99 protein-coding genes and 3 pseudogenes are annotated in these 107,247 nt (G+C 69.3%); 65 read left to right on the top strand and 37 right to left on the bottom strand.

The features are described 5' to 3' along the window. The first annotated feature begins 311 nt into the window (after nucleotides 1-311). Nucleotides 312-890, top strand: coding sequence for a superoxide dismutase family protein (locus ACP93_RS10985; protein WP_048490733.1), 579 nt, complete (start codon nucleotides 312-314; stop codon nucleotides 888-890). Nucleotides 891-969: 79 nt separating this feature from the next. Continuing rightward, a complete protein-coding gene (locus ACP93_RS10980) occupies nucleotides 970-1,608 on the top strand; it encodes a superoxide dismutase family protein (protein WP_048490720.1) in 639 nt (212 codons plus the stop codon). A gap of 166 nt (nucleotides 1,609-1,774) precedes the next feature. On the opposite strand, the gene ACP93_RS10975 is transcribed toward ACP93_RS10980, so the two are convergent. Next, nucleotides 1,775-2,662, bottom strand: coding sequence for a hypothetical protein (locus ACP93_RS10975; RefSeq protein ID WP_048490719.1), 888 nt, complete (start codon nucleotides 2,660-2,662; stop codon nucleotides 1,775-1,777). A 106-nt stretch (nucleotides 2,663-2,768) separates the two neighbouring features. Here ACP93_RS10975 and ACP93_RS10970 point away from each other — a divergent pair, with 106 nt between their 5' ends. Both ACP93_RS10970 and ACP93_RS10965 read left to right on the top strand, forming a co-directional pair. Beyond that, nucleotides 2,769-4,049: an acetyl-CoA C-acetyltransferase gene (locus tag ACP93_RS10970; RefSeq protein WP_048490718.1), complete on the top strand. Its 1,281-nt coding sequence runs from the start codon at nucleotides 2,769-2,771 to the stop codon at nucleotides 4,047-4,049. Between the two features lie 168 nt (nucleotides 4,050-4,217). Beyond that, nucleotides 4,218-4,787 (top strand): hypothetical protein, encoded by a 570-nt coding sequence (locus tag ACP93_RS10965; RefSeq protein ID WP_048490717.1) that lies wholly within the window; start codon nucleotides 4,218-4,220, stop codon nucleotides 4,785-4,787. 251 nt (nucleotides 4,788-5,038) lie between these two features. Here the strand turns inward: ACP93_RS10965 and ACP93_RS10960 are convergent, their stop codons facing one another. From ACP93_RS10960 to ACP93_RS10950, 3 genes are all read right to left on the bottom strand, one after another. Then, nucleotides 5,039-6,316 (bottom strand): heme biosynthesis HemY N-terminal domain-containing protein, encoded by a 1,278-nt coding sequence (locus tag ACP93_RS10960; RefSeq protein WP_048490716.1) that lies wholly within the window; start codon nucleotides 6,314-6,316, stop codon nucleotides 5,039-5,041. Continuing rightward, a complete protein-coding gene (locus ACP93_RS10955; RefSeq protein WP_048490715.1) occupies nucleotides 6,313-7,293 on the bottom strand; it encodes a uroporphyrinogen-III C-methyltransferase in 981 nt (326 codons plus the stop codon). Before ACP93_RS10955 ends, ACP93_RS10960 begins: the two co-directional genes overlap by 4 nt. 112 nt (nucleotides 7,294-7,405) lie before the next feature. Continuing rightward, entirely contained in the window at nucleotides 7,406-8,188 is a 783-nt protein-coding gene (locus tag ACP93_RS10950; RefSeq protein WP_048490714.1) for a uroporphyrinogen-III synthase, read from the bottom strand. A gap of 33 nt (nucleotides 8,189-8,221) precedes the next feature. Between ACP93_RS10950 and ACP93_RS10945 the strand changes: the two genes are divergently transcribed. The 5 genes from ACP93_RS10945 (at nucleotide 8,222) to ACP93_RS10925 (ending at nucleotide 11,296) form a co-directional block, all read left to right on the top strand. Further along, the gene (locus ACP93_RS10945; protein ID WP_048490713.1) at nucleotides 8,222-8,692 is read left to right on the top strand and encodes a YiiD C-terminal domain-containing protein; all 471 of its coding nucleotides are present in this window, start codon (nucleotides 8,222-8,224) and stop codon (nucleotides 8,690-8,692) included. Nucleotides 8,693-8,737: 45 nt separating this feature from the next. Further along, entirely contained in the window at nucleotides 8,738-9,157 is a 420-nt protein-coding gene (locus ACP93_RS10940; protein ID WP_048490712.1) for a hypothetical protein, read from the top strand. Between the two features lie 53 nt (nucleotides 9,158-9,210). Further along, nucleotides 9,211-9,645, top strand: coding sequence for a rhodanese-like domain-containing protein (locus ACP93_RS10935; protein WP_048490711.1), 435 nt, complete (start codon nucleotides 9,211-9,213; stop codon nucleotides 9,643-9,645). Between the two features lie 88 nt (nucleotides 9,646-9,733). Then, the gene (secB, locus tag ACP93_RS10930; RefSeq protein ID WP_017907745.1) at nucleotides 9,734-10,252 is read left to right on the top strand and encodes a protein-export chaperone SecB; all 519 of its coding nucleotides are present in this window, start codon (nucleotides 9,734-9,736) and stop codon (nucleotides 10,250-10,252) included. An 18-nt stretch (nucleotides 10,253-10,270) separates the two neighbouring features. Next, nucleotides 10,271-11,296 carry an NAD(P)H-dependent glycerol-3-phosphate dehydrogenase gene (locus tag ACP93_RS10925; RefSeq protein ID WP_048490710.1) on the top strand — a complete coding sequence of 342 codons (1,026 nt, stop codon included), beginning with the start codon at nucleotides 10,271-10,273 and terminating at the stop codon, nucleotides 11,294-11,296. Between the two features lie 182 nt (nucleotides 11,297-11,478). Here ACP93_RS10925 and ACP93_RS10920 read toward each other — a convergent pair whose 3' ends face one another. Both ACP93_RS10920 and ACP93_RS10915 read right to left on the bottom strand, forming a co-directional pair. After that, complete coding sequence (locus ACP93_RS10920; protein WP_048490709.1) at nucleotides 11,479-12,051, bottom strand: OmpO family porin; 573 nt, start codon at nucleotides 12,049-12,051, stop codon at nucleotides 11,479-11,481. A gap of 223 nt (nucleotides 12,052-12,274) precedes the next feature. Then, entirely contained in the window at nucleotides 12,275-12,922 is a 648-nt protein-coding gene (locus ACP93_RS10915) for a TetR/AcrR family transcriptional regulator (protein ID WP_228136013.1), read from the bottom strand. A 45-nt stretch (nucleotides 12,923-12,967) separates the two neighbouring features. Here ACP93_RS10915 and ACP93_RS10910 point away from each other — a divergent pair, with 45 nt between their 5' ends. Next, entirely contained in the window at nucleotides 12,968-13,654 is a 687-nt protein-coding gene (locus ACP93_RS10910; RefSeq protein WP_048490707.1) for a DUF1349 domain-containing protein, read from the top strand. A 77-nt stretch (nucleotides 13,655-13,731) separates the two neighbouring features. Here ACP93_RS10910 and ACP93_RS10905 read toward each other — a convergent pair whose 3' ends face one another. Both ACP93_RS10905 and ACP93_RS10900 read right to left on the bottom strand, forming a co-directional pair. Continuing rightward, nucleotides 13,732-14,211 (bottom strand): tRNA (cytidine(34)-2'-O)-methyltransferase, encoded by a 480-nt coding sequence (locus ACP93_RS10905; protein WP_048490706.1) that lies wholly within the window; start codon nucleotides 14,209-14,211, stop codon nucleotides 13,732-13,734. 40 nt (nucleotides 14,212-14,251) lie between these two features. Next, the gene (locus ACP93_RS10900) at nucleotides 14,252-14,728 is read right to left on the bottom strand and encodes a hypothetical protein (protein ID WP_048490705.1); all 477 of its coding nucleotides are present in this window, start codon (nucleotides 14,726-14,728) and stop codon (nucleotides 14,252-14,254) included. 414 nt (nucleotides 14,729-15,142) lie between these two features. Here ACP93_RS10900 and ACP93_RS10895 point away from each other — a divergent pair, with 414 nt between their 5' ends. The 6 genes from ACP93_RS10895 (at nucleotide 15,143) to ACP93_RS10870 (ending at nucleotide 22,602) form a co-directional block, all read left to right on the top strand. Beyond that, nucleotides 15,143-18,019 (top strand): M16 family metallopeptidase, encoded by a 2,877-nt coding sequence (locus tag ACP93_RS10895; protein WP_048490704.1) that lies wholly within the window; start codon nucleotides 15,143-15,145, stop codon nucleotides 18,017-18,019. Between the two features lie 122 nt (nucleotides 18,020-18,141). After that, nucleotides 18,142-18,459 (top strand): DUF4156 domain-containing protein, encoded by a 318-nt coding sequence (locus tag ACP93_RS10890; RefSeq protein WP_017907737.1) that lies wholly within the window; start codon nucleotides 18,142-18,144, stop codon nucleotides 18,457-18,459. 102 nt (nucleotides 18,460-18,561) lie between these two features. Next, the gene (locus tag ACP93_RS10885) at nucleotides 18,562-19,578 is read left to right on the top strand and encodes a 3-oxoacyl-ACP synthase III (RefSeq protein WP_048490703.1); all 1,017 of its coding nucleotides are present in this window, start codon (nucleotides 18,562-18,564) and stop codon (nucleotides 19,576-19,578) included. A gap of 125 nt (nucleotides 19,579-19,703) precedes the next feature. Continuing rightward, the gene (locus ACP93_RS10880) at nucleotides 19,704-20,876 is read left to right on the top strand and encodes a Fic family protein (protein ID WP_204243675.1); all 1,173 of its coding nucleotides are present in this window, start codon (nucleotides 19,704-19,706) and stop codon (nucleotides 20,874-20,876) included. An 88-nt stretch (nucleotides 20,877-20,964) separates the two neighbouring features. Further along, a complete protein-coding gene (locus ACP93_RS10875) occupies nucleotides 20,965-21,870 on the top strand; it encodes an alpha/beta fold hydrolase (RefSeq protein ID WP_048490702.1) in 906 nt (301 codons plus the stop codon). A gap of 252 nt (nucleotides 21,871-22,122) precedes the next feature. Next, complete coding sequence (locus tag ACP93_RS10870) at nucleotides 22,123-22,602, top strand: hypothetical protein (protein WP_082143431.1); 480 nt, start codon at nucleotides 22,123-22,125, stop codon at nucleotides 22,600-22,602. A gap of 179 nt (nucleotides 22,603-22,781) precedes the next feature. Here ACP93_RS10870 and ACP93_RS10865 read toward each other — a convergent pair whose 3' ends face one another. Then, nucleotides 22,782-23,156 carry a YkgJ family cysteine cluster protein gene (locus tag ACP93_RS10865; RefSeq protein ID WP_043095431.1) on the bottom strand — a complete coding sequence of 125 codons (375 nt, stop codon included), beginning with the start codon at nucleotides 23,154-23,156 and terminating at the stop codon, nucleotides 22,782-22,784. Nucleotides 23,157-23,302: 146 nt separating this feature from the next. Here ACP93_RS10865 and oleC point away from each other — a divergent pair, with 146 nt between their 5' ends. Both oleC and ACP93_RS10855 read left to right on the top strand, forming a co-directional pair. Next, nucleotides 23,303-24,964: an olefin beta-lactone synthetase gene (gene oleC / locus ACP93_RS10860; RefSeq protein ID WP_048490701.1), complete on the top strand. Its 1,662-nt coding sequence runs from the start codon at nucleotides 23,303-23,305 to the stop codon at nucleotides 24,962-24,964. A 9-nt stretch (nucleotides 24,965-24,973) separates the two neighbouring features. Then, nucleotides 24,974-26,536: a winged helix-turn-helix transcriptional regulator gene (locus ACP93_RS10855; RefSeq protein WP_048490700.1), complete on the top strand. Its 1,563-nt coding sequence runs from the start codon at nucleotides 24,974-24,976 to the stop codon at nucleotides 26,534-26,536. Here ACP93_RS10855 and ACP93_RS10850 read toward each other — a convergent pair. Beyond that, the gene (locus ACP93_RS10850; protein WP_048490699.1) at nucleotides 26,520-27,644 is read right to left on the bottom strand and encodes a serine hydrolase domain-containing protein; all 1,125 of its coding nucleotides are present in this window, start codon (nucleotides 27,642-27,644) and stop codon (nucleotides 26,520-26,522) included. The genes ACP93_RS10855 and ACP93_RS10850 overlap by 17 nt on opposite strands. Before the next feature lie 195 nt (nucleotides 27,645-27,839). Here ACP93_RS10850 and oleD point away from each other — a divergent pair, with 195 nt between their 5' ends. The 7 genes and pseudogenes from oleD to ACP93_RS10815 all read left to right on the top strand — a co-directional run bounded on the left by oleD (nucleotide 27,840) and on the right by ACP93_RS10815 (nucleotide 35,133). Then, a complete protein-coding gene (gene oleD / locus ACP93_RS10845) occupies nucleotides 27,840-28,850 on the top strand; it encodes a 2-alkyl-3-oxoalkanoate reductase (protein ID WP_048490698.1) in 1,011 nt (336 codons plus the stop codon). Nucleotides 28,851-28,913: 63 nt separating this feature from the next. After that, the gene (locus tag ACP93_RS21150) at nucleotides 28,914-29,072 is read left to right on the top strand and encodes a DUF1328 domain-containing protein (RefSeq protein ID WP_003468167.1); all 159 of its coding nucleotides are present in this window, start codon (nucleotides 28,914-28,916) and stop codon (nucleotides 29,070-29,072) included. 178 nt (nucleotides 29,073-29,250) lie between these two features. Continuing rightward, a pseudogene (locus tag ACP93_RS10835) lies at nucleotides 29,251-31,206 on the top strand (S9 family peptidase). 78 nt (nucleotides 31,207-31,284) lie between these two features. After that, entirely contained in the window at nucleotides 31,285-31,926 is a 642-nt protein-coding gene (locus ACP93_RS10830) for a ubiquinone biosynthesis accessory factor UbiJ (protein WP_048490697.1), read from the top strand. Beyond that, on the top strand, nucleotides 31,923-33,581 hold the full coding sequence (ubiB, locus tag ACP93_RS10825) for a ubiquinone biosynthesis regulatory protein kinase UbiB (protein WP_048490696.1): 1,659 nt from the start codon (nucleotides 31,923-31,925) through the stop codon (nucleotides 33,579-33,581). Before ACP93_RS10830 ends, ubiB begins: the two co-directional genes overlap by 4 nt. A gap of 2 nt (nucleotides 33,582-33,583) precedes the next feature. After that, nucleotides 33,584-34,183, top strand: coding sequence for an O-methyltransferase (locus tag ACP93_RS10820; protein ID WP_048490730.1), 600 nt, complete (start codon nucleotides 33,584-33,586; stop codon nucleotides 34,181-34,183). Between the two features lie 164 nt (nucleotides 34,184-34,347). Next, nucleotides 34,348-35,133: a pseudouridine synthase gene (locus ACP93_RS10815; protein ID WP_048490695.1), complete on the top strand. Its 786-nt coding sequence runs from the start codon at nucleotides 34,348-34,350 to the stop codon at nucleotides 35,131-35,133. Between the two features lie 163 nt (nucleotides 35,134-35,296). Here the strand turns inward: ACP93_RS10815 and ACP93_RS10810 are convergent, their stop codons facing one another. Beyond that, nucleotides 35,297-35,821 (bottom strand): DUF2059 domain-containing protein, encoded by a 525-nt coding sequence (locus ACP93_RS10810; protein WP_048490694.1) that lies wholly within the window; start codon nucleotides 35,819-35,821, stop codon nucleotides 35,297-35,299. Between the two features lie 164 nt (nucleotides 35,822-35,985). Here ACP93_RS10810 and arfB point away from each other — a divergent pair, with 164 nt between their 5' ends. Then, the gene (gene arfB / locus ACP93_RS10805; RefSeq protein ID WP_017907723.1) at nucleotides 35,986-36,417 is read left to right on the top strand and encodes an alternative ribosome rescue aminoacyl-tRNA hydrolase ArfB; all 432 of its coding nucleotides are present in this window, start codon (nucleotides 35,986-35,988) and stop codon (nucleotides 36,415-36,417) included. 51 nt (nucleotides 36,418-36,468) lie between these two features. Beyond that, nucleotides 36,469-37,023 carry a lysophospholipid acyltransferase family protein gene (locus ACP93_RS10800; protein ID WP_048490729.1) on the top strand — a complete coding sequence of 185 codons (555 nt, stop codon included), beginning with the start codon at nucleotides 36,469-36,471 and terminating at the stop codon, nucleotides 37,021-37,023. A 265-nt stretch (nucleotides 37,024-37,288) separates the two neighbouring features. Here ACP93_RS10800 and ACP93_RS10795 read toward each other — a convergent pair whose 3' ends face one another. From ACP93_RS10795 to ACP93_RS10785, 3 genes are all read right to left on the bottom strand, one after another. Continuing rightward, entirely contained in the window at nucleotides 37,289-40,336 is a 3,048-nt protein-coding gene (locus ACP93_RS10795; RefSeq protein ID WP_082143430.1) for a TonB-dependent receptor, read from the bottom strand. A gap of 102 nt (nucleotides 40,337-40,438) precedes the next feature. Continuing rightward, entirely contained in the window at nucleotides 40,439-41,491 is a 1,053-nt protein-coding gene (locus tag ACP93_RS10790; RefSeq protein ID WP_048490693.1) for a FecR family protein, read from the bottom strand. Continuing rightward, complete coding sequence (locus tag ACP93_RS10785) at nucleotides 41,472-42,044, bottom strand: RNA polymerase sigma factor (RefSeq protein WP_048490692.1); 573 nt, start codon at nucleotides 42,042-42,044, stop codon at nucleotides 41,472-41,474. Before ACP93_RS10785 ends, ACP93_RS10790 begins: the two co-directional genes overlap by 20 nt. Between ACP93_RS10785 and ACP93_RS22495 the strand changes: the two are divergent. The 4 genes and pseudogenes from ACP93_RS22495 to ACP93_RS21145 form a co-directional block, all read left to right on the top strand. Further along, a pseudogene (locus tag ACP93_RS22495) lies at nucleotides 41,955-42,965 on the top strand (cyanophycinase); the annotation flags it as partial. The gene ACP93_RS10785 and the pseudogene ACP93_RS22495 sit on opposite strands and share 90 nt — an antisense overlap. A 216-nt stretch (nucleotides 42,966-43,181) precedes the next feature. Then, a complete protein-coding gene (locus ACP93_RS22305) occupies nucleotides 43,182-44,147 on the top strand; it encodes an isoaspartyl peptidase/L-asparaginase family protein (RefSeq protein WP_228136014.1) in 966 nt (321 codons plus the stop codon). Between the two features lie 242 nt (nucleotides 44,148-44,389). Beyond that, complete coding sequence (gene dcp / locus ACP93_RS10775; RefSeq protein WP_048490690.1) at nucleotides 44,390-46,549, top strand: peptidyl-dipeptidase Dcp; 2,160 nt, start codon at nucleotides 44,390-44,392, stop codon at nucleotides 46,547-46,549. 510 nt (nucleotides 46,550-47,059) lie between these two features. Then, on the top strand, nucleotides 47,060-48,247 hold the full coding sequence (locus tag ACP93_RS21145; protein ID WP_131721617.1) for a M35 family metallo-endopeptidase: 1,188 nt from the start codon (nucleotides 47,060-47,062) through the stop codon (nucleotides 48,245-48,247). A 240-nt stretch (nucleotides 48,248-48,487) separates the two neighbouring features. Here ACP93_RS21145 and ACP93_RS10765 read toward each other — a convergent pair whose 3' ends face one another. From ACP93_RS10765 to ACP93_RS21765, 3 genes are all read right to left on the bottom strand, one after another. Next, on the bottom strand, nucleotides 48,488-49,069 hold the full coding sequence (locus ACP93_RS10765; RefSeq protein ID WP_048490727.1) for an XAC0095 family protein: 582 nt from the start codon (nucleotides 49,067-49,069) through the stop codon (nucleotides 48,488-48,490). A 433-nt stretch (nucleotides 49,070-49,502) separates the two neighbouring features. After that, nucleotides 49,503-50,717, bottom strand: coding sequence for a helix-turn-helix domain-containing protein (locus tag ACP93_RS21140; protein WP_082143428.1), 1,215 nt, complete (start codon nucleotides 50,715-50,717; stop codon nucleotides 49,503-49,505). Beyond that, nucleotides 50,714-51,370, bottom strand: a complete 657-nt coding sequence (locus ACP93_RS21765; RefSeq protein WP_131721616.1) for a hypothetical protein — start codon at nucleotides 51,368-51,370, stop codon at nucleotides 50,714-50,716. Before ACP93_RS21765 ends, ACP93_RS21140 begins: the two co-directional genes overlap by 4 nt. 290 nt (nucleotides 51,371-51,660) lie before the next feature. Between ACP93_RS21765 and lepB the strand changes: the two genes are divergently transcribed. Further along, a complete protein-coding gene (gene lepB, locus ACP93_RS10755; RefSeq protein WP_048490687.1) occupies nucleotides 51,661-52,290 on the top strand; it encodes a signal peptidase I in 630 nt (209 codons plus the stop codon). A 176-nt stretch (nucleotides 52,291-52,466) separates the two neighbouring features. Here the strand turns inward: lepB and ACP93_RS10750 are convergent, their stop codons facing one another. After that, nucleotides 52,467-53,396 (bottom strand): SDR family oxidoreductase, encoded by a 930-nt coding sequence (locus ACP93_RS10750; RefSeq protein WP_048490686.1) that lies wholly within the window; start codon nucleotides 53,394-53,396, stop codon nucleotides 52,467-52,469. Beyond that, nucleotides 53,393-54,445, bottom strand: coding sequence for an MBL fold metallo-hydrolase (locus ACP93_RS10745; RefSeq protein WP_048490685.1), 1,053 nt, complete (start codon nucleotides 54,443-54,445; stop codon nucleotides 53,393-53,395). Before ACP93_RS10745 ends, ACP93_RS10750 begins: the two co-directional genes overlap by 4 nt. Nucleotides 54,446-54,541: 96 nt before the next feature. On the opposite strand from ACP93_RS10745, the gene ACP93_RS10740 reads away from it, so the two are divergent. Both ACP93_RS10740 and ACP93_RS10735 read left to right on the top strand, forming a co-directional pair. Further along, nucleotides 54,542-55,174: a TetR/AcrR family transcriptional regulator gene (locus ACP93_RS10740; RefSeq protein WP_048490684.1), complete on the top strand. Its 633-nt coding sequence runs from the start codon at nucleotides 54,542-54,544 to the stop codon at nucleotides 55,172-55,174. Nucleotides 55,175-55,241: 67 nt separating this feature from the next. Further along, a complete protein-coding gene (locus tag ACP93_RS10735) occupies nucleotides 55,242-55,955 on the top strand; it encodes a DUF4365 domain-containing protein (RefSeq protein WP_048490683.1) in 714 nt (237 codons plus the stop codon). 133 nt (nucleotides 55,956-56,088) lie between these two features. On the opposite strand, the gene ACP93_RS10730 is transcribed toward ACP93_RS10735, so the two are convergent. After that, a complete protein-coding gene (locus ACP93_RS10730; protein ID WP_048490682.1) occupies nucleotides 56,089-56,439 on the bottom strand; it encodes a VOC family protein in 351 nt (116 codons plus the stop codon). A 174-nt stretch (nucleotides 56,440-56,613) separates the two neighbouring features. Here ACP93_RS10730 and ACP93_RS22135 point away from each other — a divergent pair, with 174 nt between their 5' ends. Beyond that, nucleotides 56,614-56,754 (top strand): hotdog family protein, encoded by a 141-nt coding sequence (locus tag ACP93_RS22135; protein WP_204243673.1) that lies wholly within the window; start codon nucleotides 56,614-56,616, stop codon nucleotides 56,752-56,754. Between the two features lie 15 nt (nucleotides 56,755-56,769). Continuing rightward, nucleotides 56,770-57,018, top strand: a complete 249-nt coding sequence (locus ACP93_RS22130) for a PaaI family thioesterase (RefSeq protein WP_204243672.1) — start codon at nucleotides 56,770-56,772, stop codon at nucleotides 57,016-57,018. A gap of 127 nt (nucleotides 57,019-57,145) precedes the next feature. Here the strand turns inward: ACP93_RS22130 and ACP93_RS10720 are convergent, their stop codons facing one another. From ACP93_RS10720 to ACP93_RS10710, 3 genes are all read right to left on the bottom strand, one after another. Next, on the bottom strand, nucleotides 57,146-57,448 hold the full coding sequence (locus ACP93_RS10720; RefSeq protein WP_228136012.1) for a TfoX/Sxy family protein: 303 nt from the start codon (nucleotides 57,446-57,448) through the stop codon (nucleotides 57,146-57,148). Between the two features lie 436 nt (nucleotides 57,449-57,884). Continuing rightward, nucleotides 57,885-58,607 (bottom strand): helix-turn-helix domain-containing protein, encoded by a 723-nt coding sequence (locus ACP93_RS10715; protein WP_048490680.1) that lies wholly within the window; start codon nucleotides 58,605-58,607, stop codon nucleotides 57,885-57,887. Between the two features lie 77 nt (nucleotides 58,608-58,684). Then, the gene (locus ACP93_RS10710) at nucleotides 58,685-59,653 is read right to left on the bottom strand and encodes a LysR family transcriptional regulator (protein WP_048490679.1); all 969 of its coding nucleotides are present in this window, start codon (nucleotides 59,651-59,653) and stop codon (nucleotides 58,685-58,687) included. Nucleotides 59,654-59,761: 108 nt separating this feature from the next. Between ACP93_RS10710 and aceB the strand changes: the two genes are divergently transcribed. From aceB to ACP93_RS10690, 4 genes are all read left to right on the top strand, one after another. Continuing rightward, nucleotides 59,762-61,405: a malate synthase A gene (gene aceB / locus ACP93_RS10705; protein ID WP_048490678.1), complete on the top strand. Its 1,644-nt coding sequence runs from the start codon at nucleotides 59,762-59,764 to the stop codon at nucleotides 61,403-61,405. 139 nt (nucleotides 61,406-61,544) lie between these two features. Next, the gene (gene aceA / locus ACP93_RS10700; protein ID WP_048490677.1) at nucleotides 61,545-62,840 is read left to right on the top strand and encodes an isocitrate lyase; all 1,296 of its coding nucleotides are present in this window, start codon (nucleotides 61,545-61,547) and stop codon (nucleotides 62,838-62,840) included. Between the two features lie 237 nt (nucleotides 62,841-63,077). Continuing rightward, nucleotides 63,078-64,124 carry a GGDEF domain-containing protein gene (locus ACP93_RS10695; protein ID WP_048490676.1) on the top strand — a complete coding sequence of 349 codons (1,047 nt, stop codon included), beginning with the start codon at nucleotides 63,078-63,080 and terminating at the stop codon, nucleotides 64,122-64,124. Between the two features lie 27 nt (nucleotides 64,125-64,151). Beyond that, nucleotides 64,152-66,779 carry a putative peptide modification system cyclase gene (locus tag ACP93_RS10690; RefSeq protein WP_048490675.1) on the top strand — a complete coding sequence of 876 codons (2,628 nt, stop codon included), beginning with the start codon at nucleotides 64,152-64,154 and terminating at the stop codon, nucleotides 66,777-66,779. On the opposite strand, the gene ACP93_RS10685 is transcribed toward ACP93_RS10690, so the two are convergent. Beyond that, entirely contained in the window at nucleotides 66,731-67,054 is a 324-nt protein-coding gene (locus tag ACP93_RS10685; protein WP_048490674.1) for an NHLP-related RiPP peptide, read from the bottom strand. The genes ACP93_RS10690 and ACP93_RS10685 overlap by 49 nt on opposite strands. A 173-nt stretch (nucleotides 67,055-67,227) precedes the next feature. Between ACP93_RS10685 and ACP93_RS10680 the strand changes: the two genes are divergently transcribed. Then, nucleotides 67,228-68,415 carry a putative peptide maturation dehydrogenase gene (locus tag ACP93_RS10680; RefSeq protein ID WP_048490673.1) on the top strand — a complete coding sequence of 396 codons (1,188 nt, stop codon included), beginning with the start codon at nucleotides 67,228-67,230 and terminating at the stop codon, nucleotides 68,413-68,415. Nucleotides 68,416-68,433: 18 nt separating this feature from the next. Here the strand turns inward: ACP93_RS10680 and ACP93_RS10675 are convergent, their stop codons facing one another. Together ACP93_RS10675 and ACP93_RS10670 are read right to left on the bottom strand one after the other, a co-directional pair. Beyond that, nucleotides 68,434-68,940, bottom strand: a complete 507-nt coding sequence (locus ACP93_RS10675) for a cupin (RefSeq protein WP_048490672.1) — start codon at nucleotides 68,938-68,940, stop codon at nucleotides 68,434-68,436. Nucleotides 68,941-69,107: 167 nt separating this feature from the next. Then, nucleotides 69,108-70,736, bottom strand: coding sequence for a SulP family inorganic anion transporter (locus ACP93_RS10670; protein WP_053069733.1), 1,629 nt, complete (start codon nucleotides 70,734-70,736; stop codon nucleotides 69,108-69,110). A gap of 315 nt (nucleotides 70,737-71,051) precedes the next feature. Here ACP93_RS10670 and ACP93_RS10665 point away from each other — a divergent pair, with 315 nt between their 5' ends. The 3 genes from ACP93_RS10665 (at nucleotide 71,052) to ACP93_RS10655 (ending at nucleotide 73,926) form a co-directional block, all read left to right on the top strand. Beyond that, nucleotides 71,052-71,474: a hypothetical protein gene (locus ACP93_RS10665; RefSeq protein WP_048490671.1), complete on the top strand. Its 423-nt coding sequence runs from the start codon at nucleotides 71,052-71,054 to the stop codon at nucleotides 71,472-71,474. 458 nt (nucleotides 71,475-71,932) lie between these two features. Next, the gene (locus ACP93_RS10660) at nucleotides 71,933-73,036 is read left to right on the top strand and encodes a DUF3182 family protein (RefSeq protein ID WP_048490670.1); all 1,104 of its coding nucleotides are present in this window, start codon (nucleotides 71,933-71,935) and stop codon (nucleotides 73,034-73,036) included. Then, nucleotides 73,036-73,926 (top strand): alpha/beta hydrolase family protein, encoded by an 891-nt coding sequence (locus ACP93_RS10655; protein WP_048490725.1) that lies wholly within the window; start codon nucleotides 73,036-73,038, stop codon nucleotides 73,924-73,926. Before ACP93_RS10660 ends, ACP93_RS10655 begins: the two co-directional genes overlap by 1 nt. A gap of 238 nt (nucleotides 73,927-74,164) precedes the next feature. Here the strand turns inward: ACP93_RS10655 and ACP93_RS10650 are convergent, their stop codons facing one another. Then, nucleotides 74,165-74,485 carry a hypothetical protein gene (locus tag ACP93_RS10650; protein WP_048490724.1) on the bottom strand — a complete coding sequence of 107 codons (321 nt, stop codon included), beginning with the start codon at nucleotides 74,483-74,485 and terminating at the stop codon, nucleotides 74,165-74,167. A 313-nt stretch (nucleotides 74,486-74,798) separates the two neighbouring features. Between ACP93_RS10650 and ACP93_RS10645 the strand changes: the two genes are divergently transcribed. The 8 genes from ACP93_RS10645 (at nucleotide 74,799) to ACP93_RS10610 (ending at nucleotide 84,516) form a co-directional block, all read left to right on the top strand. After that, complete coding sequence (locus ACP93_RS10645; RefSeq protein ID WP_048490669.1) at nucleotides 74,799-75,629, top strand: p-hydroxycinnamoyl CoA hydratase/lyase; 831 nt, start codon at nucleotides 74,799-74,801, stop codon at nucleotides 75,627-75,629. Between the two features lie 80 nt (nucleotides 75,630-75,709). Beyond that, nucleotides 75,710-77,575 (top strand): feruloyl-CoA synthase, encoded by a 1,866-nt coding sequence (locus ACP93_RS10640; RefSeq protein ID WP_048490668.1) that lies wholly within the window; start codon nucleotides 75,710-75,712, stop codon nucleotides 77,573-77,575. 79 nt (nucleotides 77,576-77,654) lie between these two features. Continuing rightward, entirely contained in the window at nucleotides 77,655-79,061 is a 1,407-nt protein-coding gene (locus tag ACP93_RS10635; protein ID WP_228136011.1) for an alginate export family protein, read from the top strand. A gap of 14 nt (nucleotides 79,062-79,075) precedes the next feature. Continuing rightward, a complete protein-coding gene (locus ACP93_RS10630) occupies nucleotides 79,076-80,398 on the top strand; it encodes a spinster family MFS transporter (RefSeq protein ID WP_048490667.1) in 1,323 nt (440 codons plus the stop codon). A gap of 138 nt (nucleotides 80,399-80,536) precedes the next feature. After that, a complete protein-coding gene (locus tag ACP93_RS10625; RefSeq protein ID WP_048490666.1) occupies nucleotides 80,537-81,013 on the top strand; it encodes a MarR family winged helix-turn-helix transcriptional regulator in 477 nt (158 codons plus the stop codon). Between the two features lie 235 nt (nucleotides 81,014-81,248). Further along, nucleotides 81,249-82,211 (top strand): SphA family protein, encoded by a 963-nt coding sequence (locus tag ACP93_RS10620; RefSeq protein ID WP_053069736.1) that lies wholly within the window; start codon nucleotides 81,249-81,251, stop codon nucleotides 82,209-82,211. Nucleotides 82,212-82,241: 30 nt separating this feature from the next. Next, nucleotides 82,242-83,009 (top strand): coniferyl-alcohol dehydrogenase, encoded by a 768-nt coding sequence (locus tag ACP93_RS10615; RefSeq protein ID WP_048490665.1) that lies wholly within the window; start codon nucleotides 82,242-82,244, stop codon nucleotides 83,007-83,009. 37 nt (nucleotides 83,010-83,046) lie between these two features. Next, nucleotides 83,047-84,516 carry a benzaldehyde dehydrogenase gene (locus tag ACP93_RS10610; protein ID WP_048490664.1) on the top strand — a complete coding sequence of 490 codons (1,470 nt, stop codon included), beginning with the start codon at nucleotides 83,047-83,049 and terminating at the stop codon, nucleotides 84,514-84,516. A 279-nt stretch (nucleotides 84,517-84,795) separates the two neighbouring features. Here the strand turns inward: ACP93_RS10610 and ACP93_RS10605 are convergent, their stop codons facing one another. Continuing rightward, a complete protein-coding gene (locus ACP93_RS10605) occupies nucleotides 84,796-85,695 on the bottom strand; it encodes a helix-turn-helix domain-containing protein (protein ID WP_048490663.1) in 900 nt (299 codons plus the stop codon). A 93-nt stretch (nucleotides 85,696-85,788) separates the two neighbouring features. Here ACP93_RS10605 and pobA point away from each other — a divergent pair, with 93 nt between their 5' ends. Beyond that, nucleotides 85,789-86,967, top strand: a complete 1,179-nt coding sequence (gene pobA / locus ACP93_RS10600; RefSeq protein ID WP_048490662.1) for a 4-hydroxybenzoate 3-monooxygenase — start codon at nucleotides 85,789-85,791, stop codon at nucleotides 86,965-86,967. A 468-nt stretch (nucleotides 86,968-87,435) separates the two neighbouring features. After that, a complete protein-coding gene (locus tag ACP93_RS10595) occupies nucleotides 87,436-87,924 on the top strand; it encodes a nuclear transport factor 2 family protein (RefSeq protein ID WP_048490661.1) in 489 nt (162 codons plus the stop codon). A gap of 90 nt (nucleotides 87,925-88,014) precedes the next feature. Here ACP93_RS10595 and ACP93_RS10590 read toward each other — a convergent pair whose 3' ends face one another. Genes ACP93_RS10590 through ACP93_RS10580 form a run of 3 tightly spaced genes read right to left on the bottom strand, consistent with a single transcriptional unit; the run spans nucleotide 88,015 to nucleotide 90,903 of the window. Next, nucleotides 88,015-88,998, bottom strand: a complete 984-nt coding sequence (locus ACP93_RS10590; RefSeq protein WP_048490660.1) for a PDR/VanB family oxidoreductase — start codon at nucleotides 88,996-88,998, stop codon at nucleotides 88,015-88,017. 49 nt (nucleotides 88,999-89,047) lie between these two features. Further along, entirely contained in the window at nucleotides 89,048-89,797 is a 750-nt protein-coding gene (locus ACP93_RS10585) for a GntR family transcriptional regulator (RefSeq protein WP_048490659.1), read from the bottom strand. A gap of 29 nt (nucleotides 89,798-89,826) precedes the next feature. Beyond that, nucleotides 89,827-90,903: an aromatic ring-hydroxylating dioxygenase subunit alpha gene (locus ACP93_RS10580; RefSeq protein WP_048490658.1), complete on the bottom strand. Its 1,077-nt coding sequence runs from the start codon at nucleotides 90,901-90,903 to the stop codon at nucleotides 89,827-89,829. A gap of 327 nt (nucleotides 90,904-91,230) precedes the next feature. On the opposite strand from ACP93_RS10580, the gene ACP93_RS10575 reads away from it, so the two are divergent. The 8 genes from ACP93_RS10575 (at nucleotide 91,231) to pcaC (ending at nucleotide 97,895) form a co-directional block, all read left to right on the top strand. Next, a complete protein-coding gene (locus ACP93_RS10575; protein ID WP_048490657.1) occupies nucleotides 91,231-91,920 on the top strand; it encodes a 3-oxoacid CoA-transferase subunit A in 690 nt (229 codons plus the stop codon). Beyond that, nucleotides 91,908-92,579, top strand: a complete 672-nt coding sequence (locus ACP93_RS10570; protein WP_048490656.1) for a 3-oxoacid CoA-transferase subunit B — start codon at nucleotides 91,908-91,910, stop codon at nucleotides 92,577-92,579. Before ACP93_RS10575 ends, ACP93_RS10570 begins: the two co-directional genes overlap by 13 nt. Further along, the gene (gene pcaF, locus ACP93_RS10565) at nucleotides 92,576-93,784 is read left to right on the top strand and encodes a 3-oxoadipyl-CoA thiolase (protein WP_048490655.1); all 1,209 of its coding nucleotides are present in this window, start codon (nucleotides 92,576-92,578) and stop codon (nucleotides 93,782-93,784) included. Before ACP93_RS10570 ends, pcaF begins: the two co-directional genes overlap by 4 nt. Nucleotides 93,785-93,870: 86 nt before the next feature. Next, nucleotides 93,871-94,590, top strand: coding sequence for a protocatechuate 3,4-dioxygenase subunit beta (pcaH, locus tag ACP93_RS10560; protein WP_048490654.1), 720 nt, complete (start codon nucleotides 93,871-93,873; stop codon nucleotides 94,588-94,590). Nucleotides 94,591-94,594: 4 nt separating this feature from the next. Continuing rightward, nucleotides 94,595-95,152: a protocatechuate 3,4-dioxygenase subunit alpha gene (gene pcaG, locus ACP93_RS10555; protein WP_048490653.1), complete on the top strand. Its 558-nt coding sequence runs from the start codon at nucleotides 94,595-94,597 to the stop codon at nucleotides 95,150-95,152. 67 nt (nucleotides 95,153-95,219) lie between these two features. Further along, on the top strand, nucleotides 95,220-96,572 hold the full coding sequence (locus ACP93_RS10550) for a 3-carboxy-cis,cis-muconate cycloisomerase (protein WP_048490652.1): 1,353 nt from the start codon (nucleotides 95,220-95,222) through the stop codon (nucleotides 96,570-96,572). Nucleotides 96,573-96,683: 111 nt separating this feature from the next. Beyond that, nucleotides 96,684-97,463, top strand: coding sequence for a 3-oxoadipate enol-lactonase (gene pcaD, locus ACP93_RS10545; RefSeq protein ID WP_048490651.1), 780 nt, complete (start codon nucleotides 96,684-96,686; stop codon nucleotides 97,461-97,463). Between the two features lie 39 nt (nucleotides 97,464-97,502). Further along, entirely contained in the window at nucleotides 97,503-97,895 is a 393-nt protein-coding gene (gene pcaC, locus ACP93_RS10540; protein WP_048490650.1) for a 4-carboxymuconolactone decarboxylase, read from the top strand. A gap of 17 nt (nucleotides 97,896-97,912) precedes the next feature. Here the strand turns inward: pcaC and ACP93_RS10535 are convergent, their stop codons facing one another. Next, entirely contained in the window at nucleotides 97,913-98,359 is a 447-nt protein-coding gene (locus ACP93_RS10535) for a winged helix-turn-helix transcriptional regulator (protein ID WP_048490649.1), read from the bottom strand. Nucleotides 98,360-98,458: 99 nt separating this feature from the next. On the opposite strand from ACP93_RS10535, the gene ACP93_RS10530 reads away from it, so the two are divergent. After that, nucleotides 98,459-99,772 (top strand): MFS transporter, encoded by a 1,314-nt coding sequence (locus tag ACP93_RS10530; RefSeq protein WP_228136010.1) that lies wholly within the window; start codon nucleotides 98,459-98,461, stop codon nucleotides 99,770-99,772. On the opposite strand, the gene ACP93_RS10525 is transcribed toward ACP93_RS10530, so the two are convergent. From ACP93_RS10525 to ACP93_RS10515, 3 genes are all read right to left on the bottom strand, one after another. Next, nucleotides 99,666-100,535 carry an IclR family transcriptional regulator domain-containing protein gene (locus tag ACP93_RS10525; protein WP_048490647.1) on the bottom strand — a complete coding sequence of 290 codons (870 nt, stop codon included), beginning with the start codon at nucleotides 100,533-100,535 and terminating at the stop codon, nucleotides 99,666-99,668. The genes ACP93_RS10530 and ACP93_RS10525 overlap by 107 nt on opposite strands. Nucleotides 100,536-100,742: 207 nt before the next feature. Then, entirely contained in the window at nucleotides 100,743-101,780 is a 1,038-nt protein-coding gene (locus ACP93_RS10520) for an NADP-dependent oxidoreductase (RefSeq protein WP_048490646.1), read from the bottom strand. Beyond that, the gene (locus tag ACP93_RS10515) at nucleotides 101,777-102,736 is read right to left on the bottom strand and encodes an aldo/keto reductase (RefSeq protein ID WP_048490645.1); all 960 of its coding nucleotides are present in this window, start codon (nucleotides 102,734-102,736) and stop codon (nucleotides 101,777-101,779) included. Before ACP93_RS10515 ends, ACP93_RS10520 begins: the two co-directional genes overlap by 4 nt. A gap of 173 nt (nucleotides 102,737-102,909) precedes the next feature. On the opposite strand from ACP93_RS10515, the gene ACP93_RS10510 reads away from it, so the two are divergent. Both ACP93_RS10510 and ACP93_RS10505 read left to right on the top strand, forming a co-directional pair. Beyond that, the gene (locus ACP93_RS10510) at nucleotides 102,910-103,767 is read left to right on the top strand and encodes a class I SAM-dependent methyltransferase (RefSeq protein ID WP_048490644.1); all 858 of its coding nucleotides are present in this window, start codon (nucleotides 102,910-102,912) and stop codon (nucleotides 103,765-103,767) included. A gap of 85 nt (nucleotides 103,768-103,852) precedes the next feature. Next, the gene (locus ACP93_RS10505) at nucleotides 103,853-104,389 is read left to right on the top strand and encodes a pseudouridine synthase (protein WP_048490643.1); all 537 of its coding nucleotides are present in this window, start codon (nucleotides 103,853-103,855) and stop codon (nucleotides 104,387-104,389) included. Nucleotides 104,390-104,583: 194 nt separating this feature from the next. Here the strand turns inward: ACP93_RS10505 and ACP93_RS10500 are convergent, their stop codons facing one another. Further along, a complete protein-coding gene (locus tag ACP93_RS10500; protein ID WP_048490642.1) occupies nucleotides 104,584-104,994 on the bottom strand; it encodes a hypothetical protein in 411 nt (136 codons plus the stop codon). Between the two features lie 351 nt (nucleotides 104,995-105,345). Then, nucleotides 105,346-107,121 (bottom strand): annotated as a pseudogene (gene hrpB, locus ACP93_RS10495) (ATP-dependent helicase HrpB); the annotation flags it as partial. Nucleotides 107,122-107,247: the final 126 nt, after the last annotated feature.

Genomic DNA, 107,247 nt, shown 5'->3' with positions numbered 1-107,247 from the left:
GGGCGTGGGCGGCAACACCGTCACCCGCAAGCTGGGGCCGGGGCGGCGCAGGCGCTGAGGGGCGGGATTGGGGATTGGGGATTGGGGATTCGCAAAAGCGGGCGCCATGCGGCTCGGCGCACTGCCCTGTCACGCCATGCCGCAGCAAGCGTTCCACGCAGCGGGAGGCACCCGTCCGCGCACGGTACCTCGCCGTTGCGAATCCCCAATCCCCAATCCCCAATCCCGCCGATTAGACTGCGCCCCGTGCGCCTTCATGGGGTCTGCACGGCTGCCCCTCTAGTTTCGCCCTGCCACAGGAGTCGATGTCGATGCGTTATGGATTGCCCCTCGCCGCGAGTGCCTTGTTGATGCTGGCCGCGTGCAGCAGTGCGCCGCCCAAGGCCCCACCACCGCCGCCGCCCAAGGCGCCGCCGTTGGCCAGTGCCGGTACGGTGCAGCAGGCACAGGCGGTGCTGGCGCCGGCCTCCGGCAGCCTGGTCAGCGGCAAGCTCTCGCTGGTTCCCGCCCCCGGCGGCGTGCGCATCACCGGCACGCTCGGCGGCCTGCAGCCCAACCGCAGCTTCGCTTTTCACGTGCACGAACGCGGCGACTGCAGCGCGGCCGACGCCAGCAGCGCCGGCGGCCATTTCAATCCGCTCGGCGCGCCACATGGCCGCGCCGGCAACGGTCCGCACCACGCCGGCGATATGGACAACCTCAACGCCAATGCCGACGGCACCGCGCAGATCGACGTGCTGCTGCACGGCGTGGTGCTAGGCGGCGGCGCAGCCAACGACATCGTCGGCCGCGCCCTGGTCGCGCATGCCGATCCGGACGACTACCGCAGCCAGCCGGCCGGCAATGCCGGCGCGCGCGTGGCCTGCGGCGTGATCCGCCCGCTGCGCTGACCTCGCATCGCTACTTCCGCCCGGGTCCGCCTGGGAGGTCCGTCCGCATTCCGCGGCTCTGCAACGAAGGAGAACCCCCGTGCGTCGTACCCTTCCCAGTCTGCTGTTCCTGGCCACCACCCTGGCGCTGAGCGCCTGCAAGCGCGAAGAACCCGCCGCCACCCCGGCGGCGACCCCCGAACCTGCTGCCGCTCCCGCGGCGAGCGCACCGCCGGCCGCGACCAATGCCAGCGGCAGCGCCAGCGCCGCGCTCAGCCCGACCCAGGGCAACGAAGTGGCCGGCGAGGTCAAGTTCACCACCGTCGACGGCGCCGTGCACGTCACCGGCACCATCACCGGGCTCAAGCCCAACAGCGAGCACGGCTTCCACATCCACGAGTTCGGCGATTGCAGCGCGCCCGACGGCAGCAGCGCCGGCGGCCACTTCAACCCGGCCAAGACCGAGCACGGCCAGGTCGGCAGCGATCCGCACCACGGCGGCGACATGCCAAACCTCAAGGCCGACGCCGAGGGCAAGGCGACCATCGATGCGGCGGTGTCCAACAACGTCAACATCGGCAAGGGCGACGGCTTCGACATCCTCAACCACGCGGTGATCGTCCACGCCGACCCGGACGACTACAAGAGCCAGCCCACCGGCAACGCCGGCGGCCGCCTGGCCTGCGGCGTGATCAAGGGCGACGCGGCGGCGGCGCCAGCTGCGGCCGGTAGCCACTAAGCGCTTAACGGTGCCGGCGGCGGCATGCATGCCGCCGCCGGTAGCCTGTACCGACCTGCTCAGGGCGCATCGACGCGCTGCGAATGCCGTTGCATTCTCGGGGTTGGAATAGCCACATCGATCAGCGCACCGCGAATGTGCGCTGGTTCGCTACGCGTCTTGCGGCTCAGGCCGCCAACAATGCCTGCCTGGCGTCGTGGCCGCTCTCGCAATGCACATACAGCACCGGCAGACCATGGGCCTCCAGCACCGCGGCCAGCTGCCGCTGCCGCGCCAGGTATTGCTCGTAGACCCGCTGCAGGCGCTCACAGTCCTGGCGGTCGTAGGCGTAGTGCGCGCACCAGCTGGCCGGATCGAACAGCGCCATGCGCACTTCGCCGCCGCGGTAGCGCAGTAGCGGCTCGGGCGGGGCCTGCAGCCATTCTTCCTGGTCCGGCGCCAGCAGGGCGGTCTCGATCAGCGGCCACAGCGGCGCCAGGCCCTGGTTGTCGTACTGCATCGACATCATCGCCGCCAGGTCGTTGCCGGTCAGGTAGCGGGCGTGCTCGACCTGGGCGCCGAAGCCCTGCTGCGCCAGCAGCGCGGTATCGGCGTGGGCCATGCCCTGCGCCAGCAGCACGTCCTCCAGCGCCGCGGCCACCGCCTGCACGGTGTCGGCCGGGCCGCTCAGCAGGAACGGCACCACCCGCAATGCGCCGCCACGCAGGCCGGGGTCGGCCTGGAACGGCAGCGGCACGCTGCCGTCGGCATCGGTGCCGAACGCCAGCAGCCGCGGGCCGTCGTGACGGCCAGGGGCACGGGCAGCAAGTTCCTCCAGGCGCCGGTGCAGCGGCCAGCCCGGGCGCAGCGCTTCGGCCGGGTCGAAATGCGCGCCGGCCAGGCTCAGCTCCAGCTCGCGCACCGCTGGCACCAATTGCGCCAGGTCGCGACCGACCTTCTCGGCCAGCTCGGCGGCCTGCGCGTGCGGCAGCGCCGGATGCGCCGGTTCGCGCCCGGAGGACAGTTCCAGGGCGATCACCGCGCGGGTGTGGCTGTTGGCGAAGGCTTCAGTCATGGGGATTGGCGGTTGGCCCGTCGCGGGCGCATAGCTACACTCGCTTCATTATGCCTGCGCTAACGTGCAGGCCATGTCCCCGACTCCCCTCGCGCGAGGTAATCCCATGCCAGCAGCCCGTCCCGTCGCCATTCTCGGCGGCGTCCGCATTCCGTTTTGCCGGCAGAACACGGCGTACGCGGATGTCGGGAACCTCGGCATGTCGGTGCGCACGCTGGGCGCGCTGGTCGAGCGTTACGGGCTGCACGGGCAGCAGCTGGGCGAAGTGGCGATGGGCGCGGTGATCAAGCATTCCAGCGACTGGAACCTGGGCCGCGAGGCGGCGCTGTCCTCCGGGCTGTCGCCGCTGACCCCGGGCATCACCCTGCAGCGCGCCTGCGGCACCAGCCTGGACAGCCTCATCACCGTGGCCAACAAGATCGCGCTGGGGCAGATCGAGTCGGGCATCGGCGGCGGTTCGGATACCACCTCCGAGGTGCCGATCGTCTATGGCAAGAAGCTGCGCGCGCGGCTGCTGGCGGCCAACCGCGCCAAGAGCACCGGCGACAAGCTGCGCGCGCTGACCCGCGGCTTCAAGTTCGCCGAGCTCAAGCCCGAGTTCCCGGGCGTGGCCGAGCCGCGCACCGGCAAGAGCATGGGCGACCACTGCGAGGACATGGCCAAGCAGTGGAACATCTCGCGCGATTCGCAGGACGCCTGGGCGGTGTCCTCGCACCACAAGCTGGCCGCCGCCTACGAGCGCGGCTTCTTCGCCGACCTGATCGCGCCGTTCCGCGGCGTGGAGCGCGACAACATCCTGCGCGCGGACACCTCGCTGGAGAAGCTGGCCACGCTGAAGCCGGCGTTCGACAAGGTCAGCGGCCGCGGCACCCTGACCGCGGCCAACTCGACCCCGCTGACCGATGGCGCCGCCGCGGTGCTGCTGGCCTCGGAAGAATGGGCGCAGGCGCATGGCCACGTGCCGATGGCCTATCTGCGCGATGCGCAGGTGTCGGCGGTGGATTTCGTGCACGGCGAAGGCCTGTTGATGGCGCCGACCGTGGCCGTACCGGAGATGCTCAAGCGCCATGGCCTGCGCCTGCAGGACTTCGACATCTACGAGATCCACGAGGCCTTCGCCGCGCAGGTGCTGTGCACCCTGCGCGCGTGGGAGAGCGAGGACTACTGCCGCACCCGGCTCGGCCTGGACGTGCCGCTGGGGCAGATCGATCCGGCCAAGATCAACCCGGTGGGTTCGTCGCTGGCCACCGGCCACCCGTTCGCCGCGACCGGCGCACGCATCGTCGCCACCGTCGCCAAGCAACTGGTCGAACGCGGCGGCGGCCGCGCGCGCGTCTCGATCTGCACGGCCGGCGGCATGGGCGTGGTGGCGATCGTCGAACGCTGATCCGGGTCCGCGCGTGCCTGCACGCGTGTCCGCACCCTTCCAGGGACGCGTCTCGGCGCTTTCCAACGCTAGCGCCGCTGGCGCTTACCGCGCTGCATCCGCCGCGCTACCATGCCCGCCGATTCGCCCGCGCCATGCGGGCGACACGGCGCGCAGGGGGCGCAGGCCATGACCGAGCAGAGCAGTTTCAATCCGTACCAGGCGCCCAGCGTCGCCAGTCCGTCCAGCCTGCCGCCGCCGTTGCCGGGCGAGACGTTGTGGCGCGACGGCAACGAGTTGTTGTGCCTGCGCGACGCGCCGTTCCCGCCGCACTGCGTGAAGTGCGGGGCGGCGCTGCGCAACGACGAACTCAAGAAGCGCACCTTCTACTGGCACGCGCCGGGCTGGTACGCGCTGATCCTGGTGAGCATCCTGGTCTATGCGATCGCGGCGCTGGTCGCGCGCAAGCGCAGCAGCCACGTGCTGGGGGTGTGCGCAGAGCATCGGCGCCGGCGCAACCGGTACATCCTGTTGATCGCCGGTGCCTTCCTGGTTGGTCCGCTGCTGGGATTCGCCGTCGGCGGCGAGAGTGGGTTCTGGCTGGGAGGTGCCGTGTTCCTGGTCATGCTGATCTGGGGCATGTTCGGCGCGCGCATCCTGGTGCCGCGGCGCATGGACGAGCGCTATGCACGCTACAAGGGCCTGGCGCCCGCGTTCCTGGCGCGCCTGCCGGCGCTGCCGCCGGCTTTGCGGCGCTGACCGGACGGACGCGGCCGGCCTACCTTCGGATTCGATGACCGACGCGCGGCTGGCCTGGACACAGGACGCGCCCCATGCGCTCTGCCGTGCTCCTGGGATGTTCGCTGATCGGCCCAGGAGCGATGCGCGTGCGCTGCCGCGTCCGGACGCATCATGACGCGCTTTTGCCGCGGATCAGCGTGCCCGGTCTTGTCTTGTGGGCTCGGGCATCTCCAACAACGCCGGGACGGATCCTGTAGGAGCGGCCGGACTCAACCCTCCAGTCGCGGGAACCCATGGTCGTCGCGGCGTTCCGTGCTGTCCGGCGCCGGCGCGATCGGGGTCACCGGCGCGACCGGCGCGACCGGCTCGGGCAACGGCTGGGCGAGTTCGCCGCGCTGCACGCGCAGCGCATTGGCGTAGCAGCGCTGCGCCGCGAGCATGTCGCCGGCGTCGGCATAACCGTCGCCGAACACTTCCCAGGCTTCGGCGCCGGCACCGAGCGCCAGCGCGCGGTGCAGGAATTCCTCGGCCTGCGGCCACTGCTGCTGGTGGCGGGCCAGGCGCGCCAGGGTCAGCAGCAGCGCCGGGCTGTCCGGATGCGCCTGCAGCCAGCGCTGCGCACTGGCGCGGCGCGAATCGTATTTCTCCACCGGTAGGCGTCCGTACAGCGCGGCCAGCCCTTCGTCCCAGCGCGTGTCCAGAGCCTGCTCCAGGCTGCGCAGCGCCGCATCGTCCCAGCGCAGCGCCGCCGCGCGCACCGCGTAGGCGGCGACCACCGCCGGCTCGCTGCGCAGCGATTTGGGCAGGCTCTCCCAGCGCTCGGCCAGGGCATTGGCGTCGCCGGCCTGGTCCAGCGAGCCCGCGGCCAGGCGCGTTTCCAGCGTGGCGATCGCCTCCAGCGGCAAGGCCTGCTGCTGGCGGATCGCGCCGAGCTGGCCGTAGGCCTCACCGGCGCGGCCGATGCGGGTCAGCGCCTCGGTGCGCAGCAACAGCCCGCGCGGCGGCAGCGGCTGCGCCGCGGCCACGTCCAGCGCATTGATCGCATCGACCGGGCGCTGCTGCTCCAGGTGCAGTTCGGCCAGCAGCAGCGCATGCGCCGCGGCATCGCGTTCGGCCAGGCGCCGCATGTGGCGCTCGGTCGCCTCGCGGTCGCCGCGCGCATCGGCCGCGCGCACCGCGGCGATCATCGCGATGGCGCTGACCTCTGGGTCTTCGGCGGCGGCATTGAGTTGCTTCTCGGCCCGGGTCCACTGGCCCGCATGGGCTGCGGCCAAGCCGTCGAGCAGGCGCGCGCGCGACTGCTTGCGGCGGCGCCGGCCCCACGCGCGGAACGGGAAGCTGAGTACGTTCCACACCAGCCACAGCGCCAGGAATGCGATCACCAGCAGCAGCGAGGCCTGCGGCAGCGACGCGATGTAATCGGTGCCGCCGACGCGCACGATCACCTCACCGAGCTGGCGCACCTGGTCCTGCCCCAGCCATTGCGCACCGATCACGCCCAGCGCGATGACGATCAACAGCACGATCAGGGAACGGAGGGATTTCATGACGGGCTCCTTGCGTCGCGCATCGCGCGCAACTGTTGCAGGGTGGTTCCGAGTTCGGGAAGGGTCGGGCGCAGATCGGCGTTGGCCAGCGTGCGCAGCGCGGCGCGGCGTTCGCGCAGCTGCGGCGACTCCGGCCACAGCCGCGACAGCCAGCGCCCGGCGCCGGCCAGTGCACTGCGATAGCCGCGGGTGTCACCGCGTTCCAGTGCCGCGCGTGCCAGGGTCAGGTCGAGCTGCAGCGCATCGTGGGCGGCGACGCGCTCCGAGCCGGCGGCCAGTACGCCGCCCTGCGAGGGGCGGATCTTCACCAGCGGCGCCAGCAGGCGTTGCCACAGCGGCTGTTGCGCGCTCTCCGGCAATTGCGTCGGTAGCTTGTCCAGGCTGGCAGCGAAGGCGTCCAGTTGCGCCGCCAGGCGCGCCTGCGGTCCGTCGCCCAGCGCATCCAGGGCGGTGCGTTCCTGCAGCAGCGCCTGGCGCAGGTTGAGGAATTGCGGATCGTCGATGCCATCCAGCACGCCGCTGGCCAGGGCATAGGCGCGGCGCGCGCCGGCCGCGTCGCCGGCCAGCAGCAGTCGCTGCTGGCCCTGGTTGAGCAGCAGCTCGACCTCGTCCAGGCGCAGCGCCTGCGCGCCGTGGCGGTTGGAATCGGCGAGCTTGGCGACATTGGCCTCCAGCAGCGCGCTGCGCTGGCTCAGGCCGAGCATTTCGTCGCGCAGCACGCGGTTGGTGCTGGCCGCATCCTGCAGCCGCTGCACGGTGGCGCGCTGGTCGCGGCGCAGACTGTCCTGGGCCTGCTGCAAGGCCTGCAGTTGCTGCTGCAGGTCCGATTGCTGGGCCAGTTCGCGTGCGCTGCGCGCCTGCCACCAATCCCAGCAACGCCAGCCGGCGAACGCCAGCGCGGCCAGCGTGGCGAGCACCAGCAGCAACCAGATCCAGTGTGTGGAACTGCGAGGCGTGATCGGGATTTCGTCGGTCATCGGCAGCGTCCTGAGGGCCGTCGCCCGTCGCGAGCAAGGCGGCGGTCGGCGCGGCACCGCCGGAGCATGGCGTGAGCGGCACTGCGGCCGCAACCCGGGCGGTGGCCCGCGTTCAGCGAGGTGGCGAGCGCGTCACGATCGCGGCCGCTGCGGCGACCAATTGCTGCGGCATCGGTCCGGCCGCCTGCACGACGTCGACGAATCCCAGGTCTGCGGCCAGGGTCGCCAAGCGCGCACTGGCCGCGACCACCGGACGCGCGCGCCAGGCCTGGGCCAGGTCCTCGGGCAACTGCGCCAGCACCTGTTGCAGCGCCTCGCCGCTGCTCAGCGCCAGCACCCCGGGCGCGGTCGCACTCAGGCGCGCCAGGTCGGCTGCACGCAGTCGGACCGGTTCGCGCACGTACACGTCGGCGCGCAGCAGCGGGGTGCCGCGCGCCTGCAGGTGCGCGGCGATCAGGCCGCGGCCACCGGGGGCAGTGATCAGGCCCACTGGCAGGTCGTGCGCAGCCAACTCCGGCAACGCCAGCAGCCCGTCGCTGTCCATCCGCGCCGGCGTCGCCACCTCGGCGATGCCGTGCTGGCGCAACGCGTGCGCCGTGCCCGCGCCCACCGCCAGCCAACACTGGCCGGGGCGTGCGGCCAGCGGCTGCAGCGCCGCGGCCGCGCGCACCGCCGCCGGGCTGCTGACGATGACCCGCGGTGCGGCCAGCGCCGTGGCCAGCGCCGCGCGAGTGGCGGGATCGGCGCGCGGCCGCAGCCGCCATGGCGACACCGCCAGCACGCGCCCGCCACAGCGTGCCGCGGCCCGCCGCAGCGCTGCGTGCTCGCCCTGCGGGCGCAGCGAGATCAGGGTCCAGGCCGGGGCGGCGGTTGCATGCGCGCTCATGCCAGGCATTATGCGAGCCCCCACCGGCAGCACAATCGCACCATGGCAGCGGATCTTTCCATCGAGGCGTTCCTGCAGCAGTTGCAACGGCAGTTCCAGGCCATGCCGCCGGTGGCGGCGCTGCAGGTCGCCGTGCACGGCTATGCCGACCAGCGCCTGCACGTGGTCGCGCCGCTGACGGCCAACATCAACGACAAGGGCAATGCCTTCGGCGGCAGCCTGGGATCGGTGATGACCCTGGCCGGCTGGGGGCTGGTCAACTGCGAACTGCACCGCGCCGGGCTGCAGGCCGACGTCTACGTCGCCGACAGCCAAGTGCGCTACCTGGCGCCGCTGTACGCCGATCTGCATGCCCAGGCCAACGCCGATGCGGAGGGCGACTGGGAGGTATTCGTGAACACCTTCCGCCAGCGCGGGCGCGCCCGCATCGGCGTCCAGGCCCAGGTCGGTGCGCCCGGCACGGCGGCGGCAGCGACCTTGAGCGGTCGCTTCGTGGCCATCGCCAAAGGGTAGGATGCGCGGATCGCGCGCGCCGCGCGCCGCCACCTGGACCCGACCATGCCTTCGATGTTCCGTGCGCTCGCGCTGCTGTTGCTGCTGGGCTGGACCGGCGCGGCCGTGGCCGGCAGCCGCGCGCAACAGCGCAAGCTCGACGACCTGCAGACCGCCTATGCCGCCGCGGTCCGCTGGAGCGAGTTCGAGACCGCCTGGCAGGCGGTGGACCCGGCCTACCGCCAGGCGCACCCGCTGACCGACCTGCAACTGGAGCGCTACCGGCAGATCCAGGTCTCCTCCTACAAGGTCGGCGGCGGCGCGGTCGGCGACGGCGAGGCGCTGCGCGAGATCGAACTGGGCGTGATCAACCGCAATACCCAGGCCGAGCGCATCGTTCGCTACCGCGAGCGCTGGCGCTGGGATCCCGAGGCCAAGACCTGGTGGCTGCAGGACGGCCTGCCGGACCTGTGGAACGGCCAGTAGCGCGGTCGCCGAGCTGTGCGACAATCGGCGCCCGCTTCCCGCCCCCGAGTCCCGTGAACTTCGAAGAACTGCTGGCCTTCGCCGGCCGCAACCCGATGCTGGCCCTGGCCCTGGTGGGCCTGACCATCGCCCTGATCGTCACCGAAGTGGCGCGCCTGTTCCGTGGCTACAAGAGCCTGCGGCCGGCCGAATTGACCCGCCTGATCAACGCCGGCAACGCGGTGCTGGTCGACCTGTCGGCCTCGGCCGATTTCGAGAAGGGTCACATCGCCGGCAGCCGCAACGCCACCGCCAGCCAGTTCGGTCCCGAGCACAAGCTGGTGGCCAACGCCAAGACGCAGCCGGTGGTGCTGGTCTGCCGCACCGGCACCACCGCCGACGGCGCCGCCAAGCAGCTGAAGAAGGCCGGCTTCGAGCAGGTCTACGTGCTCGACGGCGGCATCGCCGCCTGGCAGCAGGCCGAGCTGCCGCTGGTCAAGGGCCGCTGAGACACCGCGTCCGGCCCGACCTCGAGGGTCGCGGCCGGCGTGTGATAATCCCGTTTCTTTCTGTTACCGAATCCACCGGAGTCAAGCAATGTCCGACCTCACCAACAACGGCGCCGCGGCGCCGGCCGACGCCGCGGCCGGTCCCGCTTTCACCATCGAGAAGATCTACGTCAAGGACGTGTCCTTCGAGTCCCCCAACGCGCCGTCGGTGTTCAACGACAACGCGCAGCCGGAACTGCAGCTCAACCTCAACCAGCGCGTGCAGCAGCTGAACGAGCAGGCCTTCGAAGTCGTGCTGGCCGTGACCCTGACCTGCACCGCCGGCGGCAAGACCGCCTATGTGGCCGAAGTGCAGCAGGCCGGCGTGTTCGGCCTGGTCGGCCTGGACCCGCAGGCGGTGGACGTGCTGCTCGGCACCCAGTGCCCGAGCATCCTGTTCCCGTACGTGCGTTCGCTGGTCAGCGACCTGATCCAGGCCGGCGGCTTCCCGCCGTTCTTCCTGCAGCCGATCAACTTCGAGGCCCTGTACGCCGAGACCCTGCGCCAGCGCGCGCAGCAGGGCGAGGGCCAGTCGCTGGCCGATTCGGAGCCGGCCGGCAACGCCTGAGCGCGTTCGCCGTTGCGCATGCGCGATCACGCCAAGAAGAAAATCGCCGTCCTCGGCGCCGGCTCCTGGGGCACGGCGCTGGCGTCGCTGACCGCACGGCACGGGTATCCGACCGTGCTGTGGGGCCGCGATGCCGTGGTCGCCGAGGCCATCGGGCAGCGCCACGAGAACCCGCGTTATCTGCCGGGGATCGCGCTGCCGGAAGGCCTGCAGGCCACCACCGATCTGGCGGCGGCCATCGACGGCGCCGACTGGATCCTGGTCGTGGTGCCGTCGCATGCGTTCACCGAGACCCTGCGCCAGCTGGCGCCGCTGCGCCCGGCGCAGGCTGGCGTGGCCTGGGCGACCAAGGGCTTCGAGCCCGGGTCGGGGCGTTTCCTGCACGAAGTGGCGCAGGAGATCCTCGGCGAGGACGTACCGCTGGCGGTCGTGACCGGCCCATCCTTCGCCAAGGAAGTGGCCCTGGACCTGCCGACCGCGGTGACCGTGCACGGCGATGCCGCGTTCGCGCAGCAGGTCGCTGACGCGATGCACGGCCCGACTTTCCGTGTCTACACCGGCGACGACATGGTCGGCGCCGAGCTGGGCGGGGCGATGAAGAACGTGCTGGCGGTGGCCACCGGCGTGGCCGACGGCATGGAGCTGGGCCTCAATGCCCGGGCCGGCCTGATCACCCGCGGCCTCAACGAGATGCTGCGGCTGGCCGCGGCGATCGGCGCCAAGCCGGAAACCCTGATGGGCCTGGCCGGGCTCGGCGATCTGGTGCTGACCTGCACCGGCGACCTGTCGCGCAACCGCCGGCTGGGCCTGGCGCTGGGCCGCGGGCAGCCGCTGCAGGAGGCGGTGCGCGCCATTGGCCAGGTGGTCGAGTCGGTACAGACCGCCGACGAGGTGATGCGCCAGGCCGAACGCCACGGCATCGACCTGCCGATCTCCAATGCGGTGCGTGCGGTCCTGCACGGCGAGCTGACCCCGGCGGTCGGCCTGCAGCAGTTGCTGGCGCGCGAACAGAAGCCCGAGTACCCGACCACTCTGTTCAGTTGATCCGGCCTTGCCGGAGACGCGAACGTCCGGTCTCTGGCCGGGCGTTTTCGTTTCCGCACGCCGACGCGCCGACGCGCCGACGACGGCCGGATCGACATGCAAAAAAAAGCCCGGTCGTGGGACCGGGCTTTCCGAACCGCGCGCGGCGGGAGAGAGACGACGCGCGCAGCGCTAGGGAACGCTTACCAGCTGAAGCGCGGGCCGACGAACCATTCCTTGTCGCCGTTGCGGTCCATCTTCAGGTCGGCGCTCAGGCCCCAGTTCTGGTTCAGCTTGGCCTGGGCACCCAGACGGCCGTAGAACTCGCCTTCCGGATTGATGCCGTCCTTCTTCAGGTAGTCCTCGTAACCGCCCAGGACATAGACTTCCAGGTACGGGTTGAACGCGGTGCGGATACCCGCTTCGGCGCTCCAGCCGTTGAACTTGGTGCCGTACTCCGGGGCGAAACGGTTGTAGGCCACGCGGGTCACCAGGTCGGTGCTGGTCGCGATCTCGTGGTTGTAGCCGGCGCCGACGCGCCACTGGTCGACGCGCACGTCGCCGAAGTCGGTCTTCTGGCGGTTGAAGTCGCCGAACACGCTGAAGTTCGGGTGGAACGCGTAGGAACCCTTCACCGCCCAGCCGTCGGCGTCGCCGCCATTGGCGTCGGTCTTGACGTAGCCGGCTTCGGCGTAGTTGTAGGAAAGGCCTTCGGCAGCCGAAGCGGCGAACGGCAGGGTGGCCAGGAGGCCGAGAGCAAGCAGAGAGGTCTTCATAATCGGGTACCTTCGTTATTAGGTTTGTCGGCGCTGAGGCGTGGGGCCGTTCGCTGCCGATATGTAAATTATCCGTTAGCGACCCGAACTCGCCCTGAATCCCAAACCGACTAGTCCATAAATTAAACGCCCTGTTCAGGCGTCCGCGGTGCATGTTGTGATGCGCTTCGTTGCATTTCAGGCAACCGGGAATTCCATGATTGCCAGCGCGGATGGCGACGCACTACAGCGCCGCGAGCTTCTCGATCGCCGCGCGCACCCGCTGCCTATCCATGGGCACCACCGAGCGGTGGATCGTCGCACCTTCGATGAAGGCGTCGATGGCGGCGGACGCCGTGGCGGAGAAATGCGTTTCCAGGGCCGCCCGGCTCCTGGCCATCCATTGCTGCATGATCGCGGCCATCTCCGGATGCCGGCGGGCAAAGGCATACAGTTCGTAGCTCAGCAGCAGCACCCGCGGCGACGCCGTGCCCTCGGCGAAGATGATGTTCACCATCGCGTCGCAGGCCTGGTCGTGGTTCTCCGCGGTGCGGAGTTCGGCGGCGAAGTCGGTGGAGACGTCCTGGGAGAACCGGGTGAACGCGGCGACCAGCAGGTCGTGCATCGAGCCGAAGTAGTAACTGGTGGCGCTGAGCGGAACGCCCGCTTCCGCGGCCACCTTGCGGAAGGTGGTGCCCGCGACACCGTGCTCCAGGATTACCCGCAGGGCGGCCTGCTCGATCGCGTCCTTCCGGTGCGGATCCTGGCGCCAGGTCCTGCCACTCATGCCTGTCCAACGCTGCTTTCGACGAGAGCCGATGATCGCAGGTCGCGGTTGACGCCTCAATTGGTACGGATGTACAAATTCGTCGATGAGGTCGATGAAGGCCATCGCACCGATGGCGCCTCCCATGCAGCGACGCGAAGGAGCGGAGCGATGGCCAATTCCGGGGAGCGGGACGTTGATGGCGGCCATCGGGCGACCCTGGGCGGCCTGGCCGGCGGCGTGGTACTGACCGCCGGATCGCGTGCTGCGACGCCTGCCGGCTGGGAGGCCGGCACATGGCTCAACCCACCCAAGGTCCACCGGATCCTGCCCGGCGGCGTGCTCGAGGTCGTCACCGACAAGGACAGCGACTTCTGGCGCGAAACCCACTATGGGTTTACCCGCGACAGCGGGCACTTCCTCGGCATCGCCGCGCCCGCGCGCTTCACTTGCCAGCTGCGCGTCCGCGGGAAATTCGAACAGCTCTACGATCAGGCCGGCCTCATGGTCCGGGTCGACGCGCGCCGCTGGGTGAAGGCCGGCATCGAACTGAGCGACGGCCGGCTGATGCTCGGCAGCGTGTTGACCGATGGTCGCTCGGACTGGGCCAGCGGCCCGTACGAAGCGGACGCCTCGGATTTCTGGATGCGCGCCACCGTGGACACGGGCGTGCTGCGCCTGCAGGTTTCGCGCGACGGGAACCACTGGCCGCTGGTGCGGCTGTGCCCGTTCCCGGTCGCGTCTTCTTACCTGGTCGGCCCGATGACGTGCACGCCGGAACGCGAGGGATTGAGCGTCCGCTTCTCCGACTGGAGTCTGGGACCGGTGCTGGGCAAGGAGTTGCACGATCTCTCCTGACGCCCGCAGCGCCGCGGGGCATGCCGGGTGCAGCGCTGGATCGTTGAGGGCGTTGCCAGGCGTCGTGCGCCACGCGCTCAGTCCGCGCCGGGGAACCCCAGTTGCCGCCACGCCTCGAACACCACCACCGCGACCGCGTTGGACAGGTTGAGGCTGCGGTTGTGCGGCTGCATCGGCAGGCGCAGGCGCTGCGTGTCGGGCACCTGCTCCAGCACGGCGTCCGGCAGGCCGCGGGTTTCCGGGCCGAACAGGAAGGCGTCGCCATCGGCGAAGGCGGGCGTGTCGTAGCGAGTGCTGCTGCGGGTACTGAGGGCGAACAGGCGGCGCGGGGCGATGGCCTGCAGGGCCGCATCCAATGACGCATGGACCTGCAGTCGTGCGTATTCGTGGTAGTCCAGGCCGGCGCGCTTGAGCTGACGGTCGCCGAGGTCGAAGCCCAGCGGCTCGATCAGGTGCAGTTGCGCGCCGGTGTTGGCGCAGAGGCGGATGACGTTGCCCGTGTTGGGCGGAATCTCGGGCTGGTACAGCAGAACGTGCAGCGTTGGGGTGGCGATCATCGGCGCAGTGTACGCGCCGGCGCGGCGGGCTTGCTGCGGTTCAGCGCACCAGGCCGACCGCCAGGTCCTGGCCCAGCTTCTGCAGGCTCGGCTGCAACTGCAGCATTGCGGTGTCCAGGGTCTCGCCGACCACGTCGCCGATCGCCAGCATGCTACCCATGTCCGCATCCGGACGCACCTGCACGGTGGCCAGGGTCACCACGTGCTGGCCGGCGGCTTGTTCCAGATTGCGCTCGGCGACCTGCTCGGCCGAGGGACGCACCTGCACCGCGGCCAGGGTGGCGATGCCGCTGGACAGTTCGGTGTCGCGCTGGGCGATCTGCTCGGCGGAGGGGCGCACCTGCACGGCCGCCAGGGTGGCGATGCGGCTGGCCTGTTCGATGTTGCGTTGGGCGATCTGTTCGGCCGACGGGCGCACTTGCACCGCATCCAGGGTGGCGACCTGCGTGGCGGCGAAGGACGGCGCGGCGAACAGGGCGGCGATGGCGGCGGTCAGGAGCAGGGTGGTGGTTTTCATGGCTTGCCTCGTTGGTGTTGTTGATCAGTGGTGTGGTAGTAATGTAGTACACCTAATCAGGTGACGCAAGGACTTTTTTGCGTCCCGTGGTTTCATTAAGCTTGCATTCACTAATTGGCGACGTCGTTTGCGTTCGAGGATGTGTAAGCAGACTGTGTGCCAACTACAAACTGCTGTTTTTGAAGGGGAAAATTTCGATGGCGAGTGTCCGCGGGCGGACACTCGGGCGCTCGCGTACGCCGGACGCGGACATCGCGGCGCCGTCCGTGGCGGCAGCCGACCCGCTGATGGTGTGGTTGCGACGCTGTTGAAGCAGGACGTCAGCGACAACGGCGGAATACGCGCAGTGCGGTACGCCCGGTACGATCGGCGTTCACCGGCTGTTTCACTGGCCCCAAGGAAGAAGGAATCCGCATGACCGTCTCGACCCGCCCGCGTGGCGCCCTGCTGGCCGTCGCTCTGTCCGCCGCGCTCGGCGCTCTGAGCTATGCGCCGCCCTCGACGGCGGCCAAGCCCGCCGCCGCCGCGTCGGTGGATATCGCCTACGCGCAATTCACCCTGCCCAACGGACTGCGGGTGGTGGTGCACACCGATCGCAAGGCGCCGATCGTGGCGGTCAACCTCTGGTACCACGTGGGCGCCAAGGACGAGCCGGCCGGGCGCACCGGCTTCGCGCATCTGTTCGAGCACCTGATGTTCCAGGGCAGCGAGAACCACCACGGCGAGTTCTTCGAGCCGTTCAAGCAGGTCGGCGTCACCGACCAGAACGGCACCACCAACAGCGACCGCACCAATTACTTCGAGAACGTGCCGACCACCGCCCTGGACATGGCGCTGTGGATGGAATCGGACCGCATGGGCCACCTGCTCGGCGCCATCGACCAGGCTGCGCTGGACGAACAGCGCGGGGTGGTGCAGAACGAGAAGCGCCAGGGCGAGAACCAGCCATACGGGCAGGCCTGGAGCCGGCTGAGCCGCGCGCTGTATCCGGCCGGGCACCCGTACCACCACACCGTCATCGGCTCGATGAACGACCTCAACGCGGCCTCGCTGGCCGACGTGAAGCAGTGGTTCCGCACCTGGTACGGGCCCAACAACGCGGTGCTGGTGCTGGCCGGCGACATCGACGTGGCCACGGCCAAGGAGAAGGTGACGCGCTACTTCGGCGACATCCCGGCCGGTCCGACCATGGCCCAGCCCAAGGTCGACGTGGCCCAGCGTAGCCAGTCCACCCGCGAGACCATGACCGACAAGGTGCCGCAGACGCGGATCTACCGTGTCTGGAACGTGGCCCAGACCGGCACCGAGGATGTCGACCGCCTGCAGCTGCTGGCGCAGGTGCTGGGCGGCGCCAAGTCCTCCCGGCTGGACCGGCGCCTGGTCCACGAGGACAAGGTGGTCGACCAGATCAGCGCCTCGGTGTGGCCGTCGCAACTCGGTTCCGGCTTCGGCATCATCGCCATGGTCAAGCAGGGCGTGGATCCGGCCAGGGTCGAGGCGGCGATCGACGAGGAAGTGCGTCGGCTGCTGGACAAGGGGCCGGACAAGGCCGAACTGGCGCGCGCCAAGACCGCCTTCCGCGCCGGCTTCATTCGCGGCGTCGAGCGCATCGGCGGCTTCGGCGGCAAGGCCGACGTGCTGGCCGAGTGCGCGGTGTACACCGGCGACCCCGGCTGCTTCCGCACCTCGCTGGCGACCATCGCCTCCACCCGCCCGCGTGAGCTCACCGCGGTCGGCCGCAAGTGGCTGGGCAAGGGCGACTACACCTTGCTGGTCCAGCCGGGCGAGCGCGTGGCCCTGGCCGAGGAGCCGACCGTGCAACCGGCGCCGTTGAATCCGCCGCCGGCCGATCCCAAGTACCGCACCCTGCCCAGCGTGGTCGACCGCAGCGCCGGCCCGCCCAAGACCACCCAGTTCCCGCAGCTGAAGTTTCCGGCGCTGCAGCGCGCCACGCTGAAGAACGGCAGCACGGTGATCCTGGCCGAGCGTCACGACGTGCCGGTGGTGCAGTTCAGCTACGAATTCAAGGGCGGTTACAGCGCCGACCAGGGGCGCAAGCCGGGCACGGCCAGTTTCGCCATGGGCATGCTCGACGAGGGCGCCGGCGACCGCGATGCGCTGGCGTTCGCCGATGCGGCCGATGCCCTGGGCGCCACGCTGGCCGCCGGTGCCTCGCTGGATGGCAGCAATGCCTATCTGTCGGCCCTGAAGGAGAATCTGGCGCCGTCGCTGGCGCTGTATGCGGACATGCTGCAGCGGCCGCGCTTCGCGCCGGACGAGATCGAGCGGATCCGCGCCAGTTGGATCGCCGGCATCCGCCAGGAGAAGGCGCAGCCCAACGGCGTGGCGATGCGGGTGCTGCCGCCGCTGCTGTACGGCGCCGGCCATCCCTACGCGATCCCGTTCAGCGGCACCGGTACCGAGGCGGCGATCGCGGCCCTGCAGCGCGAGGACCTGGTCGACTTCCATCGCGACTGGGTGCGCCCGGAGGACGCCACCCTGATCGTGGTCGGCGATACCACCCTGGGCGAAGTCGTACCGCTGCTGGACGCGCAGTTCGGCGACTGGAAGGGCGAGGGTCCGATGCCGTCGGTGCCGGCCCCGGCCCGCGTGGCGCGGCCGGCCAAGCCGCGCGTGTACCTGATCGACCAGCCCGGCGCGGTGCAGGCCAACCTGTTCGCCTCGGAACTGGTGCCGCCGACCACCGATCCGGCATCGGTCCGCTTCGACATGGCCAACGGCGTGATCGGCGGCGACTTCACTTCGCGCCTGAACATGAACCTGCGCGAGAACAAGCACTGGTCGTACGGTGCGCGCAGCAGTGCGTCCAATGCCCTCGGGCAGCGGCCGTGGGGTGCCTCTGCACCGGTGCAGATCGACAAGACCGCGCCGGCGCTGCAGGAGATGTCCAAGGAGATCAGCGCCTTCGCGAGCGGCAAGGCGCCGCCGACGGCGGAGGAGGTCGCGCGCATCCGCAACATCCAGACCCTGAGCCTGCCCGGCGCCTACGAGACCGCCAGTTCGGTGATGGGCGTGATCGGCGGCATCGTCCGTTATGGCCGCCCCGACGACTACGTGTTCAAGCGCAAGGCCGAGATCGAGGCGATGACCCCGGCGCAGGTGCGCGAGGCGGCATCGATGCTCGACCCGAACAGCCTGACCTGGGTGGTGGTGGGCGACCTGAAGCAGATCGAGGCACCGGTGCGCGCGCTGAAGCTGGGCGAGGTCACCGTGATCGACGCCGACGGCGTGCCGCAGGGCGGCGCAACGACGGCCCCGGCGCCGCGCTGATCGGGACAGGTGCGCGTCGGCGATGGCCGGCGCGCGCCGTGGCCCGGTCCGGAGACGGAACTGTCATGGCCGATTCAGCGTTTTGCGGCACAATCCGGATTCACCTGCCAACGGTCCCGTCCATGCGTCTACCGATCGCCTTCGTCCTGCTCGCCACGCTCGCCGGCTGCACCTGGGTGCCGATGGCGCCGGAGGGCAAGGGCGTGCGGGTGCTGCCGCCGGGGCAGGCCGCCAGCGGCTGCGAGAAGCGCGGCGAGGTGGTGGTGTCGGTGAAGAGCAGCGTCGGCTTCTACCAGCGCAATCCGCTGCGGGTGCGCGAGGAGCTGGAGACCCTGGCCCGCAACGAGGCGCCCGGCGTGGGCGCCAACACCGTGCAGGCGATGGGTGACCCGGTCGATGGCGACCAGCGCTTCACCGCCTACCAGTGCGGCGGTCGCTGAACCGCTCAGACCATACGCTTTCTGTGGATTTGTTAAAGATGCGGTAAAACCGTGTTACCGCTAGAATTGGCGCCCCCTCGCCTGACCCTGGCGTACACCTCGATGCTCTTCACCAACGTCTCGATCGCGGGACTGGCGCATATCGACGCGCCGCATACGCTGACCTCCAAGCAGATCAACGCGCGCCTGCAGCCGACCTTGGACCGGCTGCGGATCCGTGCCGACGTGCTCGGCGACATCGCCGGCGTCCATGCGCGGCGCATGTGGGACCAGGATCTGCAGGCCTCCGATGTGGCGACGCTGGCGGCGCGCAAGGCGATGGGCGATGCGGGCATCGAGGCCGGGCAGGTCGGGCTGCTGGTCAATACGTCTGTCAGCCGCGATTACCTGGAGCCGTCCACCGCCAGCATCGTCGCCGGCAATCTGGGCGTGAGCGAGCAGTGCATGACCTTCGACGTCGCCAACGCCTGCCTGGCCTTCATCAACGGCATGGACATCGCGGCGCGGATGATCGAGCGTGGCGAGATCGACTACGCGATGGTGGTCGATGGCGAGACCGCCAACCTGGTGTACGAGAAGACCCTGGAGCGGATGGCCTCGCAGGACCTGACCGCCGACGCCTTCCGCGACGAAATGGCGACCCTGACCCTGGGCTGCGGTGCCGTGGCGATGGTGATGACGCGTACCGACCTGGCACCGGATGCGCCGCGCTACCGCGGCGGCGTGACCCGCTCGGCCACGCAGTGGAACACCCTGTGCCGGGGCAACATGGACCGCATGGTCACCGACACCCGCATGCTGCTGATCGAAGGCCTCAAGCTGGGCCAGAAGACCTTCGCCGCCGCGCGGCAGGCGCTGGGCTGGGCGGTGGACGAACTGGACCAGTTCGTCATCCACCAGGTCAGCCTTCCGCACACCAAGGCCTTCATGAAGAGCTTCGGTATCGACCAGAAGAAGGTCATGACCATCTTCGGCGAATACGGCAACATCGGCCCGGCCAGTGTGCCGATCGTGCTGAGCAAGCTGCGCGAGCTGGGCCGCCTCAAGAAGGGCGACCGGATCGCGCTGATGGGCATCGGCTCGGGCTTGAATTGCTCGATGGCCGAGGTGGTCTGGTAAGCGACGGGACGCAGCGCAGGACAGGCGCGCGAATTTTCCTTGCGCGCCGCAAGTTGGGTGTTTAGAAAGAAATTTGCTAAATTTCTTTCCTAAGAGCCGTCTCCGGCCACGGCAAGGATTGCCCAATGTCGCTTCGACGCTGTACCGGACACTACGTCCCCGGGTCGCTGGCGGGCAGCCGTTATCAGGCGTTCGTCCCTGACCCGCTGCCGCCCGAGCCGCCGCTGCAGTTGGCGGCGGCGCCGCTGATCGCGCGCAAGGAACAGGCCGACCAGGCGCTGGGTCGCCTGGATGGCATCACCCTGATGCTGCCGGATCCGGAGCTGTTCCTCTACCACTACGTGCGCAAGGAAGCGGTGCTGTCCTCGCAGATCGAGGGAACGCAGTCGTCGTTGTCCGATCTGCTGCTGTTCGAGCTGGACGAGGCGCCGGGCGTTCCCCTGGAGGACGTGGAGGAGGTCTCCAATTACGTCGCCGCGTTGAACCATGGGTTGCGGCGCTTGCGCCAGGACGACTTTCCGCTGTCGCTGCGCCTGATCCGCGAGATGCACGCCCTGCTGCTGCAAGGCGGACGTGGCGCCGGCAAACGTCCGGGTGAGTTTCGTTCCGGTCAAGTCTGGATCGGTGGCGCCTCGCCGGCGTTGGCGCATTTCGTGCCGCCGCCGCCGGAAGCGCTGGATGCGGCGCTGGCCGCCTTCGAGCGTTTCCTGCACGCGCCGGACCGCGATGTTTCGCCGCTGGTCAAGGCGGCCCTGGCGCATGTGCAGTTCGAAACCATCCATCCTTTCAGCGACGGCAACGGCAGGCTGGGGCGGCTGCTGATCGCATTGATCCTGTGCAACGAAGGTGTGCTGCGCGCGCCCAGCCTGTATCTGAGCCTGTTCTTCAAGCGTCACCGCGCGCGCTACTACGAGCGCCTCAACGCGGTACGCACCGAGGGCGACTGGGAAGGCTGGCTGGATTTCTTTCTGGAGGGTGTGGCGGACACGGCGCAACAGGCGGTGACCACCGCGCAGCGCTTGCTGGCACTGCTGGCGGCCGACCGCGGACGCATCGCCGGGTTGGGAACGCGTGCGGGCAACGTTAGCTTGGTGTTCGAGCAGTTCGCCCGTCGTGTGCTGCTGGGCGTGCCGCAGGTTCAGCCGCATTTGCCGCTCAGCGCGCCGACGATCCGTGCTGCCATCCGCACCCTGCAGGAGTTGGGCATCGTCAACGAGCTCACAGGACAGCAGCGGCACCGCGTGTTCGCCTATCAGGCCTATCTGGACATCCTCAGCGAGGGTGCGCAACCGCTATGAATCCTGCTGTCGCGGACACCGCCGGCCATGTACCACGCGCCGTGGCAGCGTTGTCCTCATCCTTATCCACATCGCATCGGTCCCCTGCATGAACTACCCCGGCTATCCCTTCACCCCGCAGCGCTTCCAGGTTCGTCCGGGGCTGCACATGTCCTATCTCGACGAGGGCCCGCGCGACGGCGAGGTGGTGCTGATGCTGCACGGCAATCCGTCTTGGAGCTATCTGTGGCGCACGCTGGTGAGCGGCTTGTCGGACCGCTACCGCTGCATCGTGCCCGACCACATCGGCATGGGCCTGTCGGACAAGCCGGACGATGCGCCGGGCGCGCGGCCGGGCTACGAGTACACCCTGCAATCGCGCGTGGACGACCTCGACGCGCTGCTGCGGCATTTGCGCATCGACGGGCCGGTGACGTTGGCGGTGCACGACTGGGGCGGCATGATCGGCTTCGGCTGGGCGCTGTCGCACCATGCGCAGGTGCGGCGCCTGGTCGTCACCAATACCGCGGCGTTCCCGCTGCCGGCGGCCAAGCCGATGCCGTGGCAGATTGCGATGGGCCGGCACTGGCGCCTGGGCGAATGGTTCATCCGCACCTTCAATGCGTTCTCCTCGGGTGCGTCGTGGCTGGGCGTGTCGCGGCGCATGCCCGCCGACGTGCGTCGCGCCTACGTGGCGCCGTACGACAGCTGGGCCAACCGCATCTCCACCATCCGCTTCATGCAGGACATCCCGCTGTCGCCGGCGGACAAGGCCTGGTCGCTGCTGGAGCGGGCCGAGCAGGCGCTGCCGTCGTTCGCGGACCGCCCGGCCTTCATCGGTTGGGGCCTGCGCGACATATGCTTCGATCATCATTTCCTTGAGGGTTTCCGCCGGGCGCTGCCGCAGGCCGAGGTGATGGCGTTCGAAGATGCCAACCACTACGTGCTGGAAGACAAGCACGAGGTGCTGGTGCCGGCGATCCGCCGGTTCCTGGACGCGCATCCGCTGTCCTGAGCGCGCACGTCGGCACGATGCCGGCGTGCAGTGGTGCGCCGCATCGGTGCGCATGTCACGAGGGAAAGGCATTGCTGCGACGTGGCGCGAGATGGCGTCGTCGCTGCGCCGCCGATCGTCTACACGGGCGCACGCAAACTGCTACCGATTGCCGTGCCGCAATATGTTTGGCTGGGTACAGTCGCCGCCGATGTACGCGGCGCGCCGAAGCGGACGCTGCACCAATCCGAACGGAGACAGAGAGTGAAGGCGATGGCGATGGCGATGCTGCTGACGGCGATGAGCGTGCCTGGTGCGCATGCGGAAGACCTGACCACGTCCGCGGACGGCAAGACGCTGACGGTGGGATTCGGCCAGCCCACCTGGAAACAGGTGTTGCACTACCGCAAGCTGTACGACAAGAAGCCGTTCCCCGATGCGGAGATCTATTACTACAGCAACGGCATGTACAAGATCATCTCGCAGGGCGAGAACCACTACGGCGTGTACGTGCTGCAAGGCAGCTTCGACGACCAGACCTACACGATCCGCTTCGTCTCGCTGCCGTCCGAGGACTGGGGCAACAAGACCGCCTTCCACCAGCTGACCTTCATCCGTGGCGAGGACAAAAACGTCTTCATCCAGAACGCGGTCGTCGATACCGGCGAGGCCATCGCCCAGCAGAACGGCACCTACACCCTGGAGAAGAACACCGTGACCAATCCGGTGCCGACGGCCTGGAAGCATCGCTGAGCCATGCGGCGCGCGTCTGCCGCTCTTCGGATGCCGCCAGGATAGGTGTTTGCACGGATTCCGTAGGAGCGGCTTCAGCCGCGACGGGCGTTACCGGTAACGCGGGTCGCGGTTGATCCCAAAAAAGAGGACAAGAGCCGCTCCCACGGCACCGCTGTCATGCTGATGGCATCGGCCGCTCAGGCGTCCGGCAGATTGCGTTCGACCACGCCGTCCCAGTCGGCCGGGGTCAGCAGCGGCAGGCCGTGCGCCAGCCGCGACTTGTCGCATTGCGCGCTGCGCTCGCCGAACTCCAGCGACGCCGGCACCGCGGCGCACACCGACGGCCGCCGTTCGTGGATGCTGCAGCGGCTGTAGCGGCCGATGTCCGCGTCCAGGGCGATGCAGCGCGGCTGCGCCTGCGAGGTACCGCGCATCACCCGCTCATGGGTGCGCAGCGGCTCGGTCAGTTCGAACGGGACCCTGCCGCCCAGCGCGGGATCGGCTTCGCTCCAGTGGAAACTGACGCGGAAGTAGGCGCAGCAGGCGCCGCAGGTGAGGCAGGGATGGGACATGGCGGCCGGGCCTTGCGCGGCGAACTGCGATGGGGGGCGCGGCATTCTGACCGAACCGGGGCGCGCTGCAAGCACTGCGGCATTCAGCCACGGCGGTCACGGACGGCGTGGCGGCTGCGGCCCGGCGCATCGGCGATAATCGGCACATGACCACGACCTGCAACATCGCGGCCACGCTGCCGCGGCTGGCGCGCGAGCGCCCGGACCAGATCGCCATGCGCTGCCCCGGCCGGCCCGGCCCCGGCGGCATGGCCGCCTACGACGTGACCCTGAGCTATGCGCAACTGGACGCGCGCAGCGATGCCATCGCCGCCGGCCTGGGCGGCTACGGCATCGGCCGCGGCACCCGCACGGTGGTGATGGTGCGGCCGTCGCCGGAGTTCTTCCTGCTGATGTTCGCGCTGTTCAAGGCCGGTGCGGTGCCGGTACTGGTCGATCCGGGCATCGACCGGCGCGCACTCAAGCAATGCCTGGACGAGGCGCAGCCGGAGGCCTTCATCGGCATTCCGCTGGCGCAGCTGGCGCGGCGTCTGCTCGGCTGGGCGCGCTCGGCGAAACGGATCGTCACCGTCGGCCGGCGCTGGGCCTGGGGCGGCACCACGCTGGCGCGGATCGAGCGCGCAGGCCAGGGCGCCGGCGGCCAGCTGGCCGATACGGCCGCGGACGACGTCGCCGCGATCCTGTTCACCAGCGGCTCCACCGGCGTGCCCAAGGGCGTGGTCTACCGGCACCGGCATTTCGTCGGCCAGATCGAGCTGATGCGCAATGCCTTCGACATGCAGCCCGGCGGGATCGACCTGCCGACCTTCCCGCCGTTCGCGCTGTTCGACCCGGCGCTGGGGCTGACCTCGGTGATCCCGGACATGGACCCGACGCGTCCGGCCAAGGTCGACCCGCGCAAGCTGCACGATGCGATGCAACGCTTCGGCGTGACCCAGCTGTTCGGCTCGCCGGCGCTGATGCGGGTGCTGGCCGACTACGGCAAGCCGTTGACCAATGTGCGCTGCGCCACCTCGGCCGGCGCGCCGGTGCCGCCGGACGTGGTGGCGCGGATCCGCCGCCTGCTGCCGGAGGATGGACGGTTCTGGACGCCCTACGGCGCCACCGAATGCCTGCCGGTGGCGGTGATCGAGGGCCGTGAACTGCAGGACACGCGCGCGGCCACCGAGAGCGGCGCTGGCACCTGCGTCGGCACGGTGGTACCGCCCAACCAGGTGCGCATCATCGCCATCGACGACGCCGCGATTCCCGAGTGGAGCGGCGTGCGCGAAGTCCCCACGGGCACGGTCGGCGAGATCACCGTGGCCGGCCCGACCGCCACCGACACCTACTTCAACCGCGACGCGGCCACGCGCCTGGCCAAGATCCGCGAACGCCTGGACGACGGCAGCGAGCGCGTCGTGCACCGCATGGGCGACGTCGGCTATTTCGACGACCAGGGCCGGCTGTGGTTCTGCGGGCGCAAGACCCAGCGCGTGGAGACCGCGCAGGGGCCGCTGTACACCGAGCAGGTGGAGCCGATCTTCAACGCGCTGCCGGGCATCGGCCGCACCGCCCTGGTCGGCATCGGCGAGCCGGGGCGGCAGCGCCCGGTGCTGTGCTACGAGCTGGAAGTGGGCGCCATGCTGTCGAGCGGCCCCGAATTGCAGGCGCTGCAGCAGCAACTGCGCGACACCGCCGCCGCACATGCGCACACCGCCGGCATCGTCGACTTCCTGAGCCACCCGGGCTTTCCGGTGGACATCCGCCACAACGCCAAGATCGGGCGCGAGAAGCTGGCGCTGTGGGCCGCGGAACAGGTGCGCTGAGGCGCGACGATGGCCGAGCGCTACCGGCTGGGCGACCTGCGCATCGACGCGGCGCGGCAGCGGGTCGAGCGCGACGGTGCGGTCCTGGAAGTGGGCGGGCTGAGTTTTCGCCTGCTGCATTACCTGCTGCAGCAGGGTCAGCGCGTGGTGGGGTTCGATGAACTGATCGCGCAGGTGTGGGCGCCGGCGCTGGTCAACGAGGAGACCGTCACCCAGCGCGTGCGCTTGCTGCGCCAGGCGCTGGGCGATGCCTCGCGGCAACCGCGTTATCTGCGCTCGGTGCGCGGCCAGGGGTATCAACTGTGCCTGCCGGTACAGCCCGACGCCGATCCGGTTCCTGCCGACGCCGCGCCTGCGCCGCGGCCGATGTGGCGCAGGCGTGGCGTCTGGGCGATCGCGGCAGGTGCGGTGGCGATCGCCTCGGCATTGGTCGTATCGCGCTGGCAGGCAGCCGCGCCAACGCCGGCCGCGGCGCCGTTGTTGCAGCGCGCCGAGTACTACGCCGGCATTGGCCAGCGCGACAACAACGCGCGTGCGATCACGCTGTACCAACAGCGCCTGCAGCAGGCACCGGACGAGGCGGCCGCCTTGCTTGGCCTGAGCCGCGCCTACAGTGCGCGCGTCTGCCAATACGACGGCGACCAGCAGGTCGCATTGCGCGCGCAGCGGTTGGCGACGCAGGTACTCACGGCACATCCGCGTCTGGCCGCCGCGCATGCTGCGCTCGGCTATGCGTACGATTGCCGCGGCGACAACGCTGCGGCGCTGGCCGCCTATGAGCGCGCGTTGCAACTGGACCCGCAGGCCGATGCCGTGCGCGGCTCGGCGGCCTATCTGTACGAACGCCAGGGCCGCCTGGCGCAAGCGCTGGCGGCCAACCTGCAGGTGCGCGATCCAACCCGGGTGCGCTTTCTGCCGCTGCAGATCGCCAGCAACCTCGACCTGCTGGGCTACGTCAGCGCCGCCGAAGCGCGCTACCGCGACAGTTTCCAGCTCTATCCCGACAGCGCGTATTCCAATCTGGCGTGGCCGCGCTTCCTGTTCGTGCATGGCCGCACGGCCGATGCGCAGGCCGCGCTGGATCAGGCGCTGGGGCGCGGCACCGACTCCGCCGGACTGTTCCTGCTGCAGGCGGAGGTGGCGCTGGCGCGTGGCGACCCCGCGCGGGCACGCCAGGCGAGCCTGCAGGCCATGCGTCTGCGCCCGCAAGGCAGTTTCGCCCAGGCCGTGGCCTGGACGCTGCAGGCGCAACCGCCGCCCCCGGCGCCGCAACTGCGCGCGCGGGCGCAGGCCTTGCTGGACGCCGTGGCACGCGGCACCGACCCGCTGGATGCGCTGGATGCGGCGCTGCTGCTGCAGTTGGCCGGCGACCGGCCGGCGGCGCTGGACGCGCTGCGTCGGGCCCAGGCCGCGGGCTATCGCGACGGTGCCTACCTGCGGGTGTCGCCGCTGCTGGCACCGCTGCGCGCGGAGCCGGGTTTCGCGGTGTTGCTGGCGCGCAACGAGGCCGATGTCGCCGCGCAACGGGTGCAGGCGCAGCGTGCCGGACTAGTGCCTACGGCAATGCCGTGAGTACGTAGTCGGCGAGCAGCGCCTGCGATTGCGGGTGCATCTGCGGACGGTTGTAGGCACGCCGGGTGATCACCACCACCAGGCGTTCCTCCGGCAGCACGAACACATAGTTGCCGCCGTTGCCCGACATCGCCCAGACCCCGCGTTCGACGCCGTGGGCCTGGAAGCGGAAGCGCCACAACAGGTAGCCGTAGTCGGCATCGCCGCGGGCCTGCGCATGCACCTGGGTCATCGCCCGGATCCATGCGGCCGGCAACACTTGCGTGCCGTGCCAGCGGCCGTCGTCGAGCAGCAACTGGCCGAACTTGGCCAGGTCGCGGCTTCGGTAGCGGGTGCCGCCACCGCCCATGCCCACGCCCTCGGCGGCGTGCAGCCAGTGCGCACCGACGATACCCAGCGGCCGCTCCAAGACTTGCGCGGCGAAGTCCTCCAGGCGCTGCCCGGTGGCCTTCTCGAGCAGCGCGCCGAGCAGGAAGCTGCCGGCGGTACAGTAAGAGAAGGCGCGTCCATATGGACTCTCCTCGGGGCGGCGCATCCAGGGCGCATAGCCCTTGAGCGGCAGGTCCAGTGCGAACTGCGTCCAGTCGGCGCTGACGTACATGCGTTCCTCGTGGCCGCTGGAGAAGGCGTTGTCGTCGTCGCACTCCCATTGCGAACTCATCGTCAGCAGGTCTTCGATGGTGATCGCGCGCTTGCGCGGCGCATCGTGCTGCCACTGGCGGTCGCCGAAGAAGTCGTAGACGCGGGCTTGTACGCCGGGCAGACGGCCGCGGGCGATCGCCGCGCCGACCAGCAGCGCGGTCACGCTCTTGGTCGCCGAGCGGGTGTCGTGCAAGGTCTGCCGGTCGGCCCCACCGAAGTAGTGCTCGTAGACCAAGGCGCCGTCGCGCACGATCAGCACGCTGGTGGTGTCCGGCGCCGCGCCATCGGCGATGGCGCGCTCCATGGCGGCAAGCCGGTCCAGCTTCCAGCCGCTGGCGGCGGCGTCGGCGACCGGCCAGCCGTCGTCCTGCGCCGGCGGTGCGGTCGCGGCCGCTGGTGCGGCGGCGCAAGCAAACGGAACGACGAGGGAGAGGGTGGCGCACAGCAGCAGCGGCAGGCGTGACATGGCGGAACTCCGGTGGAAAGGCCGGTGCACTTACGCCCATGGCATCGCTGAAGTGCCTGATGCCAGACTGAAGAATTCCGAAGGCCAGTCGGATCAAGGGGTTGCACGACTTGCGTCGTCGGCGTCGTCACCGCGGATCGCCTTCGCCGGCAGCCCCGGCTATCGTGTGCGCCCTGGTTCGATCGGTGCGACGCGATGAAGATTGTGGTGACGGGCGGTGGTGGATTCCTTGGCCAGGCGCTGTGCCGCGGGCTGGTCGCGCGCGGACACCAGGTGGTCAGTTACAACCGCGGCCACTACCCGGAGCTGCAGGCGCTGGGCGTGGCCCAGGTGCGTGGCGATCTGGTCGACGTGCAGGCGCTGCAGCATGCGCTAGCCGGGGCCGATGCGGTGTTCCACAACGCCGCCAAGGCCGGCGCCTGGGGCAGCTACGACAGCTACTACCAGCCCAACGTGGTCGGCACCGAGAACGTGCTGGCCGCCTGCCGTGCGCAGGGGGTGGGCCGCCTGGTCTACACCTCCACGCCGAGCGTGACCCACCGCGCGACCCACCCGGTCGAAGGCCTGGGCGCGGACCAGGTGCCCTATGGCGAGGATTTCCAGGCGCCGTACGCGGCGACCAAGGCGATCGCCGAGCGCATGGTGCTGGCCGCCAACGACGCGCAGTTGGCGGTGGTGGCGCTGCGCCCGCGGCTGATCTGGGGGCCGGGCGACAACCAGATCCTGCCCAAGCTGGTGGCGCGTGCGCAGGCTGGCCGCGTGCGCCTGGTCGGCAGTGGCGACAACAAGGTCGACTCCACCTACATCGACAATGCCGCGCAGGCGCACTTCGACGCCTTCGAGCATCTGGCGGTGGGCGCGCCCTGCGCCGGCAAGGCCTACTTCATTTCCAACGGCGAGCCGTTGCCGATGCGCGAGCTGCTCAACAAGCTGCTCGCCGCGGTCGGCGCGCCGGTGGTGACCAAGACGCTCTCGTTCAAGGCCGCCTACCGCATCGGTGCCACCTGCGAGACCCTGTGGCCGCTGCTGCGCCTGCGCGGCGAGCCGCCGCTGACGCGGTTCCTGGCCGAGCAGCTGTGCACGCCGCACTGGTACAGCATGGAGCCGGCGCGGCGCGACTTCGGCTACGTGCCACAGGTGTCGATCGAGCAGGGCCTGCAGCGGCTGGCGTCCTCATGGCGCAACGACACGTCCGTCACCCGCTGACGACCGCGGGTTGCCGAAGATGATGCCGCGCCGATTCGGCACGACAACTCTCTGGACATTGCCATGCTGCATTACGCCATCATCTTCTTCGTGATCGCCATCATCGCCGCCGTGCTCGGTTTCAGCGGCATCGCCGGCGCGGCGACCAACATCGCCTGGATCCTGTTCGTGGTGTTCCTGATCCTGGCGGTGATCTCGATGTTCCGCCGCGGCAAGGTGTAGTCCGCCGCGACAATCAAACCTCGATGCTTGCCCGCGGCGCCCTGTGCCGCGGGCAAGTCGTTTCTGGGCTCCGCGTCGCCAGGGCGCCTGCTGCCCGGAGACAGCGCGGCGAGACCGGGCTAGACGTTTCGCCTGGCGCTTGTCACCATCCTCCGCTCAGGGGACAGGGGCGGGTCGAATGCGAGCGTGGATCGTGTGGGCAGGCCTTGCGCTTGCGGGGAGCGCGTGCGCGCAGGTGGCGCCGGTGGACCTGGCGCCCTATCTGCAGCGCGACCAGTTCGACCGGGTCAAGATCTCGCCGACCGGCGCCTACTACGCGGTGATCGCCCCGCTCGAGGACCGCACCGTGCTGGCGGTGATCCGGCGCAGCGACAAGCAGGTCTCGGCCAAGATCATGGGCCAGGCCGATTCGGTGGTGCACGATTACTGGTGGGCCAGCGACGAGCGCATCGTGGTGTCGATGGCCGAACGCCTGGGCGCACTGGACCGCCCGGTGGCGATCGGCCAACTGCATGCCATCGACGCCGATGGCAAGAATGCGCGCCTGCTGGCCAGCCCCTACGGGCTCAACGACAGCGTCAACGGCGTCACCTACAAGGCCGGCCTGGATCCGTCGGTATTCATGCTCGACACCTTGCCGGACGACCCGCGCGCGGTCCTGGTGTCGGTGGTGGAGCAGACCAAGGACCCCACCGTGCATGTGGACAAGCTCGACATCTACAACCACCGGCGCACGCCGGTGGCGCGCGCCCCGGTGGCGCGTGCGGACTTCGTCACCGACCATGGCGGCCACGTGCGCTTCGCGCAGGGTGCCGAGACCGGCAGCAACGCCAATAAACTGTTCTACCGCAACGACGACGCCAGCCCGTGGCGGCTGATCAACGACGAGGCCAGCAGCGGGCATCGCAGCTTCCCGCTGGGCTTTTCCGCGGACGACAAGATCGCCTACCTGCAGGTGGAGCAGGCCGAGGGGCCCGATGCGGTGGTGGCATGGGATCCGCAGAGCGACCGCTCCACGCCGCTGCTGCGCGACGCGAAGGTCGATCCCTACCAGGTGCTGCGCGACCTGGATGGCCGCACGCCGATCGGCGTGTCTTTCATGAGCGACCGCGTGCGCAACCGCTTCTTCGACGACACCGCGCCGACGGCGCGGCTGTACCGCGCGCTGGAGCAGGCCTTCAACGGCGATGCGGTGTTCATCACCTCCGCCACCGCCGATCGGCGCCTGCTGATGCTGTATGTGTGGAGCGATCGCAACAACGGCGATTACTTCCTGTTCGACACAGCGGACAAATCGGCCAAGCGGGTCTTCAGCCGGCGCGAATGGTTCGTGCCCGAGCGGATGCCGCCGACCCGCGAGGTGGCGTTCAAGGCCAGGGACGGCATGTCCCTGTACGGCTATCTCACCCTGCCGCTGCAGGCGCCGGCCGGCAAGCCGCTGCCGATGGTGCTGCTGCCGCATGGCGGGCCGTTCGGCCTCTTCGATGGCTGGGAGTTCGACGACGATGCGCAGGTGCTGGCCGCGGCCGGCTACGCGGTGTTGCGGGTGAACTACCGCGGCTCGGGCAACTACGGCCGCGCCTATACCCAGGCCGGTGCCCGGGAGTGGGGCGGGCGGATGCAAGACGATCTCACCGACGCCACCCGCTGGGCGATCGACCAAGGCATCGCCGATGGCGCGCGCATCTGCATCTACGGCGCCAGCTAGGGCGCCTATGCCGCGCTGATGGGCGCGGCGAAGGAGCCGGACCTGTACCGCTGCGCTGCCGGCTACGTCGGCGTCTACGACCTGGAGACCATGTACCGCGACCAGGCCAGGTACGCGCGCTGGACCAAGGCCTGGGCCGGCGACTGGCTGGGCGAACGCGACAGCCTGGCGGCGCGGTCGCCGGTCAACCTGGCCGCACGCATCCGCGTGCCGGTGTTCCTGGCGGCCGGCGGCAAGGACGAACGTGCGCCGATCGAACACACCGAGCGCATGGAGAAGGCGTTGAAGAAGGCCGGGGTGCCGGTGGAGTCGCTGTACGTCGCCACCGAGGGCCATGGCTTCTACACCGAAGCGCATCGGCGCGCCTACTACACGCAGTTGCTCGCCTTCCTGAGCAAGCATCTGGGCGGTGCGCCAGCGAAGTAGCGGCGAGCGCCGGCATGGCGGGGCATCTGTCTCGCCATGCGCACGGCCTTGCGACGTGTCTGCCGCTAGAATGCGGGCATGTCTGGATCCCCCCTCGATGCTCTCAAGCCCCTGGCCGGCCGCGCGCTGGAAGCGGCGCTCAATCGCGCGCTGGCGCTGGACCCGGAAACCGGCGATGCCCTGCGCGACCTCGACGGCCAGCGCGTTGCGCTGACCCTGGAGGCGCCGGCGCTGGCCCTGCAGATCCGCGTCGACGGCGCGCAGCTGCGGGTCGGTCCGGTGGATCCGGCGCAGGAGCCGGACCTTGCGGTGCGCAGCACGCTCGGCGGGCTGCTCGCGCAGTTGCCGTTGCTGGCACAGGCACGGCGTACCGGCAGCCCCGGCGGGCGGGTGCGCGTCTCCGGCGATGCCGAACTGGCGCGGCGCCTGCAACACCTGGCGACGCGCTTCGATCCGGACTGGCAGCGGCCGTTCGTGCAGGTGTTCGGCGAGGTGCTCGGCGTGCAGGTGGCGAATACCGCACGCTCGGCCCTGCAGCAGGCCCGGCGCAGCGCGCAGGATCTGGCGCAGAGCGCGGCCGAGTACGTCACCGAGGAGTCGCGCGACGTGGTCGCGCGCGCCGAACTGGAGGCCTTCTACGACGACGTCGACGTGCTGCGCGACGACGTCGAGCGCATGTCCGTGCGCGTGGCCAGGCTGCAGCCGGAGCGTGGCGCATGAAGGCGATGTTCCGTGCCAGCCGTATCGGTCGGGTGATCCTGCGCTACCGCCTGGACGACCTGCTCGACGGCACCCCGGCCGAACGCTGGTTGCGTCTGGCCAAGCCGTTCGTGCCGCGCGCCAGCCCCGACATCGCCGCGCAGTCGCGCGGCGCCCGGCTGCGCCTGGCGCTGCAGGACCTGGGGCCGATCTTCGTCAAGTTCGGGCAGATCCTCTCCACCCGCCGCGACCTGATGCCGCCGGACGTGGCCGAGGAACTGACCCTGCTGCAGGACCGGGTGCGCCCGTTCGACGGCGAGGCCGCGCGGCGCATCGTCGAGCAGGCGCTGGGGCGGCCGATCGCGATGGCCTTCGCCAGTTTCGACACCGAGCCGCTGGCCTCGGCCTCGATCGCGCAGGTGCATGCGGCGACGCTGCACGACGGCCGCGAAGTGGTGGTCAAGGTGCTGCGCCCGGACATCGAGCGGCAGATCGACGCCGATATCGCCTTGCTGAAATCGGCCGCCGCACTGGTCGAGCGCACCCATCCGCGCGCCGACAAGATCCGCCCGCGCGAGGTGGTGGCCGAGATCGAGACCACCCTGGCCGCGGAGCTGGACCTGCAGCGCGAGGGCGCCAACGCCAGCGTGCTGCGCCGCTTCTGGCTGCACTCGGACGACCTGTACGTGCCGGAGGTGATCTGGACCCACACCGCCGAGCGCGCACTGACCCTGGAGCGGGTGCGTGGCATTCCCTCCGACGACATCGCCTCGCTGGACGCCGCCGGCATCGACCGCCGCGCACTGGCGGCCAAGGGCGTGCGGGTGTTCTACACCCAGGTGTTCCGCGACAACTTCTTCCACGCCGATGCGCACGCCGGCAACATCTGGGTCGACAGCGACCCGGCGCGCCGCGACAACCCGCGCTTCATCGCGCTGGACTTCGGCATCATGGGCCAGCTCTCGCAGGAAGATCAGTACTACCTGGCCGAGAACTTCATGGCCATCTTCAACAAGGACTACCGGCGCATGGCCGAGCTGCACGTGGAGGCCGGCTGGATGCCGGCCAACGTGCGCATCGACGAACTGGAGGCGGCTGCGCGCTCGGTGTGCGAGCCGTACTTCACCCGGCCGCTGTCGCAGATCTCGCTGGCCGAGGTGCTGATCAAGCTGTTCCGCGTGGCCCAGCGCTACCAGCTGACCCTGCAGCCGCAGCTGATCCTGCTGCAGAAGACTTTGCTCAACATCGAAGGCGTCGGCCGCCAACTCGACCCGGAACTGGACATCTGGGCGGTGGCGCGGCCGGTGCTCGAGCGCATCCTGATCGAGCGCTACAGCCCGCAGCGCGCGCTGCACGAACTGCGCAAGCGCCTGCCGGAGATCATGACCCACGCGCCGGACATGCCGCGGCTGATCCACGGCTGGCTGCGCCAGCAGGTCGAGGGCCGGCACGAGCTGTCGATGCGCTCGCGCGACCTGTTCGAACTCAACCTGCTGGTGCGGCGCATGCAGCGGCGGGTGGTCGCGGCCATCGCCGGCGTCGGCCTGCTCACCGTGGCCACGTTGCTGTACGCGCTCGATGCCGGCGGCCCGCACCTGGGCGGCGTGTCGTTTTGGGCCTGGACCAGCGGCGGTGCCGGCGCGGCGGCCTTGCTGTCGGCGTGGTGGCGGCGCTGAGCATGGCGGTGCTGGATCGCGCACGGCTGCAGGCGGTGCGCGCCGAACTCGGCGCGGAAGGTCCGCGCCACGACGCCGGCCAGGCCGAGCGCGCGCAACGCCTGCTCAACATCACCCCGGAGACCGGCGAGCTGCTCGTCGTGCTGGTCCGCGCCAGCGGCGCGCGGCGGGTGCTGGAGATCGGCACGTCCAATGGCTATTCCACCCTGTGGCTGGCCGAGGCCGCGGCGGCACTGGGTGGCGGCGTGACCACGCTGGAATATGCCGCGCACAAGATCGCGCTGGCGCAACGCAACTTCGCCCGCGCCGGCGTGGAGGGCTGCGTCGAGCTGATCCATGCCGATGCCGGCGCCTGGCTGGCCGATGCGGCGTCCGCGGCGTTCGACCTGGTGTTCCTGGACGCCGAGCGCACGCTCTATTGCGACTGGTGGCCGCAGCTGCGTCGCGTGTTGCGGGCGGGTGGGCTGCTGGTGGTGGACAACGCGCTGTCGCATGCGACGGAGATGGCGCCGTTCGCCGCGCTGCTGCAGGCCGATGCCGCGTTCACCTGCACCACGCTGCCGGTGGGCAACGGCGAACTGCTGGCGGTCAAGGACGCATAGCGGTCGGCGTCGTCGGGCGCCATCTTCTGCGCACACGGTCGACCACCGCCGCGGCATGGCGACAGGCCAGGCGGCCGCGACGTCACGGTCGAGTATCTGCCGCGATGCGGGCATCCCCGCGTCGTAGTGCGCCGACGCGTCACGCGTCTGGACGCAGGCAAGCGATGCGCATTGTGGCGCGTCGATGCGGCACGGATAATCCGCAGGTGAATACCGCCGATACCCCTTTGCAGATCCTCCACCAGGACGCGCTGCTCGCCGTGGTCGACAAGCCCGCCGGGCTGATGGTCCACGACAGCAAGCTCGCCCGCGGCGAGGACGATTTCCTCGCCGACCGCCTGCGCGCGCAGCTGGGCCGGCCGATCTTCCTGGTGCACCGGCTCGACCGCGCCACCAGCGGTTGCCTGCTGTTGGCCTTCGACCGCGACACCGCCAGCGTGCTGGGCAAGGCGCTGATGGGGGGCGAGGTGGACAAGGACTATCTGGCGATCTGCCGCGGCTGGCCGGCCGAAGACCGCTTCGAGGTCGACCACGATCTCGACGGCGGCCCCGGCAAGCCGCTGAAGAAACCGGCGCAGACCCGCTTCGAGCGCCTGGCCTGCGGCGAGTTGCAGGTACCGTCCGGCGAGTTCGCCACCTCACGCTATGCGCTATTGCGCTGCAGCCCGGTGACCGGACGCTTCCGGCAGATCCGCCGCCATCTCAAGCATCTCTCGCATCACCTGATCGGCGACACCAGCCACGGCGATGGCCGCCACAACCGCATCTTCCGCATGCAGGGCGTGCACCGCATGCTGCTGCACGCTGAACGCCTGGCGTTTCCGCATCCCGATGGACATCGGATCGCGGTGACGGCGCCGCTGGATGCGCAGTTCGTGCGCGCATTCGGGTTGTTCGGTTGGGATCCTGCGCCTTGGCAGGTGGATGCGGGCGGCAGTACGGCCGAATAGGGGCAGGCAAGCGCGGCGTGGCCGGTGTGGAAGCGGCGACGTCAGGGCGTCTCCAACACGACGCGAAGCGTCCTGTAGGAGCGGCTTCAGCCGCGACCGGAGCGCATCGGTAACGCCCGGTCGCGGCTGAAGCCGCTCCTACGACAGCGCAATCGATACAGCATTACTTCGCCGGCGGCGCGTTGACCGTCTGCTCCAGGTCCTTCTGCAGGTCGGCGAAAAGCGGGGTCATCTTCTGCTGGATCGCGCCCATCAGGTTCTGCATCAGCTGCGGGGTCTTGTCGAGCAGGCTCTGCCCGGCCGGGCTCTCGTAGAACTCGGCCATCGCCAGCACGTCCTGCTTGGAGAAGGTCTGCTTGTACAGGTTGACGTAGAGCGGACGCATCTCCTGCCAGGACAGCGCCTTGCGCACGGTGGCCTGGGTGCGCTCCTGGATCTGCTGCAGCTTCTGCTGCTGCGCGGCGTCCAGCGGATGCTGTGCGGTGAGCTGGGCGAACTGCTGGCGCTGCATCGCCTCGATCTGCGGCAGCATGGTGTCGAGCATGTTCTGCGCACGCGAGGCCGACAGCAGGCGGTTGACGTCGGCCTCGCTGGGCGGTTCGGCCAGCGCCGGGACGGCGGCCAGGGCCAGCAGCAGGGCCAGCAGCAGGCGCTGCGGCCAACGGAAGAAGCGCGGAGTCGGGGACATGGAGCATCCTGCAGGGCGATGACCGGCGGCCAGAATACGGCAATCGCCGCGCCGCCGCCGCCGCGTGCGGGGACACGCGACCGGCCGGTGTCCGCTCCCTGGCTCGTTCAGGCGGCGCCGACGCGGAAACCGGGCGGTCCGGCGAATACCCTACAATCCGCGGCATGGGTAACGGGGCCATCCACATCTCGAGCAGCCTGACGATTCCGGAGGACGAAATCGTCGAGCGCTTCGTGCGCGCCAGCGGCGCCGGCGGGCAGAACGTCAACAAGGTCGCCACCGCGGTCGAGTTGCGTTTCGACCTGGCCGGCTCGCCGTCGCTGCCGGAGCCGCTGCGTGCGCGCCTGCTGGCGCGGCGCGACCGCCGCATCACCGCCGACGGGGTGCTGGTGATCGATGCGCAGCGCTTCCGTACCCAGGACCGCAACCGCGACGATGCGCGCCAGCGCCTGGCCGAGTTCATCGCCGCCGGGCTGTCGGTGCCGAAGCGACGCATCGCCACCAAACCCTCGCACGGCGCCAAGCTGCGACGCCTGGACGCCAAGCGCGAGCGCAGCCAGATCAAACGCGGCCGCTCGCCCGGCCGCTGGGAGTGACTTTTGACCGAACGCGATTACCGCCTGCCCGCAGCGCCGCCGAACATGCCGATGGTCAAGCCCAGCCGCTTCATGCGCTGGCTCGGCCGCACCGCCTTGCGGGTGACCGGCTGGCGGGTCGTGGGCGAGTTCCCCGACGTGCCGAAGCTGGTGATGATCGTGGCACCGCATTCGTCCAACTGGGACGGCTTCCTGGGCTTCGCGGTCAAGTTCGCGGTCGGCTTCGAGGTGCGCGTGCTGGGCAAGACCCAGTTGTTCTGGTGGCCGCTGGGACCGCTGCTGCGCAGGCTCGGCGGCATCCCGCTGGACCGCAACTCGCCGCGCGGGGTGGTGGAACAGGCGGTGGCGCTGATCCGCGGCGCCGAACGCATGTGGTATGTGATCACGCCGGAGGGCACGCGCAAGCGTGTGGAGAAGTGGAAGACCGGGTTCTGGAAGATCGCTCACGGCGCGCAGGTGCCGATTTTCCCGGTGTACTTCGACTACCCCAGCCGCACCGTCGGCCTTGGCGAGGTGGTGTGGACCAGCGAGGACATGCAGGCCGACATCGCCGCGATCCGTGAATGGTACCGGCCGTGGCGCGGCAAGCATCGCGATACGTTGTGACGGGTAGCGGCGGCTGACGGCGAGGCGCATCCGCCGTCTTATCCAGCGGCACCACCCGATGCCGTAGGAGCTGCTTCAGCCGCGACCGGGACATCGGGAACATGCCGGTCGCGGCTGAAGCCGCTCCCACAGGTGCGGCGCCAGCAGCGTCGGAGTACTTCTCTGTGGGAGGGACTTCAGTCCCGACGATGGACGGTATCAGCCGACCTTTCGCTTTCGCTCGTCGCGGCTGAAGCCGCTCCCACATGCAGGCGTCGACCCGGCGCTACAGCGCGCTGCCGCCGAACTTCTGCGTGTATTGCAGGTACACGCTGCGGCCCACGGTATCGAACCAGGACACGTCGTAGTACGGGTACGACGTATAGGTGCGGTCGTGCGGCGGCATCTTGTCGAACAGGTTGGTCACCGTCAGCGACAGCTGCGCGTGGTCGGTGAAGCGGTACTGCAGCGAGGCGTTGTAGCGGTAGGTGGCGCCGATCCAGGGGCTGTCGCCGCTCTCCGGGTCGTAGACCTGGTCGTAGGAATCGGAGGTCGGCAGGCGGCCCAGGCGTTCGCCGTGCAGCGTCGCGGTCCAGGCGTTGCGCTCCCACGACACGCTGGCGCTGGCCTTGGTGCGCGGGATGTCGTAGCCGCTGTTGACCGCGAATTCGTCCACCATCGCTTCGCCGGCGTACACCTGGATGTCGTGGCGGCGTACCCAGGTGTAGTTGCCGCTCAGGCGGAAGGTGCCGATGCCGGTGTCGAGGCGGTACTGCGCGCTGAGGTCGACGCCGTTGGTGCGTTCGCGGGCGATGTTGATCGGGTTGACGTAGACCCCGTACAGGCGCCCGTCGGCGCTGCGGGTGACCCGTGCCAGCGCCTGCTGGCAGGTGGTGGAGGTGGCCTGCAGCACGCCGAGGCGGCAGTCGGCCTCGTCGCGCAGCACCTGGTCCACGCGCAGGTCCTGTACCTGGTCGCGCATGTCGATGTTGAAGTAGTCCACCGACAGGTCCAGGTCGGCCATCGGCGACCACACCAGGCCGGCGGTCCACGAGGTGCTGTTCTCCGGGTTCAGCGCGCGGTTGCCGCTGCGGCCGCGGATCACCGCCTCCTCGTTGTAGCTGCAGTCCTGGATCGCCACGCCCGGTTCCTCGCTGGCGCAGCGGTAGTAGTCCACGCCGGTGGTCTCGTCGTTGCCGGGGCCGGCATACACGTAGTGCAGGTCCGGGGCGCGGAACGCGGTGCCGTAGGAGGCGCGCACCAGCAGCGTGTCCACCGGCCGCCACTCCAGCCCGCCGCTGTAGGTGAACTTGCCCAGCGAGCGCCCAGCGAAGCGGTACTGGTCGTAGCGTCCGGCCAGGCTCAGCGACACCGTCGACAGCACCGGCAGGCGCAGCTCGCTGGCCAGCGCCCAGCGGTTGCGGCTGCCGTGGCCGTCGGAGTCCTTCCAGCTGTAGTAGTAGTACTGCGTGGCCAGCGGATCTGGGCGCAGGTTGTAGGCCTGGTTGCCGAATTCGGCGGTCGCGGCCATGCCGGCATCGCCGCCGGGCAGCGAGAACAGCGCGGTGTTGGTGGCGGTGAAGGCGAGGGTGTCGATGCGCGAGCGCGGCTGATACACCGTGCGCTGGGCGATGCTGTCGTACTCGGCGCGGCTCAGCGGCGTGTACAGGCGCTGCGGGTCGGCATTGAAGATCGGCAGCCCCGAGTCTTCGTCCACGCCCAACTGCGGGCCGAGGAACAGCGCGTTGGCGCGCGCGGCGACGATCTGCGGCCAGCTGATCGTGGCCTGGTACTGCGAGTGGCTGAGGCTGGTCTCGTAGTCCCAGTCCGCGCCGAGGTGGCCCTTGAAACCGGTGGTGACGCTGAAGGTCTTCTGCCGGGTGCGGATGGTGCCGGCGTTGAGGCCGCCCATTTCTTCCGGGCTGAACTGGCGTCCCCAGGCTTCCACCTGGTCGGTGGCCTGGTTGTAGAAATAGCCCTGCTCGTTGCCGTCCGGGGCCATGTAGCCCCACTGGGTCACGTCGCGGAACAGCGACAGCTCGTGGTAGCCCATCTGCACGTCGGCGAACCATTCGCTGCCGTTGTCGAAGGCGTAGCGCAGCGAGGCGTAGCCGTTGAGGCCGCGGCGCTTGTTGGTGATGGTGCCGTAGCCGATCGAGGCGCTGCTGCCGCAGAACGCGCCGTAGCCGGGGCGGGTGGCGTAGCCGGTGCTGCCGCCGTTGAGGCCGGACACCGCCGCGCAGGTGTCCGCGCCCGGGTCCAGGTAGTCGTCGTTGCCGTCGGTGCGCAGGAAGGTGCGGCGCGGCACCTGCGAGCGTGCGGTGGGGCCGTCCAGGGTGCTGTCCTGGCGGCTGCGCTCGTAGGCCCACAGCGGTGTCTGCGAGACCAGTTCGGCGCCGAACACCGCGTCGAAGTTGCCGCGCGACCAGCCGCTGCTGAGGCTGAGGTTGAAGCTCTCGCCGCCGCCGCGGGTGGTGTCGCCGAAACGGTAGTCCAGCGTGGTGCCGTCGGCGTGCTTCTTGAGGATGAAGTTGACCACGCCGGAGATCGCGTCCGAGCCATAGATCGCCGAGGCGCTGCCGGTCAGGATCTCGATGCGGTCGATCATGCCCAGCGGGATGTTGGAGATGTCGGTGAAGTTGCTGCGGCCCTTGAACGGCATCGGGAAGTCGGCGATGCGGCGGCCGTTGACCAGCACCAGGGTGTGGTTGGGGCCGAGCCCGCGCAGGTCCACCTGCTGCGCGCCGGGCGAGAAGTCCGCGCCGCTGGCCGACTGCGGGCTCTGCGTCTCGCCGCCGTTCTGGGTCATCGCGCGCAGCACGTCCGGCACCGAGGTGAAGCCGTTGGCCTTGATCTGCTCGGCGCTGATCACGCTGATCGGCGCGGGGCCTTCCACCTGCGTGCGCGGGATGCGCGAGCCGGTCACTCGCAGGGTGTCCAGTTGCGCCACCGGCGCCTCGGCCGCCGCGGCCGGCGCCGGTGCGGCGGCACGGACCGGCTGCGCGCGGGCCGGGGCCGGCTCCTGGCGCCGCACCAGCCAGGCGCCGGAGGGATCGCGCTGGGCGACGAAGCCGCTGCCGCGCAGCACCTGCTGCAGCGCCTGTGCGGTATCCAGTTGGCCGTGCGCGCCGCCGCTGCGGGCCTGGCCGAGTTGGTCGGCGCGATAGATCAGTTGCGCGCCGGATTGCCGCGCCAGGGTGTCCAGCGCCGCGCGCAGCGGGCCGGCGGGGACGTCCACCGTGCCGGTGGCGGCAACGGCAGCGGGTTGCGCCTGCGCCGCACAGGCGCTCGCACAGGCCATGCTCAGCAGCAGGGCACGCATCGGATACCGCATCGAGTTTTCTCCCCAAACGGGCGCGGAGCGCGCCTCAGTAGCTCCAGGACGAACGAGACCGACAAATCCCCCCGCCGCCGCGCCGGCCCGGCGCGGGACGGCCTACCGGCTGTGCAACAGCACCGTGTCGCCTTGGCGCTCGGCGCGGATCGGGAACCCCTGTTCGAGCAGGCGCACGAAGGCGTCGACGTTGGACCAGCGCACGTTGCCGCCGACCCGCAGCGCCGCGGCACCGGCATCGGCGACCTGCAGCTTGACCGTGTTGTAGCGGTTGAACTCGGCCACCGCCGCCTGCAGCGGGGTGTCGTCGAAACTCAGGTAGCCGCTACGCCAGTCCAGCACGCGCTCGGCCTCGGCCAGCGCAACCCGGCGTACCAGCACCCCGTGCGGCCCGGCCTGGGCGATGCTGCCAGCGTGCAGCAGCAGCGGCGGCGCCTGCGGCGCGCTCGCCGATTCCAGCCGCACCGTGCCTTCGGTGACCACCACGCGCAGCGCATCGGCCTCGCGGCGCACCGCGAAGCGCGTGCCCACCGCCACCACCCGGCGTGCGCCGCTGTCGACCACGAACGGCCGGCCCGGGTCCTTGCTCACCGCGAAGAACGCCTCGCCGCGCTGCAGGTCGATGCGCCGCTGCGCGCGTGACAGCGCCACCGCGATGCGGCTGTCGCTGCTCAGCGTGGCCTGCGAGCCATCGGCCAGGGCCACCGGGCGCAGCTGGCCGGTGACGCTGGCATAGGCGGTCGGTACCGGTTCGACGGCATGCCGCCAGACCAGGGACAGCACCGCGGCACCGAGCAGCGCGGCCGCCAGCGCCGCCGGCCAGCGCCGTCGTCGCGGCGCACGCGGACGCGGGGCGAAGCGCAGGCCGCGCAGGTCCGGCGCGGCGGCGGTGGCGGCCGGCGCCAGCGTGCTGCGGCCGCCCAGGCCCTGCCAGCGGCCGCGTTCGGGCACCTGCCCATCGCGCTGGCCGGCGCCGAGTGCCTGCAGGCGCCCACTCTCCTGCCAGGCGGCCTGCAGGCGCAGGAACGCCACCCGGTGCGCGGTGGCCGCCGCCAGCCAGGCATCCAGGCGCGCCTGCCGTGCGTCGGTCCAGTCGTCGCGGTCGCGCCGCGCCAGCCAGGCCGCCGCACGCGCCTCAATCCACCTGCTGTCCATCGCGTGCCCGCGCCTGCATCGGCTTCGCCGGCGCCGCCGCGCCCTCGTCGCCATGGAAATGATCGGCCAGCAGGCGCATGCCCCGGGCCACCTGCTTCTCCACGCTCTTCTCGCTGATTCCCAGGCGCACGGCCACCTCCTTCTGCGGCAGTTCCTCGACCCGCCGCAGCCAGACCACGCTGCGGCAGCGGTCCGGCAACCGGTCGAAGGCCGCCGCCAGCCGGCCCAGCACCTGCCGTCCGCCGCACCAGCGTTCCGGCGACAGCTCGTCTATCAGGACGTGCATCGACTCCAGATCCCCCACCGCCTCGATCGACACCACCCGGTTGCGGCGCAGCCGGTCGGTCATCAGGTGCCGCGCGGTGGCGAACAGGAACGACTTGGGCAGGCTCGGCCGGGCCTTGCCGGCGGCCTCGTAGACGCGCACGTAGATCTCCTGGCGCAGGTCGTGCCACTCCTCGCGATGCGGCCAGCAGCGCCGCAGGTAGCCGCTGAGCGCCTGCTCGTGGACGAGGATTTCTTGGACGAACCAATCGTCGAGGGAAGCGGACATGGATCCCACATTAGCCGATCGCCGGTGCGTACGGGCAAGTGCCGCGCGCGCCGACGTGGGAGGGTGAGGCGGCGGGGGGAAACCGTGCCGCCGTTCGTCCCCTCTCAGCAACGAGCCGCACGCTCGCCTGCCCGCCCCGTTCCCGAGGAGATCCGCATGACCCGTTCCGTCGGCATGTTCCGGCCCTGGATGTCGTTGCTGCTGGGCCTGTGCCTGGCCACGCCCGCCGTCGCGCGCGATTACCGCCAGTACCTGGTCGGCGATCCGGCCGCGCCCACACCCGGCCCGGTGTCGCCTGGCCTGCTGCTGATGGGTGGCGGCGACCGCAACTACGACGCGCTGCGCTGGTTCATGGCCAAGGCCGGGCATGGCCACGTGGTGGTGCTGCGCGCCTCGCAGGCCAACGAGGTGGGCGAGGAGTTCTACCGCAAGGTCGGGGGCGTGGCCTCGGTCGAGACGTTCGTGTTCAGCGGCCGCGGCGCCTCCAGCGATCCGGCGCTGCTGCGCGCGCTGGCCCGCGCCGACGGCATCTTCATCGCCGGCGGCGACCAGTCGCGCTACGTGCGCTACTGGAAGAACACCCCGGTGGCCGACGCGCTGGACGCGCACGTGCGCGCCGGCAAGCCGCTGGGCGGCACCAGCGCCGGCCTGGCGATGCTGGGCGAGTACCTGTATGGGTCGATGGACGGCGGCAGCATCACCAGTCCGGCGGCGCTGGCCGATCCGCTGGGGCCGGCGGTCACCATCGAGACCGACTTCCTGCACCTGGACCTGCTCAAGCGGGTCATCACCGACACCCACTTCCGCGAGCGCGATCGCCTCGGCCGCCTGTTCGCGTTCCGCGCCAAGGCCGCCACGCTGGCGCCCAAAGGGGAACCGCTGATCGGCCTGGGCGTGGACGAGAGCGCCGCACTGGCGGTGGAGGGCGACGGCACCGCGCGCGTCTATGCCACCGATCCGCAGGCCGTGGCTACCGTGGTCGCCGGGCCGCTGCAACCGTCCACCCCGGCCGGGCAGCCGCTGCAGGCCGCCCGCATCGAGACCGTCGGGGTCGGCCCCGGTTCCACCCTGCACTTGCCGGACGGCCGCGTCGAGGCGCCGGTGTTCCACCGCTACTACGCCGTGCAGGACGGGCGCATGCGCGAGATTCCCGCCACCACCCTGGTGATCCATGGCGGTGCCGGCGTCGAGCGTGCCAGCAGCAGCCCTGCCGACCTGGCCGAGGCGCGCGCGGCGATGGAGAAGGCGCTGCGTACCGGGCAGGCGCTGCTGGCGCAGGGCAAGCCGGCGGTGGATGCGGTCGCCGCGGCGATCGCCGTGCTGGAGGACTCGCCGCAGTTCAACGCCGGCAAGGGCGCGGTGTTCACCCACGACGGCCGCAACGAACTGGACGCGGCGATCATGGACGGCCGCACCGGCAAGGCCGGCGCGGTGGCCGGCGTGCACCGGGTCAAGAACCCGATCGAACTGGCGCGCGCGGTGATGGACCAGTCCGAGCACGTGATGCTGGTCGGCGACGGCGCCGAGATCTTCGCAAAGCAGCACGGGATCACGCTGGTCGCGCCGTCCTACTTCCGTACCGAGAAGCGCTGGCAGCAACTGCAGCAGGCGCTGAAGGAAGAGGCCAACAAGCAGGCGCACGCCGACCTGGAGACCGCCAAGCACTTCGGCACGGTCGGCGCGCTGGCGCTGGACCTGCGGGGCAACCTGGCCGCCGGCACCTCCACCGGCGGCATGACCAACAAGCGCTACGGCCGCGTCGGCGACTCGCCGATCATCGGCGCCGGCACCTTCGCCGACACCCGCTGCGCGGTGTCCGGCACCGGCTGGGGCGAGTTCTACATCCGCGCGGTGGCGGCCTACGACATCTGCGCGCGGGTGAAGTACGCCGGGCAGAGCCTGGCCCAGGCTGCCGATGCGGTGATCGACCAGCAGATCCCCAAGGCCGGCGGCGACGGCGGCGCGATCGCGCTGGGCGCGGACGGCAGCGTGGCCTTCCCGTTCAACACCGAGGGCATGTACCGCGGCTGGATCGGCGCCGACGGCGTGCCGCACGTGGCCATCTTCAAGGACGAGGCGTTGCCGCTGCCCGGCGGGCAGTGAGCTCGCGTGCCGGCCCGCGACGCGGTGCCGGCCGCTTCCCTGCGCCGGGCTGGCTTCGCGTGCCGGCCGGTGGGACGACGTCGCACTGCCGGCGCTGGCGCCACGCCCGCGCCCGCGCCCGGCGATCTGTACGCCGGCTGGCTGGCGCGCCTGCCCGAGCCAATGGCACATGCCGCTGCCATGCAAACCCGGTAACGTGGGCGGCTGTCTTGGCCCCAAGGTCCTCCCAGGAGTTCCACCTCATGTCGCGTAACGTCGTTCTGGCCGCCGCCATCAGCCTGGCGCTGGCCGCCTGTTCCGGTAAGGAGTCCACCCCCGTGCCCGCCGCTCCCGCTGCTCCGGCCGCCGAGCAGCCCGCCGCCGCCGCCAACCCGCTGCTGACCCCCAGCACGCTGCCGTTCCAGGCGCCGCCGTTCGACAAGATCAAGGACAGCGACTACCTGCCGGCCTTCGAAGAGGGCATGAAGCAGCACCTGGCCGAGATCCGCAAGATCGCCGACAACCCGGAGCCGGCCACCTTCGCCAACACCCTGGAAGCGATGGAGCGCAGCGGCGAGACCCTGACCCGCGTGTCGCGCATCTTCTTCGGCCTGGTTCAGGCCGACACCAACGATGCCCGCCAGAAGATCCAGGAAGAGATCGCGCCCAAGCTGGCCGCGCACCAGGACGAGATCAGCCTGGATCCCAAGCTGTTCGCGCGCATCAAGAGCCTGTACGACCAGCGCGACACGCTGACCCTGGACCCGGAGCAGAAGCGCCTGGTCGAGTACGAATACCAGGAATTCGTGCGTGCCGGCGCGCAGCTGTCCGACGCCGACAAGGCCACCCTGCGCAAGCTCAACGTCGAAGAGACCACCCTGGCCACGCAGTTCCACACCAAGCTGGTCGCGGCCACCGCCGCCGGTGCGGTGGTGGCGGACGACAAGGCCAAGCTCGACGGCATGTCCGACGGCGACATCGCCTCGGCCGCGCAGGACGCCACCGCGCGCAAGCTCGACGGCAAGTACCTGCTGGCCCTGCAGAACACCACCCAGCAGCCGGTGCTGGCCTCGCTGAAGGACCGCGACCTGCGCCAGCAGGTGATGGCCGCCTCGCAGTCGCGCGCCGAGAAGGGCGATGCCAACGACACCCGCCAGACCGTGCAGCGCCTGGCGCAGCTGCGCGCGCAGAAGGCCAAGCTGCTCGGCTTCGACAGCTATGCCGCCTACAGCCTCAGCGACCAGATGGCCAAGACCCCGGACGCGGCGCTGAAGCTGCTCACCGACACCGTGCCCGCCGCCACCGCCAAGGCGCGCAGCGAGGCCGCGGAGATGCAGAAGGTGATCGATGCCCAGAAGGGCGGCTTCAAGCTCACTGCCGCCGACTGGGATTTCTACGCCGAGCAGGTGCGCAAGGCCAAGTACGACCTCGACGAGTCGCAGATCAAGCCGTACTTCGAACTGGACAACGTGCTGCAGAACGGCGTCTTCTACGCCGCCAACGAGCTCTACGGCCTCACCTTCAAGGAACGCACCGACATCCCCACCTACCACGACGGGATGAAGGTCTATGAAGTGTTCGACAAGGACGGCAAGTCGCTGGCGCTGTTCTACACCGACTACTTCAAGCGCGACAGCAAGTCCGGCGGCGCCTGGATGGACGAGTTCGTCGGCCAGAACGGCCTGACCGGCACCAAGCCGGTGGTCTACAACGTCTGCAACTTCACCAAGCCCGCCCCGGGCCAGCCGGCGCTGCTGAGCTTCGACGACGTCACCACCATGTTCCACGAGTTCGGCCATGCGCTGCACGGCATGTTCTCCAACGTGAAGTACCCGACCCTGGCCGGCACCGCCACCTCGCGCGACTTCGTCGAGTTCCCCTCGCAGTTCAACGAGCACTGGGCGTCGGATCCGAAGGTGTTCGCGCACTACGCCAAGCACTACCAGACCGGCGAGGCGATGCCGGCCGACCTGGTGGAGAAGATCAAGAAGTCGCGCACCTTCAACCAGGGCTACGCCACCACCGAGTACCTGTCGGCGGCGCTGCTCGACCTGGCCTGGCACACCCTGCCGGCCGACGCGCCGCTGCAGGACGTGGACAAGTACGAGGCCGACTCGCTGAAGAAGTACAAGGTGGACCTGGCCGAAGTGCCGCCGCGCTACCGCACCACCTATTTCGACCACATCTGGGGCGGCGGCTACTCGGCCGGCTACTACGCCTACTTCTGGTCGGAAGTGCTCGACGACGACGCGTTCCAGTGGTTCAAGGAGCACGGCGGCCTGACCCGCGCCAACGGCGACATCTTCCGCGCCAAGATCCTCTCGCGCGGCAACACCGTCGACCTGGCCACCCTGTACCGCGACTTCCGCGGAAAGGACCCCAGCGTCGAGCCACTGCTGGAAAACCGCGGCTTGAAGAACTGATCGGCGCTGCGCCGATCGGGTGTGTGGAGAACGGGATGGCCTTGCGGCCATCCCGTTTTTCGTTGGGGTGATCTGGAAGTACCTTTGCGGCCCAGGTATTGACTTACTTCAAGGCAACGAGGGAGCCGGATGTCATCGCCATGGCGACGCGCTGGCTAGCGTCGAAACTCGACGATCCATTCCGCTGGGGTGGTAATAGCGGATATGCGTCGTCCTCTTTCCGTACATGTTCGCGCGTTCTGCCGTGGAAGGCGCAATCCTCAATGCAGGCGGACTTCTCAGCCGCGCCAGTAGCGAAGACCTGAAATTTTGTCTACGAGCATGGACGGTTCGAAATCAACTTTTTATCGATCCAAACCTGTCAGACCTTAGGCTTTAAATCTCTCAAGGCGCAGCAGGGCTCGCATTGATGGATTCCAAGACCTGCGTAAGAGTTGCAGCGACGGATCGCCTATGTACCATCAGGGCGTGGTCCGAAGAGTCAACCAAATCCACCACGAGGAGATGACGATGAAAGGAAACTGGATTGTGGGCGTTGCGATGCTGGGCGCTTGCTTTACGGCGTCTGCTGCAGGACAGCTGGACATTCGGCTGGAGCATGCGCAGGTTGCCAGAGCTAGCGATGGCGGAGCGGTCATTACGATGACCTTGACTAATGCGGGGAATCAACCTATCGCGGTGCCTGATGCTTATGTTCCCGCGGTAAGCCGCGCTGGGGTAATGCAAGCGAATCTGTTACGGGTACTGCAGGAAGATGGAAGCCCGGTGGACTACCGCGGCATTTACGTAAGCAAGCTGCCAGGTTCGACGCCTGACGTCATCCTGCGTCCGGGTGAGTCGAAATCCGTGACGGTGGATCTTTCCCTGAGCTACCAGATCATGCCTGGCCGCCACTACTCTGTAACAGTGCAGCCTCTTCTGCGGTACCGCGAGCTTTCGACAGCCGCCGCCGCGAACGCTTCCGATCAACCGAGCCAACTCAAGGCTGCCACATCCAACCGTATCGAGGTCACACCGCAGGCATCGGCCGAGCCTCAATCCGATGCTCGAACCCTTGAGGCCGCACAGGCTGTTGCCTGTAGCGCCGAACAGCAAAGCGCGATTCAGGAGGCGGTACTCAACGCCGGCGACCTCGCCCTTGCAACCTCGAACTACACGCAGTCGCTTCTTCAATCCGACGGGAACGGAAACCTCACCTTCAACCAGACTCCGCGTTACACGAAGTGGTACGGGCAGTATGGCGACCCGAACGACATGTCCAGCCCGAATGGCACGGTCAACGGAAAGATCGCGTGGAGGATCCACGTCAATGCAATACGCCTTGGGAAGGAAGAGAACCAGTTGCCTAACCCACCTACGTTGTCCACGCAATGCAATTGCGAAAAGCAGGGTAAGGTTGATCCGGCGAACACGGTCGCATGGGTGAACCCTTCTGAGCCCTACGCCATCAACATCTGTCCGCTGTTCTTCTCCCTTCCGGCCATCAGCAACGCGCAGAACACGTATTCCAAGGCGGGGACGATCCTGCACGAGATCTCGCACTTCAACGATGGGTACACGACGGGCACGGACGATCTTGGTAACCCCAATCAGCCTGTCGAGGACGCGAAGCTTCTGGCCGAATCCGCAAGAGATTTGGCGGCCGACGCCGCGAATAACATCGAGTTCTACAGCGTCAATCTGGAAGGCGATCAGTAGCAGTAGCAGACTGCTGGGCTTGCGATGCAAGGTTGTCCTGACATGAATGCGGACTTCGTAGGCTGACCCGTCGAAGCCAGCTACTCGTGACGACTTGGGGCAAAAGCCGCACAACCTGACAACCTGTTCACCGCCGCTCCTTATGCTCGCATACGGGTGCGTGGTGTAGCCCGGGCCGACCCGCAACGCGAGGCCAGCCCTCACCGGCGAAACATCCTGCCTCACCCAACCCTGCCGGGATCAATGCAGTCGCCCACCTTTCGCAGGCAGCGCATAGACCGCCCGATCCTCGCGCACGCCCTTGGGCGTTGGCGCGCGCAGCGGCTGGCGCACGATCTGCAGCAGCAACGCCCTCATCGCGTTCGCTGCATCGCAGAGCGTGTCGGCCTCCGGTAACGCTTGGCCGGCCCGTTCTGTCGTATCGCCGACTGCCGCTGCGCGGGCATGCGTTGAGACGGTCTCGGTCAACAGGGTGAGCCGGTCGACCTGCTCACGCGTCACCCGGAACGCGCCGCTTTCGACGTCCGGGCCCATCTCGGTGGCGGCATAGCGCCGAGTGCCATAGGTCGTATCGGTCCGCTGAGCAGGGTAGGACAGCGCGTCCAGCACCAGGTCCACCTGGTCGGCCAACAGCTCCAGACAGAGCGCCAGTTCGCCCATGCGCACCTTGGGGTCGGCGGCACGCTCCTCGTGCTGAGTGCGCGGCTGCGCCAGCCGGACCAGGAACCGCACGTGATCGCGCAGCTTCGCCAGCCGGAACTGGCTGTCCTCCGGCAGGAAATAGCCGGGCATGTCTCCGTCGTCCAAACGATCGTGCGACATCGTTGCCTCCTCGTTCCATGATGAGTCTTGCCCGCCATGCATGGCGGACGGGAAGTCGGGAGGCTAGAAACCGCACACAGCCGGCGGGCTTATTCCCCTTGCGGGTGTTGTATTCACCGCCCTCCCGACGCAGGCATCGCGTCGGTTGCGCCTGCACGACACGCAGACACAAAAAAACCACCGATTTATCGGGGGTGGGTACCGCTGTGTGCGGAGTTTCTAGGCTCCTTGAATTAAGGGTGCTAGCAAATTCAAGCCAAGTCAATAGAAATTTTCTGCTCGCACTTGTGCTGTCTGTGCGATGCTCGCACCTTGGCAGAAATAGCACGGTAGATGAATTGATCTTCGCTAGAAGAAAAATAAAACACCCTCAACTTTGCAGAGTTGAGGGCGTTCTGATGGGTTGCACTAATGCTAAAGAAGAAAAGTTAGATCAGCTCTTCTTGAAATTTCCAAATGCCACCACGTTGGAGTCGCTGCCTTCAGATGCGACTGTTTGAGTGATCTCGCTCGTATCACGGCGCTTTATCGTCAGTTCGACAATATCAGCTTTCTTGCGAGATAGCTGGCCGAATGGAAGACCAAGCAGACCTTCCACGTCCCTGGCTGAAATGCCAAGCATGCCAGGAAGCGCATCAGGAACCACTATCCCTTCATTCACCAGTAGTTCCATGGTGCGCTTCAACAACCGCGGCTGCTCTGGCTCTCTGTCATCATCGTTTGGCTCTTGTCGTTGCCCCCACCTTGCCGAACGATGCTTGATCAAGCGCATGTAGTCATCTTCACTGACGATGCCCAAAGCGCGCAGCCGCATGATCATGGCACCCACGGATACACCCCAACGCCTTTTAAGGGCCAGCAAACTTTGCAGCGAAACGGGAACATTCACTTCTGCAGAGAAGCCGCGGGCAGGTAACAAAAAAGCGCCCGCGAACCGATGAGCTTGCTGTTCCATGAGCTTATGGCTTGCGGCATCACCTGGCGCATCAATGTATCGATGAAGTACTAAATGACCAAGCTCATGTGCCGCATCAAACCGGCCACGATAAGCATTCTCCTTATCCGCGCACAGGAAAACGAACGGACGTCCTGACCTATTCCAAGCTGAAAGCCCCTCAATGCGCGTGATTCCGGTTTCCTCTCGAGCAACCACTACTCCGGAATTCTCAAGAAGCAACAAGATGTCACCAGCAGGTCCATCAGAAAGCCCCCAGGCGTTACGGCAAGCATTAGCTGCATCCTCGATAACACTGGTGGTTATCTGAGACAAGCTTTCCACGTGAACATGGGGAATCTTAACTTCAGGATAGTCCACATATTGTTCAAAATGCGCAGCCAACTCTTCCAGCCAACTCATCCTTCCATTCAGGAGAGCCCGTTCTGGCTTCAGCTGAGCAATGCTGCCTCGAAAATTTGGCTTCGTTGTTTCTTCTCTGAATGGTCTACTCAGCCATTCAACAGTGACGCGCAGTTCGCGCGCCATAGCCTCAAGCATTGCGCTGCTCGGCACTTGGGCAGAGTTTCGCCAGCGGCTAATCGTAGTGTTTGTAACGCCAATGCGTGCTGCCAGTTCTGTGGCTGAAAAACCGCGAACAGCTAACGCTTGGGTTAGCCGCTCGGGAACAAATCTCTCAATCGAACGTGTCATGTTTTTGGCTCAATCTCATCGCCACTTTGTTGCTTATCCTGCCGCCTAACCCCGACTTTGAGCTTGACCTCAACACGGTCAATAACATCCTGAGGCTGCTGATAGCGCTGAAGAAACAGGGACAGCGGCTCCCTGAATAATGTGTTTTTGAAGTCCAAGGTGTCGTCAGTCACGACTACGAAAATGGGAACGCTCCCATTAGCGCCGTCGCCCTCAGTGACAATAAAAATTGCCAACTCCGTAATGCTTGTCTCACGCTGAAATAGGTCCCCTTGGACCAGCCGCTTTGCGAGCGCATTGCGCTGAACTAACTCCAGCTTCTTCTTACTACGAGCGGAGTTGTTCCACTTACTGGTCCCCATGTGTGCCCGAGCAATCTTGGTGCCAACAATGGTGCCAACCATGATTCCATTGCCGCGAACAGGCGGGTGAGGGATCCCGCATTCGTCCAAGCTCTTTACATGAACCTCGTTGAGGGCGAAATGACGCAAGTGCCCCCTCACCGACGCTTGATGGCCAGCCATGAAACTCTGGCTAACTTCGGCGGCGCGTTTGATAGCGCCGCAGGCCATCTGCTCCCAGCTAAGCCAGAAGTCACGAGGCACCGTTGACGACACAAAATCACCGATCTTTTCGTATCCACTGGCAGCCAAGGCGATGCCCCCTTTGTCGTTGAGACGAAATTAACACGAAAAAGTTGTCGTGCAAAGCCGTCGACGGAAGCTGGGTGGCTTGCCACAGGCCTCGTTCCATACCTGCGGGTATGGATGCGTGTGGCAACTAGGGTAAGTAAGCGAAAGCCCGAAAAAGCTTTGGAAGAGTTCGCACATATCGCAGTTGAAGTGAACATCGCCATGCCTTTCGTCACTGGTCGGCCGAGCCTTCGAGCGCGCACTGTCGCGACGACACACCCCGTGCCGCCCTCGCTCACCACAGGTGCCCCATGACCCACGCCGATCCGCATGCCACCCGCCTGCAGCGCGCCGCGCGCTGGGCCCGCAAGGAACTGCTGCCGATGGCGGTGATGCTGTTGCTGCTCACCGCCGCGCGGTCGTCATTTGCCAATCACTACGTGGTGCCCTCCGGCTCGATGCAGCCGACGCTGCAGCCCGGCGACCGCGTTGCCGTGGACATGAGCGCTTATGGGCTGCGCGTGCCGTTCACCGAGTATCGCGTGTTCGAACGCGGCCGGCCGCAGCGCGGCGACGTGGCGGTGTTCGATTCCCCGCGCGATGGCACCCGCCTGATCAAGCGCGTGGTGGCGGTGGCGGGCGACCGCGTCGACGTGCGCGACGGCCATCTCTCCATCAACGGCCAGCCGCTGCAGGTGAGCGCCGCAGGCGAAGCGGAGCGGTTCGGCGCGCGCATTGCGCGGCTCGATCTGGACGCGGGTGGCGGCCCGGACCTGCACGGCGTGCGCGTGCCGCCCGGCAAGCTGCTGGTCATGGGCGACCATCGCGGCGACAGTTTCGATGGCCGCTACTTCGGCTTCGTCGATGCCGACAGCGTCTATGGCAAGGCGCTGGCGGTGTTCTACCGTCGTGGCGAGGGCCTGGAGTGGGCGCGGCTGTAGGGCATCGCTCGCAACGACGGGACGTGATCGGTAGGAGCGGCTTCAGCCGCGACGGGCTTTACCGGTAAGGCCTGTCGCGGCTGAAGCCGCTCCTACAAGGGGGCAATCTGGTTCTGCTGGGACATGGCGAGTGCAGGCCTTCAGTCGGCGGGCAGGAGCTGCTGCCCGTGGTGCGCTCAGAACGCCACGCCCGCCAGCGTGCACGCCACCTCCCACAGCCGCGCGGCCACCTGCGGGTCGCGTGCCTGCCGGGCGATCCTGGCCGGCGCCGGGTCGCCTTTCAGTTCGAACGGGCCGTCCGGTCCGTAGTACGCGCCGCCCCGCACGTGCGGCGAGGTCGCGGCGTAGAGCGTGGGGAGTGCCCCGGCAGCGGCGGAATGGCTGATCAATGGGGCCAGCCATCTGGTCGCCGTACCCACCACACTGCGGCGCCCGTCTGCGTCCGGGCCATTGGCGACCAGCGCGGTCTGCGCGATGCCGGGATGCGCGGCGACCGCGCACAGTCCCCAACCGCGCGCATCGCTGCGCCGCTGCAGTTCCAGCGCGAACATCAGCATCGCCAGCTTGGATTGCCCGTAGGCCTTCCAGGGCCGGTACGGGCGTTCGCACTGCAGGTCGTCGAAGTCGATGCGGCCTTGGCGGTGCGCCAGGCTCGACAGGTTCACCACGCGTGCGGCCGTTGCGGCGCGCAGCAGTGGTAGCAGCCGCGTGGTCAGCGCGAAATGGCCGACGTAGTTGCTGCCGAACTGCAGCTCCAGGCCGTCGGCGGTGGTCTGCCGCTGCGGCGGCGCCATCACGCCGGCGTTGTTGATCAGCAGATCCAGCCGCGGGGAGCGCGCCGCGATGCGCTCGGCGAAGGCGGCCACCGAGACCAGCTGCGCCAGGTCCAGCACTTCCACGCGTACGTCGGCCGCCGGATGCGCGGCCAGGATCGCCTGCCGCGCGGTCTCGCCCTTGGCCGGGTTGCGGGCGGCCAGCACTACGCTGGCGCCCGCGCCGGCCAGCGCCAGCGCAGTTTCGTAGCCCAGTCCGCCGGGGCTGGCGCCGGTCACGATCGCGAGTTTGTCGCGCTGCGAGGGCAGGTCGGCCAGGGTCCAGCGGCTCACGGTGCTACCGCCTGCGCCAGCGCACGCCACCAACGCTCTCCAGTCGCCGGTTGCGTCAGGTCGACGCGCTCGCCCATCCGTGGCGTGGCCAGCGCCACGCCGGCGGCGTCGGCCAGTGCGGCGAGGCGTTCGAAGGGTTCGTGCCAGGCATGCATCGCCAGGTCGAAGGTGCCGTTGTGGATCGGCAGCAGCGTGCGTCCACCGATGTCCAGATGCGCCTGCAGGGTCTGCTCCGGCTGCATGTGCACGTGCGGCCAGTCCACGTCGTAGGCGCCGTTCTCGATCAGGCTCACATCGAACGGACCCAGCCGCTCGCCGATCGCCTTGAAGCCGTCGGAGTAGCCGCCGTCGCCGCTGAAGAACAGCTTCAGTTCGGGCGTCTCGATCGCCCACGAACACCACAGCCGACGCCCGCGGTCGAACATGCCGCGCCCGGAGAAATGCTGCGCCGGGGTGGCGGTCAGCGTCACCCCGTCCACCGTGGTCGACTGCCACCAATCCAGTTGCCGCACCTTGTCCGCGGCCACGCCCCAGCGCAGCAGCAGGTCGCCCACGCCCAGCGGGGTCACGAAGGTCCCGACGCGCTCGGCCAGGCGGCGGATGCTGGCGCGGTCCAGGTGGTCGTAGTGATCGTGCGAGAGGATCACCCCGGCGATCGGCGGCAACGCGTCCAGCGCGATCGGCGGTGCGTGGAAGCGCCGTGGGCCGGCGAACGGAAACGGCGAGACGCGTTCGGAGAACACCGGGTCGGTCAGCCACAAGCGCTCGCGCAGCTTGAGCAGCACGGTGGAATGGCCCAGCCGGTACAGGCTGCGGTCGGGCGCCGCCAGCAGCTGTGTGGCGGCCAGCGGCAGCACCGGCAGCGGCTGCGCGGGTACCGCCTCGGGCGACTTGCGGGTCAGCAGATGCCACATGATCCGCAAGGTCCCGGCCAGGCCGGGCATGCCGCTGGTACCCGGGGTGGCGTTGCGGAAGCGGCCGTGGCGGTACTGCGGCGACGCCAGATGCGAAGGCGGGACACGGGACAGCGGGGGAGCGGATGCAGACATTGCAGCAATCCTTAGAGGGTGATCTTGCGCGAGAATTGCACTACACAGTGTAGTTTCCTTTTCGTGAAAGTAAACCGGTCGGTGTAACATCTGCCCATGGCTTCTCTTTCCACGTCCGCGCCGGCACGGCTGACCGAACGCAAGCGCCAGGCGATCCTGGAGGCGGCGATCGCCGAGTTCCGTGGCCATGGCTTCGAAGCCACCAGCATGGACCGCATCGCGGCCAGCGCCGGCGTGTCCAAGCGCACCGTCTACAACCATTTCCCGAGCAAGGACGCGCTGTTCGACGAAATCCTGTTGCAGCTATGGCAGCGCAGCCTGGACACGGTCGGCGTGCCTTACAGCCCGCAGCAGCCGTTGCGCGCGCAGTTGCTGCAGTTGCTGCAGCAGAAGTTGCAACTGTTCGACGATCCCGCCTTCCTCGGCCTGTCGCGGATGGCGATCGCAGAAGGCATGCGCGCGCCCGAGCGCGCACGCGAGTTGATCGCGCGCCTGGGCAGCAAGGAGGAGGGCACCCTGGTCTGGTTGCGCGCGGCGCTGGCCGATGGCCGGCTCAAGCCGCTGCAGCCCGAGTTCGCCGCGCAGCAGCTGCATGCACTGATCAAGGGCTTCGCCTTCTGGCCGCAGTTGACCATGGGCCAGCCGCCGCTCAGCCCCGCGCAACAGGCCGAGGTCGCCGCGTCGGCGACCGACATGTTCCTCGGGCATTACGCGCGGGATCCGGGTTAGCGGGACTGCGTGGGTGCACCCGCGCAGCACGGTTCTCTAATTCCGAGTGTGCATAAGGAGCGATGCAATGAGATACACGGAACAGCAGATCATCGGAGACCTCGGCGAACTCGCGGTCGCGCGCGCCTTCATTCGGTATTTCCGCTGGCCGTGCCGGCGCCAGACCGTCGATCTGGGCGTGGATGCCGAAGTCGAGATCACCGACGACGATTTGAACGCCACCGGCAAGATCGTCAAAGTCCAGGTCAAGGCCAGCATGAGCCCATTTGTGGATGGGAAGAACACGGTCTATCTCGAGACGCGCCATGTCGATTATTGGAAGGACTTTTCCGTGCCGGTGCTGCTGTGCGCGGTGAGCGTGGCGACCGACGAGGTGCTTTGGAAAGTGATCGCCTCCGATCGCGACTATGCGACGGGCCAGGGCGGTGCCAAGGTCGAATTCGATCGGGTCGCCGACGCCTTGTCGCCGGCGTCTCGCCACGCCATCGAACGGATCGCGGTCGAAGGCGGCGACATGATCATGCAGATCCTGGGGATCGCCGAAACGTCGATCGTGACGATGCTCGATAACGCCGGCAACCCCAGCCTCTCGCTGGACAATACCGCGCAGGTCGAGCGCCATGAGTTGAATAGGAGCATCCTGAGCATGGCCTATGAGCTTCTTCGGCTGACCGGCAGACGCCCACGCGCTGGCGCCAACGCCCGCCTGGCATCGCTGCAGCGCCTCTGGAATGCGATCGATCTGGAACTGGACAGGCAAAACAAAGACCAGTTCTATTGAGCGGACAGCGCCACGCAAGCCGCTGCTTCGTGTCGACAGGTGGAAGGACGCAGCACCTGCTCTCGCTGTACGTTGCTGGCTGGCCTTGCGCACCCCGCCAGTGCGCGCGTGTAGGGCATCGTCCAGACCGGCATCAGCCCTCGCACCACACCGCCAGCTCGTAGCCATCGCGGTCGGCGAAGTGGAAGCGGCGTCCGCCCGGGAACGCGAACACGGGGCGCACGATGCGGCCGCCAGCCGCTTCGATGCGGGCCTGGGTGGCGGTGAGATCGGTGGAGTACAGCACCACCAGGGCACCGCCAGGCTGCGCGGTGCCGTGGAAGAAACCGCCGCTCAGGCGGCCGTCGCGGAACTCGCAGTAGTCCGGACCGTAGTCCTGGAAGGTCCAGTCGAAGGCCTGGCCGTAGAAGGCCTTGGCCGCATCGATCGAGGCGACGGCGAATTCCAGGTAGTCGATGCGGTGATGCTGTTCGGCGCGGGACATGGGCGGCTCCTGTGGATGGGGCGCCAGTATCCCGCGCCGCGAAGCGCTCGGCTTGGCGAAAACGGCCACCGCGGCGGCGACTGCGTTCCACACGCGTAGCGGGAGGTGTCCCGGGCGCATGACACGCCGCGGTGCCCGCTGTACGTTCTTGGCGAATCCTCCAGGAGTCGCAGCATGGACATGCAAGCGTTGGCGCGGCAGATCTTCGAAGCGCAGCCCTTCAGCCGACTGATCGGCGCGAGGCTGAGCGTGCTCGGCGACGCGCAGGCGGAGATCGTGGTCGACATGCGCGACGACCTGCGTCAGCAGCACTGATTCGCGCATGGTGGCGTGCTGAGTTATCTCGCCGACAACGCCCTGACCTTCGCTGGCGGCTTGGCACTGGGCGGCGATGCGCTCACCGCCGAGTTCAAGATCAACTATTTGCGGCCGGCGCGCGGCACACGGCTGATCGCGCGTGCGCAGTCGATCGGCAAGGGCAAACGCCAGGCGGTATGCCGCTGCGACATCGTCTCGGTCGAGGAAGGCGGTGAACGTCTGTGTGCAGTCGCGCAGGGCACCATCGTCTCCGCGCGCTGAGCGCTCTGTTCTCGGCTGCGTGCTGCGCGCCGCCTTGGCGCGGCTGAGACGGTCGTGCCACACGCGGCGTCCGCGGTTACGGGCTGGCGCGGTACGCGAGCGGCGACGAACGCGCGGCGCGGTGCGCTCACTTCGGCGGCAACGTGCGCACGAAAGCGATCGCCTCGCGCAGCAGGCGCGCGGCGAGCGCGTCGTCGGCAAAGGTCTCCGGCGCGACCCGGACCCAGCCGGCCATCGCCCGGCCGCGCGACAGCATCGGCACGATTCCGGGCAGCGCCAATGCCCACGCGTCGCGACCCTTGCCGAGTCGCACCAGCACGCCATCGTCGCGCGCGCCGCACAGCAGATGGCCGTGCAGCAGCCAGGCCCAGCCACCGAACATCGGCTTCTCGGTCAGATCGCGCTGCGCACCGAGCGTGTCGCGCAGCATGTGTTCCAAGCCTGCATCTCTGGCCATGTGTCACCCAGGTCTTCGCACTTGGCGGCACGGTAGCAAACTGCGCAAGACGACAGCCTGCGCTCGATGCAGCGCGGCGCAGGCGCCGGCATGCATGCAGGCAGGCAGGCGGTTTTCGCCGTGATCCAAGCGAATGCAGGTGCGCGCGTAGGCGCGGTTCCTGGCCCCTTTTTCGTGATCAGCCGCGATGGGTGTTATCGGGAATGCCTGTCGCGGCTGAAGCCGCTCCCACGGGTGCGGCACCAGCCGTGTCGGAGGACCGCACTGTGGGAGGGACTTCAGTCCCGACGACGGAGGGTGTCAGTCGGCGTTCGGCTTCGCTTGTCGCGGCTGCATGACAGGTGATTCCTACAGGGGGCGACAGCGCGCGTTTGTCGCGATCAGCGGCGCATTGCCGTTGCAGGCCCTGTCAGCGCGCGTGCCGTTGCACCAACTCGCGTGGGCTGAGCCCGGTCAGTTGTTGGCTGTCGCGCACCAAATGCGGCGCGTCGCCGTAGCCGGCTTCCAGCGCGGCCGCGGTCAGGCTGGGATGCTGGCGCACCAGGCCCAGGAAGCGCAGCAGGCGCAGGATGCGCTCCAGCGTCTTGGGGCCGTAGCCGAAGGCGTCGTGGCTGCGCCGCCGCAGCGTGCGCTCACTGACGCCGAGCGCGCGGGTCAGCGCGGCCAGTCGCGGCGGCGCGGTGCCGGCGAGTTGCGCGAACAGCCAGGCCATCGCGGGGTCGGCCTGCAGCGGGCGGCTGGCGCACAGTGCGTGTAGCGCCGCCAGCGGGTCGGCGGCGTCTTCCAGGCGTGCCTGCCAGTGGCGGCCTTGCCCATCCCACAGCGCCTCCAGCGGCACGCGCTGGTCGGCGACGGTGTGCAGCGGCACGCCGAGCAGACTGGCGCCGGCCCCGGCGGCCAGGCGCACGCCGGTGAGCACGCTGCCTGGCGCCAACACGGCGTTGGTGGCGTGACGATCCGGCCCGGCGACGAACAGCGCGCGGCCGTCCCAGATCAGGTCGACATGGCCGTCGGGCAGCACCTGCGTCGCGGCGGTCTCGGCCTCGCCCTGGCGGAAGCGCCAACTGCAGCGCAGGCGGTCGCGCAGCGCCGGTGGTGCGTCGACTTCGGCGTAGCGGGAGGGCAGGGACACGGGTGGTCTGTGTGCAGCGGGCGTGCCGCCACGGTAGCAGAGCCCAAGGGCGCCGCTGACGCGTGGCCGTGGCGCGGCTACCGCTCCGACGGCCCGCTCTCGTCGTAGCCGCGCGGGGTGAACAGGTCCGGCTGGATCAGTTCGATAAAGGCACGCGCCTGCGGCGACAGGTACTTGCCCTTGCGCACCACCACGCCATAGCTGCGCGCCGGGAAGTAATCGCCCAGGGCGCGGGTGGCCAGGCGCGCGCGGTCGGCGTCGGTGAGGCAGATCGAACTGACGATGGATACGCCCATGCCCATCGCCACGTACTGTTTGATCACCTCCCAGCCGCCGACCTCCAGCGCCACGGTGTAGGGCACGCGCGCCTGCTGGAACACCAGGTCGACCAGGCGATAGGTGACCTGGCGCCGGGGTGGCAGGATCAGCGGGTAGGGCGACAGGTCCTCCAGGGTCAGCCTGGGCTTGCGGGCCAGCGCGTGGTCGCGCGGGGCGATCAGCAACTGTTCGAACCGGTAGACCGGGGCGTAGCTGAGGTCCGCCGGCACGTCGAGCATCGAGCCGACCGCCAGGTCCACCGCATCCTCGCGCAACAGGTCGGTGCCGTCGGCGCTGATCGCGTTGTGCAGGGTCAGCCGCACCTGCGGGTGACGGGCGCGGAACGCCTCCACGATCTTCGGCAGCAGATAGAGGATGGTGGAACTGTTGGCGGCGACGTTGAGTTCGCCGGCGTCCAGCCCGCGCGCCTTCTCGCGGAAGTCCGCCTCCAGCCGGTCCAGGCTCTCCACCAGCGGCTGCGCCATCTCGTACAGCAACTGGCCCTCGCGGCTGGGTACCAGGCGGCGCCCGCTGCGCTCGAACAGCACCACCCCCAGTTCGCGTTCCAGCGCCTGCAGCTGCAGGGTCACCGCCGGCTGGCTGACGAACAAGGCCTCCGCGGCCCGCGATACCGCGCCTAGCCGCACCGTCTGGCAGAACGCGCGCAGCGGCTTGAGCCGGTCGGATTTGTAAGGAAATCGCGGGGTTGCGGCGCTGCCCGTGGCCATGACGTGATGGATATAAGTCTTACTTATATAAAGCATTGACAAAACTGCTTTGTCAAATACATGTGCTGGCAGCACGGTGGAGCCCCGGAAACATCGAGGAATCCCCACATGTCCGCCCCCGCTTTCGCTGCTGCTCCCGACCCGTCCACGCGCTCCACGCCGGGCATCGCCCTGACCGCCTCGCTGGCCGGCCAGGACGCCCTGCTGCCGCCGCCGCTGCTGGCTCTGCTGGTGTCGCTGCACCGGGCGATCGAGCCGGAGCGCCAGGCGCGGCTGGCGGCGCGGCGCGAGCGCCAGGCGTTCTTCGACGCCGGCGGCCTGCCGGACTTCCGCACCGACACCGGCGCGATCCGCGAGGGCGACTGGCAGGTGGCGCCGCTGCCCGAGGCCCTGCAGGACCGCCGCGTCGAGATCACCGGCCCGACCGATCCGAAGATGGTCATCAACGCGCTGAACTCCGGCGCCAAGGTGTACATGGCCGACTTCGAGGACTCGACCGCGCCGACCTGGCGCAACCTGGTCGCCGGCCAGCGTGCGCTGGCCGAGGCGGTGGCCGGGACGCTGACCTTCACCGCGCCGGCCGCGCGCGACGGCAGCCCGGGCAAGCGCTACGCGCTGCGTCCCTACGAGGAACAGGCGGTGCTGATCGTGCGTCCGCGCGGCTGGCATCTGGACGAGAAGCACGTGCTGGTCGACGGCCAGCCGCTGGCCGGCGGCCTGTTCGACGCGGCGCTGTTCGCCTTCCACAACGGCCGCGCGCTGCAGGCCAAGGACCGCGGCCCCTATCTGTACCTGCCCAAGCTGCAGTCGATGGAGGAAGCGGCGCTGTGGGAGACCGCGCTGGCCCACATCGAGGACATGCTGGGCCTGCCGCAGGGCCAGATCAAGGTCACCGTGCTGATCGAGACGCTGCCGGCGGTGTTCGAGATGGACGAGATCCTGCACGCGCTGCGCGGCCGCATCGTCGGCCTGAACTGCGGTCGCTGGGACTACATCTTTTCCTACCTGAAGACCTTCCGCCGGCATCCGGACCGGGTGCTGCCCGAGCGCGGCCAGGTGACCATGACCCAGCCGTTCCTGAAGGCGTACTCGGAACTGCTGATCCGCACCTGCCACCGCCGCGGCGCGCATGCGATGGGCGGCATGGCCGCGCAGATCCCGATCGGCCACGACGAGGCGGCCAACGAGCAGGCGATGGCGCGGGTGCGCGCGGACAAGCTGCGCGAAGTCACCGCCGGCCACGACGGCACCTGGGTGGCGCACCCGGCGCTGATCCCGATCGCCCGTGCGGTGTTCGACGAGCACATGCGCTCGCCGAACCAGCATGCGGTGCGCCGCGAGGACGTGCAGGCCGACCGCGACACGCTGATCGCCCCGTCCACCGGCACCATCACCCGCGCCGGCTTCGAGGGCAATATCGAAGTGTGCGTGCGCTACCTGGCGGCGTGGCTGGACGGTAATGGCTGCGTGCCGATCCACCACCTGATGGAGGACGCCGCCACCGCCGAGATCAGCCGCAGCCAGTTGTGGCAGTGGCTGCACGTGGGCGGCCTGCACCTGGACGACGGCACCGCCATCGACTTCGCCCTGTTCGACGCCTGCCTGCGGCAGTTGCCGGCGCGGCTGGGCGAGCGCGCGCTGCTGCCGGGCGGGGCGCGGGTGGACGAGGCCATCGCCTTGCTCGACAAGCTGACCCGCGACGAAGAACTGGCCGATTTCCTGACCTTGCCGGCCTATCAGTTGATTGATTGAAGCCGGGAGTGGGGATTCGGGAATGGGGAATCGTGAAAGCGAGGTCCCTGCGTCCGACCCCTGACGAGCCTTTCAAGCTCTCTCTATCCGGAATACCCCCACCGTTTCATCGCTGCATCCATTTCGAGGAGAACGCCAGATGAGCACCACGCTGCAGACCGCCGAACAACTCCAGCGCGACTGGGACACCGATCCGCGCTGGGCCGGGATCACCCGCAACTACACCGCCGCCGACGTGGTGCGCCTGCGCGGCACGGTGCACGTGGAGCATTCGCTGGCCCGGCTCGGTGCCGAGAAGCTGTGGAAGTACCTGCACGAGAAGGACTTCGTCAACGCGCTGGGCGCGCTGACCGGCAACCAGGCGATGCAGCAGGTCAAGGCCGGGCTCAACGCCATCTACCTGTCCGGCTGGCAGGTGGCCGCCGACGCCAACCTGGCCGGGCAGATGTATCCCGACCAGTCGCTGTACCCGGCCGACTCGGTGCCGGCGGTGGTCAAGCGCATCAACAACACCCTGCTGCGTGCCGACCAGCTGCACCATGCCGAGGGCAAGGACGAGATCGACTTCCTGCAGCCGATCGTGGCCGACGCCGAGGCCGGCTTCGGCGGCGTGCTCAACGCCTTCGAACTGATGAAGGCGATGATCGAGGCCGGCGCGGCCGGCGTGCACTTCGAGGACCAGCTGGCCTCGGTGAAGAAGTGCGGGCACATGGGCGGCAAGGTGCTGGTGCCGACCCGCGAGGCGATCGAGAAGTTGAACGCCGCGCGCCTGGCCGCCGACGTGATGGGCGTGCCGACCCTGCTGGTGGCACGTACCGATGCCGAGGCCGCCGATCTGGTGACCAGCGACATCGACGCCAACGACCGCCCGTTCACCACCGGCGAGCGCACCGTCGAAGGCTTCTACCGCACCAACAAGGGCCTGGACCAGGCGATCAGCCGTGGCCTGGCCTACGCGCCCTACGCCGACCTGATCTGGTGCGAGACCGGCAAGCCGGACCTGGAGTTCGCGCGCAAGTTCGCCGAGGCCATCCACGCCAAGTTCCCCGGCAAGCTGCTGGCCTACAACTGCTCGCCCAGCTTCAACTGGAAGAAGAACCTGGACGACGCCACCATCGCCAAGTTCCAGCGCGAGATCGCCAGCTACGGCTACAAGTTCCAGTTCATCACCCTGGCCGGCTTCCATGCGCTGAACTACTCGATGTTCAACCTGGCGCACGGCTATGCGCGCCGGCAGATGAGCGCCTTCGTCGAACTGCAGGAGGCCGAGTTCGCCGCCGCCGACCGTGGCTTCACCGCGGTCAAGCACCAGCGCGAGGTCGGCACCGGCTACTTCGATGCGGTGACCCAGGCGATCCAGCAGGGCCAGTCCTCAACCACCGCGCTGAAGGGTTCGACCGAGGAAGAGCAGTTCCATGGCGAGAAAGCGGCCTGACCTGCAACCAGACGCTCACGACTCGCCCCTCCCTGGCAGGAGGTGGGAAGCCCGGGTTAGCCCGGGCTTTTTTTTACGCGCGCTTTTGGCGAAGGCGGGGACGGTGTCTACCGCGTGCGACAGCTGGCCGTCGTGTCTCTTGAAGGGGCGAGATCGGCTGTGAAACGTATCGTGAGCGCCACGTGTAGGTGCTATGCTCCCCAGCCAGGGGCCAGCGACGTCACATGAGGGGGCCGGATGAGCTGCGACAGCGCCGCATCCACCGCACGCGGCACAATTTCCAACGCTGCTGCGGTCGCTCCGAAGCCGAACGAGCTGGCGGTGCTGACCGCTGCGGAACTGCGCCTGTTCTCCGAATTCGGCCGCGCCCGTACGGTGCGCGCCGGCGACGTGCTGTTCCGCCGCGGCGATGGCGGCAGCGCCATGTTCGTGATCACCAGCGGCGTGATCGATCTGGATTTCGGCGAGGACCTGGTGGTGAAGCACCTGGGCCACGGCGAGTTCTTCGGCGAGCTGGGCCTGCTGATCGGCAACCACATGCGCAGCGCCGACGCGCTCGCCGCCAGCGACGGCGCGCTGGTGGAACTGGACCACGACGACTTCCAGCGCCTGGTCGAGCGCGACCCGGGCGTGGTCGCCTACTTCCTGCGCCGCACCATCATGCGCGTGGTGATGAACGAGCAGACCCTGATCCGCCAGCTGCGCCGGCGCAACCGCGACCTGGAAGCGGCGCTGGACAACCTCTACGCCACCACCCACCAGCTCACCCAGACCGAAGAGCTGGTGCGCACCGACGAACTCACCGGCCTGCACAACCGCCGCGGACTGATCCTGCGCCTGCAGGAGTGCCGCCGCGACGGCCGCTCACCCGGCCCAGGCCTGCTGCTGATCGACTGCGATCGCTTCAAGCACATCAACGACGCCCACGGCCATCTGGTCGGCGACCGCGTGCTGCAGAACGTCGCCAACATCCTGCGCTCGGTGGCCGGGCCCGACGACATCGCCTGTCGCCTGGGCGGTGACGAGTTCTGCCTGCTGGTGGCCGCCGGCAACGTCGAGGACCTGCGCCGGATCGGCGAGTTCGTGCTCGCCACCGTGCAGAACCTGCTGGGCGTGCCGCACCCGGCGCCGCACATCTGCCCGGTCAGCATCGGCATCAGCCGGGTCGATCCGCATTCGGACTGGAACGACTGGTACGCCAACGCCGATGCGGCGCTGTACGAGGCCAAGCGCCAGGGCGGCAACCGGTTGTACTGGCACGACCTCGCCTCCGCGCCCTGCTGAGCCATCACGCCCCCGCGAGCCGCCGCCATGACCGACGCCCCCGCACCGCCGCCCGAGGTCCCGCAGCTGCGGACCCTGCTGCTGACCGACCTGTGCGACTCGGTGGCGCTGGTGGAAAAGCTCGGCGACGCCAATGCGGCCGAGTTGTTCAAGCGTCACGACTCGCTGGTGCTGGAGCTGCAGCAGCGTTGGCGCGGGCGCCTGATCGACCGCTCCGACGGCCTGCTGCTGCTGTTCGAACGGCCGATCGACGGCCTTGGCTTCGCCCTGGACTACAGCCGCGGCCTGCACGACCTGGGCGCGCAGCGCAAGCTCGACCTGAAGGTGCGCGCCGGCCTGCACGTGGGCGAGGTGCTGACCTGGCGCAACAGCGACGCCGCCGTGCAGGTGGGTGCCAAGCCGCTGGAGGTGGAAGGCCTGGCCAAGCCGACCGCGGCGCGGCTGATGACCCTGGCCCGGCCCGGGCAGATCCTGCTCTCGGCGGTGGCCGAGTCGCTGACCCACCGCGCCGCGCGCGAGCTGGGCGAGCGCGGCGAGCGCCTGCTGTGGAAATCGCACGGTCGCTGGCGCTTCAAGGGCGTGCCGACCCCGCTGGAGATCTACGAAGTCGGCGAGATCGGCCACACCCCGCTGCGCGCGCCCAAGCCCACGCCCAAGGCCTGGCGCGACATCCCGCTGTGGCGCCGGCCGGCGGCGCTGGCGGCGGAAGCGGCGCTGATCGCCGCGTTCGCGCTCGGCGCCTGGTTCGTCACCCGTCCGCAGCCGGCCATCGCCTTCGCCGAACGCGACTGGGTGGTGGTGGGGGATTTGCGCAATCTCACTGGCGACGTAGCCCTGGACGACTCGCTGCAGCAGGCCTTCCGCATCAGCCTGGAGCAGTCGCGCTACGTCAACGTGCTCAGCGATCTGAAGGTGCGTGACACGCTGACGCGGATGCGTCGCGATCCGGAGCACACGCCGTTGGATCGCGCCACCGCCTCGGAGATCGCGCAGCGCGATGGCGCACGCGCCGTGCTGCTCGCCACGGTCTCGGAGGTCGGCGGGCGGGTGCGGGTGAGCGCGGAGGTGGTCGATCCAAAGACGCAGGCGACTGTCTATGCCGAGTCCCGCGACGGCCGCGGGGCCGGCTCGGTGCTGGCCTCGATCGATGCGGTGACCGCATCGCTGCGCGAGCAGTTGGGCGAAGGCGAGGAGATCATCAGGAAGAATTCGCCGCCGCTGCCGAGCGTGACCACCAGCAGCCTGGACGCCCTGAAGGCCTACGCGATCGCGGTGAAGTACTTCACCCGGCGCGACTTCCAGACCGCCGATCAGTACTTCGCCAAGGCGGCCGAGATCGACAAGGATTTCGCACTCGCCTACATGGGATCGATGCGGGTCGAGATCTCCACCGCCAACAATCGCGCGGCAATGCAGTACCTGGCCAAGGCCATGGCCTTGCGCGACCATCTTTCCGAACGTGATGCGCTGTACCTGGATGCATGGGCGAGCGAACTCGGCCCGCACCCGTGGCGGCAGGCGAAGCAGAAGTGGAAGATGCTGTCGGAACTGTATCCGGACTACTACGCCGGCGCGGCGCAGTTCGCCTGGGACGAATTCACCGAGGGCAACTACGCATCGGCCGCGCACAGCGTGCAGAAGTTCGCGGTGCCACAGAATCCGCTGCGCGACGTGGCAGTGGAACTGCAGGGCCGCATCTACCTGGCGCAGGGCCGGTACGGCGACGCGCTCAATGCCTTCAAGCAGGCCGAGGAACTCGGCGGCTATCCGGCGACCCGACGCCATGCTGCCGCGTTCGCGGCGATGAAGGACTACGCGGCGGCAGACAGCATCATGGCGTCACTGGCGGCGTCGGGGGCGGCTCTGACCGACCACTTCGAACAGATCTCCATTCCGCTGGACCAAGGCCGTTTGCGCGACGCAGCCGCTGCCGCGCAGGCGGCCGTGGCGGCGTCGGCGGAGGCAGAGCCGGTGATCCGGTATCCCTTGCAGATCGCGCAGCAAGCAGTCGCGTTCGTCATCGATCCACGGACGGTGGACAGGCGAGCGCTGGCGCGGATCGCCGACGAAGCGTTGCAGCAGGCCGTCCACGGCGACGCCGGCGATCGCGACGATCTGGTCATCGTGGCGATGTCGGCCATCCGCCTGGCGCAGCGCAGCGGCGACCCAGCGCTGTACGACGTGCATGCGGCGCAGCTCGCCTCGCTGGTTGCGCAGTCCGGTTTCCCGCCGATGACCAAGTTGTTGTCCCTGCTGCGGGCGCAACAGCTCATCGACAGCGGAAAGCCCGCGGGTGCGGTCGCCCTGCTACGCGAACAGATCGATGGCAGGGAGCCGTATCAGCTCCACGTCAGCCTGCGCGACGCCTTGCTCGCAACCGGCGAGAAGAAGCAGGCATTGGCCGAAAACGACTGGCTGGTCGCGCGCCGCGGCCTGGCGTACATCGAGCCGACCGGCGGACTGGTGCTGCAATCGATGAATGTCGCCGACGCGAACCTGGCGGTGCTGAGTACCACGGAGATTCTGGCCAGCCTGGGCCAGCCCGACCAGGCGCGGCAGAAGGCGGAGACCTTCCGTCGCGCCTGGGCGGGGCAAGCATTGCCGACCTATTTGGCAGTCAGGCTGGCGACGACGGAACCCGCTTCGAAACAGTGAACGACCGTGTGCGTACCCTCGGCGGTGAGGTAGGCCAGCAGCAATTCCAGGGCTTCCTGGATTTCTTCCTTGGTCGCCAGGTCAGAGGTGCACAGGCAGGTCGGCTCCTCCAGCGCGGCGGCGGCGCGTTGCTCGGAGAGGCCGAGGCTGCGCAGCGCCGCACCCGGATCCTGCGCGAACAGCGCGCGGAAGGCGTCGTCGGTGGACAGAAGCGTGAGCAATTGCTGGGCAGTGGCGAGATCGAAGGGCGGATGCCCCTGCGGCTGGTCGGTCATGATGTGGTCCCCTGTTTCGATAGCGGTGGACATGCGCTGCACGCATGGCGGAGGTGCGGTTGCCACGGCCGATCGCAGGAACGACCGGGGCCGCGGCGGTATCCTAGCAGCCCGGCATCTCTCCAATGTGGCCAATCGATGCAGTGCTCCCGCACCACGGAAACGAGGGGTCCATGCGTCTGAGGCGCTGTGCCGTGCTGTTCGTCGAGGCGCGGGAACGCGTGGCGTTCGACCTGGCCAGCCTGCTCCGTGGCGGTGCCGGGCTGCGCCGCGAGCGTGCGTGGGTCGCGTTGGCGCCGCACCTGGACAGTGAGCTCGAACTGGACGTGGCCGACCTGCCGTTGCTTGGCCAGGTCAGTCCCACGGAATGGGTCGAGCGCGCGCACCTGGCCGGCCATGCGGACGCCGCGATCGAGCGGGCGCTCGATCGCGGCCTGCTGATCGGCGACGACGCGCGTTCTGCCGCGTTTCGCGAACGCGACGAGGCGTTGCGGTCCGCGCATTGGTGGCCGGCCGCGGCCGTGGCGCACTGGGCCAGCCGTTGGCAGGGCATCGACGGGGTGACCGCGATGGAGCGCAACGGCATGGTGTCTGCCCCCGACCTGCGCCGCAAGCTGGGCGCGCCGCCACCCGAGGTGCAGGAGGTCGGTTCCGGCCTCGCCAGGATTCCGCTGCCGCGGTTGGACGACGGCGCCTTCGACGCCATGCTTGCGCGTCGCGTCACCTGCCGCAACTACGACGATGCCCGCGCGCTGCCGCATGCGCTGTTCCTGCGGATGGTGCAGCGCGCACTGATGGCGCGGGCGACGCTGCGGGTCCAGGACGATACGGTGTTCCTGAAGAAGAACGTGCCGTCGGCTGGCGGATTGCACCCGACCGAAGCCTACCTGCTGGTGCGCCGGGTGGAGGGGATCGAACCGGGCTTGTACCACTACCATCCGGTGGATCACGCGTTGGCGCCGTTGCCGTGTCCAGGGCCGGACATCGATGCATTCGCGCGGTTGGCGCTGGCCGGGCAGCACTGGTTCGCCGATGCCCACGTGCTGGTGCTGCTCGCACCGCGATTCACCCGCACGTTCTGGAAGTATCGCCAGCATGCCAAGGCTTATCGCGCGCTGACCCTGGACGTCGGCCACATCTCGCAGGCGCTGTACTTCTCGGCCACCGAGCTGGGATTGGGGGCGTTCGTCACCTCCGCCATCAATGACGTCGATCTCGGCAAGGCGCTGGACCTGGACCCGATGCGCCAGAGCGTCATGGCGATCTGCGGTTTCGGTTGGAGGTCCGAGCACGCGGCGACGACCGAGTTCGATCCGGCGTGCGACGTCTGGGCGGCCGAGTCCGCTTCACGGCAGGCGTGACCATGTTGGACGACGTGGTCAGTCGATGGCGGTAGGCATCTGCCAATACTCCAGCAACGGCCCCTCCGCCCCGAGCAGCGGATCGCTGTGCGGAAACGGTACCTTGGCGATCCGTTGCAGCATCGCGGCGGTGGGCGCCTCGCGGCAGATGTCCCAGTCCTGGCCCTGGGGGTAGGCGCCAACGACCATGAAGTCGGCGCTGGCGGACAGCCGGCAATGGCCGGTGCCGGCCGGCAGCAGCAGGGCATCGCCGGCCGCGAGTGCGACCTCGATGCCGCCCGGGCCGCCAAGCACCACGCAGGCGTTGCCGCCGGCGACGCCGAGCACCTCGTGTGCGGTGGAGTGGTAGTGGTGGTAGTCGTAGATGCCATCGCGCCATTGCGGCGGCCAGCCGTGCGCGGCGAAGCGGCGTTCGAAGCCGTCGGCGTCGATGGCGCCCACGCAGTGCCGGTAGTGCAGCACCGGCAGGAACGGGTGGTTGGGTACCCAGTGGCGTGGCGACAGTCGCCAGTGGTCCAGCGGCATCGCGCGTCTCCTGCACAGTCGGTCGGCAGGCCGATGCTAATCGTGCGATGTCGTCGCCATGTCAGCGCACGAGAGGAGCGCGACGATCGTCGTGCGGCGACCGCCAGCTGGCGTGTCCGACGCACGGCGCGTCCTCTCGCCACCGTGTCGAGATTGCCTGGTGCGGCTCAATGCAGCGGAACGCTCTCGGCGTCGCCGCGCTGGTGGGTGCCCAGCCGCCCGACCATCGCCGCACTACTCGCATTCAATCCCACCACGTGGACCTGCGCGCCGTGGCGGCGGAACTTCAGCACCACCTGGTCCAGTGCGCCGATGGCGCTGATGTCCCAGACGTGCGCTTCGCTCAGGTCCAGGGTGACCCGCGCCCGCGCCCGCGCATGCGCAAAGTCGAAGGCGCCGGCGAAGCTGCCGGCCGAGGCGAAGAACAGCTGGCCGCGGATGCGGTAGGTGTGGCCGCCATCGGCGTCTTCGCTCCTGGTGATGTCGAGCATGCGCCCGACCTTGCGCGCGAAGAACAGCGCCGACAGCAACACACCGGTGAGCACGCCGCGCGCCAGGTCGTGGGTGGCCACGGTCACCACGACGGTGCCGAGCATCACCACGCTGGAGCTGGCCGGGTGGGTACGCAGTTGCGCCAGCGAACGCCAGCTGAAGGTGCCCACCGAGACCATGATCATCACCGCCACCAGTGCGGCCATCGGGATCTGTCGCACCCAGGCGCCGGCGAACACCACCAACAGCAACAGCACGCTGCCGGCCACCAGCGCGGACAGGCGCCCGCGCCCGCCGGACTTCACGTTGATCACCGACTGCCCGATCATCGCGCAGCCGGCCATGCCGCCGAACAGGCCGCTGACGATGTTGGCCACGCCCTGGCCCACGCACTCGCGGTTCTTGTCGCTGGGCGTGTCGGTCATGTCGTCGACGATCTGCGCGGTCATCATCGACTCGAGCAGGCCGACCACCGCCATCGTCGCCGCGACCGGGAACACGATCCGCAGCGTCTCCAGCGTCCACGGTACGTCCGGCAACAGCAGGCTGGGCAGGCGATCGGGCAATTGCCCCTTGTCGCCGACGGTGGGCACGTGGATGCCGAAGTACAGCGCCAGCCCGGTCAGCAGCACGATCGCCACCAACGGCGGCGGCACGGCCAGCCCACGCGTCCAGCGGTGCCCGAGCAGCAGCGCCGCCGCGCCACCCACGGCAACCGGCAGCAGCGTCCACGGTGCCATGCTGCCCGCGGTCAGTGCCGCGCCCAGCACCAGCAGCCACAGGCCGATGCCTGGGAAGCTGCGCCGCGACAGCCAGGGCAGGCCGTAGATCAGCAACAGCCCCAGCGCTACCAGTGGGTAGACCGGCACGGGCACGCCGATCAGCTCGGGCAGTTGCGCCATGAAGATCAGGATCGCCAGCGCGTTGACGAAGCCGGTGATCACCGAGCGCGAGACGAAGCGCATCAATGCGCCGAGTTTGAACAGCCCGGCCAGGATCTGCAGCAGGCCGGTCAGCAGCGTGGCCGCCAGCAGATAGGGCACACCGTGCTCTTTGACCAGGCCGATCATCAGCAGCGCCATCGCGCCGGTGGCCGCGGAGATCATCCCGGGGCGCCCGCCGGCGAAGGCGATGGTCACGCAGATGCAGAAGGCGGCGTAGAGGCCGATCTTGGGATCGACCCCGGCGATGATCGAGAACGCGATCGCCTCGGGAATCAGCGCCAACGCCACGACCAGGCCGGCGAGCACGTCGCCACGGAGATTGCCGCACCACGATTGGCGCAGGGAAGAGGAAAGCTTCAAGGTAAACGCTCCTGTCACCGCCCTGTCGCAGGGCAGTGCTCGCTAAATGCAAGGAAAAACCAGCAACCTGCGGCCTGCCGTCGAGGGTGGGCCGATGCGTGTCGCGGGTGTCAGGGTGGCGTCATGGGAGCGCTTGGTGAGCGGGCGCGCGCCGGACGGGCGCGGTGCGCGAGTATACGCGATGCCTGTCCGAGGACCCAGCCGCGCCGCGCGCGTGTGACGGCATGCACGTCGATGCCGCCGCATGACTCACGTTGCGCTCACTTTCGCCGCGCAGAATGTGCGGATCGAAACGCCGTCATCGTGGAGTCGGCCATGCAGGATCTACGCATCGATCATGTCGATGGCGCCTTGTCCGCCCTGGACCAGGCGGACCCGCAGTACAAGGCGGCGCTGTGGCAATGGGCCTGCCTGGAAATGCTGCACGAGACCCTCAGCGCCATGCACCAGCTCTCGCATCGCGCCGGCGTGGCCGAACTGGTCGCCGATGCCTGGCTGGCGCCGGTCGACGTCATCGCGCCGGAGCAGCCGTTCCTGGAGCGCGCCGCGCTGGCCGACCCGCGCGTACCGGCATTCGCACTGGCACTGAATGCGGCCGCATCGCGGCAGTCGCGCGCCGAGCTGTGGCGCAGCGGCTACGCCAGCGCGGTGCAGGCCACCTTGCAGGGCATGCAGGCACTGGCGGGCAAGCACCGGATCGATGCGCGGCTACCGCAACACGCCGCGGCAGTTGCCTGATCATTGTGCGGCGCGCACTCTCCGTGCGCCGCTGTGCCCTCGGGCAGCCGTGACAACGCGGTACGCTTTCTCGTACTGAGCCGTCTTCGTCACGGGCGTCGGCGGCGCATGGCGACCGCGGCACCACCTCGACAGCGCGCCGCGCTGGTCGCGCAATGACACACGGACTACATCGTGTTCACCCGCATGCGACGGCCTGCGCGACAGCCTGGGGCCATGCGCCACGACGACCGCCATCCTGGGGCTCCCCCTTCCGCGCCCATGCCGCCAACGCGGCGCGTCCGTGATGCCAGCGGCACGTCCGAAGCGGCGGCCTGGTGGCGACAACTGCGCGGCAGCCGCTGGCTGGGTGCCGTCGCGGTGCTGGTGTCGCTAGCGTTGGTCGCCGTGGCCCTATTGCGTTGGTCTGGCGCATGACCGAGGCAGCGCGTCATCCCGATCCGCACGGAGTGCCCCGCATGGCCCGATCCGCCGCTCACGCCAATGTCCGCGCCTGCCATGTGCGCCAGGCTGTGTCTGGTGGCCACGAGGCGGCCACGCATGCCTGGGTGGTCGCCGAAGTGGCGCGGCTGATGCGCCTGCCGCTGCACGAGGAACGCTGCACCGCCGGGACGTCCTCATTCTGCGTGCCGGATGAAACCCTGACCATCGCGCAGGCCGAGCAGATCGGCGTGCATGCCGCGGCCGATCTGCTTGGCGGCGTGGTGCCGCATGCCTTCGTCGCCACCAAGGCGATCAGCCACCCGCTGGTCGATGTCGATGCGCAGGCGCCGGAAGGATGGCAGCCGGGCCTGGGCGCCGCGATGGCGGCCACCACGTTGCCGGGCTATACCGCCTTCAGCGTGGGCGACGCGCGCCGTGCCTTCGCGCGCCTGTGCGATGGCGGCCAGGTGCGGCTGAAGCTGCCGCATGGCGTCGGTGGCCTGGGGCAGGTGCTGCTGCACGATGCGCCGGCGCTGGATGCGGCGCTGGCGACGCTGTCCGCACGGGAGTTGCGCCAACACGGCGTGGTGCTGGAACGGCATCTGCACCAGCCGACCACCTTCAGCGTCGGCGAAACCCACTGCGCCGGCGTGACCATCGCCTACTGCGGCACGCAATCGATGACCCGCGACAGCAGCGGCCGCGAGGCGTACGGCGGCTCGGAGCTGCACGTGATTCGCGGCACGCTCGATACCCTGCTGGAGCAACCATTGCCGCCAGGTCAGCGCACGGCGGTGACGAAGGCGCGCGACTACGACCGACTGGTGGCTGCGGCCTATCCGGGCTTCTATGCGTCGCGGCGCAACTACGACGTGATCGAGGGTCTGCTTCTCGATGGCAGCACCGCTTGCGGTGTGCTCGAGCAGTCCTGGCGTGTCGGTGGCGCGACCCCTGCGGAACTGGCCGCGGTGGCCGCGTTCCAGCAGTCGCCGACGCTGCAGCGCGTCGTCGCCGCCACGGTTGAACGCTACGGCGCGCATCCGGCGCCGCCGGCCGGAGCCCAGGTCTACTACGTCGGCGAGGAACCGCGTACCGGCTTGCTGACCAAATACCGCTACATGCGCAGCGCGGACGCATGATGGAAGCGGAACTTTCCAGTATCGACATCCCGGTCGACGGCGCGGCGCTCAGCGGCACCTTGCTGACGCCGACCAGCCGCCTGCCCGGCGTGCTGTTCGTGCACGGCTGGGGCGGCAACCAGCACCACAACCTGGTGCGGGCGCGCGAGGCGGCGGGCCTGGGCTGCGTCTGTCTGACCTTCGACCTGCGCGGTCACGAAGGCCTGGCGGCCATGCGCGAGACGGTGACGCGCGCGCAGAACCTGGACGACATCAAGGCCGCCTACGATCGCCTGGCAGCGTCGCCGCAGGTAGATCCGGAGGCGATCGCGGTGGTGGGGCTGAGCTACGGCGGCTACCTGGCCGCGTTGCTGACGCTGGAGCGGCCGGTGGAGTGGCTGGCCCTGCGCTCGCCGGCGCTGTACAAGGACGCGCACTGGGATGGACCGAAAGTCGCACTGAACCGCGATCCGGACCTCATGCCCTACCGCAACCGCGTGGTGGCGCCCGAGGACAACCGCGCGCTGGCGGCCTGCCAGCGTTACTGCGGCGACGTGTTGCTGGTGGAGGCCGAGCGCGATGTGATCGTGCCGGGGCAGGTGCTGCGCAACTACGCGGCGGCGTTCTCCAACGCGCGTTCGCTGACCACGCGCACGATCGCCGGCGCCGACCACGCACTGACCGAGAAGGCGCACCAGGCGGCCTATACACGCCACCTGATCGACTGGCTGAGCGACATGGTGATCGGGCGGCGCGTGGCGCTGGCCAGCAGCGTGGTGGAACAGCGCAAGCAGCAACTCAAGCACAGCGAGGGCGAGGCAGCGACGGCGCCGGGCAAGGGGTCGAGCGCGTTCCATGGCCGCCTGGAAGCGAAGGAGCGTAGCGCCTCGCCACCTACCTCGTCGCGTTGAGCCGCATGCAGCGCGGGAGGCGTACAGCAGCAACACGCGGTGCACGCCCCGGTGCGCCGTGCACGTGCTGGTGTGCCATCCGGTGGTCGCCGCTGCGCCGGCAGATGGCGCCGCAGGGGCGCCTTCAATCACGACCGAAGACCCGTCGTAGGAGCGGCTTCAGCCGCGACAGTCATTCCAGGTAACACCCGTCGCGGCTGAAGCCGCTCCTACACGGACAACGACGGCTAAGCGCTTTTCAGTGCCGATGCCCCGAATGCGCCAAGTGCTGCCAGGCATGCCGCACCAGCCAGCGCGCCTCGTCCCATGGCACGGACAACATTGGCGCGCACTGGTGATAGGCGTCCTGCAGCACCCGGTACAGTTGCGCTTCGTTGGCGCGCGGGTAGGCAAGGTACACGTCGTAACCGATCTTCAGCAGCTGCGCGTAGTCGGCGAAGCCCTGATGGCCGAGGCGGCCCTCGGCGTGGGCCTGACGCCAGTAGGCCATTTCGGCGTCCAGATCGACCGCGTGGCGTGGCTGGTGAGCAGGTTGGGCAAGTGCGGAGACGGTGTGCATGGACATCACTCCGGTGTCGGCGATCCCCTGTGACGCCGATCCTACCCGATGAACGAAGGCTGACCGTGAGGGACCCGTTGGCTGAGTGTGAAGCGACGCCGTGGCCAGCCTGACCGCTTGCTGCGTTGGAATCGCCCGCACCCTGCGTCGCGTGGCCCTTTGATTGCAGGCACCTCCGGCGGCACTCGACGCCGACCTGTCACGGCATCCCGACCATGTTGCACTGCAGCTTGCGCCGAAATAATGATGATCTATAACTATTATCAGTCATAAGTTATCGCCTTCCCCCCCACCTTCCCATGCAGGCCTATCCATGAGCAGCTACCAAGACCGCTGGCAGACCGTCCAGGTCGAGATCGACGCAGGCATTGCCTGGGTCACCCTGAACCGGCCGGACAAGCGCAACGCGATGAGCCCCACTCTCAATCGCGAGATGATCGACGTGCTGGAGACGCTGGAACTGGACAGCAGCGCCGAGGTGCTGGTGCTGACCGGCGCCGGCGAATCCTGGTCGGCCGGCATGGACTTGAAGGAATACTTCCGCGAGACCGACGGCAAGGAAGAGATCGTGCAGGAGCGCATGCGCCGTGACTGCTCGCAGTGGCAGTGGCGCCTGCTGCGTTTCTACAGCAAGCCCACCATCGCCGCGGTCAACGGCTGGTGCTTCGGCGGCGCGTTCTCGCCGCTGGTCGCCTGCGACCTGGCCATCGCCGCCGACGAGGCGGTGTTCGGGCTGTCGGAGATCAACTGGGGCATTCCCCCGGGCAACCTGGTCAGCAAGGCGGTCGCCGACACCATGGGCCACCGCAACGCCATGCTCTACATCATGACCGGGCGCACCTTCACCGGCACCGAGGCGGCGCAGATGGGCCTGGTCAACGCCAGCGTGCCGCGCGCGCAGCTGCGTGACGAGGTGACCAGGCTGGCGCAGGAACTGCAGCAGAAGAACCCGGTGGTGCTGCGCTTCGCCAAGCACGGCTTCAAGCGCTGCCGCGAACTGACCTGGGAACAGAACGAGGACTACCTGTACGCCAAGGTCGACCAGTCCAATCACCGCGATCCCGAGAAGGGCCGGCAACAGGGCCTGAAGCAATTCCTGGACGACAAAACCATCAAGCCCGGTCTGCAGACCTACAAGCGCTGACCCGTCGCGTCGCCTGCGGCCCGCGGGGCCGCGGCGGCGCTGCCGCACGCCGTGCCGTCTCTCTCCTCCGGATGGTTCCGATGAATGCCGCTGAGTCCGTTGCCACCGCCGCGCGCTACCGTCCTGTCGGACTGAGCCACGCGGATACCGAGGTCCACCGCGATGCCGACGGCGTGCTGCGCCTGCGCGCGCGCGAACCGCTGGCGCCGCTGCCGCGGCATCTGCTGCAGCGACTGCAGCACTGGGCGCTGCACACCCCCGATGCGACCTTCGTGGCGCAGCGCGACGAAAGTGGACAGTGGCGGCGCCTGAGCTATGCGCAGATGCTCGAGCGCACCCGCCGCATCGCCGCGCACCTGCTGGACATGGGCCTGTCGGCGCAGCGGCCGCTGGCGATCCTGTCCGGCAACGACCTGGAACACCTGCAGCTTGCGTTCGCGGCGATGTACGCCGGCATCCCGTACTGCCCGGTGTCGCCGGGCTATGCGCTGCTGTCGCGCGATTTCGCCAAACTGCGGCATGTGGCCGAGGTGCTGCGTCCGGGCCTGCTGTTCGCCAGCGACGGTGCGGCGTTCGCCCCGCCAATCGCCGCGGTGTTCCCCAGCGACGTGCCGGCGGTGTGCGTGCGCGGCACGCTGGGCGACCGCGCCTGCGTGCGCTTCGAGGAGCTGCTGGCGCCGCGTGCGCTGGACGCCGCCGATGCCGCCTTCGCCGCCTGCGGCCCGGACAGCATCGCCAAGTTCCTGTTCACCTCCGGCTCCACGCTGCTGCCCAAGGCGGTGATCACCACGCAGCGCATGCTGTGCGCGAATCAGCAGATGCTGCTGCAGACCTTCCCGGTGCTCGGCGAGACGCCGGTGCTGGTCGACTGGCTGCCGTGGAACCACACCTTCGGCGGCAGCCACAACATCGGCATCGCCCTGTACAACGGCGGCAGCTTCTACCTCGACGACGGCAAGCCGACCCCGGCGCTGTTCGAGCAGACCTTGCGCAACCTGCGCGAGATCGCGCCCACCGTGTACCTGAGCGTGCCACGCGGCTGGGAACAACTGGCGCAGGCGCTGGAACAGGACGCGGCGCTGCGCGAAACCTTCCTGTCGCGCATGCGCATGTTCTTCTTCGCCGCCGCGGCGCTGTCGCAGGAGGTGTGGGACCGCCTGGAACGCATCGCCGAGGCGCACTGCGGCGAGCGCATCCGCATGCTCGCCGGCCTGGGCATGACCGAGTGCGCGCCCTCGTGCACCTTCACCCACGGTACCAGCAACACGCCCGGCGACGTCGGCGTGCCGGCGCCGGGCTGCGAGGTCAAGCTGGTGCCGGTCGGCGACAAGCTGGAAGCGCGCTTCCGCGGGCCGCATGTGATGCCGGGCTACTGGAACGCGCCGCAGCAGACCGCCGAGGCCTTCGACGAGGAAGGCTTCTACCGCTCCGGCGACGCGCTCAAGCCGATCGATCCGCAGCATCCCGAGCGCGGCCTGCTGTTCGACGGGCGCCTGGCCGAGGACTTCAAGCTGTCCTCCGGTGTGTTCGTCAGCGTCGGTCCGCTGCGCACGCGGGTGCTGATGGAAGGCGCCGCCTACGTGCAGGACGTGGTGGTGACCGGCGCCGACCGCGATGCCATCGGCCTGCTGCTGTTCCCGCGACTGGACGCGCTGCACGGGCTGTCGGGGCTGCCGGCACAGGCCGAGGCGGCGCAGGTGCTGCAGGCGCCGCCGGTGCGCGCCTGGCTGCAGCGCCTGCTCGATGCGCTCAACCGCAGCGCCACCGGCAGCGCCAGTCAGGTCGCGCGCGCCGCGTGGCTGGAACAGCCGCCGAACCTGGAGGCGGGCGAAATCACCGACAAGGGCTCGATCAACCAGCGCAACGTGCTGCGCGCCCGCGCGGCGCTGGTCGAACAGCTCTACGCCGGGACCGCGCCGGGCGCGGTGGCGGCGCCGCCGTCATGAGCGGGCCATCGGGCCACAGCACCGGATAGCCGGCGCGCGCTCCTTCGCACCACACGCTTCGAGACTTGGGAGGGAATCGATGACTGTGCAAAATGCGCGCGCGCGTCGTGCGCCCCGTACCGTGTGCCTGGCCATTCTGTGCAGCGTCGGCTGCGGCCAGGCCGATGCCGAATCCAGCGGCCCGCAGGGCAAGCTGCTGCCCGATCAGGAAGACTATTCGGCGCTGGCGGCGCGTCCGCGCCAGGGCTGGGAGAAATGGAAGTACATCCCGCTCGGCGACGGCTGGCTCAGCCTCGGTGGCGAAAGCCGCACGCTGTACGACTATCGCGAGCACGCGGGCTTCGGCCGCTTCGCCACCGATCCGCACGGCTATGCGCAGCAGCGCCTGCGGCTGTGGGCCGACTACCGCCCATCGCCGTACCTGCGCCTGTTCGGCGAACTCGCCGACAGCCGCGTCGCCGGACTGCAGACGCGGCCAGTGCAGGCCACCGACCGTAATCCGCTGGACCTGGCGCAGGGCTTCGTCGAACTGTCCGACGGACAGCCGCAGCCGGCCTGGCGCCTGCGCGCCGGTCGCCAGCAGATCGCCTACGCCTGGCAGCGCCTGCTCGACCCGCGCGACCCGGCCAATTCGCGCATGCCGTTCGACGCGGTGCGCCTGCTGACCCGGCAGCCGCGCTGGAGCGGCGGCCTGCTGTGGGGACGCCCGGTACTGACCCGCACCGGCAGCTTCGACGATCGTGCCAACCGCGACCAGCGGCTGTGGGGCGCGCATGCCGAAGTGCCGCTGTCGCCCAGCCAGCCGAAGGCGGCGCTGCTGGAGACCCTGTACCTGGACACTGTGCAGGACGGGCGCCGCTATGGCGGCGTGGTCGGCGAGGAGCATCGGCACACGCTGTCCACGCGCCTGAGCGGCGCGGTGCAGGGCTGGGACTACGACCTGGAACTGATCGGCCAGCGCGGCCGTTTCGCCGGCCAGCGCGTGCGCGCCTGGCAGGGCACGCTGTTCGGCGGCTACACCTTCGCCGATGTGCGGTGGACGCCGCGCCTGGCCTGGCGCATGGAGGTCTCCTCCGGCGACCGCGATCCGCGCGACGGCGAACTGAACACCTTCAACGGCCTGTACGCGCGCGCCTCCGTGTTCGACGGCAGCATGATCAGCAGCAACGTGCGTTCGTTCGGCCCGGAACTGGTGCTGCGTCCCAGCGAGCGGCTGTGGATCGACATGTACGTGCTCAAGCTGCAGCGGCAAAGCCTGCACGACGGCGTGTACGCCGCCGGCTGGCGGGTGCTGCAGCCGGGCGACGCCAACGACGCGCGCGACATCGGCACGCGCTCGGTGCTGTGGGTGAAGTACCGCTTCAATGCCTTCGCCAGCCTGGACGTGTACGCCCACTACACCCAGGCCGGGCCGTTCCTGCGCGAGGGACCGGTGCGCGGCCGCGACTACTTCTACATCGCCCCCTTCCTGACCCTGCGCTTCTGAGCCGGAGCCTTTCCATGCGCGATCCGCTGCCATCGTCTGCGCCGTACCGCCCGCTGTATGCGTGGTACGTCACCCTCGTGCTGTTGCTGGCCTACACGCTGTCCTTCGTCGACCGGCAGATCCTGGGCCTGCTGGTGCAGCCGATCAAGCGCGACCTGCAGTTGTCCGACTCGGCCTTCAGCCTGGTCCACGGCTTCGCCTTCGCCGTGTTCTACACGCTGATCGGGGTGATGCTGGGCCGCGTCGCCGACCGCCGCAACCGCCGCAACCTGATCGTGCTCGGCGTGGTGGTGTGGATCGCGGCGACCGCGGCCGGCGCCTACGTCACCAGCTTCTTCACCCTGTTCCTGGCGCGGGTGTTCGTCGGCGTCGGCGAGGCCTCGCTGTCGCCGGCGGCGTACTCGATGCTGGCCGACTACTTCCCGCCGGAAAAGCGCGCGCGGGCGATGAGCGTGTACACCTCCGGCGTCTACATCGGCTCGGCGGCGGCGTTCATCGTCGGCGGGCTGGTGATCGCCGCCACCAGCAAGGAGAGCACGGTGGTGCTGCCGCTGCTGGGCAGCTTCCGGCCCTGGCAGGCGGCCTTCATCCTGGTCGCGCTGCCCGGCCTGGCGGTGATCGCGCTGATGGCCACGGTGCGCGAGCCGGTGCGGCGCGAACAGGCCGCGGCGGTGCCGAGCGTGCGCCCGGACCTGAGCCACCTGCGCGACAACGCGCGGGTGTACGTGGCGCTGTTCCTGGCCAACGGCGTGATCGCGATGATCACCTTCGGCATCACCGCGTGGCTGCCGGCCACCTTCATCCGCCGCTGGCAGTGGACGCCGGGCGAGATCGGCCCGGCCTACGGCATCATCATTCTCACCTTCGGCATCGCCGGCATGCTGTTCAGCGGCTTCCTTGCCGACCGCCTGGCCGCGCGCGGCAGCCGCGACGCGGCGCTGAAGATCTCGCTGGTCGGGGCCGTGTTGCTGGTGATCAGCAGTGCGCTGTTCGCGGTCGCGCCGGGACCGTGGCCGGCGCTGGCGGCGATCGCGCTGACCACCTTCCTGCTGGGCATGCCGGTGGCGCTGGCGCCGGCGATCCTGCAGGCGGTCACCCCCAATCGCCTGCGCGGCCAGGTCACCTCGATCTACCTGCTGCTGGTCAACCTGATCGGGCTGGGCCTGGGGCCGTACCTGGTGGCGCTGGGCACCGACCACGTGCTCGCCGACGAGCGCCAGGTCGGCCTGTCGCTGGGCGTGGTGTGCATGGGCGCGGCCCTGCTCGGCGCGCTGTGCCTGTGGACCGCGGCCGCGCCGTACCGGGCGCTGCTGCGGCGCGTGGACGCGGCGTTGTGACCATGCGCGGTCATGCCCCTACAATGCAGCTGCGACGGCGCTGCCGGCCGGCGCCGATGGATGCGTGCGCATCCGCCGTGGCCTGGCCGCAGGATGCCCCATGCAGGAAGCGCAGTGAGTTCGAAACCGAGTCCCGAGATGTCCAGCAGCGCGTTGCCCGCCGATCCGCACACGGCGGACAGCGTGGACCAGCGGCGCCTGACCAGCCTGATCGGCTACCGCATCACCCGCACCGAACTGCAGGTGCGGCGCCTGTTCCAGGACTGCGTGCGCGCCTTCGAGCTGAAGCCGGTGGAGTATTCGCTGCTGGTGCTGGTGGACGCCAATCCGGGCATCAACCAGCGCCAACTGGGCGAAGTGCTGAGCGTGTCGCCGCCGAACCTGGCCATCGTGGTCGCGCGCCTGGTCAAGCGCAAACTGCTGCGGCAGGTGCGCGGGCGCCAGGATCGGCGCATGCAGCACCTGCATCTGACCGCCGCCGGCGCGGCGCTGCTGGCGCAGGCCGAAGCCGAAGTGGTGCGCATGGAGCAGCAGCTTGCCACCGCACTCGGTGCGACCTCGGCACGCGCGCTGCTGCAGGCGCTGGACCGGCTGGACGTGCTCGAGCGTCTGTAGCCCTGTGCGTGGGTGCGGCCGGCCTGCGCCGCGCGCCCATCTTCCTCGCTGATCCCCGACCCGCCGCCGGCGTCCCGCTGACGGCATGCGTCGCCGCGTGGCCGCGCCCTGCGCGCGGCGGCGCCTGCTCGCGTTCCTGTCCCCCCGCACCCCGCCGTTCCCCTTTTGCCTGGAGTGCCTGCCCGTGAAGCGTGTCCGCCACCATATCCCCCCACCGCCGCATGCCCGCGCGCGCCTGTTTCTGCTCGCCCTGCTGACCATCGCCTGCGTCGCGCCCGCCGCGGCGCAAACGGTGCCGCAAAGCGCCACCCTGCCGACCGGCATCAACACCGGTGGCACCAGCTTCTTCGATGGCTTCAGCAAACCCAACCCGGGTTGGAGCGCGATCCAGTACCTGCGCCGCTACGACTTCGATGCGATCAAGGACGCGCACGGCGACGACGTGCCGGTGTTCCGCGATCCGCACATCGGCTCCTCGGTGTGGGTCACCCAGGTCGCCTACCTCAGCGACTACAAGCTGTTCGGTGGTTCGCTTGGCGTCACCGCGCTGGCCGCGCTGGTCGACCTGGACACCTCGTTCGCATACGACAGCCCGGTGGCGCTGCGCGACAACGGCGCGGGCCTGGGCGATCTGACCATCGGCCCCTACCTGCAGATGGCGCCGGTGATCCGCGATGGCCGCCCGGTGTTCTCGCAGCGTTTCGAACTGGATGTGCTGGCGCCCATCGGCAAGTTCGACCGCAACCGCGACGTCAACCAGGGCGCGGGCTACTGGTCGGTGCTGCCGAGCTGGGCCTTCAGCATCCTGCCGACGCCGCGCTGGGAAATCAGCGGACGCTTGAACTACATCTACAACTTCCGTGCCGACAAGGCCTCCAACGTGCCGCAGGGCGAAGGCTTCGTGTTCCGCAACGGCCAGGCCGGCGACGCGGCGTGGCTCAACTTCGCCAGTTCGCTGGAAGTGGTGAAGGACCTGCACCTGGGCATCAACGGCTACTACCTCAAGCAGTTGCGTGACAACCGCACCAATGGCGAACGCGTCGCCGACAGCAAGCAGACCCAGTTCTACCTGGGCCCCGGCCTGTCGTGGCGGATCGACCAGAAGAACATCTTCAACGCCAACTTCTACATGCCGGTGGAGGTCAGGAACGCGCCCTCCGGCCACAACGTCAACCTGCAATACATCCACGTCTTCTGACGCCCAACTCCGCAACGGACACGCGCTGCCATGAATCTGCACAACAAGACCCTTCTCGTCACCGGCGTGGCCTCCGGCATCGGCGCCGAGGTCGCGCGCCTGGCGCGCTTCCACGGCGCCACGGTGATCGGCATCGACCGCCAGCCGGTCAACATGACCCTGCACGGCTTCCACCAGGCCGATCTCGGCGACCCGGCCTCGATCGACGCGCTGGTGGCGCAGCTGCCCGAGCGCATCGATGCGCTGGCCAACATCGCCGGCGTGCCCGGCACCGCGCCGGTGGACGTGGTGGCGAAGGTCAACTACCTGGGCCTGCGCCATCTCAGCCAGGCGTTGCTGCCGCGCATCGTGCCCGGCGGCAGCATCATCAACATCGCCTCCATCCTCGGCGCCGAGTGGCCGCGGCGGCTGGACTTGCACAAGCAGCTGGCTGCCACCGACAGCTACGCCGCCGGCAGCGACTGGCTGGCGGCGCATCCGGTGCCGCAGGCGACCTGCTACCAGTACTTCAAGGAAGCGCTGATCGTGTGGACGCTGCTGCGTTCGCGCGACTGGTTCGCCGAGCATTCGGTGCGCGTCAACAGCGTCGCGCCAGGCCCGGTGTTCACGCCGATCCTGGGCGATTTCGTCACCATGCTCGGGCCCGAGCGGGTCCAGGCCGATGCCGGCAAGATGAAGCGCCCGGCCTATGCCGACGAGGTCGCCGAAGCGGTGGTGTTCCTGGCCTCCGATGCGGCGCGCTGGATCAACGGCGTCAACCTGCCGGTGGATGGCGGCCTGGCCGCCACTGCCCTCTGAACGACTTCTTCTTCCTCTTTCTACGAGAGCACACAGCATGCACAGCACCGAACCCCTGGCCGCCGCGTCCACCTGGAGCGAGCGCATCTTCAACGGCGAGTGGGTCGCCGCCCAGGGCGGCGTCCTCGAGGTGATCGAACCGGGCAGCGGCATGCCGCTGCACCGCGTCGGCCAGGCCAATGCGGCCGACGTGACCGCGGCGGTGGCGCAGGCGCGCGCCGCGCAACGCGCCTGGGCGGCAACGCCGCCGCGCGAGCGCGCGGCGGTGTTCCATCGCGCCGCGCAGGTGCTGCAGCAGCATGCGGCGGCGGCCGCGGCGCTGATCGCGCGCGAGACCGGCGGCATCCTGCCCAAGGGCGAGCACGAGGTGCGCGAGGCGATCGTGCTGCTGCAGCAGGCGGCGGCGATGCCGCTGCAGGCGCAGGGCCAGGTGCTGCCGACCGCGCCCGGCCGGCTGAGCCTGGCGCGGCGCCTGCCGCTGGGCGTGGTCGGGGTGATCTCGCCGTTCAACTTCCCGCTGGTGCTGTCGCTGCGCTCGGTGGCGCCGGCGCTGGCGGTGGGCAATGCGGTGGTGCTCAAGCCCGATCCGCGCACGCCGTATGCCGGCGGTTTCGTCATCGCCGAAGTGCTGCAGCAGGCGGGCCTGCCGAAGGGCCTGCTGCACGTGCTGCCGGGCGGCGCCGACGCCGGCCAGGCGCTGGTCGAAGCGCCGGGCGTGCCGATGATCGCGTTCACCGGTTCCACTGCCGCCGGCCGCCGCATCGGCGAACTGGCCGGCAAGCACCTGAAGAAGACCGCACTGGAACTGGGCGGCAAGAACTCGCTGATCGTGCTGGAGGATGCCGACCTGGACAAGGCGGTGTCGGCGATCGCCTTCGGCGCGTACTTCCACCAGGGCCAGATCTGCATGGCCACCGGCCGCGTACTGGTCCAGCGCAGCATCGCCGCCGAACTCACCCGGCGCCTGGCCGAGAAGGCGCGGCACCTGCCGGTCGGCGATCCGGCCACCGCACACGTGGCGCTCGGCCCGATCATCGACCAGCGCCAGCTGCAGCACGTCAAGGAGGTGGTCGATGCGTCGGTGGCGGCGGGCGCGGTAATCGAGGCCGGCGGCACCCACGACGGCCTGTTCTACGCGGCTACGGTGCTGTCGAACGTGCAGCCGGGCATGCCGGCATTCGAGGAGGAAGTGTTCGGCCCGGTGGCCAACGTGATCGCCTTCGACAGCGACGACGAGGCGGTGGCGCTGGCCAACCAGACCGAATACGGCCTGTCGGCCGGCATCCTGTCGGCCTCGGTCGGCCGCGCGATGGCGCTGGGCGAGCGCCTGCACACCGGTCTGCTGCATATCAACGACCAGACCGTGGCCGACGAAGTCACCAACCCGTTCGGCGGCACCGGCGCGTCCGGCAACGGCACCAGCATGGGCGGCCCGGCCGACTGGGGCCAGTACACGCACTGGCAGTGGGTGACGATCCAGGACAGCGCGCCGCAGTATCCGTTCTGAGGGGAAGTAGCCGGGCATCGCATCGGCGCCCGGTGATGCTCGTGGATGCATTGATTTCGGGAGAGATGATTGTTCCGTTGCGTGCGTGTTGAGCTGCATTGTGGGAGGGACTTCAGTCCCGACGCCTCTGCGGTGACTCGCCATTGCTGCTTCGTTCGTCGCGGCTTCAGCCGCGACGAACGAAGCGGGACTGGTCGATCATCGATCACGCGTCGGGACTGAAGTCCCTCCCACAGTAGAGCGACCGCACCGCGATCTGCGTGCTGGCTGCGGGTCGTGTCACCCCTGCGCCCTCTGCCGGAACTGCATCGGCGAACACCCGGCATGTCGGCGGAAGCAGCGGCTGAAATACGCCGCATCCGCATAGCCCAGGACTTCCGCGAGCTGCTGCACGGTCAAGGTGGTGTAGACCAGGCTGCGTCGCGCCTCGAGCATGATCCGGCGCTGCAGCAGTTCCAGCGCCGAGGCGCCGGCCAGGCGTCGGCACAGCGCGTTGAGATGACTGCGGCTCAGCCCGAGCCGGTCGGCATAGCGTGCCAGCGGCCAGTGCTCGCGGTAATGCGCGTCGATCAGCGCGGCGTAGGCGCGCACATGGCGCGCGCCACGGTCGGCGTCGTGCGGATCGGCGTGGGCCTGCGCCAGCGCGCCGCGCGCCGCCCACAGCAAGGCCTGCGTCGCCAGCGCCTGCAGCATCGGTTCGCGGCCGGGGCGACGCTGCGCGTGTTCGGCGGCGATCGTGGCGAAGCAGGCATCGAGCATCGGTTGCTGGTCGCCGGCGGGCAGGCACAGCGGCCGCGCCAGCGCCTCGTCCACACTCGGCCACTGCGCCGCCAGGCGCTGCCGCAGTGGTGCCGACACGGTCACGATGTGACCGCGCACATTGCGCTGGAAGCGGAAGCCGTGCACGCACAGCGGCGGCAACAGCAGCAGGCAGGGCCCGCGCAGGCGCTGCTGCGTTCCGTCCAAGTGCAGGCCGGCGCTGCCGCGCTGCAGATACAGCAGTTGCAGCAGGTCGTCGTGGCGGTGCGGGCGGATGTGCCAGTCGTGCAAGCGGCTGCGCGCGGCGATGGATTCCCAGTGCAGCAGATCCGGCGTCTCGCGGTCGCCGGTCTCGCCGTACAGGCGGAAGGCCGGGACCGTGACGGGTGACGTGGCGGCAGCTGAAGCAGTGCGGGGCATCGGCGAAAAGTACCGGAATCGGTCGCAATGATCCATGTCCTCGGCGCGCCTATGCCGGAACACTGTGCATCGGCCCCATCCTTCGGAGGACGCATGCGTACCCAGGTCGCCATCGTCGGCGCCGGCCCGGCCGGACTGCTGCTCGGGCAGTTGCTGCACGGCCACGGCATCGACACCGTCATCGTCGAGCGGCAGACGCCGGAGCACGTGCTGTCGCGGATCCGCGCCGGCGTGCTGGAGCAGGGCACCGCCGACCTGCTGTGCGCCGCCGGGGCCGGCGCGCGCATGCAGCGCGAAGGCATCGTCCACCATGGCTTTGAGCTGGCGCTGGAGCAGCGCCGCGAACGCATCGAACTGAGTGCGGCGACCGGTGGTCGTGCGGTCACCGTCTACGGCCAGACCGAAGTGACCCGCGACCTGATGGACGCACGCCGTGCCGCCGGCGCCACCACCCTCTATTCCGTCGAGGATGTGCAGCTGCACGACATCGCCGGACTGCAGCCGTGGCTGAGCTTCGTGCAGGATGGCGTCACGCAGCGCCTGGATTGCGACTACGTGGTCGGCTGCGATGGCTTCCACGGGGTCAGCCGCCGTGCGATCCCGGCCGAGGTGCTGCGCGTGTACGAGCGGGTCTATCCGTTCGGCTGGCTGGGCGTGCTGGCCGATACCCCACCGGTGGCCGACGAGCTGATCTATGCGCGCAACGCGCGCGGCTTCGCCCTGTGCAGCATGCGTTCGCCCACCCGCACCCGCTACTACGTGCAGGTGCCGGCGGACGAGCGCGTGGAGGAGTGGTCGGACGATCGCTTCTGGGACGAACTGCGCAAGCGCCTGCCCGACGACGTGGCGCAGGCGTTGGTCACCGGCCCGTCACTGGAGAAGAGCATCGCGCCGCTGCGCAGCTACGTCGCCGAACCCATGCAGTACGGCCGCCTGTTCCTGGCCGGCGATGCGGCGCACATCGTGCCGCCGACCGGCGCCAAGGGCCTGAACCTGGCTGCCGGCGACGTCGGCCTGCTCGCGCACCTGTTCGCGCAGGCGCAGCAGGAGCACAGCGGCGCGCCGCTGCAGCGCTATTCGGAACTGGCCCTGCAGCGCGTGTGGAAGGCCGAGCGCTTCTCCTGGTGGATGACCACGATGTTGCATCGCTTCCCGGACGAGGACGCGTTCAGCCGCCGCCTGCACGATGCGGAACTGGACTACCTCCTCGGCAGCGCCGCCGGCCGGGCCACCATCGCCGAGAACTATGCGGGATTGCCGTTGGCGCTCTAAAGCCGGGATTCGGGAATCGGGATTGGGGATTCGTCGAGCCGCGTCCCAGTCCCTCTGCGCATGTCGATCGTGCCCGTCTTGGCTTTCTTTCGATCCCGAACCCGGACTCTCCGGCTTTTCAGCAGCCGAATGGCTGATCATCCCGAAAGGCCATCGATCGTCGCTGTCGATGACATCGATGGGATACGTCGATGCCCGACAAGGCAGACCGCCAACGTATCGCTGCGCCGTGCACTGCACACGCACCTTCAGGTGCGTGTGCAGTGCCATTTCTGATGTCGAGGTAACTGTGGCGATTCTCCCAGGTCAGGAAAAAAGCGGCTAAATTCGCGTGTTTCTTGCGGTTTCCTGCATCGCGCAAGCGCTGCGCGTCGCTACGCTGCAGTCGCGACGGTGCCATCGCTGCCGCGCATCGCGTCATCGCGGCGTCATCGCGCATTCCCCTGTTCCCCCATCGGAGAGTCTTCCATGAAGATCCGTTTTCAGGCCTGTCTGCTGGCGCTGCTGCTTGCGCTCCCCGCCGCGTCCGCGTTCGCGCAGACCGCGGTCACCGCCAATCCCAACCACCAGCAGCTGCTGCATGGCGAGGACTGGCGCACCACCGCCAACAAGCGTCTGGTCTACGACTTCTGGCGCATCGTGTTCGAAGCCGGGCACACCGAATATGCGCCGATGTACATGGCCAAGGACTACATCCAGCACAACCCGAACGTGGCCAACGGCCGCGATGCGTTCCTGGCGTTCCTGACGTCGTTCGTCAAGCCGACGCCGATCCAGCCACGGGTGCAGTTGCCGCTGGTGGCGATCCTGGCCGAAGGCGACTACGTGACCCTGGTGTCGGTGCGCACGCTGCCCGATCCCAAGGATGCGAGCAAGACCTACACCACCACCTGGTTCGACATGTTCCGCATCCAGAACGGCAAGATCCAGGAGCATTGGGACGCGGCGACCAAGTGACGTCGCACGGATGATGTTGAACACCCGCAGGCGCCGCCCACTGCGGTGGACGGCGCCTGCGGTACGTGCGGATGGCGTCGCGCGTGCGCGTCAGAACGCGTCGGCGCGGTAGCCGGTGTCGATGCTGAGGCTGCCGCCGAGCGCGCGCGAGACGCAGGCGCACAGCTTGCGGTTGCTGTGACGCTGCTCGTCGCTGAGGAACACGTCGCGATGGTCCAGCGGTGCGGCGGCTTCCAGCACCTCGACCACGCACAGGCCGCATTCGCCGCGGCGGCAATCGGCCATGACCTCCACGCCGGCCGCGCTCAGCGCATCCAGCAGCGATTCGTTCTCGGCGACCTGGACGGTCTTGCCCAGCGCCGGCACCTGTACCACGAACGGTTGCGCCGGCGCATTGCCGCTGTTGCCGAACGTCTCGAAGTGCAGGCGCGCGCGAGCACGGCCGTCGTCGCGCCAGCGTTGCCGCAGTTCGTCCAGCAGCGGCAGCGGACCGCAGGCGTAGACGTCGGCGCTTTTGGGCCACTGCGCGATCTGCGCGGCCAATTCGAGCTGGCCGAGATGTTCCGGGCAGAACAGCTGCAGACGCTTGCCGAGCAGATCCTGCAGATGCTCCAGATACGCCATGCTGGCGCGGCTGCGGCCGGCGTAGAGCAGCTGGAAGGGGATACGCCCGCGCGCCAGTCGTTGCGCCATGCCCAGGATCGGGGTGATGCCGATGCCGCCGGCCACCAGCACGATGTGCTCGGCGGTCTCGTCCAGCGCGAAGTGATTGTTGGGCGAGGAAATGTCCAGTTGGTCATCCGGCACCAGCGCCCACATCGCGCGCGAGCCGCCGCGGCTGTCGGGCACCGCGCGCACCGCGATGCGGTAGTGGCCATCGGCCGCGGGCTCGCCGACCAGCGAGTAGGAGCGCTCGTGCGAGGCGTCGCCGATGCGCACGCGCACGTCGAGGTGGCTGCCGACGCTGAAGGGGCGGCTGGCGCGGCCGGGATCGAGCACGATCTCGCGCACGTCCTGGCACGGCGTGGCGACGGCGACGACGCGGGCGGTGGTCCACTGGGTGTCTTTGCGCATGGCGGGGTCCGGCAGGCGGGAGGGGGAGCGGGTACGGCGTGGGACGCGATCAGGCGGGTGGGCGGCGCCGCAGCAGGCGGCTGCCGGGGATCTGGCCCAGCGCGTTCTGGTCGTGCAAGGCATGATGGGCGTTGCGCTGCGCCAGCCGCGCGTGTTCGCGCATCAGCGCTTCGGCGCGCGCGCCTTCGCGGCGCGCGATCGCGTCCAGCACCTGGCGGTGCTGGTCCTGCGCAATCGACAGCACGGTGGCGGCCTGGCCGCGTTCGAGCACGAAGCTGCTGGGCGAGGCGAACGGCAACTGCGCGACCCGCGCGAACTCGCGTGACAGCAGCGCGCTGCCGGCCATCTCGAACAGCAAGGCGTGCAACTGCGCGTTGCAGTCGACATAGCGAGCAAAGGCCTCTTCGCTCAGCGGCCGCGTCGTCAGCACCGCGTCGATCTGCGCCAGCAGCGCCTGTGCCCGCGCCAACAGTGCCGGGTCGGCACCACGTTCGGCGGCGCGACGCGCGGCCAGGCCTTCCAGGGTGCCGCGCAGTTCGATGGCGTCGTCCACGTCGGCCTCGTCGAATGCCTGCACCGCATAGCCACCGCCCCGCAGCGGCTGCACCAGGCCTTCCTCGGCCAGTCGCTGCAGGGCGGCGCGCACCGGCGTGCGCGAGACGCCCAGGCGTTCCACCAAGGCGACCTCGGACAGGCGTTCGCCGGCGGTCAGTTCGCCGGCCAGGATCAACTCGCGCAATTCCAGCAGGGCGCGGGTGGTCTGGGCGGCACTGGAGCGGAACGGGTGCGCGGCGGACATGGCAGTGGCTCCCGGGATCTGTCGGCGATTCATCCGACCATGCGCAGTTGCAGGTCCTGGCTGCGCTGTTCGGCCGCGACCATGCGCTCGATCAGGCGCCGCGCCCACATGCCGCCGGCATCGACGTTGAGGTTGTAGAACACGTGGTCCGGATGCGCATCGATGGCGCGCTGCTGCGCTTCCAGGATCAGCTCGTCCTCGCCGAACACGCCGCTGACGCCATCGCGCAGGCGCGTGGTGATCGACTGTTCGTGCAGCGAATGGTTGCGCGCGAACGCCCAGAAGTAATGGCAGGTACGGTCGGTTTCCGGGGTGATGGTGTTGAGCACGTAGCCGTTGACCCCGCGCGAGCGGTCACCCTGCGGCGCGCCGCTGCCGGCCACCGCCACGCCGACATCGATGGCGATGGTGCACGGCGCTTCGAAGCGGATGATCTGCCAGCGGTCGACCTTGCCGCGGTAGCCGTGCGCGTGCTCGATCTGCCAGGCCCAGAACGGCGGCGGGTCGATATCGAGCATCCAGCGCGAGACCACCGTGCTGCGCTCGCCGTGGACCACGTCGAACGGCGCCTCGGCGACCTCGTCCTGGCCGATGCTGGAGCCGTGCACGAAGGTCTCGTGGGTCAGGTCCATCAGATTGTCCAGCACCAGCCGGTAGTCGCACTTGACGTGGATGGTGCGGCCGTCGCCGGCCCAGGCCGGGTCGTCGTTCCAGTGCAGGTCCGGCACCAGCGCCGGATCGGCCAGCGCCGCGTCGCCCGGCCACACCCAGACGTAGCGGTGCCGCTCCACGGTGGGAAAGCGGCGCACGCAGGCGGACGGATTGATCGTGTCCTGCGAGGGCATGTGCACGCAGCGCCCGTTCGCGTCGTAGACCAGGCCGTGGTAGCCGCAGACCACGTCGTCGCCGCGCAGCCGGCCCATCGACAGCGGCACCAGGCGGTGCCAGCAGGCGTCCTCGAGCGCGGCGACGCGGCCGTTGCTGGTGCGGTACAGCACGATGTCCAGGTTGCACACCTTGCGCGGCAGCAGCGCGTGCTTGACCTCGTGATCCCAGGCGATGGCGTACCAGGCATTGAGCGGAAATGCCGGAGCGGACGACTGCATGGCGGCGACCTCGATTGTGTATACAACAGGCTGGGGGAAGATCCTTGCGTGTTGCGGCGCGCAACGACATAGCGGTGCAATTGCGCCATCGCCCGATGCTTGGCGATGGTCGAATGTATACAACGGGGCAGGTCCGGTGCACCGTTGCCGTATCGTTAAATTGTTCGTTTATCGAACTATGCATCCGATAATCGGATTGACCGCCCGCCGGAGCGGGCCTAACGTGGCCTCCCGGAGCGACCTGGAGGAGGATGTCGTGGCAGACCCCGTAATGCGCCTGCGCCGCCGTGCGCTGCGCCCCCGGCCGGCGACGGCGGAGCGGCGCCGATGATCGACAAGACTTTGCCGTCGTGCGCCGCCGCAGTGGCCGACATCCACGATGGCGCCACGGTGATGATCGGCGGCTTCGGTACCGCGGGCATGCCCGATGCGCTGATCGATGCGCTGATCGCGCAGGGTGCGCGCGAGCTGACCATCGTCAACAACAACGCCGGCAACGGCGAGACCGGGCTGGCCGCGCTGATCAAGCACAAGCGCGTGCGCAAGATCGTGTGCTCGTTCCCACGGCAGAGCGACTCGCAGCACTTCGACGCGGCCTACCGCGCCGGCCAGCTGGAACTGGAACTGGTGCCGCAAGGCAACCTGGCCGCGCGCATCCATGCCGCCGGCAACGGCCTGGGCGCGATCTTCACTCCCACCGGCTACGGCACCGAGCTGGCCGCCGGCAAGGAGACCCGCGAGATCGACGGCCGCCACTACGTGCTGGAGTATCCGATCCGCGCCGACTTCGCGCTGATCAAGGCGCACCACGGCGACCGCTGGGGTAACCTGGTGTACCGCAAGACCGCGCGCAACTTCGGCCCGCTGATGGCGATGGCGGCGACCTGCGCGATCGTGCAGGTGGAGCAGGTGGTGGAACTCGGCGCACTGGATCCGGAAGCGGTGGTGACCCCGGGCATCTTCGTGCAACGGCTGGTGGCGGTGAGCGCCACGCAGGAGGACGCATGCACGCATTGAACGGGCGCGGCATCGACCGCAACGCGCTGGCCGCACGGGTGGCGCGCGACATCCCCGAGGGCGCCTACGTCAACCTGGGCATCGGCCTGCCGACCGCGGTGGCCAACTTCCTGCCGGCGGACAAGGAGATCTTCCTGCACAGCGAGAACGGTCTGCTCGGCATGGGGCCGGCGCCGCCGCCGGGGCAGGAGGATCTGGACCTGATCAACGCCGGCAAGCAGCCGGTGACATTGCTGACCGGCGGCTGCTATTTCCACCACGCCGACTCGTTCGCGATGATGCGCAGCGGGCGCCTGGACGTGTGCGTGCTCGGCGCGTTCCAGGTGTCGGTGCACGGCGACCTGGCCAACTGGAGTACCGGCGCGGCCGATGCCATGCCCGCGGTCGGCGGCGCGATGGATCTGGCGATCGGCGCCAAGCAGGTCTACGTGATGATGGAACTGCTGACCAAGCACGGCGAACCCAAGCTGGTCACCGCGTGCAGCTATCCGCTGACCGGGCTGCGCTGCGTGTCGCGGGTGTATACCGACCTGGGCGTGTTCGCGCTCGGGCCGGACGGCGCGCGCGTGCTCGAATTGGTCGAGGGCGTGAGCCTGGACGACCTGCGCCAGGCCACCGGGCTGGCGCTGACCCTGGCCGATTCCACGGAGGCGGCATGAACGAGGCCTACATCATCGACGGCATTCGCACGCCGATCGGCCGCTACGGCGGCGCCCTGGCCGGGGTACGCGCGGACGATCTCGGCGCGGTGCCGCTGCAGGCGCTGCTGGCGCGGCATCCGCAGCTGGATCCGGCGCGCATCGACGACGTCTATCTGGGCTGCGCCAACCAGGCCGGCGAGGACAACCGCAACGTCGCGCGCATGAGCCTGCTGCTGGCGGGCCTGCCGTTCAGTGTGCCGGGCAGCACGGTCAACCGCCTGTGCGGCTCCGGCCTGGATGCCATCGGCACCGTCGCGCGCGGCATCCGTGCCGGCGAACTGGGCCTTGCCATCGCCGGCGGCGTGGAGTCGATGTCGCGCGCGCCGTGGGTGATGGGCAAGGCGGAGAGCGCCTTCGCCCGCAACCAGCAGCTCGAGGACACCACCATGGGCTGGCGCTTCGTCAATCCGAAGATGCAGCAACTCTATGGCGTGGACCTGATGGGCGAGACCGCCGAGAACGTGGCCGCGCGCCACGGCATCGCGCGCGAGGACCAGGACGCCTTCGCGCTGCGTAGCCAGCAGCGCACCGCCGCCGCGCAGGCGGCCGGTTTCTTCGACGGCGAGATCGTGCCGGTGACCGCGCCGGGCAAAAAGCGCGGCGAGACCATCGACGTCCGCGTCGACGAGCATCCGCGCGCCGACACCACGCCCGAGGCGCTGGCCAGGCTCAAGCCGATCTTCCGCCAGCCTGGCACGGTCACTGCCGGCAACGCCTCGGGTATCAACGATGGTGCCGCCGCGCTGCTGCTGGCCAGCGCAGCGCAGGTGCAGGCGCTGGGCCTGACCCCGCGCGCACGTGTGCTGGGCTTCGCCAGTGCCGGCGTGGAGCCGGCCTACATGGGCATCGGCCCGGTGCCGGCCACGCGCAAGCTGCTGGCGCGCCTGGGGCTGTCCATCGGCGACTTCGACGCGATCGAACTCAACGAAGCCTTCGCCGCGCAGGGCCTGGCCTGCCTGCGCGAACTCGGCGTCGCCGACGATGCCGCGCACGTCAACGCCAACGGTGGCGCGATCGCGCTCGGTCACCCGTTGGGCATGAGCGGCGCGCGCCTTGCCCTGACCCTGCTGCGCCAACTCGAAGCCAGCAGTGGCCGCCGCGGCCTGGCGACCATGTGCATCGGCGTCGGCCAGGGCGTGGCGCTGGCGATCGAGCGGTTGTAGCCGCTCGCCCCATCGACGCTGCGCCCCGCACGCCTGCATCATCCTTCCAGCCAACCGGCTCCGCGCGGAGCCAGCGAGACCGCACGATGCGCGACGACACCCCCATCGATCCCCTGCTCGGCTATCGCCGCCCCTACCCGGGCACGCAACCGGCCTTTCTGCATCCGCCCTACGCCTCCACCGGCGCGCGCGGCCCGACCCGCGATCCGATCGCGATCCCGCTGACCCTGTCCGAGGCCACCGGCCCGACCCTGGACCGCACCACCCTGGGCGAACATGCCGCCGATCTCACCGCCGGCTTCCCCGGCGCGCCGCTGGGCGAGCGCATCATCGTCAGCGGGCGCCTGCTCGACGAGAACGGCAAGCCGGTGCGCAACAGTGTGGTCGAGGTGTGGCAGTGCAACGCCGCCGGCCGCTACCTGCATGCCGGCGACCAGCACGACGCGCCGCTGGATCCCAACTTCACCGGCACCGGCCAGGTGCTGACCGACGACCACGGCCGCTACCGCTTCACCACCATCAAGCCCGGCGCGTATCCGTGGCGCAACCACTACAACGCCTGGCGCCCGGCGCACATCCACTTCTCGCTGCACGGCGACGGCATCGGCCAGCGCCTGGTCACGCAGATGTATTTCCCCGGCGATCCGTTGCTGGCGTTCGACCCGATCTTCAACTGCGTCGAGGACCCGAAGGCGCGCGAGCGCATGGTCTCCGCGTTCGACTGGGAGACCACCGCCAACGAGTTCGCGCTGGGCTACCGGTTCGACATCGTCCTGCGCGGACGCAAGCAGACCCCTTGGGAGTGAGGCGATGAGTTTCCAGGCAACCCCGTCGCAGACGGTCGGCCCCTATTACCGGATCGGGCTGGAACCGCTGTACCGCACCGAGATCGCGCCGCCACAGGCGCAGGGCACCCACGTGGAGATCGCCGGCAGCGTGTTCGACGGCAATGGCGTGCCGGTCGGCGATGCGCTGCTGGAGATCTGGCAGGCCGATGCCGCCGGCATCTACGACCATGCCGCCGATCCGCGCCGCGGCGAGCACGATCCCGCCTTCCACGGTTGGGGCCGGGTACCGACCGACGCACAGGGCCGCTTCGCCTTCCGCACGGTCAAGCCCGGCCGAGTTGCCGGGCCCAAGGGTCTGCAGGCGCCGCACCTGGTGGTGCTGGTGTTCATGCGCGGCCTGCTGCGCGCCGCGCCGACGCGGCTGTACTTCGGCGACGACCACCTGGACAGCGATGCGATCCTGGCGCAGGTGCCGGCCGAGCGCCGCGCCACCCTGGTTGCGCAACCGCTGGCGCCCAACCGCTACCAGTGGGACGTGCGCATGCAGGGCGAGCACGAGACCGTGTTCTTCCGCTATTGAGTGCGACAGACATCCTGCACAGGCCGCAGCGGTTACCCTGCTTGACCTCTCCACCACGTACGAACCGATGAGCGTGTCCGAGTCCCTGTTGCGTCCGCTGTTCGGCGATCCGGCCGTCGATGCAGCCTTCGACGATCGCGCCCGCCTGCAGGCCATGCTCGACGTGGAAGCGGCACTGGCACGCGCGCAGGCGCGCTGCGGGGTGATCCCGGCCAGCGCCGTGGCGCCGATCGTGTCCGCGTGCGACGCGGCGCGTTACGACCTGCCCACGCTCGGTGCCGCCACCGCGCTGGCCGGCAATCCGGCGATCCCGCTGGTCAAGGCGCTCACCGCCCAGGTCGCCGCCGCCGATGAAGACGCCGCGCGCTGGGTGCACTGGGGCGCGACCAGCCAGGACATCATCGACAGCGGCGCAGTGCTGCAGCTGCGCGCCGCGCTCGACCACGTGGAAGCGCAACTGGACGCCCTGTGCGCGGCGCTGGCGGCGCTGGCGCAGCGCGAGCGCGACACCGGCCTGCCCGGGCGCACCCTGTTGCAGCAGGCGGTGCCGGTGACCTTCGGGCTGAAGGCCGCCGGCTGGCTGGACGCGCTGCAGCGCAGCCGCCGGCGCCTGCAGGCGCTGCGCAAGGATGCCCTGGTGCTGCAGTTCGGCGGTGCCGCCGGCACCCTGGCCGCGCTGCAGTCGCAGGGCCTGGCGGTGGCGGAGGCGCTGGCCGCGGAGCTGCGGCTGCCGCTGCCGTCGCTGCCCTGGCACGCGGCGCGCGACCGCATCGGCGAGATCGGCGCGGCGTTCGCGCTGCTGGCCGGCAGCCTGGGCAAGATCGGCCGCGACGTCGCCCTGCTGATGCAGTCGGAAGTGGCCGAGGCGTTCGAACCGGCGGCGGCGGGCAAGGGCGGTTCCTCGGCGATGCCGCACAAGCGCAATCCGGTCGGCTGCGTGGTCGCGATCGCCGCAGCCACGCGTGCGCCGGGCCTGCTGGCGACCCTGTTCGCAGCGTTGCCGCAGGAGCACGAGCGCGCGGTCGGCGGCTGGCATGCCGAATGGGAGACCCTGCCGGAGCTGGTGCGGCTGAGCGCCGGCAGCCTGGCCCAGGTGCGGGTGCTGATCGAGGGCCTGGAACTGGACCGCGCGCGCATGGCCGCGCATCTGGACAGCCACGGCGGCCTGCTCTACGCCGAGGCGGTGGCGGTGACCCTGGCCACCCACCTGGGCAAGGCCGCCGCGCACGCGCTGGTGGAAACGGCGGTGCGTCGCGCACTGGCCGCGCAGCAACACCTGCGCGCGGTGCTGGCCGAGGACCCGCAGGTGACCGCGGTGCTGGCGCCGACGCAACTGGACGCGCTGTTCGCCAGCGACAGCTGGCGCGGCATGGCCACGGTGTGGATCGAGCGCGTGCTCGCTGCGCAGGCGCGCGCGTGAGCGGCCGCGCCGCACCTGTCTGCCGCAGCGTCGGCGCCACGTTCTAGACTTGCCGGTGCCGCGCGGTCCATGCCGCGATGGCCCCTTCCATCTTCTCAGCGAGCGCCGCCCATGCCGATCCTCGACCTGCCCACGCATCGTCTGCATTACCGCATCGACGGCAGCGAAGGCCGTCCGTGGCTGACCCTATGCAATTCGCTCGGCACCGACCTGCACATGTGGGACGCGCAGATCGCCGCACTGTCGCCGCATTTCCGCGTGCTGCGCTACGACCGCCGCGGCCACGGCGCCTCCACCGCCGCGCCGGCGCCGTACGCCATGGCCGATCTCGGCGGCGACGTGCTGGCGCTCTGGGATGCGTTGTCGATCGAGCGCAGCCATTTCTGCGGTCTGTCGATCGGCGGGCTGACCGGGCAGTGGCTGGGCCTGCATGCCGGCGAGCGCCTGCTCAGCCTCACCCTGTGCGCCACTGCGGCCAGGATCGGCAGCGCCGAGAGCTGGCAGGCGCGCATCGACCAGGTGCGCGCCGAGGGCCTGGCACCGCTGTGCGACGGCACCCGCACGCGCTGGTTCACCCCGGCCTTCGCCGAGGCGCAGCCGGCTGCCGTCGAGGCGATCCTGGACAGTTTCCGCGTCACCGATGCGCAGGCCTACATCGGCTGCTGCCAGGCGCTGGCCGAGGCCGACTTCCGCGAGCGCCTGGGCGAGATCCGCGTGCCGGTGCTGGCCGTGGCCGGGCACGACGACCCGGTGTGTCCGTCGGCCGAGTTGCAGGCCATCGCCGCGCAGGTGGCGAAGGGTGACTATGCCGAGGTGCATGGCCGCCACCTGTGCAACGTCGAGTCGCCGCACGCCTTCAACGACGCGCTGCTGCGCTTCCTGCTGCAGTAGCCGCGCCTGCCTTTTCCCTACGTTTCAGGAGTCGACCCGATGGACGAGAACGAACGCTACGCTGCCGGCCTGCAGGTGCGCCGTGCGGTGCTCGGCGATGCCCACGTCGATCGCTCGCTGGCCGCGCGCACGCCGTTCACCGAGGAGTTCCAGGACTTCATCACCCGCACCGCCTGGGGCACGGTGTGGACCCGCGAGGGCCTGCCGCGGCACACGCGCTCGCTGCTGACCCTGGCGATGATGGTCGCGCGCGGCCACGACGAGGAGTTCAAGCTGCACGTGCGCGCGGCGCGCAACAACGGCGTCAGCGCCGACGAGATCAAGGAAGTGCTGCTGCAGGCGGCGATCTATTGCGGTGTGCCGGCGGCCAACCATGCCTTCGCCCTGGCCGCGCCGATCCTGGCCGAACAGGCCGCCGAGGGCGCCGCCTAGCGCGCACAGCGCTCCGCTCAGCGCACCTTGCGCACTTCGGTGACCGCCGGACTCAGCCGCGTGCCGTCGGCGGCGCGCGGCTGCATGCGCGCGACCGGCTTGCCACTGCGCGTGTCGATCAGCACCGAATGGCGCTCGCCGTGGTCGAACAGATGCCGTTCGCCCCATTGCCGCAGCGCCAGCACCACCGCGAACAGGTCCTCGCCCTTGGCGCTCAGCGCGTACTCGCGGTAGGCGCTGCCGTCGGACGCCTCGCGCGTCTCCAGGATGCCGGCCTCGACCAGCTTGCGCAGCCGGTCGGCCAGGATGTTGCGCGCCATGCCCAGGCTGCGCTGGAAGTCGCCGAAGCGGCGCACCCCATCGAAGGCATCGCGCACGATCAGCAGCGACCAGCGGTCGCCGATCAGGTCGACGCTGCGCGCCACCGGGCAGGGCGAAGCGGGCAGGGCGGGGCGGGACGGCATCGGCGTTCCTGGAGGCGCTGGGCGATAGTGGTTGCATTTTAAAACCTATCGACCTAGCCTGGAACAAGTTTCGTTTTGAAACCAGGCGAGCCGTCTATCATGCAACCCGTCACCGCTGCGCCCGCCATGCCGCGTCGCCTGCTCTGGCTGTTCGCCATCGCCAGCGGCCTGAGCGTGGCCAACGTCTATTACGCGCAGCCGCTGCTGGATGCGCTGGCAGCGGATTTCGGGATCCGCCCGGCGGCGGTGGGCGGCGTGGTCAGCGCGGCCCAGATCGGCTGCGCGCTGGCCTTGTTGTTGCTGGTGCCGCTGGGCGACCTGGTGGAGCGTCGTCGCCTGATGGCGGTGCAGGCGCTGGGGCTGGTCGCGGCGCTGGTCGTGGTGAGCGTGGCGCGGTCGGCGCCGGTGTTGCTGGCCGGCATGCTCGCCGTCGGCATGCTGGGCACGGCGATGACCCAGGGCTTGATCGCCTACGCCGCCAGCGCTGCGGCGCCGCAGGAGCAGGGACGGGTGGTCGGTGCGGCGCAGGGCGGGGTGTTCATCGGCCTGTTGCTGGCGCGGGTGTTTGCAGGCGGGGTCAGCGAACTGGCCGGCTGGCGCGGCGTCTATGCCGGCGCGGCGGTGCTGATGCTGGCGCTCGCGTTGCCGCTGTGGCGCTGGTTGCCGGCGCTGCCGGCGCTGCCGGTGCCGTCGCAGCCGCTGCCCCATCCGCGTCTGATCATGTCCATGCTGACGCTGTTGCGGCAGGAGCGCGTGCTGCAGGTCCGCGGCGGACTGGCGCTGCTGATGTTCGCGGCGTTCAACATCTTCTGGAGCGCGCTGGTGTTGCCGTTGCGCGCGCCGCCCTATGCGTTTTCGCACCTCGCCATCGGCGCCTTCGGCCTGGTCGGCGCGGTCGGGGCGCTGGCGGCCGCGCGCGCCGGGCACTGGGCCGACCGCGGCCATGCCCAGCGCACCAGCGCCGCGGCGCTGGTGGTGTTGGTACTGGCCTGGTGGCCGTTGTCGTGGCTGCCGCAGTCGCTCGCCGCGCTGGTGCTGGGAATCGTCCTGCTCGACCTGGCCGGGCAGGCGCTGCACGTCACCAGCCAGAGCATGATCCTGCGACGCCGGCCGCAGGCGCATGGCCGACTGATCGGCTTGTACATGCTGTTCTACGCGGTGGGCAGCGGACTGGGCGCGATCGCGACGACCGCGACCTACGCGCAGGCCGGCTGGGCGGGCGTGTGTCGCCTGGGGGCGGCGGTCAGCCTGCTGGCGTTGCTGTTCTGGTGGGCGACGCGGCGGGTCGGCGCGGCATCGGTGACGCTCAGTCCAGCACCCGACTCAACTGCTGCGCCGCATGCCGCAGCGCCGGCAACACCGTGCTCTGCAGGCTGCCCAGGGTCATCCGTGCCACCGAGCTGCCGACGTTGAGCGCGGCGACCACGCGGTCCTGGCGGTTGCGCACCGGCACCGCCACCGAGCGCAGGCCGATCTCCAGTTCCTGGTCCACCACCGCATAGCCGTCGCGCTGCACGCGTTCCAGCAGGGCCTGGAACTGCGCACGGTCGGTGACGGTGCGCTCGGTGCGCGGGCGCAGCGGATTGCGTTCCAGGTAGCTGTTCAAGGTGTCGCCCGGCTGCGCCGCCAGCAGCACCCGTCCCATCGAGGTGCAGTAGGCCGGCAGGCGGCTGCCGGCGCGCAGGCCGATCGACATGATCCGCACCGTCTCCGCGCGCGCCACGTACAGCAGGTCGTCGCCGTCGAGCACGCCCAGCGAGCAGGATTCGTGCAGGGTGTCGCGCAACGCATCCAGCACCGGTTGCGCCGCCACCGACAGGGCGGCGGTGGACAGGTAGCCGCTGCCGATGCCCAATGCGCGCGGCAGCAGCACGTAGCCGCGGCCGTGGGTGCCGGCGTAGCCGAGCTTCTCCAGCGTGTACAGCACGCGCCGCACCGCCGCGCGCGGGATGCCGGTGTCGGCGCTGAGCTGGGCCATGCTGACGTCGCGGCTGTGCTGGCCGAAGGCGCTGAGCACGGCCAGGCCGCGCGCCAGCGAGGTCATGAAGTTCGGGTCGCCTTCGCATTCGCCGATGCGCCGCATCAGTTCCGCGGCCAGGCCGCGCTCGGGCGGGGTGGGAGCGGTGGCGGCGCGTGCGGTGCGGCGTGCGCGAGGGGGACGCGGGGAATCGGACATGGAAGCGGCGGCGGCGGCGATGCGTCCGATGGTAGTGGCTGCATCCGCGTGCGTCGATGCTGGGGCGTGCATGCGCACCACAACGCCGTGCCGCGTCATCGACCCATGCTGTCCGTAGGAGCGGCTTCAGCCGCGACCGGGCGTTCGCGGGAACGCCCGGTCGCGGCTGAAGCCGCTCCTACGAGAGTCGAGTTTCGGCCCTTGGCCTCAGTCGCCCAGCCGCACCACCAGCTTGCCGAAGTTGCCGCCGCTCAGCATGTCGATGAACGCCTGCGGTGCGTTCTCCAGCCCGTCCACCACGTGTTCGCGATAGCGCACGCGGCCGTCGGCCAGCCAGGCGCCCATCTCGCGCAGGAACTCCGGATACAGCTTGACGAAGTCGCCGACGATGAAGCCGCGCAGGGTCAGGCGCTGGCGCAATACCTGGCCCATCAGCGCAGGCAACCGATCCGGCCCCGGCGGCAAGGCGCCGTTGGCGTTGTAGGTGGCGATGGTGCCGCACACCGGCACCCGCGCGAAATCGTTGAGCAACGGCAGCACCGCATCGAACACGTGACCGCCGACGTTCTCGAAGTACACGTCGATGCCGTCGCTCGCGGCGGCGCGCAGTTGTTCGGCGAAGTCCTTGGCGCGGTGGTCCAGGGCCAGGTCCACGCCCAGTTCCTCGCGCAGGTAGCGGCATTTCTCCGCGCCTCCGGCGATGGCGATCACCTTCGCCCCACGCAACCTGGCGATCTGCGCCACCGTGGCGCCGACCGGGCCGGTGGCCGCGGCCACCGCGACGGTCTCGCCCTGCTGCGGCTTGCCGATCTCGTGCAGGCCGGCGTAGGCGGTGAAGCCGGGCATGCCGTACACGCCGAGCGCGGTGCTCGGCGGCAGCGGCGAGGTGGGGTCGAGCTTGCGCCGCAGGCTGGTGCCGTCGACGACCAGATGGCTCTGCCAGCCGCCGTTCTGCACCAGCACCAGATCGCCCGGCGCATGGTCGGGGGAGTTCGACTGCAGCACCTCGGCGACGGTACTGCCGACCATGGTCTCGCCCAGTTGCACCGGCGGCGCGTAGGAGGGCGCATCGCTCATGCGCCCGCGCATGTACGGGTCCAGCGACAGCCAGCGGTTGCGCAGCAGCACCTGCCCCGGCCCGGGCGGCGCCAGCGGCGCCTGTTCGGTGCGGAAGTTGTCGGTGCCCGGCGCGCCCTGCGGGCGCGAGGCGAGCACGATGCGGGTGGTCTGGGTGGGGGCGGTCATGCGGTTTCCTCACTTGCGGTATTCAATTCCGCGATGTCCTCGGCCGACAGCTGCAGGCGCGCGGCGGCGAGCAGATCCTGCAGTTGGTCCAGGCTGGTCGCGCTGGCGATCGGCGCGACGATGCCCGGCCGCGCCATCAGCCAGGCCAGCGCCACCTGCGTGGGCGTGGCGGCATGCTTGCCGGCGATGTCGTCGAGCGCGGCGAGGATGCGCAGGCCGCGCGCATTGAGATACCGCGCGACCACGCTGGCGCCGCGTGCCTTGCTCTTGCCGGCGTCTTCGGCGCGGCGGTACTTGCCGCTGAGGAAGCCGCTGGCCAGCGCGTAGTAGCACAGCACGCCCAGGCCTTGTTCGCGCACCAGCGGTTCCAGGTCGGCCTCATAGCCAGCGCGGTCGTACAGGTTGTACTCCGGCTGCAGCGTCTCGTAGCGGGGCAGGCCGTACTGCGCGGAGACGTTCAGGGCTTCGCGCAGGCGCGCGGCGCCGTAGTTGGAGGCGCCGATCGCGCGCACCTTGCCCTGTTCGATCAGCCGCCCGAACGCCGCCAGCGACGCTTCCAGCGGCACCGAATCGTCGTCCTCGTGCGCCTGGTACAGATCGATGACGTCGGTCTGCAGGCGCTGCAACGAGTCCTCCGCGGCGGCGGCGATGTTGTCGGCCGACAGGCCCGGGCGTTCGGCCCACTTGCCGACCTTGGTCGCGATCAGCACCTTGTCGCGCTTGCCGCTGCGCTTGAGCCACTGTCCGATCAACGTTTCCGATTCGCCGCCGTGGTTGCCCGGCACCCAGGCCGAGTAGATGTCGGCGGTGTCGATGAGATTGCAGCCGGCCTCGACGAAGGCATCGAGCAGGGCGAAGGAGGTCTTGGCGTCGGCGCTCCAGCCGAACACGTTGCCGCCGAACGCCAGCGGTGCCGCATGCAGGCCGGAACGGCCGAGTTCGCGCGTGTGCAGCATGGAAAACGTTCCACTGTGGGGGAGGCGACAGGATAGTCGCCAGGGGTTGGGCGGTCGTCAAATGCTCGCGAAAACATCGTTCTGTAGACGTGATTCGCGCTAACGGAAGTGCAACATTCGTCGGTATCGGGCCGCGTGCTAGGCTCGCGGCACCTCTCTTGCGGATGCCTGCCATGACGCTTCGAACCTCGCTCGCCTGCGCCTGTACCCTGGCCGTCGCCGCCGCGTTGCTCGCCCCCGCGGCGCAGGCGATCAAGCCGGCCGACACCGCCACGCTACCGGCGCCGGACGCGGCGCTGCAGACGGCGATCAACGGCAGCTGGCGCGACCGCGCCAACGTCGCCCGCGACGCCTATCGCCACCCCGGCCAGACCCTGGCGTTCTTCGGCATCAAGCCGACCCAGACGGTGATCGAAATCACCCCGGGAAGCGGCTGGTACTCCGAGATTTTGGCGCCGTACCTGCGCGAGCGTGGTCAGTACATCGCCGCGGTGGTCGATCCGGCGGCGGTGCCGGAAGGGCGCGGCCGCGACTACCAGCAGAAGGCGCGCAGCGGCCTGGAGCAGACGTTCGCCGCGGCGCCGGCGCAGTACGACCGCGCGCGCATCGTGGCGTATGCGCCGAACGCGCCGGTGTTCGGCCCGCCCGGCTCGGCCGACCTGGTGCTGACCTTCCGCAACGTGCACAACTGGCGCATGGCCGGCCAGGCCGAGGGCATGTTCAAGGGCTTCTACCAGGTGCTCAAGCCCGGCGGCGTGCTCGGGGTGGTCGAACACCGCGCCAAGGCCGACGTGGCGGCCGACGACAAGAGCGGCTATGTCGGCCAGGCGCAGGTGATCGCCATGGCCGAGGCGGCCGGTTTCAAGCTGGCCGGCAAGAGCGAGGTCAACGCCAATCCGCGCGACACGAAGGATTATCCGGGTGGCGTGTGGACGTTGCCGCCGAGCAACCAGCACGAGGCCGCCGACGATGCCAAGTACCAGGCGATCGGCGAGAGCGACCGGATGACCCTGAAGTTCGTCAAGCGCTGAGCCGGCGCGCGGGCGGGGCGGCGCGGGCGCATGGGACAATGCCTGCGCCGCGCCGTGCGGCGCAGGTCCGCCGCCGTTCCCGCCGATGCTGATCGCCTTCAACAAGCCCTTCAACGTGCTGTGCCAGTTCACCGACCGCAGCACGCCGCCGCGGCGGACCCTGGCCGAGTTCGGCCTGCCGGCCGGCGTGTACGCGGCCGGACGCCTGGACTACGACAGCGAAGGTCTGCTGCTGCTGACCGACGACGGCGCGCTGGCGCACCGGCTCACCGATCCGCGGCACAAGCAGCCCAAGACCTACTGGGTGATGGTGGAGGGCGCGCCACAACCGGAACAATTGCTTCGCCTGCGCGACGGCGTACTGTTGAACGATGGTCCGACCGCGCGTGCAGAGGTGACGTTGCTGGACGCGCCGCCACCGCTGTGGCCGCGCGATCCGCCGGTGCGCTTCCGCAAAAGCGTGCCCGATGCCTGGTTGCAAGTCGTACTGCGCGAAGGCCGCAACCGGCAGGTGCGGCGGATGACTGCTGCGGTCGGCTTGCCGACCCTGCGCCTGGTGCGTGCGGGGATGGGCGCGCATCGGTTGGACGGATTGGCGCCGGGCGCGTGGCGCGCGCTGTAGTGCGTGTTGTGCCGAGTGACGCGTAGGAGCGGCTTCAGCCGCGACATCGGAACCTCGGAAACGCAACGGTCGCGGCTGAAGCCGCTCCTACGTTAGAAAAGCAGGGTCGCGGCGACCCCATAAAAAAGCGACCTGGAGATCTCCCGGTCGCTGCGTTTCATGCTGCGGCTGCCGTCAGCGGCAGTACGCGGAACTCACTCTTCGGTGGCGTCCTGCGCTGCGGCATTGCGGCGCGTGCCGCGGCTGCTGGCGGCGCTGCGGCGCGCGCCGACATTGCCGCGCTTGTTGGCTGCTTCGATGCGCTGCGCATTGCCCTCGATCGGCGCGCCCTTGTCGCGCTGGCGCTTGCGGTAGATAGCATAGCCGAGCAGGCCGACGCCGACCGCGGCGGCGGCGATCGCTACGGCCGGGTTGCGGCGCACCGCGGTACGCGCGACCTTGGTGCCGGTCTTGACGGCGCCCATCGCCGCGCCTGCCTTGAGCGCGCCCATCGCCTTGCCCGACTGCAACCACTTGTTCGCCTGCGGGCCGAAGTGCTTGAGGCTGTCGCCTGCGTGGCTGGCGAGATCCAGGGCGCGATCGGTGATGATGGTCAGCTTGCTCATGGGCGTCCCCTACTGGCAGGAATGAAGGGCTGCAGTGTCTCCCGCCTACCGTATACGGGGCGTTAGCGCAGCGCCGTGGATTCGTCTGGTGGCTGAATGCCGGGCGCACGCTGAGGGCGCGTCATCCAAACCCGAATACTCGGTGGGGCCAGGCGAAGCGCCGTTGGCGCTGCATGGTGCAGCGCCGGAACGACCGTCAGCTCGAACGCGCGCGGGCGCCTGCCAGGCTCGACCCGAAGGGCCTGGCAGGCGGCCCATCGCTCGGTCGTGCAAGGGCATCCGCTTCCTCGTTCTTTCTTGCCACAGGTGCGCGCAGTCACCGCGCGCACGCCTGGCACTGGATGGCACGCGTTAGGTGCCGCGCGGTTTGGCGCGGTGGCTGGCGGTGGCGGTCCAGGGATCGTCCGGCCATGGGTGGCGCGGGTAGCGGCCCTTCATTTCCTTCTTCACTTCCGGATAGGTGTTCGACCAGAAATTGCGCAGGTCCTGGGTGACTTGCAGCGGTCGCCCGCCGGGCGAGAGCAGATGCAGCAGCAACGGCACGCGGCCGTCGGCGATGCGGGGGGTGTCGGCCAGGCCGAACAGCTCCTGCAGCTTGACCGCCAGCACCGGCGGCTGCGGCTGCCCGGCATGGTCCAGGCTGTAGTCGATGCGTCGTTCCATCCCCGACGGCACCGCGATGCGCACGGGTGCGTGGCGGTCGATGGCCTGGCGGCGGTCCCACGGCAGCCGCGCCTTCAGCGCCTCGCCCAGTTCGTCCTCGCTCAGCGCGTCGAGCCGGGTCTTGCCGGCGAAGGCCGGGCGCAGCCAGTCGTCGAGGCTGTCCAGCAGCGCGGCATCGCCCAGGTCCGGCAGGTCCAGTTCCGGCATCCACTGGCGCAGTCCCGCCACCCGCGCGCGCCATTGCGACAGGCCCTCGCTCCAGGGCAACGCCTGCAGTCCCAGTTCGCGTACCGCCTCGGTCAGTGCCGCGGCCGCCTGCGCCGGCGCCACCCGGCCGGCGGGACGGCTGTCGAGCACGATGCGATCGAAGCGGGTCTCGCGCAGCGCGCTCAGCGCGCGCCGCTCGGCGTCCCAGCGCACCACGTCTTCCTGCGCGAAGCGCTGCGGGAACTGCGCACGCAGGTAGGTCTCGTCCACCGGCGCGGCGCGCAGCAGCAGCGCGTCCTTGGCCTCGTGGCGCAGTTCGGTGGCGACCAGCCAGGGCTCGCCACGCAGGTCGCTGTGCTCGAACAGGCGCACGCTGCGGCCGTTCGCCAACTGGTAGCGCAGTGGATCGCTGGGATGGCGGGTGCCGATGCGGTCGGGAAAGGCGTGGGCGAGCAGATCGCCGAGTTCGTGCGCCTCCACGCTGTCCGGCGCTGCGGCGTCGCTGCGCAGGCGCCGCCGCCATTGTTTGGCGGCCGCATCGATCGCGGCCAGCGCGCCGCGGTTGGCCTCCTGCGGTACGCGGCCACGGCGGAATGCGGCCAAGGCGCGCCAGCGCGCGGCCAGCGCATCGCCGCCCTGGCGCAGCGGATCGCGCGCCTCGATCAGCCCGGCGAGGTCGCAGGCCAGCGCCTGCGCGCGCGCATCGCCGGCGGCCAGCAACATCGCCGCCAGCCGCGGATGCGTGCCCAGCGCGAGCATGCGCCGGCCACTGGCGGTGATGGCGCCACCGTCGGCGAGCGCGCCGAGCCGTTGCAGCAGCTCGCGCGCGGCGGCCAACGCGCCGGCCGGCGGCGGATCGACGAAGCGCAGGCCATCGCTGCCCCAGGCCGCCAGTTCCAGCGCCAGCCCGGCCAGCTCCACCTGCAGGATCTCGGCGCGGCGCTGCGCCTCCAGGCGTTGCGACTGCGGCCACAGCCGATAGGCCCAACCGCTGGCGACACGGCCGGCGCGGCCGGCGCGTTGGTCGGCCGACGCCTGGGCGATGGCGGCCACGTCCAGCCGCGAGAAGCCACTGTTGGGATCGTAGCGCGGCTCGCGTGCCAGCCCGGCATCGATCACCACCCGCACCCCGGGCAGCGTCACCGAGGACTCGGCGACGTTGGTCGCCAGCACCACGCGCCGCCGCCCCTGCGGATCGGGCTGCAGCACTTTGCTCTGCTGCTCCACCGGCAACTCGCCATGCAGCGGCAGGACCTCGCTGCCTCCTCCTTCTCCCCCCGGGAGAAGGTGGCGCGCAGCGCCGGATGAGGGTACGCCAGAGGCGGTGCCGGCTGGAGTAGAGCGGGACGCGGCATCTGCTGGGGTTGTCCCTCATACACATCT

This window comes from Xanthomonas sp. NCPPB 1128, from assembly GCF_001043115.1.
Lineage (GTDB): Bacteria > Pseudomonadota > Gammaproteobacteria > Xanthomonadales > Xanthomonadaceae > Xanthomonas_A.
This window is presented reverse-complemented; position numbering and strand designations above follow the sequence as displayed.

Coding starts and splice junctions, on each gene's coding strand:
- ACP93_RS10985 (WP_048490733.1), top strand. CDS start 312: ATGCGTTATGGATTGCCCCTCGCCGCGAGTGCCTTGTTGATGCTGGCC.
- ACP93_RS10975 (WP_048490719.1), bottom strand. CDS start 2,662: ATGACTGAAGCCTTCGCCAACAGCCACACCCGCGCGGTGATCGCCCTG.
- ACP93_RS10970 (WP_048490718.1), top strand. CDS start 2,769: ATGCCAGCAGCCCGTCCCGTCGCCATTCTCGGCGGCGTCCGCATTCCG.
- ACP93_RS10965 (WP_048490717.1), top strand. CDS start 4,218: ATGACCGAGCAGAGCAGTTTCAATCCGTACCAGGCGCCCAGCGTCGCC.
- ACP93_RS10960 (WP_048490716.1), bottom strand. CDS start 6,316: ATGAAATCCCTCCGTTCCCTGATCGTGCTGTTGATCGTCATCGCGCTG.
- ACP93_RS10955 (WP_048490715.1), bottom strand. CDS start 7,293: ATGACCGACGAAATCCCGATCACGCCTCGCAGTTCCACACACTGGATC.
- ACP93_RS10950 (WP_048490714.1), bottom strand. CDS start 8,188: ATGCCTGGCATGAGCGCGCATGCAACCGCCGCCCCGGCCTGGACCCTG.
- ACP93_RS10945 (WP_048490713.1), top strand. CDS start 8,222: ATGGCAGCGGATCTTTCCATCGAGGCGTTCCTGCAGCAGTTGCAACGG.
- ACP93_RS10940 (WP_048490712.1), top strand. CDS start 8,738: ATGCCTTCGATGTTCCGTGCGCTCGCGCTGCTGTTGCTGCTGGGCTGG.
- secB (WP_017907745.1), top strand. CDS start 9,734: ATGTCCGACCTCACCAACAACGGCGCCGCGGCGCCGGCCGACGCCGCG.
- ACP93_RS10925 (WP_048490710.1), top strand. CDS start 10,271: ATGCGCGATCACGCCAAGAAGAAAATCGCCGTCCTCGGCGCCGGCTCC.
- ACP93_RS10920 (WP_048490709.1), bottom strand. CDS start 12,051: ATGAAGACCTCTCTGCTTGCTCTCGGCCTCCTGGCCACCCTGCCGTTC.
- ACP93_RS10915 (WP_228136013.1), bottom strand. CDS start 12,922: ATGGCCTTCATCGACCTCATCGACGAATTTGTACATCCGTACCAATTG.
- ACP93_RS10910 (WP_048490707.1), top strand. CDS start 12,968: ATGGCCAATTCCGGGGAGCGGGACGTTGATGGCGGCCATCGGGCGACC.
- ACP93_RS10905 (WP_048490706.1), bottom strand. CDS start 14,211: ATGATCGCCACCCCAACGCTGCACGTTCTGCTGTACCAGCCCGAGATT.
- ACP93_RS10900 (WP_048490705.1), bottom strand. CDS start 14,728: ATGAAAACCACCACCCTGCTCCTGACCGCCGCCATCGCCGCCCTGTTC.
- ACP93_RS10895 (WP_048490704.1), top strand. CDS start 15,143: ATGACCGTCTCGACCCGCCCGCGTGGCGCCCTGCTGGCCGTCGCTCTG.
- ACP93_RS10890 (WP_017907737.1), top strand. CDS start 18,142: ATGCGTCTACCGATCGCCTTCGTCCTGCTCGCCACGCTCGCCGGCTGC.
- ACP93_RS10885 (WP_048490703.1), top strand. CDS start 18,562: ATGCTCTTCACCAACGTCTCGATCGCGGGACTGGCGCATATCGACGCG.
- ACP93_RS10880 (WP_204243675.1), top strand. CDS start 19,704: ATGTCGCTTCGACGCTGTACCGGACACTACGTCCCCGGGTCGCTGGCG.
- ACP93_RS10875 (WP_048490702.1), top strand. CDS start 20,965: ATGAACTACCCCGGCTATCCCTTCACCCCGCAGCGCTTCCAGGTTCGT.
- ACP93_RS10870 (WP_082143431.1), top strand. CDS start 22,123: ATGGCGATGGCGATGCTGCTGACGGCGATGAGCGTGCCTGGTGCGCAT.
- ACP93_RS10865 (WP_043095431.1), bottom strand. CDS start 23,156: ATGTCCCATCCCTGCCTCACCTGCGGCGCCTGCTGCGCCTACTTCCGC.
- oleC (WP_048490701.1), top strand. CDS start 23,303: ATGACCACGACCTGCAACATCGCGGCCACGCTGCCGCGGCTGGCGCGC.
- ACP93_RS10855 (WP_048490700.1), top strand. CDS start 24,974: ATGGCCGAGCGCTACCGGCTGGGCGACCTGCGCATCGACGCGGCGCGG.
- ACP93_RS10850 (WP_048490699.1), bottom strand. CDS start 27,644: ATGTCACGCCTGCCGCTGCTGCTGTGCGCCACCCTCTCCCTCGTCGTT.
- oleD (WP_048490698.1), top strand. CDS start 27,840: ATGAAGATTGTGGTGACGGGCGGTGGTGGATTCCTTGGCCAGGCGCTG.
- ACP93_RS21150 (WP_003468167.1), top strand. CDS start 28,914: ATGCTGCATTACGCCATCATCTTCTTCGTGATCGCCATCATCGCCGCC.
- ACP93_RS10830 (WP_048490697.1), top strand. CDS start 31,285: ATGTCTGGATCCCCCCTCGATGCTCTCAAGCCCCTGGCCGGCCGCGCG.
- ubiB (WP_048490696.1), top strand. CDS start 31,923: ATGAAGGCGATGTTCCGTGCCAGCCGTATCGGTCGGGTGATCCTGCGC.
- ACP93_RS10820 (WP_048490730.1), top strand. CDS start 33,584: ATGGCGGTGCTGGATCGCGCACGGCTGCAGGCGGTGCGCGCCGAACTC.
- ACP93_RS10815 (WP_048490695.1), top strand. CDS start 34,348: ATGCGCATTGTGGCGCGTCGATGCGGCACGGATAATCCGCAGGTGAAT.
- ACP93_RS10810 (WP_048490694.1), bottom strand. CDS start 35,821: ATGTCCCCGACTCCGCGCTTCTTCCGTTGGCCGCAGCGCCTGCTGCTG.
- arfB (WP_017907723.1), top strand. CDS start 35,986: ATGGGTAACGGGGCCATCCACATCTCGAGCAGCCTGACGATTCCGGAG.
- ACP93_RS10800 (WP_048490729.1), top strand. CDS start 36,469: ATGGTCAAGCCCAGCCGCTTCATGCGCTGGCTCGGCCGCACCGCCTTG.
- ACP93_RS10795 (WP_082143430.1), bottom strand. CDS start 40,336: ATGCGGTATCCGATGCGTGCCCTGCTGCTGAGCATGGCCTGTGCGAGC.
- ACP93_RS10790 (WP_048490693.1), bottom strand. CDS start 41,491: ATGGACAGCAGGTGGATTGAGGCGCGTGCGGCGGCCTGGCTGGCGCGG.
- ACP93_RS10785 (WP_048490692.1), bottom strand. CDS start 42,044: ATGTCCGCTTCCCTCGACGATTGGTTCGTCCAAGAAATCCTCGTCCAC.
- ACP93_RS22305 (WP_228136014.1), top strand. CDS start 43,182: ATGCGCGAGATTCCCGCCACCACCCTGGTGATCCATGGCGGTGCCGGC.
- dcp (WP_048490690.1), top strand. CDS start 44,390: ATGTCGCGTAACGTCGTTCTGGCCGCCGCCATCAGCCTGGCGCTGGCC.
- ACP93_RS21145 (WP_131721617.1), top strand. CDS start 47,060: ATGAAAGGAAACTGGATTGTGGGCGTTGCGATGCTGGGCGCTTGCTTT.
- ACP93_RS10765 (WP_048490727.1), bottom strand. CDS start 49,069: ATGTCGCACGATCGTTTGGACGACGGAGACATGCCCGGCTATTTCCTG.
- ACP93_RS21140 (WP_082143428.1), bottom strand. CDS start 50,717: ATGACACGTTCGATTGAGAGATTTGTTCCCGAGCGGCTAACCCAAGCG.
- lepB (WP_048490687.1), top strand. CDS start 51,661: ATGACCCACGCCGATCCGCATGCCACCCGCCTGCAGCGCGCCGCGCGC.
- ACP93_RS10745 (WP_048490685.1), bottom strand. CDS start 54,445: ATGTCTGCATCCGCTCCCCCGCTGTCCCGTGTCCCGCCTTCGCATCTG.
- ACP93_RS10740 (WP_048490684.1), top strand. CDS start 54,542: ATGGCTTCTCTTTCCACGTCCGCGCCGGCACGGCTGACCGAACGCAAG.
- ACP93_RS10735 (WP_048490683.1), top strand. CDS start 55,242: ATGAGATACACGGAACAGCAGATCATCGGAGACCTCGGCGAACTCGCG.
- ACP93_RS10730 (WP_048490682.1), bottom strand. CDS start 56,439: ATGTCCCGCGCCGAACAGCATCACCGCATCGACTACCTGGAATTCGCC.
- ACP93_RS22135 (WP_204243673.1), top strand. CDS start 56,614: ATGGACATGCAAGCGTTGGCGCGGCAGATCTTCGAAGCGCAGCCCTTC.
- ACP93_RS10720 (WP_228136012.1), bottom strand. CDS start 57,448: ATGCTGCGCGACACGCTCGGTGCGCAGCGCGATCTGACCGAGAAGCCG.
- ACP93_RS10710 (WP_048490679.1), bottom strand. CDS start 59,653: ATGGCCACGGGCAGCGCCGCAACCCCGCGATTTCCTTACAAATCCGAC.
- aceB (WP_048490678.1), top strand. CDS start 59,762: ATGTCCGCCCCCGCTTTCGCTGCTGCTCCCGACCCGTCCACGCGCTCC.
- aceA (WP_048490677.1), top strand. CDS start 61,545: ATGAGCACCACGCTGCAGACCGCCGAACAACTCCAGCGCGACTGGGAC.
- ACP93_RS10695 (WP_048490676.1), top strand. CDS start 63,078: ATGAGCTGCGACAGCGCCGCATCCACCGCACGCGGCACAATTTCCAAC.
- ACP93_RS10690 (WP_048490675.1), top strand. CDS start 64,152: ATGACCGACGCCCCCGCACCGCCGCCCGAGGTCCCGCAGCTGCGGACC.
- ACP93_RS10685 (WP_048490674.1), bottom strand. CDS start 67,054: ATGACCGACCAGCCGCAGGGGCATCCGCCCTTCGATCTCGCCACTGCC.
- ACP93_RS10680 (WP_048490673.1), top strand. CDS start 67,228: ATGCGTCTGAGGCGCTGTGCCGTGCTGTTCGTCGAGGCGCGGGAACGC.
- ACP93_RS10675 (WP_048490672.1), bottom strand. CDS start 68,940: ATGCCGCTGGACCACTGGCGACTGTCGCCACGCCACTGGGTACCCAAC.
- ACP93_RS10665 (WP_048490671.1), top strand. CDS start 71,052: ATGCAGGATCTACGCATCGATCATGTCGATGGCGCCTTGTCCGCCCTG.
- ACP93_RS10660 (WP_048490670.1), top strand. CDS start 71,933: ATGGCCCGATCCGCCGCTCACGCCAATGTCCGCGCCTGCCATGTGCGC.
- ACP93_RS10655 (WP_048490725.1), top strand. CDS start 73,036: ATGGAAGCGGAACTTTCCAGTATCGACATCCCGGTCGACGGCGCGGCG.
- ACP93_RS10650 (WP_048490724.1), bottom strand. CDS start 74,485: ATGCACACCGTCTCCGCACTTGCCCAACCTGCTCACCAGCCACGCCAC.
- ACP93_RS10645 (WP_048490669.1), top strand. CDS start 74,799: ATGAGCAGCTACCAAGACCGCTGGCAGACCGTCCAGGTCGAGATCGAC.
- ACP93_RS10640 (WP_048490668.1), top strand. CDS start 75,710: ATGAATGCCGCTGAGTCCGTTGCCACCGCCGCGCGCTACCGTCCTGTC.
- ACP93_RS10635 (WP_228136011.1), top strand. CDS start 77,655: ATGACTGTGCAAAATGCGCGCGCGCGTCGTGCGCCCCGTACCGTGTGC.
- ACP93_RS10630 (WP_048490667.1), top strand. CDS start 79,076: ATGCGCGATCCGCTGCCATCGTCTGCGCCGTACCGCCCGCTGTATGCG.
- ACP93_RS10625 (WP_048490666.1), top strand. CDS start 80,537: ATGTCCAGCAGCGCGTTGCCCGCCGATCCGCACACGGCGGACAGCGTG.
- ACP93_RS10615 (WP_048490665.1), top strand. CDS start 82,242: ATGAATCTGCACAACAAGACCCTTCTCGTCACCGGCGTGGCCTCCGGC.
- ACP93_RS10610 (WP_048490664.1), top strand. CDS start 83,047: ATGCACAGCACCGAACCCCTGGCCGCCGCGTCCACCTGGAGCGAGCGC.
- ACP93_RS10605 (WP_048490663.1), bottom strand. CDS start 85,695: ATGCCCCGCACTGCTTCAGCTGCCGCCACGTCACCCGTCACGGTCCCG.
- pobA (WP_048490662.1), top strand. CDS start 85,789: ATGCGTACCCAGGTCGCCATCGTCGGCGCCGGCCCGGCCGGACTGCTG.
- ACP93_RS10595 (WP_048490661.1), top strand. CDS start 87,436: ATGAAGATCCGTTTTCAGGCCTGTCTGCTGGCGCTGCTGCTTGCGCTC.
- ACP93_RS10590 (WP_048490660.1), bottom strand. CDS start 88,998: ATGCGCAAAGACACCCAGTGGACCACCGCCCGCGTCGTCGCCGTCGCC.
- ACP93_RS10585 (WP_048490659.1), bottom strand. CDS start 89,797: ATGTCCGCCGCGCACCCGTTCCGCTCCAGTGCCGCCCAGACCACCCGC.
- ACP93_RS10580 (WP_048490658.1), bottom strand. CDS start 90,903: ATGCAGTCGTCCGCTCCGGCATTTCCGCTCAATGCCTGGTACGCCATC.
- ACP93_RS10575 (WP_048490657.1), top strand. CDS start 91,231: ATGATCGACAAGACTTTGCCGTCGTGCGCCGCCGCAGTGGCCGACATC.
- ACP93_RS10570 (WP_048490656.1), top strand. CDS start 91,908: ATGCACGCATTGAACGGGCGCGGCATCGACCGCAACGCGCTGGCCGCA.
- pcaF (WP_048490655.1), top strand. CDS start 92,576: ATGAACGAGGCCTACATCATCGACGGCATTCGCACGCCGATCGGCCGC.
- pcaH (WP_048490654.1), top strand. CDS start 93,871: ATGCGCGACGACACCCCCATCGATCCCCTGCTCGGCTATCGCCGCCCC.
- pcaG (WP_048490653.1), top strand. CDS start 94,595: ATGAGTTTCCAGGCAACCCCGTCGCAGACGGTCGGCCCCTATTACCGG.
- ACP93_RS10550 (WP_048490652.1), top strand. CDS start 95,220: ATGAGCGTGTCCGAGTCCCTGTTGCGTCCGCTGTTCGGCGATCCGGCC.
- pcaD (WP_048490651.1), top strand. CDS start 96,684: ATGCCGATCCTCGACCTGCCCACGCATCGTCTGCATTACCGCATCGAC.
- pcaC (WP_048490650.1), top strand. CDS start 97,503: ATGGACGAGAACGAACGCTACGCTGCCGGCCTGCAGGTGCGCCGTGCG.
- ACP93_RS10535 (WP_048490649.1), bottom strand. CDS start 98,359: ATGCCGTCCCGCCCCGCCCTGCCCGCTTCGCCCTGCCCGGTGGCGCGC.
- ACP93_RS10530 (WP_228136010.1), top strand. CDS start 98,459: ATGCAACCCGTCACCGCTGCGCCCGCCATGCCGCGTCGCCTGCTCTGG.
- ACP93_RS10525 (WP_048490647.1), bottom strand. CDS start 100,535: ATGTCCGATTCCCCGCGTCCCCCTCGCGCACGCCGCACCGCACGCGCC.
- ACP93_RS10520 (WP_048490646.1), bottom strand. CDS start 101,780: ATGACCGCCCCCACCCAGACCACCCGCATCGTGCTCGCCTCGCGCCCG.
- ACP93_RS10515 (WP_048490645.1), bottom strand. CDS start 102,736: ATGCTGCACACGCGCGAACTCGGCCGTTCCGGCCTGCATGCGGCACCG.
- ACP93_RS10510 (WP_048490644.1), top strand. CDS start 102,910: ATGACGCTTCGAACCTCGCTCGCCTGCGCCTGTACCCTGGCCGTCGCC.
- ACP93_RS10505 (WP_048490643.1), top strand. CDS start 103,853: ATGCTGATCGCCTTCAACAAGCCCTTCAACGTGCTGTGCCAGTTCACC.
- ACP93_RS10500 (WP_048490642.1), bottom strand. CDS start 104,994: ATGAGCAAGCTGACCATCATCACCGATCGCGCCCTGGATCTCGCCAGC.